The following is a 115,343-nucleotide window of genomic DNA, read 5'->3' as shown; positions in this document are numbered from 1 at the left end:
TCTTTGATGCCGATATTGATGGGCGTCTCCGTGAGTGCGAAATTGGCGACCTGATTATAATCGCCCGCTTTAGGGAAACCATTCTGAACGAGGTGGTTCTTTGGAACGATGTGATGAATATCCCCGTGGCCCTCGAGCATGTGCGCGACCCCAATGGACTTGGAGAGAAAGCCGCGACCACCGGTGTGAACACGCGCAGCGAGATAGGTCTGAAAGGCGGGACTGCGGCGGCTTGGGGTCATGAGCAGTTGCGGCAAGGCGCCGGTCCAAAAGCCCTCGCCCAGCTCAGACTGCTCGAGCATCGATAGGTACTGGGGCGCTCCATGCTCCTCAATGCGGCGCAGATCCGTCTCCCAGATCGACTCAAAGCTGCCCACCGCCCGGCCCGTCAGCAAACTCATCACAAACCAACGCTTGACCAGACGGGACCGTTCACCCTCGGTCATTGCCTCGTTCTGGCGGGTGCGCAGATAGAGCGCATAGGCGAAGTTCAGAGCATTTTTGGAGCCAATCATGCTGGCATCGATGAACCCCGCTGATTTAATCATCATCACAAACCGCTCGACATGGGTCTGCCGGACCATCTCGTTCAATGTCTCGCTAAGGCGCGCATAAGCTCCTGGAATGCGGGACTCATCGACTTTGCGGGTCTCTGGATCAAGGCCAGAGAGTTCACTCACGATCGCACCCGCCTTGCCCCGGGAGAAGCCAACCAGTCCCGCCACGCGAATAATGTCCGTGTATTCAGGCTGGAAAAGCTCATCCGATTGGTTCTTCAGCCAACTGATTTTCTTAAGATGATCGGTGGCGGCGAACTCTTGGTCGTTCGCGGAAATATCGTCGAACGCGTGCCCCGCCACCGCAAGATGGCAGAAGTAGTCAATGAGCTTGCGCAGGTTTCGCCCTTCCTCGCCGTAGGTGGCAATTTTGCTCATCACGAAGTCGGCACTGGAGAGCGGTACGCCCTTGGCGTTGATGCGCACAAAGATCTCCGCCACCGTCTCGACATCGAGGTCATCGGCCAGTGAGATCACCCCCACCTGGGCGTGTTCGATCGCGGCGAGCTTGCCGATGGCGACCTCCACTGTGTCCTCATCCACGCCGGGGTTCTTCTCGAAGTAGTGCCGCAGAAAGGTGAGCTGTCGAGTCCCGGAGAAGAACTCCGCAATGTCATGAATCCACTGGCTGCTCCGGTCGATGGCGGGTGTGCGGGTTGCGAATTCCTCGGTGACCGGATTGAACGATATGGCTATGCGCTTTCGCTGATAGTTCCGCCCAACCACTGATTGACCGGCGATCGCGGCTCGCAGCGCCGTGACTCGTTGCTGGCCATCAATAAGGATCTGCTGGTGGGCGGCGACCTCCCCGCCCTTGAGCTTGGCCCCCACTGATTGCCAGGTGATGAGGTAGCCCACCGGGTAGCCGTGATAAAGGGAGTCAATCAGATCCCTAACTTGCGGTGTCTTCCAGACGAACGGGCGCTGAAGCTCCGGGATCGCGATCTTATCGCTCCGAACATCAGCGAGGACCTGGCTCACTGCGGTCTGTTTAACTTCGTACTTGGCCATCAATGGCCCTCCCAGGCCGCTCAGCTCACCCAAAAACTGGGACGCTGAAGGGATGTCATCCGATACACGGGCATTCGGGTCACCTCAACTGTGATGGCCAAGCCTGCAACCCGCTACAACTGATTTCTCCCAGAGTCTCGCACGGCAACGCACCCAGACCCCTCTCGGAGCCGGGTTCTTCGTGGACTAATCCGCGACGGCCTTCAAAAGCGCATCCCGAGCATCGGAAAAGAACTGAATGTCCACCTTAGTCGCCATGTCATCGGACAAATCGAGTAGTTGCTTTCGACAAGTCACGGGCATCAAGACCACGCTAGCCCCCTTCTCAACAGCTATTTCCACCAAATTAACAGCGTCATGGATTGGCTCAATCGAGCCACCCAAGTTGAGTTCTCCGACGACAACAAGACCGCCCTTAACGCTGCGTTTAAGCAGAGCGGTTGAAAGCGCGATGACCGATGCAACTCCGACTTTGGCGCCCGCTTTCGCCGCATCGAAGCCCCGAATCTGCGTCGTGAACTCGTGTTGCCGCGGATCTTTATCACCAACGAGCTGTTGGGACCGTGCATAGAGGTTTTGCTCTGCGAAGCCCATGCTTTCCTTAAATGAAGGCGGCACCGGCTTGTTCAAGATTTTAACGCCCGATCCCGGCCCCTCGTTGACCTCTATACGGAACAGCCCGGGGTGCTCGCCCTCAGCTCCAGGGCTGATCGCCCATACCTGACCGGGCTCCAGAGGGTCATCGCCGATGCCGCCTCCACTCTGCAACTCGGGCGTGGACACGAACTTCTCGACCCCGTCCGCGCCGAGCATGTAGCTGAAGTGGGTATTCCGGAACTCGGCTGCACCGATGCGCTTCTGCTGTTCCTTTACCCGCCGCCGCGCCTCGAGGGCGATGCGCACAGCCCATTCCAAGTCTTCGTCGGAAATCTCATCACCGGCCGGATACAGCAATTTAAGCAAACCGCCGACAGTCTTATTGACGGCATTCGTATCACGGCCAGACAAAGCTCCACCGTAATGCACGCGATCCTGAATCGTCGCGAGCCGGCTTTGGGCGCGCAGTTGACTCCAGCACTCGGAGAGGAAGTCACTCACCAATCCGAAGTGATCAGTGAGTATTTCACTGCGCACCTTGGGCACATCCCACCCTGGCAGAAAGGCGTGGATGCGATCCATGAAGGCTGTGTCGTCTTTCATCTCTGGCGGCATCGGTCCGAAGAGGTGACCAATGCGCTGTTGATGCTCGACATCCACTTCGAAGTTACCAACCAGGACGATGCTGCCATCAGCGCGGATGCTCTCCTTCCCGCGACTGAATTCCCCGGATTCCATGTAGCCCTTCATGATGTTCACACCATCTTTTTGGTCAAAAGAGATGCCGGAGACCTCATCAAAGCAGACAACGTCATACTGACAGACCAATCCACGCTGACCATTGGCGTTGTTGACGAACATCTTGGCAACCGTGGCCTTGCCGCCGGAAATCAGATGTGCGTAGGGCGAGACTTGCTGGAACAGGTGGCTCTTACCAGTACCTCGGGGGCCAAGCTCCACCAGGTTATAATTGCGCTCCACGAAGGGAACCATGCGCAACATCAGCGCATCCTTCTCACGCTCGCTCAGAGCTCCGGGCTCGATACCGGTGGAGCGCAGCAGGAAATCCTTCCACTGGGCCGTGCTGAACTGATTACGGGCCTCGCCGAGCTTTTCAAGGACATCACGGCTAGAGAGCTGGATCTCGCGCAGGCCGCCTACGGCGAAGGGCCGGCCGTTTTGTTCCACGGCAATCGCAGCGTCGTAGGCCAGCGTGATCTCTGCGTAGAAGCCACCGGTAAACATGCGCTCATGGGCATTCGCCAGCTCGGCTGAAATGCGCGCATCCTTGATCCGCAGGCTTGGCAGAGTTGCGATGTAAGTATCCGTCTTGGTGTCGAGCCGGGCAGTGAGCATGTCGATCAGTTTGATCTCGCCCTGCTCGCGCGCGCGGGACTTGAATAACTCCTCCTCCCCCGCCTTGACCGTGCGTGACTGCAACTGGCGCTGAACAATCTCCAGGCCCTCATTGATCTCATCCGGATCCACGCTGGCGCAGTAGCGCCCCAACAGGAACTCCACGACATAGGTCGGCACCGGGAACTGGCGACTAAAGGTCCGTACGAGGTCCTTGCGCACCAGATAGCCATCCAGTGCACCAACAGCCAAGTTATCGATCGCATCAAGTTCTACGCTCATGAGCCCCCGCCTATCTGTACCTCGCGCTGCTGAATCAAACGCCCCGCATCATCCAACAGCACCAGAATCGCTACCTTGCCCTCCAAGCCCTCGTCTTCTACTACCAGCGAGCAGGTGCCGTTATCCCTGAGAATGCGCGGCGCCATCACGACACTGCTCTCCGGATCACCCGCCCGTTCACGCAGATCCGCTGTGGCCTCGACGCCCTCCTGCTCCAGCGCCACGTTGCAGCGTAGCCCACGCCAGGTTACGTCAGCGATTTCCACGTTCGCACTCGCCCAGGACGCAGCCCCCTTAACGACCAACTGGAGCGTGAGGCATTCCTGCAGACTCAACCCACCGTGAGCGTAGTCCTCGCCATGCTTGTAGCAGCTAATGCCGTCCGCCAGCGCAAACTCCTGATGCGGATTCCAGTACCAAGGGAAAAGCCGCTCCTGCGTTCGCGCGCCCTCTTTGATGGCCGCGCAACGCCCCCATTTTGATTCCGCCAACGCGCTGGGCAATTCTATCTTCGGCAGCCCACCGGGCAGCAGCAACCAACCGTGATCCGTGACCACGCGCACTTCCTCCCAGCCCGCCGCGAGCAACTCCTCCACTCGAACCTGCACCTCACTCAGAAGGGTGTCGAGGTGCTGAGCTAACTTCCAGCCACGAGAATGACCTTCATGATCGATGTCGCCAAACTCGCACCATGCCTGTCCCTCGCCCGTACCGAGCTCGTCACCGCGCAGGCATTGCCAATCTGAACCCTTCAGTAATTTCTTGAGCTGATACCCACTCAGTGTTGTTCCGGTCTCGGCAACGCTTGGTTCGAAATTCGTACTGCCTGCTTCTCCCGCAATTTTGTCCGATACTGGCGTGACAGCGGCTTTGCCGGTCGCCGTCACGCTAGGCAATGCGGCCCATATCGGTATCTCTTCAATGGTCAGCCCGATTCCTTCCAAGCGCGCGGCGAGACGTTTGCCTGTATCGAAACGCAGCCCATCTACGAACAGCACGCATTGGTTGTCGCGAATGGACTGCGGCGGGCTCTCACTACGAACGCCACCGGGTGGGGACTGTTGAGCGGCGATCGTCTGCAGATGACGCGCAGAGTCTTGGCACCATTCCAGATATATCGCCCGAATTGCGGACGTGACAGCATCTAGGTCTTGTTGCGCGCGCAGGTAAGCCAGTGCTGCCAAAACAGCATCATCCGCTTTCCAGCCGAATGTGGTGTAGGCGGCCTTAATCTCCGCAATGCCGCCAGCCGCAAGCGAATTACTCGTCACCTCTGCTAGCGTGTTTAGCGGTTCCAATGCGCAAGCCAGCGGCGATTCCCCAAGTTCGGCCCAAACAAGCTCGCGCCGGGCAGCATGCTCCTTGTTGAGCTTATGGATATGCTCCCTCGCCTGATGGGCTGGCGTATCAGCCAGCGCAGTTAGCTGATGGCGCAATGCGCTCTCTTGGCTATCGTTCCACTGCGGCCAGCCACCAACGTCCACGGCATCAGAAAACAGACCGAAATCTGGAGCCTTGCTGCGCCGAATCTGCGCTGGGATGTGCGGGTATCGGTGCGCAGACTCACTGAAGCGCTGCCAAACGAGTAGCCATGGCCCATTGCGACCCGCCAGCTTAGCAGCCCCGGCAATAGGTCCGTCGTTCGGATCAAACGCAAATTGGGCTCGACAGACTTCACGAAAAGCCGCCCATTGCTGGTCGTCACGCTCGCCGCGGAAGCTCTCTGCATCGTTCAGCCACTTCAGCAGATCTCGCGTTGGATCACCTCCTGCCAGTAACGTATTAAAGTAGGTAGCGTCCAACCGCTTACCACGCAATAACGCCACGTCCTCATCAACCAAGCTATCTAGCGCCAGGAGCATCGCCCGCTTGGTATCATCGTCCCGCGGCACATCTAGACCCAGGCCACCCTGGTCGGACTTCAAAAATGCCGTTACGGTCCAATCCTTACCGTTGACCTGTGACCAAGTCACGCCGCGATATTGCAGCTCAGCCAGTGGCTTCAGGAATTGCGGGCAGTTCTCCACCGCGCGGAGATCCTGGCGCCCGACGCCCGGCAAATAGAGCACAGGCGTCGCATCCGATGACAGGTAGACCTCGTCGAGCACTCGAGCGATCGCACAGCGCAGCCAAATCGCCGGGCCACTCCGTCTTTTGGGATCGTAATCCCCCAGCACCAAGAGCTCAGGTATATCGCCCTGTAATTGGGGAATGATGCTCTGCCACTGCTGATCGCGATCAGTCCATAAAATGCAGTGCGGCGCGCTCTCGGTGTCAGTGTTATGCCGTGCAGCACGTCGCACGGCAGCAATCAGCGCTTGCGCCACTGTCAGTGGTTGCTCACTCGGCGGCTGAATGCTCATGCATGGACTCCGTTCATACAGGCCGACAGAGGATGGATTTGAACACTCCTCTCATCGACAGTGCCTTTGAGCTGTGCAGGAAATGTGTCTTGGTAATCCACTATGGCCCCAACTCAGCCGCCATCACCGCGTGCTTCAAGCTTTTCGACCAGGCCGAGGTGGTGGTCGTTGATCCGCTCGCCACCGAAGGTATGAAACCAGGGAGCAGATTCAACGTCCTTGCCGCGATCCTTCTTCCAGTGGATGTTGGGCTTGTCGCGCAGCACCCCCGCCCCACTCTTCTTGATATCCGGCACGGTCATAAAGGGGCGGATGTTCAGGCGCACACCATCGTTGAGGTCTGGGTTCCAGCCGATGGGCTGCTCGGCCAGGGGCTTCCAACGCACGAAGATGTCGTACGGCTTCTCGCCTTCCAGGATCAGTAGCAGGCGCTCCTTGAGCACCTCTGCAGCGTCGAGCTTTTCCTGGGCACCGTCGACCCCACTGCTGATGTATTGCTTCTGCCGCTTGATCCAGTCTCCTAGGTAGGTGTAGACCACCGTCTCCAGATTCTTATAGTCCAGCCGGTGATAGTTCAATAACGCTGAGAAGCCGTCGCGCAGGCCGTCCCAGATTTGCCAGATGAAGGGGCGGTTCTGGAACAGCTTGCAGTGCTGCGCGAAGAACTTGTCGCGCAGCCAGCTTTCGAGCGTTTTCCCGGCGTGGCCGGAGCGTCTCAGCAGCTTGGCAAGCACCTCGTTGGACCACTGCTCGCCATAGGCAGCGGCCAACGCGCTCAGCAGCCGATCGGCGGCAGCGGCCTCGCCGCGAACGGGCGGGATACAGACTATGCCGTCGTCGTCGACATGGGGCAGCAGAGCCTCGCTGCGCTCAACCCAGTCGCGCTGCTCGGTGGCCAGTTCCATCTCAGGATCCAGCTCCGCCGGCCAGCGATAGCCGAGCAGGCGCGCGACCGCCACCTGCAGCACCGTCTCGTCCGTGCGCAACGTGTCTTGCGCCGTCCACTTACTCTCCTCGTCCCAGATCACTGAGCCGCAGAGATGGCCATGGAAAATCCACTGAGTGGGGTCGTTGGTGTAAGGCTGCGGGAGGCCGTTCGGGTAGCGTTCGGCGGCCACCTTCTTCCAGTGCTCAAGGTCGAAGGGGACCTTAACAAGTGTTGCGTTCGTGACCTTCAAACTTTGGTCAATATCCCGAACCGCTTCGTTATATTCGGGGGATGAGCAGAAGCACCAGATGGCGGGGATAAGTTGATCGTTCTCGGGAAGTATCAGCGCAACGTTCTGATGGAATCGTTCCCGTGCGAATCGATATGGTGCCAAAACCCTCATACGGTGTATCGCGACACCACTCTTCCCAACCGCTTTCAACCCTTTAGTGGGATAGGCAGAGGGAATATTGAGAAGCAGCCCTTCGCCTTGCTCCCAGCGAACGAGATACGACATACCAGCAAAATCAATAAGCTCGCTAGGAGTCCCCTGCATATACTCCCAAACTCGATGATGCATTTCTGGCAATTCCCAAAAATAAACTAGGAACATTGAATCGTCGCTTGTTTGGAGCCCAACAAGCCCTTCAGCGTATTCGCTAAGCAGAGTCGCAGCTTCCTCAACCTCAAATGTTATGCGCGCATCCGGGTTACCCAATAGTTCCGTCTGTTTCAAACTTTTAACCTCAGAACTAAGCAGCGCAGCAGCCTTATCAGCAACCGTTTTGGGCTCGGAGACATCCAGGCCGCGCAGGCGATAGGTGTCGGCGTCGGTGTCGAAGAGCGCCCCGTGTGCGCGGTTGGCCTCTCCACGGGTCAGGGTGATCATGGTCGTGAATGCCCCTGCGGCCTGTGGTGAATCGAAACCGTGCTCACCCATCCGTGCAACGAGGTTCCACTGATCCGCCTTTAAGAGTTTTTCGCGGAACCGCTTGTAGCTGGCGAGGAACAACCAGTTTTGCGGCAGCACGATGCTGCTGCTGCCGCCCTCAGTGCATAGCTCCAGGCAGCGATCCAAGAAGACGATGGCGAGGTCGGCCTTCGCCGCCGGGTAGTGCTTTTCGCAGAAATCGCGCAGGCGCTGGCTCTGCTTGCCGCGTTTCAAGTACGGCACATTGGTCACCACCCAGTGATACTGTCCGGCTAGGAGCGTTGCGGCTTTGGCCAAACCATGAGCCACCACGGCAACCTCGCGCTGTTCGTCCGTACTTTCCTGCTGCAGGGCCTCGTCCAGCACGGTAGAGAGCTCGTCCCACTGCACGACCTTGGCGGCATCGGTCTTAGCCGGATTCAGCAGGCTGCCGAGCACCGGCGCATCGCAGAAAACGTCATGCATCCAGTCAAGGGCGATGGAGAGGTTCTTGCGGCCCAGGCCGAGCTGCTTCCATTCCTCCTTGGCCACGCTAACGGACAGGCCTGAACAGGCCACCTGGATTTCCGGGAGCTTGCGGTAGCCGCCCGCGCCCGGATAGCGCCAAGCCGTCAGCGCAAGGGCAAAAGCTGCCAGCTCCACACAACGCTGATCGATCTCCAAGCCATGCAGGTTGTCGCGCAGCACGGCATCCACTGCCTGGCGGGCGTCCAGGCCTTCCATCTCCATGCGCATGGGCACCAGCATCAGCAGCAGAGACACCAGGAAATGGCCGGAGCCGCAGCAGGGGTCCAGCGTCTTCAGCGCGCCGAGATCCTCCGTCCAGCCGGAGAAGCTGCCGGCGGCAGTGCACCAACGCGTAGCACCCTGCGCATCGGTCTCCTCCACAAAGCGCAGATACTCCAACGGCACGCCAGGGATTGCGGCCTTACGGCGCAGGGTTTCCTCATCCGGCGCAGTGCGCAGATCCTCGTCACTGAGCCGGCGCGCCGCCCACCAAGCCCCCAGAGCATTATCCAGCAAGAAGCTCACCATATAGGGCTCGGTGAAGAGCTGTGTCACGGCGGGCAACTCGCGCGCACCAATCTTCACCTCGGACTTGTTGATCCGTTCCTTATTGTTGGTCTGCCAGAACTGGTAAACCCACCCGAGCGCATCGGAGGCCGTGAAGACCTCTGTGGGCAGATCTGCCAGCAGACGTTCCAGCGGCCGCTGGAAGTTGGTGGGCAGCTTTAGCTCGAAGGCCGGCGAGTCCACACGGAAAATTTGCGGCAACATCTGTGCGGCGTAACGCGCCGCCAGCTCCCAGCCGTTAGCGGCGCCTTCATCGACGGCAAGGTCTTCGCAGTCCTGCAGCGTCACTGGCACCGGCCCGTCCGGATCCGGGTACATGAGCAATGCGTTCTCGGCTAAGAATCGCGCAAACAGCATGCGGTGCCAGTGCTCGTAGGCGACCTCTTCTACAAGGCGGTCTATGCCTTGGGCTTTGCCACCATTGAGGGGATCACCAAGCTGACGTCCGTGCAGGCGCAGCCGCCGACGCAGCTCGCGCTGGACTGCACTTTGATCCGGGAAAGGACTCGCTTCTTCCACACCTAGCTCTTCGAGCGCGGCCCGGGCGGCCCTCTCTGCCAGCTCACGGGCCTCGACGACGATGTTTTCGAGCTGATTGCGCAGGCGTTTGTCGAGAGGTTGCATCATTGCGGGTTCTTTTTGTGTTGATCAGCCATTCAGAAACATCTCCGCGGTAGCAATGCGTGACGTGCTGCGATTATCCGTGGTGACCTATCGCGGCATCACCGGACCTTTGCTCAGTCCCGCCTTGAGCTGCTTCTTGGCCTGCTCCGCCCATTCATCGATATCGGCTTCGGATTGCAGCGTCGGACGGGACAAGTCAATGAACTGGACCTTCGGCTCGCAAAGCTGCGCAGCCTCTTCCAAGACCTGATTGAAGCGACTCGGCATTGCGGCCACACGATCGGCCAGAGTCGTCAAACCCGTCCGATTCAAGGTGGCCAACACATCATTCGTGGTCTGTAACTTGATGTCCGGCGCATCACCGGTGGTTAGTCGCTGGGCAGCGAGCAAGGTGTCGCGCTGCTCCGGCTCCAAGGCCTGCCAGTTGGCATCCAGCTCAAGGCGCTCCATGCCGGTTTCATGCTCGGCGTTGTATCTGGCATCGAGCCTATTTAGTTCCTCACGCAGCGCCTGGGCCAAGTTATTGGCCAACTCGGTACAGGGCTCCGGTTCAGCCAGGAGCTTGCGGTGCTCCTCGATGCTCTCAGCCTGCTTGCGCAGCGCCTCGGTGTCCTTTAGCGACTCGGCGTGCTGAGCAAGCTGCTTAACGGTTCGCCATTGCGGCAAGCGCTCTTTGAGTTTGTCGCGAACAACCTTCCACTGTTCAATGTTGTCGCTGATCGTCTCGCGCTGACTGTAAAGCGCGAGTAACTGTTCATTGCCGGCGCATTGGCGCAGCTCATCGATGAAAGTGATATCCGGCGGCTCCGGCTGTGGGGCTTCGCCGCCAGCAGCCTCAGCCAGTTCGCGTAGGACATCGAGGAATTGAGGAGCGGATCGCAGTTCTTCATGCGACCTCGCCTGAATACCGAGATTCTGCATGAGCTTGCGTATCTGGATGCGCTGGGCGGTGGTGATGGTCGCTGACTCGACACGAAAGTGTGTTTTGCCAATGGCGCTGCGATTTAGGTTTCCCGGCTCGACGGGGTTGCCGCGATCATCCTGGGCCCGGACCTGGCCAGAAACCATCAGAATATGCAGCGACCCATCCACCGCGTCGCCGGACCAACCGTAGGGTGGCCCTTCGAAGCGATCACGAATCTCAGCACCGCTCTTGCCGCCAGCGATGAAGCCCAGAATGGCCTTGCAGACGGGATTGTTGCCTGGCTCGCCTTCGTCCCCAACAGCCTTCAGCGCATCCGGCGCGCCCTGCTTGGCCTTCTCCAGCACCTTGCCCCAGCCCGTGTGATCGGCGGCATCGAACTGTGGATAGAGCCGGATCTGCGCAGCCTCCGCCGCCTCCTGCAGCATATCGAGCAGATTGTTGCCACTGACCTCATTACCGCCACCCTGGAACACCCGAGCGTCGGCAAAGCACTCCTGGAGCAGGCCCTCTATGCGGCCTTCGGCGCGCCGCATTGTGGTTTCCATAGCTTCACGCGCCTCGCTACCGTCTGGGGTGCTGGGGGAACCACGCTCGTCTAAGGTGTATTTGGCGGCCTTGTACTCCATGAGTTGCTCACGGAGCTCGTCGCCGTGGCGCTTCGGCAGAAAGACAAAGACCGTGGGCGATTCACTGCCAGCCTGACGGGCATCGACACGCACGGAGTTTTCGTCTGATGACCAGCCTTCGCGCAGCCAGAGGTAAATGCGGCTACCCGCATCTTTAGGCAGCTCCGCGTCGAAACATGTCGCCGTATCACGGCTGACACGAGACTTGCCCTGTTGCAGCGTAAGGCGCCGGGCTATCTCGCCGAACAACTTGCGGATTCGGCTATCGCGCTCATCCTCGACCACATGCTGCTGGTTCGCGATGTTGGCTTGATGGTTGCGAAAAGCGTCGTTCCACGCGGTGCTTTCCTCCGTCTGGATACGATACTCGTCGCCTACCTTCATGAGGAGCTGGCAATCCTCCAGCAGGCCCGGCAGCTTGCTGCGCAGGCTGGCCGAGCCGGTGGGGAGATCCTCGACCAGCAAATCTGCGAGGGTATCAACGGTTGGCTCAATGCCTATATTCGGCTGGCCGCTAACAGCTTTGTTAATCAAGAAAATCAGTGCGCAGGCACGTGCGAGCAGTTGTTGGTCCTCGCTGCCATGCGACCAGGTCTGGATGGCCTCGTAGAGTTTTTTCGGCAGCACCCTGGCCTGCAACAGCTTTTCGGCGCCGTCGAAATAAATGTAATCGGCGCGCACGACGTGGCCCAACCCTTCGTCGAGATTACTCTGGATCGCCTTGTGAACCATTGAGAGCTGGTTACGGAGCTGGCTGTCGGTGCCGGTTTGATCCAGCACACGCAGCGCCGTCTCCCAGAAGCGCCTCCGAACTGGCAGTATCGGATAGTCCTGCACGAAATAGGCGCGATCATCCTGCCGGTGCGCGAGGCTACTACCACTAAGGTGACGAGAAATCTCACCCAGGTTGGTTGTCATGACTTGGTCGATAGCGTCCGTTGCTTCCGGTTTCTTGGCGAGGATGACCTTACGAATGACGGTATCCACATCGGCATCGGAGAGCTGCACTCGCACGGTAAACCGTCCCTGCAGCCGCGCAAGATTCGCCGTGCCGGTAATCGCCGTCTGGCCCGTGCCCACAAAGAGCAACTTCGCGCCGAGGTATTTGCAGCAGGCTTCGATCACTTCCTGCACGTCTTGTGAGCGCTGCGCGTCAGGGCCAATGTATTGTTGAACTTCATCGAGGACGACCAGCGTGAGCGGGAGCTTTTCATCCCGCATCAGCGCTTGCTTGATGGCATACAGCATCTCGTCGTTAGAGACGTCCTTCACGTTGGGAAACATGTTGTTGAGCGTTTCCACGCAGGCGCTCTGCGAGGCAAATCGCTTGGGCATTAGCTCCGTTAGCGCCTCAGCAAGACCGTCTGCAACATAGAAGTTGTCCAGCTCCTCCTGCCAATCGTACCCCTTGCTTTCTACCCCCTCTCGAACTGATTCGAGAACGCCCTCTTCACGCAGCCACATGACAAACCGCGCCAGCGGGTACTGCTGCGGTAGCCCGGCTGACTTGAAAATGATGCGAAGAAGCGCCAAGCGCACGCTACCGCTGGCGCCCGCCCCTAGAGTTCCGGACGCAGCATGTAGGCCGCCATGCCGCTTCCCCTGGCTGTTCAGCTCAGCGAGATGCTCCTGCACTGATGATGGCAGGTGCGCAATGCCGCGAGGCGTAGCACCATCCGAGAAGGGCTTGTCCAGCCACAGTGCGCGGAGCATCTTGGCGAGGTGGGATTTACCGGAGCCATAGAACCCGCTGATCCAGACGGCTGGCTGCTCCTCTTTCCCCAGATTCTTCAGGTAGGTATCCAGGATGTGGACGACTCCGCGCTCATACTCACCGTCGCAGACGAAGGTCTCCAACTCGTAGCGCAGGACATCCAAAGCTGGGGTCGAGGTGTCGTCGTTGACATTGGCGACCCCGTTGTTCGCCAGATTCCGGGTTGCAGGATCCTTCTGATAGACGTCGCGATTCCTCATTGCCGTGCTTGAACTCATCTAAATCTCTTTATCTGCGGTGATTGGGACAGCGAGGTAGTTCCAGCCATCGTACCCATCAAGGAGGCGATAGTTGTTGTTCTCGAAGCTCCCGGGGAAAAACACAAGAAGGCGCCCGGATACCTGCGGCGCAAACTCGTCCACGACGTTGCGCACCTTGAGTAGACCGAATAGCGAACCGACACCCGAAACTGCCACGACGCTGTCAGCATCCGGGCATTCGACGTCGATGAACTCACCGAATCTCTTGGTCAGATGGTCCTGGTATTTGGGTAACAGATTGTCGATTAATTCGGGCGCTTGAAAGTACTTCCTCGCGTAACGCTCACCGGCCAGCCACTCCGCAAACCTATCGCTCAGATCGAAACGGAACCATGAATGGCCGGCCCGTGTCGTTTCCAGCTCGAACTCGTCGATGCGCGCACGCAGGGCTCGCTCGTGTTGTTCGTTATAGACACAGAAAATAACCCGCTGCGCTGGCGCGGCGTCTGTGCGCCAGGGAATCGCGATATGCTTGGAGTAGTTGCGCAGGAGCTGCTTAATTTTGCTCATGAATACGCTCCAAATCCGCACGGCTGATGATATCCGGGAAGGCGACCTCCATCACATCACCAACCCGATTGAAACGCATCAGACCGCGACGGCTAGCGGCCTCGGCCATAGCCATGGCTTCTTCACGGCTACAGTCCAGGGCTTTCGTATACACCGTCTCGAACAGAGCCGATCCTCGTGCACCCGAAGCGTAGCTGATTAGGAGAGCGAAGGCTGCGTTCGTTGGAGTCGGCTTTGCACGGATACGATATTTTGTGCTTCGGCCTTTCAAATGCCCTGATTGTGTGAAAGTGCTATTGATATTCTGTGCGAGCGATTTTCGGGTAGCGTCGCTCAATCGCTCTGGAGCAAGCCGCTCGATCTGATCTTCAACCATAATCCGGCTCACCGATGCTCCTACTTTCAAATTGAGGATGTAATCAGCGAGTCTCGCGAGCCAACCATCACGCGCCAACGCGGCACACAGCGCCAATATCGGGCCAGATTCAGGGTCTCGCTGCCAGAAGTGCATCAGGGATACGAAGACAAGTTGCGTGTCCTCAAGGCCATACAGATCAACAAGATGACGAAAGGTTAGACTGCGCGACTTCGCCGATCGCTTCGCTAGGCAGTTGGCATCAACGATTGCGAGGCGGTATGCACCCCGCGGCTGAGGCGTAGTACCGCAGTATCGAACAAGGGCATCAAGCTCCCGAAACATCAGAGTCCGCGCTGCATGCGCTCCCCCCAGACGATCTCTAATCCCCATGCTGTCAATTGCCGGATTTCCGACCCGCGTGCGTGGATCCATTGGCTGTGCGACGGTCATACGTTTTCTCTTACTGTTCGTAGTGCCGATACATAATTTGCCGGTCTCCGCATGCAGATGACATTGAGGGCGGGCGGCGCCATGGTACCTACTTTAATACGACGCCGACCCTTCGCAGTGGGATGATAAATGTCAGCGTCGGCAGGCTTTGCCAACCTAGACGACTCCGAGCGAAAGCTTGCCAGGCAATTGAGCCAGATCACTCCACCGCCTCCAACGCCTGCATCCAACGCTGGTAGAGAGCCTCACCGAGTATCTGCCGCACCAACACGCCGCGGATGTACTCCGAGACCGCCTGATCAGCGCTTTCTGCCAGTTCCACCAGCTCATGTCGCAACCGGGTGGGGAGCTCGAGTTTGAAATCATGCTCCGCCTTCCCGATCAGCCCGGCCGTCGCGGCACGGGCGGTATCGTAGGTGTCCGGTTCGCGCAGCATGAAGCGAACATCTGGCAATCGCGCCGTCAGCTTGCTCTGGCGTCGGCGCTCACGGATGTCCAGATGAACCAGTTCGGCTCGGCCGTAAACGTGCTCGAAGAGAATGGCACGGAGAACATCAGGCCGGCCGGCGTGATGACGCTGACCGATGATGTCGACCCCAGCGAGGATCTTTCCCGGCAGCCAGAGCTTGATCGTCGCCTTGTTGTCCTTGAAGTCCCGCGGGTTGATATCACTGGGGAAATGCTCATCCGCATCCCCGTCGAAGCGACTCCCTCGCTTGGCAAATGGCCACATCCCAATCCTCCGTGCTAGTGCTGCCAACCTATCGGCGCCACTAGGCGATGTCCACACCCTTAGTGGGAAGGCCAAGGCATACCGCAAAGGGTTTTTCCGCCTAGCAGACCTATGCGCTGGGGACATACTCCTTCGGCTTCGGCGTCGGAGCGTTCAGGCTGGGCGATGCTCGAGGCCATACGAAACAGTCTCAACACAAATCGGCAGGTATGCCTTTCGCCAGCAACCGATCCCTCAACCGCTGCTCGATAAGGGGCAGGTCATCTGGATCTACCTGGATGGCCTCGTTAGCGAGAATAACCGTACACAGTGCACTGAGATGTTCTACGTAACCTTCTGTTACACCCAGCATCACGGTTGAGGGAGTTCCGGGTCGACGCCGAATCATCTCCTCAAAGATGGCCCTTCTATTCTCTCTGGCATAGCTCCAGTCACCCTTGCAGATTCCCCTAAAGAGCTTCGCCGCCCATGCGGCAGTCGATCGTTCGGGAGAAAACCAATCCGTAATACCCATCTTTCACCTATCAGTCGTACACGCTGCGAAGTCATTCGAAAGCAGACTCAATAGAGGCCGCGGAGCTGAGGGTTAGCGCTCCCGCGTCGACATTCATCCGCCTTGAAAATAGAGCATTGTCGATGAGCGCAACCACCCACGACGCCTGGCACCCACCATCGGCCTCCAGCACAAGACAGGGGTGCTCAGCGGCAGCGGGCAGATCTACGCGCCCAAGCCGCATTTTGCCAAGGTCACGCTCTGGGCGGATGGCCTCGAAGAAGGCAAACCGCTCGCGAAGGTAATCGGCAATCGCATCGCGCCCCTCGAGTGGCTGCAGTACCGCCTGCGCCTCATAAACAGCCTCGCCCGCGAGGATCTCAATGATCGGCTCTGGATTGAGCGACGCCCGTGCCGACCGAATCATCCGCAGCATCTCGTCATGAGCGGTCATCTCATGAGGGTCCATCAAGGGGCCGGCAACAATCACTCAGTCACTCCTCTTCCGCCTGCCCTACGGAGCGAGCCGAAGCTCCCCATCGGTCCACGTATGGGTGATGACATCGCCTTCCGCGAGTACTTCCACGGAAGGCCTCCACATCCGCTCACTCGGTGTATCCAGCGCCTCGTCGATAAACCACTCGCGCACACCCGCCTCTCGCATGATCGTGCGCTGGAGCTCATCGGCAGACAGCTCCATGGCGCGGAATGTGGGGCTGTCATCAAGGCCCGAGCGAGCCTTATGGAACCCAATCATCGCGCCGTCGCCCACGATCCGCGATTGCCCACCAAGGAAAGCCAGGGCACAGGCCGAATAACACTTACCCTCGACCAGCGTCGCCAGACCTCGCTCCTGGATGAGCCGGTTCAGCGAGTCACCCACGCCGATCCGACCCCCTTCACTGTCGAGTGCCACGTAAAACGGCTCTTCCACTCGGGCAAGCGCAGAGCGCACCTCATCCACCACGCCCCGCGCAATCGCGCCCTGGACGGCGACGCCGCTGCCCCCATCGATCACCGTGACGGTGTAATCACCAATTGGATTCAGGCCAAGCGTGTATGAGGCGATCTCCTCATAGGCAGGCCAGTCATCGGCGATCTGGACGATCCCCGCGCTGAGTTGCAGCCAGCCGATGACCATCACCACTTTGGCAACTGAAGACCACCCACTCTTACCGGTATTGAGCGTGCGCTTGGTCGCCGATCGCCATGTGCCAATCAACTGCCAGACCGTGAGCGGGACGGCGAACACGGTGAGCGAGGCAAAGACCCAGAAAAAGAGCGTCGTTTGCTCCATCGTCCGAACCGCCTGCGCGAGCGATTCAAGCGAGCTGAGCATGATGGTGAAGGGCAACGACAAAAGGAACGTGTTGAGCCAGTAGCTCTTCGCGAGGCTGAGATCGCCCCGCCAGTGATTGACGATGTAATCGATCGGTCCCGTCGAGCGCTTCGGCCATCCCCCCATGCCCGGCTGAGACGGGTGTGGGGGAGCGCGATCAATCGCACCCTTCCGCGGACTCCCATCGGCCTCCCTGCCCGCTGTATTCGATGATTCAGTCATCGCTCTCCCTCTTTCGTATCAGCAATACCAGCATGTCATCGCCGATACCCTTCCCTGACCCGTTATCAGGCCGGCCGCCGCAACGCACAGGCCGCCAACCTCGCCCCGTTCGCATTTGATTCAGCGCTGCATGCCACCGCCCCACCACACTGTGAGCGCCCATCCCTGAGAGGGCCTCTCCGCGCTCCAGGAAGCGTCATGCACTGACGCCTCATTCACTCTCCCAACTAACCCGTGTCAGGGCAGCAGCGATCTGCGATCGCGCCATCTGGAACCCAAGCAGCCGGGCACCTGTTCGCTGTGCGATATAGAGATCACGCCTTAATCTGATCATAACGAAAGCCACCGACAGCTCCTGTCGGCAATAGCGCAAAGGCACAAGCGCACCGGCAAATTAGGAGGTCAGTGCACTTTTAGCTGAGGGCAACACGAGTGGAGCCATACCGGATCGCGTCAGGTAGACCCAACACACAGGCGCTCGGTCTGCGAATCCTCCAGTGGCAGACCGAGCGACGCGCTCGAATTTCTCCCCTTGCGGGTTGTGGCTCGACCACCGTGAACAGTGCCCCTTATCGCCAGTAGTCGTTTTCATAGGTCGGCTCAGGTCCATCGGGGCCCTGACGCCACTGATCATTCTGATAGGTCGGCTCGGGTCCATCCGGTCCTTGCCGCCACTGATCGTTTTGATAGGTCGGTTCAGGTCCATCCGGTCCTTGCCGCCAGTGATCGTTCTGATAAGTCGGTTCAGGTCCATTCGGTCCTTGCCGCCACTGATCGTTCTGATAAGTCGGTTCAGGTCCATCCGGTCCTTGCCGCCACTGATCATTCTGGTAGGTCGGCTCATAGGCCTGCGCAAGAACTGGTAGGGCGAGCAGCCCCGTCAGTGCCCATAGAGCAGTTACGCGCTTCATCAGTCACTCCTTCATCTCGAGCGGCTTACCGCCCACCCTGGGCGGTCTCGCCGGTTAGCGGTATCCCCCATTTGAGCCCCTTCGTCTGGAGGGGGCCGTTCGGACCTGTTCGTTCAATCTCATCCCGAAGTACCAGATCTCCAGGCACCACCTCGTCACAACGGCAGACGGCCAGTCAGCGCCTGAATGGCAGCACGTGCTCTCGCCACCGAGCCACAGAGCAAGTCCCTCGGCAGGTTGGGCAGCACCTCGCCAATGAGCGACGGGATAAACGCCGTGTAGGCGAGTCTTCCATTCGCCGCGATATGCCAGGCACCAATGTGCGAGGTACCAATCGCAAGCTGGGTCTCTCGCTCATTAAGCCAATCACACCAAACCGCCAGTCGCTCTCGATCAGAGTGGTGGCGTGCGAGCCCAAGGGTGTAACGAAGACCGGACCCAAGTCGTGGGTGGGGGCGGTTGAGCTCGATGTGCACCTCCGCCTCATCGGCGAGGTCGTAGTCCGCCAGCCGCACGATCACATGTCCTGGCATGCGCTTTAGCAGTGTCCAGCTACCGAACCAGTACACCGGCAACTGGCCAATTGCCTTGTGCCAGTTCGTAAGCCCCGCGGTATTTCTCGCGAACACAGCGCGCCCGGTTCGATTGAGCATCCAGTCGGCACCCGAGCGTGCGAAAAGCCGCAAAAGCGCCGCGCCCTCATACTCCCATCGCAGGCCGTCATCGAGCTCGAAGCAAGCGTTGAGAAGGGGCGCCCCGCCCTCACCATCGAGCAGGGGCTGGATCGCGCCCAGCCCCATGCCCCTATTGATCCACGTGGCCCGACGGCCGGATGAATCGACCCAGTCCAGCCATGGTTCCGACCAGACACTGACCTGGATGGCCGGGCATATCCCTTCAGCCCGGATACCCGCCCCATCCAGCGCCACCGGCCGCAGCACGGCGTTCGAGGTCGCCGTGAAGACGCCAACCACGCCGTCCCGGGTATCCAGGGTGATCGCCGGGTCTTGACCGAGCCAGCCGACGATATCGTAGAGCCGCCTGCGTGCCGCGAGTTCATCGCGCTGATGCGGACTATCCGGTTCTCTGAGACCCGCATCCTCTCGGGGCCTATCGTGCACGCTCAGCATTCTCCTGCATCGCCTCCCCCGCACCGGCCAGGGCCCCTGCCACAAGCGATCCACAGCCACTGACCGTGACCATCACCGGCACGAGTGCGAGCGCGATCAATCCGCGACGGATACCGCTCACACCCGATTTCACAGGCATACCCCATTGAGCTGGCCCGCTGACTTCACGCAGCGCTGTCCAACTCCGCAGTCGGTGGAAAACCGACAGGTGCTGCCCTCCTTCCCGCTCGAATCGAGTGGGTTCCGAGCCGGCTGGCGGTCGTTCTGGTTGCCCGGGTTCATGCCCCCGACGCAGTAGCCGTAGAGCGCGCCATCTGATTTCAGACACCGCGAGCCAACTGCACAGTCGGTATCGAACTGGCACGCGCTCACCGCGCTCGCCCACATCATCCCGGCAGCAAGAGCAGCCGCTGCTAGAACCTGGCAAGCCTTGATCATTGAATGCCTCCTGACACTGTCTCGATGCTCCGGTCATCTCCCGCTCGAGAGTAATGAACAGAGGGATCGCTCAGGGAGAAAATCCCCGGAGACAATCAAGATTGCTGGTGCAGACGTCAGGTCGCGTCGGAGCTGACCAAGGGATCAACCGGGAGGTCGTCAACCTGCTAATGCTTATTAGGGGCGTCGTACATGACTTCATCGGCGTAGCCGCGCACTGCCTGCTGGGCATTCACGTTTCCTGCCATGCCGGTGCTGGCTGAGATCATTGGGCTGTTAAACCACCCGACTGATTGACGGGGTAGTCCACAGCGAAGGACCTGGATAATTTGGGGTACTTACCGGCCGCTACGCCAACGATCTCCCACGCATCCGCGGAGCGGTATAGCGCGAGTTAAGCAAACCGATAATTATCCAGCGCTCCGACGTTTAAGGTCGCAGGCGCCCCGCTGACCTACGCAACCTCTGACCTAGCGCTCAGGTTTGTACGCTGTCTCACGCGCCAGAAACTCTTCAACGGCTTCCCTGACGATGTCCGAGCGCGTTGGAAGATTCCCCTGGGGCGTGCGCCTGCGAATTCGGCATTCATCTAATCGCGCCACAGTCTCCACGTCCATGCGGACATTGACCTGCTTCTGATTCTTTTGATCCGGCATATCGGGCCTCTCCCATAACTCCCACTCCAGTTTAGATGACCTGGAGGCGCCGGTACACACACACATGCGTATCCCAGAGACCTATTGACACAGTTTTATTTTGTTATACGGTGTTAGCTGTAACCCAGAGACACAGGAAAGGCTATGACATACATTGACGTCAACGAACTGGCTTCACGACTGAGCTACAACCCGCGCTACATCACGAACCGGCTCCGCCCGGAACGCCTGACTGAGGGCAGACACTTCGTCAGGCCTTTCGGCGGCCGCAAGGTCCTCTACATATGGGAGGCCATTGAGGAGGACATGCTTGAGGAGGCCGGCGCGGCGATCCCGATGGCCAATGGGGGGATCTGCAATGGGTAGCATTCGAGTCCGTAAGGAAACCGGCAAGCTTTACCTCGATTTCCGCTATCAAGGAAAACGCTGTCGCGAACAGACAGAGCTGGACGACACGAAGGTGAACAGGCGTCGGCTGGAGCGGCTGGCAAAGCGCGTGGATGCGCAGATTACCGCTGGTACGTTTAACTACGCCGAGACATTTCCGAATAGTCCACGGGCAGAAGCTCTTGCGCCTGAGGTTGCGAAATCAGTTAACAACCACCCTACCCTCGCCGAGTACGCCGAGCAGTGGTTTACCCGCAGCGAGGTGGCCTGGAAGCGCTCATACCGCCACAAGCTCCGAGAGATCCTCGAGCTGCATGTAAAGCCCGCATTCGGGGAAAAGGTGGTCAGCGACATCAGGAAGCCCGAAATCCTTGAGTTCCGTGCCCAACTCGCCAAAGTCCCGCACGGCGCTCAGAAAGGTCTCTCAACCTCACGGGTCAACCAAATCGTGAACCTGCTAAAGCAGATTCTCGACGATGCCGCCGACCAATTCGAATTTAACACGCCCTTCCGGGGCTACAAGCCATTGCGCCTTCCGCGCACCGAGGTCGATCCCCTGTCGCTGGAAGAGGTCCAACGTTTCCTCGATGCGCTGGACGATGCGTGGCGCCCCTACTTCATCGTTCGCTTCTTCACCGGCATGCGGACTGCAGAGGTCGATGGGCTCAAGTGGGACTGGGTGCATTTCGAGTCGCGGGAAATCCTCGTACGTGAGACCCGGGTCTGGGGTGAGAAAGAGACACCCAAGACGGATGGATCCACCCGTGAGATCCAAATGTCGGATGTGGTCTATCAAGCCCTCGAGACAGAGCGAGTCCGAGCGGCGACAAAAAACTCCCCGTATGTCTTCACGACGCGGTACGGGTATCCGCTGACTTACCGAAACGTCAATAACCGAGTCTGGTACCCGACTCTTGAGAAGGCTGGTCTGCGACGGCGCCGGCCGTATCAGACTCGGCACACGGCGGCGACGTTGTGGCTTGCGGCCGGCGAGAGCCCGGAGTGGATTGCTCGGCAGATGGGCCATAGCAACACCCGAATGCTCTTCACCGTTTACTCCCGCTACGTGCCGAACCTCACCCGCCAGGACGGCTCTGCCATGGAGAACCTGCTGCGCAGCCGTCTCGGTGACCTCTCCACTCCCCATACCGAGCACAACCGCTCAACAACCGTTTAGCCATAGAGGAAGCAGAGCCATGCGAATCACTGAAATCGAGACACCTAGCAATGAGCAACACGTCGTGCCCGAGTCCGTCGTGCGAATGGCCGAGGCCATCATCACGGCCAACGGTCCATCCGGCGAGGCCAAGCTGCGCCGGAATATCGGCGCCGACGAGGGACAGCCCTTGCAATCGGCTCTCGAGAACTGGCTCGTTCGCGAGATCAAGATCGACGACGAGGAGATCGCTCATACGATCTTTCGACTCGTCCTCGCGCGACTCGAGCTCGATGCCGAAGAAGGCTATGGGCATTGGCCATGCTAATCAGCGAGCTGCCAACCCAGCTTGGGGCGCGGGCGGAGGGCCACTTTACGGTCACCGCCCCGCCTACGCCGACCCGAGGCTATCCAGATATTCATGTCATGACGCTCTGCGACGCCTCGGGCTCTATGGAGTGTCTGTACCGCCCTGCCGTACCCAAAAAAGGGTGGTTGTTGCCATCACTGGGCGAGAGTGTCATCGCGCTCCTAGATCGAGCGGCGAACCGATTAGGAAACCACTACTGGAGGGTCAATCGGCTGATCCCGGATGGTGTTGGGCAGACAATGCAGTCGATCATATGGGCGCAGTATCCCAAACCGGAATGGATCTCCGTCCTGGGGTACCTAATCCACCGACGCATTCACTCCGAGCCTATCGCCGGCTTTCTAGAGTACGTTTTCCATCAACGCGAGATCATGGATCCCTTCCTCCGGTTTGGCGCGAGCCGCTATGTCCATCACTGCGAATATGGCGGGCTCTTCGAACATTCAGTCAAAGCCGCGGTTCGTCTTGCCGAGATCGCTGACGAGGCAACTGCCCCTCTGGAGCGTGACTGCTGCATCGCGGGCATGCTGTTCCATGACATTGGGAAGATCGCCCCCGCATTCAGTAAAACCGGACTACTGCGCAGCAAGGACCATCCATCCCTTGCTGGCATAATTCTGTCAGATGCGTTGGACATGCTTCGCCTAGCCGACCGGCCGGCGTGGGAAATCATGCATTACGTGTTGGGGGTGATCGGCGGCACTTTCGACGATAGCCGGATTCCACTGACTAAGTTCATACGAACGATTGATCAGTACCATGCGGCCGAGGATGCACGGGCGCGTGTTTGTGACCGGACTACATCACGAGAGGGTTCCGTGACCGCGCCGACCGGACAGGTCTATTTTCGGCATTCTCCAGCCGGTAACTAGATTCCATATCCCCAGAGCTAAAGCCAAGTTCGGGATCCGCTGAATATGATGTCATCGGACAATGACGGCGCTCTCAAGTAGCCAAAGATCAGTGCTTTGAAGTCCGCATATCGCAATGAATTCTCCTGTGCGGTCGGCAGAGTCTCTAGTACGCCTAATCAGCGACGATCTGCTCTAACCGTTCCCGCGCCGTTGAACTCAGCCGTGCGATTCCAATTGCGCGAGCAAGCTCTACCGGGTCAGATGTCCCAAGCACCTGACTAATGGCGCCTACCTCCTCAGCGCAGATGCGATCAATGCTTCTCAGTTCGGTGTCCCGCTCAAGATAACGAGCGGGAATGGCACCTTGATCAACCACTGACATGGGCCAGAAGAAGCGACCAACGTCCTCCGCTGTATGCGCACGATGTTGCAGCGCGATGTGGATGATTCGGTCTCGGATGCGCCTACCGGCCCTTTTGAACCCATGATGATGTGCGATGCGCCGCACCAAGATCGTTTCATGTACAGGCCCCTCGGTATCAATCACGTGCTCGACCATCGAGCGCACGCATGCGTCGTAACCCTCGTCATAAAAACGATCCGGGGCAGGCACTATTCCAACATCATCCAAATCAGCGGAGATGTAGACACCATCATTGGTGGCCGTGGCTTTTTCATTTTGATCAGCCCCTGCTACTTCGATTGGCTCCAGCTCGGGAACATCCTCTTCCACCGTGGGAACAGTCTTGTCTCTCGCCGGCATACTCGTCGACTCTCGCTCGGCTCTATTTGCCGCGAGATGTGCCTCGAGGTTTGACTCAAGCGCATTGAGTGCGCCCTCGCGGTTAATCCACCAATCCGTCGACCAGACACGAAACAGGGTCCAACCTAGCCCTTCCAAAACGGACTGACGGATTTTGTCTCGCTCCCGGGCATAGGCTGAACTGTGATACATCGCTCCATCACACTCGACGCCCGCGAGGTAAACACCTGGTTCGTCCGGATGCACAATACCTAGATCAACCCGAAAAGCACTGACGCCGATTTGCGGACGAACCGTCCAGCCTCTGTCTCTTAGGGCACGCGCCACTGCCGTCTCGAAGGGCGATTCAAAATCCCCGAGCGAACCATGAACACCAGCCCCCAGGGCACTCGGCCCACGTTCGGCATATTCGAGGAAGTGCTTGAGGTGCTTCACGGCCTCGCTGTCCGTCCGCGACAGATCGATCTTTTCGGGAGCGAGTGTAGAGAAGACCACCATCTCCGATCGCGCTCGGGTCATCGCAACGTTCAGCCTCCGCTCTCCACCATCGCGATTCAGCGGTCCGAAGTTCATCGTTACATGTCCGGCCTGATCCGGCCCGTAGGTGATACTGAAGAAAATGACATCTCGCTCATCCCCCTGGACCGTCTCAAGGTTCTTGACGAAGACCGGCTCTGTCTCGTACTCCGCGAACGCCCATTCGATATTGGGATTAGCGCCCCGCGCTTTATCCAGAAGGTCCAGAATCAGGGACTGCTGCTCAGTGTTGAAGGTGACAACCCCGATGGAGGCATTCCTCTCTGCTGGCTCACTCGAGGTCAGACGACGAACGACCTCAGCCACGATGGCGCGAGCCTCTTCCACGTTGTGGCGCGCTTGCCCTCGGGCATAATAGCCATCGCACTTGACCAATCGCACGCCTCGATCGGGATAGACCGGAGCGGGGAACGTCACTAGACGGTTGTCATAGTAGTTGTGATTGGAGAACGCTATCAGGCTCTCCCGCCGTGAGCGGTAGTGCAGGTTCAGAGTTTGCTCTGGAATACTGGCACTCTGCAGCTCATCGAGGATGCTCTCCATATCGCCGTCGTAATCCACGTCACCATTGGGATCATCATCTGTCCGACCGAAGAAATTCCCAGGCGGCATCTGCTTCGGGTCACCAGCCACGATGACCTGACGGCCGCGAGCAATCGCTCCGACGGCATCCCAAACGGTGATTTGGGACGCTTCATCGAAGATAACGACGTCGAAGGGCGCTTGATCGGCCGGCAAATATTGAGCAATGGAGAGCGGTGACATCATCACACACGGCGCCAGCTTTGATATTGGCTCTGGGGCGTCCGCAATCATCTTTCTAATGGGCACACGTGGGCGTTTCTGCGCGGACAGCTTTTTGATGATCCCCCACGCCTGATTCGCTCCGATCTGCTGACGATCAGGAATACGACTGCTCAAGGTCGCGGCGATGTAGTCCGCCGTGACCTTTTGGAACGACTCATCGATCGCGCGGAACTTATTGATGGCATCTGTATGCTCCGCCGTTGACCAGCCTTTGAGGATGTCATCCTCTTCAAAGAGGCACCTCGTCCACCATGCACAATAAGCCGCCTCAAACGTCTCAGGCACCTCATCAGCGGGCGTCACCCCAGTCTCGATCGACTTTACGAGCGGTTCAAGATCGCAGTCGATCGCATCCTGTCGTCGCTGCCACCAATGACACCACTCATTGAGCTCAGCGCGCCGATTGATTAAAGACTCTAGACTGTCCCTGATGAGCGGGAGAACTTGGTCCCGATCGCCTATCATCTCTCTGAGCTCACGACCAGCAACCGATTTGAATGCATCGGCTGCCGCCTCGAACTCCTCGCGCACGTTAATGTAGTCCATCGCGGCACGACCGAGCGGTGCGTCCGGTGCCAGCATGTCATTGCCATCTTGCAGCATCGTCCGAACACGCCGACGGATCTCCATCAACTGCGCCGGCTCATCAACCATCCGTCCGACGGCATTGCGGGCGCGGTTCCCCAGGTCGGACAGAGCCTGGGCAACCGCCGGATCTGTAGTGTGGGCCGACCAATCGCGAAAGCCCGTCAACTGCTGGTCTAGACGATCAATCGCCTCTCCTTCTCGGCGCAGCGTCGCCAACAAATCTGCATCCTGAGTGGGGTTGGGTTTTCCTCTGGCCCCGCCGGCGCGCAGCCTCTTTATGACGGCTCGCTTTGCCAAAACACGCTTCGGCCACCATGCGCTCTGCGCCTCTGCCCACTGCTGGGCAATCTCCTCGCCATCAAGCGTTCGCCAAGCCATCGCCTCGTAGGGGACGCTGAGATCTGATTGAGCGCTCGTATATGCCTTAAGTCGGGTGACGGCCTCCTCCAAAGCCTCGATTCGATCCGCACCATCTGCTTCGAGCGCAAAGCCGGTTGGCTGGCGATAAGAGTCCTTGATCACGCCGGCGAGGTCGCCCAGCGCCTCCAAGCGCTCGAGCCGATGATCCGGCATTGATAAATCAAGTGCCTCAAGAACCCTCTCGGAGCTCGCGTCTAACTGGTTCGATGCCTCCGAGAGCCGGCGTGCCCGGTCAACCAGATCGGACTCGAGCCCCGGTGACCAGTCTGCCGTCGCCACCCATTGAAATGGACTGTCATGCACATTCCCGACCGCCTTCGCCTGAATACGCAGTCGGTCCGCCGTCCTCCGCATCCGATCCAGCTCTTCGGCGGTATGTTCATCGGCACTCGGCCAAGAAAGCGAAACCCGCTCTGCCAAATGCTGATCGCGTACGGAAACGCCGATGGCATAGTGCGGGGTCAGGCCATTGGCACGTCGCGTATGCATGTAGTCGACCAGGCCATTTAGTCGATCACGCACCTCCTTCAGCCGCGCCGCCTCCTCCTGCCAAGCCGCCTCGGACTTACGGGCGGTTGTATCCCAGGCCTTGGAGAGCTGGGCGAGGACCTCTGATTTCTTCGCTTTGTTCGAATGAAGCTCGAGGCAAAAACGGCCAAGTCCGATATCACTGAGGCGGCGGTGGACCACATCCAGCGCGGCTGTTTTCTCCGAGACAAACAGAACCGTTTTGCCCTTGCCCAGTAAGTGGGCGATGGTATTACTGATGGTCTGGCTCTTACCCGTGCCTGGCGGCCCAATAACAATGAAGTCTTTACCGCGATCCGCGCTGGCAATCGCGGCCATCTGAGAGGCATCAGCCGGCAAGGGGGCCAGCAGATCGGTCGGCGCGAAATCCCGGTCCAGCCGGTCCGAGGCAACAAATTCCACCGGGCTGTCATAGGACTGTCTGGGTGTGTCGATGAGATGGCGAACGATGCCGTTAGTGCGCAGATGGTCCGTGCGGTCGATGAGATCCTTCCACATGAGGTATTTCGCGAACGAGAAATGGCCTAGCACCACATCCTCGATCACCTCAAAACCAGGGGCTTCCTTAACGGCCTGCCGTACACGCGTCCAGATGTCTTTAACGTCTACACCGCTTTCATCTTTCGGCAGCTCGCCATCGAGCCCCTTGATGTCGATCTCGTAGTCCTTGCGCAGCATCTCCAGTAACGTGGTGTTGAAGCGCGGCTCATCATCATGGGCAAGCATCTTGACGCCGCTGCGAACCGACTGCCGCTCCAATGTGACCGGCAGCAGGATCAGCGGGGCGCGGAAGCGGCGGTCCTGGTCTTTCTCCCGCTTCCAGCTTAGAAAGCCAAGCGCCAGATAGAGCGTGTTCGCACCGCCCTCCTGCAACGAGGTCTGGGCCTTCCGGTAGATCTCGACGGCTCGGTTAGCAAGTGCCTGCTCTGGCATATCCACCAACACCTGCTGGCGTCGTAGTGCGTCCAGTGCGTACTCCCGACTGATCACCTCTCCCGTTCGTTGCCGGTGTAGCTCGTCATCCTGCGCCTGAGCACTCGGCTTGGGCGCTGCCTGGATCGATATCTTCTTTCCGGCGGCCAACCTATCCTCGAGGTCACCGGGATCGGGACAGAGCAGTGTCAAATTCGTCTTTGAGGACTTGTGATTGAGGAGCGGATTGCGTGCCGTGAGATCCAGCAACTTGCGCTGCCAGCGCTCAAGCCTTCCATCTGGCGTATCGGGCGTTGTTTCCTCGGGCTCGGCATCGAAGTCGGGAAGTGCCGGGGCCGTCTCAATCGAGATCTGGTGACTCGATTCCCCCTCGATCCCATGCGATTGTTGCGGGCCGCGAGTTAACCCCAACGGTTTTATCTGGTGGGCACGGGCTCTTCGGATATCCACCGCCGCGACAAAAGCCGTGTCATTTTGTGGGTTGAGCTGATCCATCGCCCTCTCAAGGGCCCGTGAAAAGGGTGGCGCGGGCTGAGAGGTTGTTAGCGTTGTCTCAATGAGGATCAGATCATTGAGCTCTGCCCGTTTTCTGAGCACCTCGGCATCCTCACCGACGACACTCGATAGCTCCTCGGGTTGCAGCCAGACACCCACCAGCGCATGCCCCTCGGGCATAACGATGACGGGGTTGAGCCCCATTTTTTCGAGTGCGGCCGCGAATAGCATCGTTGTATCCAGGCACGTTGCTACGCCGCCGTCCAGGATCTGACTGGGTAGACGGATCTTCTGGCCATCTCGCTCAAAGCTCGTCGGCGGCACTGCATAGGCAAGCCCGAGATTAGCGATGGCTGTATAGACCGCCGATGCCATTTCCCAGACCCGTTCACGGCTTCCGGACCGATAGCCATCGAGCGCATCTGAGCGATTCGCGTCACGCAGGATTGTCGCCGCCGTATGCAAAATCCGATCAACAGCCGGGTCGTTCGGCGTGCAAAAAGCGCCCAACAGCTCCGGCATAAACCCCGCCCCACCCCATTCGTTGTGGGCGAGCACCTCAATGGGCACGCTCTCCTCACGAAGGATCTCTTGTCCGTGCTCCACTCTCAGAGTGACAGACCCTCGAACGGCATCGGATAAGTCCAAGAGGAACGCACCCTGCAGATCAATGGATCGATCTCTGATCGTGACAACCTCTCCAGGCTCAATACGATCCACGCGCCAGGTGCGCGCCTTAATGAAGTCCGGGTCCGCGATCAACTTGACGACGACCCCCTCGAGACGCCGCTCGCTACTGAGGTTTTCGATGCGAAGGTCGCGCAGAACCGGATAAGAGCTTTGCTGGCAGGCGAAATTGACTTTGGCGGCCAGCGCGGGGTGGATTTCTATGACCTGCTGCGTGACCGACTCCATGGTCCCTCTCCAGAGTGTTCTGCGAATGGGCTTTCAGTATGTCCGTCGCCCCACGGGGGCGTCTGTATTAAGTGGCGGGGCAGACCAAAGGACGCCGGACAATACTGCCTACCGCGTTATGCCATCGCCAGGGCGGCACACAAGCCGACACACCTCGTAACCCTCAGCGATGACAGTATGGCGGATGACCTTTAGCGTCAAAGGAGCTGCGACGCTGATTGCTGAGATTGAGCATGACGCCCTTAGGCTGACGCGGCTGCTTTCAACGACCCGTCAGCCGGGCAATAGCCTCGGTCCTAACGTCGAGGCCCACAGTGCGACAGACACCGTGGAGGACGCACCGCTGCCGCGGAATCCCCAAGCGGTCCGGATTAGTCCTAGGCCGCTCTGTCAACTAAATCGCTTCCACCTGGAGAACGTGATGAGCCTGACAGGCAAAAACTCAGCGCTGAACAAATCCTCATCGAGCGGCTTGAACAAACGTCGAGCTCCAAAGCCATGGCCGTGCACGCCATGGCAGCACGACCGAATGCCGATGAGCCATTCATCGGACCATTGACCCAACAGAGCCCCTCGGATTTGGCAACCTGACCACGCCACCGCGCTCTATTGCCTGAATTGACCTCACGCCGCGCAGCAACCGCGGGTGTTACCTACTCGGTAGAGCCAGTCGGCAAGTTATCTTGGAAGCCAATCCCGCAGATATTGTCAGTGTGGCCCCAGAGGTCCTCGCGGGATTCTCGTGCGGCCTTAATCCTGTCGCATGTATACCAAGTATCTTCCTGACCCAGGAAATACTCGATGCGACGCCAAAAGCCAAAATACGCGGCAGGGCTCTGAATTGGCGATGCATTGCCGGGAATCGTGGTGACACTGGCGCCGCCACCCCCAGTAGGCTGACCAACCAGGCTGGATTCGCTACGCGACATGTACAAAGAGACGTCTACGCCGCCATCCTCGCGCTCGGTAGCAGTTAAATCATAGAAATCCTGACCTGACGTAGCGGCAAGCACGAAGTAGTAGAGGAACTGCCGGGTGGCCAGGAATCCGTCCTCCCGGTGAGTAAACGTCACATCGTTCGGGTCCGCTGTCCGGAGAACCTCCTCGGCAGCCGAGATAACCTCCTCTGCGCTGGCATCCGGGTACGTGTGGTTATGTATGTCGAGCCATTCTTCCCGGCTGAGTTCTGGGTTGCTCGCACACCCGACGAGGACGATGCTGATGAACCCGAGCGTTAGCATGCGCTTCACGTCGTGGCCTCCTTTGCCTGCGAGTGCTCTACAGCCCCTGCGAGTCGCGCGCTTCCAGCTCTTGCTGACATTCATCGAAGTTCGCCATCCGATATTGCAGGCCGATCCATGCCGACGAGCCGCTCAGAGCATCGATGTTGAGAATTATCTCGACAATGCTATCTGGTAGCCCAGATCCGTATTCGGACTGCCAGACTGACTGGTAGACCCGTTCACTTTGATGGATTGCCATTACCCACTCGTCGGTCTCGTCCCATAGGGCACCAGCGTTTAGAAAGTTGCGCTTCTTGAAATCGCCGTACCGGGCCTCAAGGGCACCCTCAAGCTTGTCAAACGCGGTTCTGACCGACTGACCATACCGGTCATCATCGTGGTCCTTCCCCACACCTCGAACGAGGCAAACGCCCTCGGCGTCAGATGCCGCCACCACATAAACCTCGAACTCGCTATGTGGCTTAGGGGGATCAACGACGTAACGACCGGTACCCAGCTCTTCGACGACATCGAGCTGGTCGACACTCATGCCCTGTTGGATTCCGAACGCTTGCGCGATGGCGGATGCCGGCACCATCAGCAATAGGCAGATAGTGATGGCCCTATGACGGTTGGATCGCATAGAAGAGTCCCTCTTCGAATCTTTATTTCCCTATGGACTTGGGCAGAGACCGATGCGCAGTTCTCGTTCGACCGCCCGCACCACGCCCGGGAAGGGTCCGCTGTCCCCGTTCCGCGCTAAAACTCCAGGGTTAAGCCTCCGAGGACACCGAGCTCGGTGTGCGCGGCCGCTACGAACCCGACTCTGTCAGTGAGGCCAAGCTCATAGTAGAGCCCCGCGTCCGCCACGACGGTTGTACTCTTGCTCTGAGAGTAGATCCATCCAGTGGCCCTAGAGCGGACGAGTTGCCGTTCCTCGTAGGTCGAGAAGCCACCGGAGATCCACAAGGATCCGTACTCAGAGGGCATAAGCTCATAGAGCACGTCCAGCGAGAGGAGTCCCCCCACCTGTTGCTCACCCAGATCAAAGTAGGACGAGTGCGGAATCGGGTAGTCCAATACCTCGCCCTCGGAATAGTCTCCGTTGAATACACCGCCAACACCGAACCCCCAGCGCTCTCCGGTCGCCGCGGCGAAAATCGAGCCTTCCCCATCGGCGGATCCACCAAGGAGCCAGGCATCTGCGGAGGCGTACGTTGGAATACCCAGACAGAGGAGGCATACAAATGAGGCGATCCAACGCGCAGTGCAAATATTCATCTCGAGCTCAGCCGTCGAAGCATGGACCTCACACGCTAGCTCGGCTTTTCTGCGCCGCCTATAGGCTGAGAGGTTCTTTCCGACAGCGGCCGTCGGAGAAAACACGGGATGGAAACGCAAAGAACCAAACCAACACCGCATCCATGGAAGTGATGGATGTGCGAGAGCGGTTGGCCTTCGAATCGATCGAGGGGGCGCTCATCTGGACGGTGGCGATCGGGGGAGTCGGATATCCCTCTGCGGCGTCGACTTCAAGATCCTTCGCAAGAAAACCGAGTGAACGCCCCCCAGGCTATGAGCGTAGGTCGTCATGAGGGTCAGTGGACTGCTATGTCCCATGACTCTGGCGATACGATTCCATAGATCATTACTCATGGCGGCGTTTATATGGCCGGCCGGTAACGGGTGCCGCAGAGGGGCCGCGACAGCATCCAAAGATCTGGGCTCTCGAAGGGGTGGCGTCCCCGGAAGTGGTGTAAATCGGTTGAGGTGAGGCGGCCACCGTGGCCCTTCGTTAGAGTTGCAGCCGCAACAATCAATAACGACGGCGGAGAACCACCATGACCAAAAGGAGCGTGGCATTGAATGAGCTGCTTGAGAAGCGCGAGGCCTCCCCTGACTTCCTGCGCGAGACGCTGACCTTCCTGCTCCAAGAGTTAATGGAGCACGAGGTCAGTGGGTGCTGTGGCGCTGAGTGCTGTGGTCCAGGACGCCTATGTGCAGGGCGTTTCCACGCGCAAGGTCGATGGACTGGTTCAGTCGATGGGCATGACGGGCATCTCGAAGTCGCAGGTCTCACGTTTGTGCGCCGAGATCGATGAGCGCGTTGATGCCTTCCTGAACCGCCCCTTGGAAGACGACTGGCCCTACATATGGCTGGATGCGACCTACATCAAGAGCCGCGAGCATGGCCCAGTTGCCAGCCATGCCGTCGTAGTCGCCACTGCGGTCGATCAGGAAGGCTACCGCGAGGTGCTGGGCCTGTCCGTGGGGCCGGCGGAAACGGAGGCGTTCTGGACACAGTTCCTCCGGGCGCTGGTGGCCCGCGGGCTAAGCGGCGCTCGCCTGGTCACCTCCGATGCCCACGAGGAGCTGAAGAGGGCCATAGCGACAGTGCTCACCGGGGCCGTCTGGCAGCGCTGCCGGGTGCACTTCATGCGAAACGTCTTCGCCCAAGTGCCCAAGGCGCACCAGCCGGCTGTCTCGGCTGCCGTACGGACAGCGCTGAACCAGCCGGACCAGCGCGAAGCCTCCCGCCAATGGCGTGAGGTGGCTGACAGTCTGCGAGGGCGCTTCCCCAGGGCAGCGGCCTGCATGGACAGCGCCTAAGAAGAGGTACTGGCGTTCATGGCCTTCCCCAAAGAGCACTGGCCGAAGCTCGACTCAACAAACTGCCTGGAGCGGCTGAACAAGGAGATAAAGCGGCGCAGTAATGTCGTCCGGATCTTCCCGAACAACCCGGCGGTGGTCCGCCTGGTTGGGGCCGTGCTGCTCGAGCAGAGCGATAAGTGGCAGATCACCCGGCGCTACATGAGCCTCGAGAGCCTGGCGACGGTGTTCAAATCCAGTGGCATCGACTGTAATGACCCCCGAGTCTCTGCACACCTTATAACGCTAATGCCGGGTGTGCACTGGGTGCCAAATAGCCCAGAGACTGATGCGGCCATTCGTTGTTGTAAAACGGTATCCATTGCCCGAAGACATGCCGTGCATGCGCTAGCGACTCGAACCGATGCTGCCAGATGCATTCCTCCTTCAGGGATCGGAAAAAGCGCTCCCTCAGCCCATGCTGCTCTGGTTTGTAGGGCGTAATGAACTCCTGGGTCAGTCGATACGCTCGGACGGTGTTGGTCTAGTGCTTCGAGGAGAATACCAACCCGTTGCCGTTCGCAGCATCAACGGCCGCTCAATGCGTTGCAGGTGTCCCAAGCGGCTGATCAAGGCTTACTCGAGCGCGGCCTCCGCGGTTGCGGTGGCACCGCTGCTGGATAGGCGCCAGCCAAGGATCTCGCGGGTACAACAGGCGGTCACGGCAGCCAATGCACCGCGCCGGTCCCGACCGCACCAGACATGACAGCTTTCCGTCGCCCAACGCTCGTCCGGCTGGCGGATCACCAATGGCAGCGCCTTCGCCCTTGGCCTAAAGCCTTGAGGCCGCTTGCGCACCTGCCAGCCCTTGATCTGCAAGATCCGCTGGATCGGCTTTTGTTCTCGCCAAGGACGATCGCCAGGCGCCGGTATTCATACGTCGGGAACCGCTGCATGGCCAACTTCACCCGATCTGTTAGCGCTGGATGGGTGACCTTAGGCCAAGCCTTTGGTTTGTAATAGATTGACCGCCTCGGGACGCCCAGCCAGCCACAGAGCTTACTGAGCAAGACACAGTGACCTTTGGCTAGGAGCTCCGCCTGCAGCGACCTCACGAGTTCTCCTCGTCGTCGAGCAGGCGCCGATACCGTTTAGCGCGTAGATCTGCAGATGGGCATCCCCGAGCGCCTCTCGGATCTCCTGCAGCTTCTTTTCGTACTGCTCCCGCAGGTCCTTCGGTCGGGTGCGGAAGCCGTGTTCCATGTTCCGCTCGGCTTCCTCGACCCAGCGCTCGACCTCGGCAACGGTGAAGTCATGCTGCCGGGCCACTTTGACCGGCGTGGTCTTGCCCTTGAAATTATCGATTACCACCGCCGACTTGCGCTTGGCGGTCCAGCATCTGACGGGTGCCTCGTTGCTCATGATGCCCCCCTGTCATCTGCACTCTAACCTGTGCAGTTCTGGAGGGGGTCACTTCACAAGGACGCCGACAAACTCACGATCGAGAGCGCGGCGTGAGCGCTGAAGAGGGCTCCGGTGGCTACCTCGCTTTTAGACCACTTGACGCTACCTTGCCCTGGCGACGCGCTGTTTTATTGGCCAAGCCCACACTCACAACATTTGGATGCTTGCGCGCCATCTGATGGCTAATCCATTGGTGGAGTGGATCTTCATCCACCTTGTGATGACGGATCACAGCCCGCGCCCCGTGGACCAGCAGCTTACGCATGTAGCGTCTCCTCGCTTGGATATGCCAAGCAATCTCGCCTTGCCACCGGTGCTGTCTTGTCTCGGCACGAGTCCCAGTGACCATGCAAAGTCACGCCCGCGGCGGAACTGCCGACCATCGCGCAATTCAATGGCCATTGCTGTCGCGCACAGCGGGCCAACGCCGCGGAGACCCAGCAGTCGTTTGGCAACGGGGTCCCGTTCAGCCACCTGCTGAATAGAGCGTGTGAGCACCTCGACTCGCTCATCGAGTGATACAAGGTCATGGCGCAGACCCGCAAGGATTTGGCGGAAAAGGTCAGACAACCCGTTGTCCGCATCTTCTAGCCACTCGGGGATTGCCTTGCGAAGCTGGTTTAGACCCACCGGTGCAATGATGCCGTACTCGGCCGCCAAGCCACGGATCTGATTGGCCTTGGCCGTGCGCTATTGGATGACATCGTCCCGGACACGGTGAAGGGCCTGCAGATCCTGCTGGCGTTGCGACTTGACCGCCACAAACCGCATACCAGGACGCATCGCGGCCTCGGTAATGGCCTCTGCATCGACGCGATCGTTCTTATTGCTCTTCACGAACGGCTTCACAAATTGACCGGGGACGAGCCGAACCTCATAACCGTAGGACTGGAGCAACCGACCTCAATGATGAGAAGAGGCGCATACCTCCATGGCAATCACTGCACCAGGTTCGACGCGTTCTCGTACGGTCTCGATCCAGTCGTGTCGCTTGCGAGCGCAACGGAAAACAACCGTCCCACGCTGATCAACCGCATGGAGGTGGAAGACGTTCTTGGCGTGATCAACACCGACAACAGCAATGGCCATGGTTCCGCTCCTCATCAAAGACCCGCCTCATATCTGCGAGATAGAGTGGGTGAAGTCCATCCCATTGCTTACGATCGCACCAGGTAATAGCTCCACTCTTCAGCAAATCACCCTGTACGCCTGCTATCGGGGTATTTAGGCACCGTCAATCCGCACCATTGAAGTTCACTGTGCGTCCGCATGGTGCAAAAATCCGCGATGAAGCCCCCTCTCGGCAAGCGACCAATTCATCCGAAACGACCGGAATCCTTTGCATAATCAGCTCCTTACGGAATCTCTGTCCACCCGGGAAGCAAATGGCACGAACCCTGCAACAGCAAGCGTGGCCAACCATTGTTCAGTACCGACGCAGATGGAGGATTCAGCATGAGCTCCCCTTTGAAAACCCTCGCTACCGCACTGGCATCAACAACTCTGTTTCTTAGCACCGCATCTCTCGCCCATCACCCCATGGGCGGCGAAACACCCGAGACGTACCTCCATGGGTTTCTCTCAGGTTTAGCTCACCCAATCATAGGCATTGACCACTTCGCATTCATTATTGGCGTAGGGATCGTGCTTGGGTTTGGCGCGATGCGCGGGCTTACCACCCCACTCGCGCTGATCGCCGCTGCGATCGCCGGGACAACCCTGAGTTGGTCCGGATTCACGTTCCCCGCAACCGAGTTGATGGTAGCACTATCGCTTCTCGGTGTCGCCGCAACCGTCTTTTTGAAACCTCAATATAAACTCTTCCTGACCGCCACGGGCTCTGCTGCCGCATTTTTTCATGGCCAAGCCTACGCAGGAGCGGTACTCGGCGCCGAAACGTCACCATTGGTCGCCTACCTCACTGGTTTCACGATCACTCAATTTAGCCTCGCTGCCGCCGCCTATCTCCTTACGCGCTGGTTACTCGCAAACCACCAAAAACTATCTGCGATGGCTCAGACAGCCGCAGCAAGCGCTATTGCTGGGATCGGCCTCATTTCCGCCGCTTCAATTGTTATCGGATAACGTGGGGCACCGCCCTGACCGAAGCAGACACATTACTTTCCCTTATTTGAACGCGATGGAGCGATGATGGAGAAGCTACCAGTCACACTAATAACTGGATATCTAGGAGCAGGAAAAACTACGCTCCTGAATCGTATTCTCACGGAGGACCATGGGCAAAGGATTTGCGTGATCGTAAATGAGTTTGGTGAAGTCGGCATTGATAACGAGCTTATCGTTACGACCGACGAGGAAGTTATCGAAATGAACAATGGGTGCATTTGTTGCACCGTCCGGTCAGATCTAATACAGAGCTTCAGTAACTTGCTAACCGATAACCACCAATTCGATCGGGTTGTAATAGAAACGACTGGATTAGCCGATCCTGGACCAGTAATCCAAACATTCTTTTTGGATGAAAGAACAGTGAGCTCATTGACGCTTGACGCTACGATTACGGTTGTAGATCTAGTTAATATCAAGCACCATTGGGACAGCCACGAATTGCAAGAACAGATCGCCTTCGCAAACGTAATTATCTTGAACAAGGCAGACCTATTTTCCGAGGTCGAAACCGATTCTATAATTGACAGAATCCAGCAGTTGAACGCACTCGCTGATATTTACACTGCAGCACAATGTGATGTCCCTCTGGAGAATTTACTGGACATCGGAGCCTTCGATTTGAGAAATGCACTTACGGTGGATCCTGGCTTGCTAACGGAAACAGCCCATGAGCATGAGGATGAAGTATCTTCGACCAGCATACGCATCTCTGGCAGCGTAGACAGCGATCGTTTCAATCGCTGGATCAATCAATTGGTTCAGGACCATGGCCCAGACATTTACAGGATGAAGGGCATCCTAGACATGGACGAGTCCCCACGGCGATTCGTTTTTCAGGGAGTTCATATGGTCCTAGACGGGCGTCCCGGCGCGCCCTGGAAGGCTAATGAAGATCGTACAAACCAGATTGTATTTATTGGTCGCAATCTCAACGAAAGTTCGCTACGCGAGGGATTTTATGAGTGCATCCGGGGTAATAAATTATCAAATTCAGGCGTGCCGCTAGATAACCCTAATGGCGGCTATAGCGCTAATCACAATACGGAAAGCATTACAGTTTGAGGTAAATCATGCAGCACATGACAGCGATGAGCATTGGGATCGGTTTGCTAGGCGCACTAGCAACTTATTTAACGGCCACAGTTTTACCGCTCCAAGTCTGGGTAATTTTTATTGCATGGGCTTCGTTTTTCGTAGCGGGGGGCGGAGTTGCCGGCTTTAAGCAATCCGTTGTATCCAACTTGGTAGGTGTCGCGATTGCGAGCCTGAGCCTCATTGCATCGACGGCATTTGGAGGATCGGCTATCGCGGCTGCGATTTGCGTTGGAGTCGGAAGCGCCGCCATGGTGCAAGTTGGTCGCTCCGAGCTTCTTAGCCTCACACCGACCGTAGTTTTTGGTTTTGCATCGACTGTAGGGACCTCCGCAGCACTAGGGCTACCAATAACCCATGCAGGCATCTCGAATCCTGCCCTCGTGGCAAGTACGTCAGTAATTGCCGGCGGTATTTTTGGCATTGGACACGAGAAATTGGCTAACTCACTGGTGAAAATTGGAACGGAAAAACAGGTTTCCACCAAACCGTAGTCATATAGTAGTGACGAAGAAGTACCCAAGGAGAATGTTATGAAGTTGCAACATAGACTTGGTGGGCTTGAGAATGTCGGCCCAGTCAGCACCGAGAGGAAAGTCTTTGTCCAAGAGTGGGAGAAGCGGATATTTGGTATCCATATGGCGATGATGGCATTAAGCAATCACTTGAAGGAGCGCCCATCGAATCTTGAGTTCGAAAGCGAGTGGACATGGGCGGATCTCCGCAAAGGCGCGGAGAATATGAACCCGTTCGAATACTTCAAATACCGATACTATGAAAAGTGGCTCGGCGGTATCTCCGGTTTCTTCATCGAGGAGGGCTATATTACGAGCGAAGAGCTTGAAGAAACTGCGAAGCAATATTACGAAGGTGTGTCCGTTCCTCCCAAGCAGTCCGCAAGCAAGCAGGTGGACGACCAGATACTTCATTACATGCAGTTCGGAGACTCCCCGAAGTCGGAATTACAAGAGCCTCCGCGTTTCGCGGTTGGTAACTTGGTGCGGATACGGGACAATCACGTTACAGAGCACACCAGACTACCAGGATACCTGCGCAACCGGATCGGCAAAGTTGTTCACGTATACGAGGGGGCATATTCGTATTTTCAAGACACAGGCCCTGACGGGATCGGAGAACCGATGCCAGTGTATAGCGTCATGTTCGATGAAGGCGAAATTTGGGGCGATCTAGGTGAGAAGCATACGCGCCTTTATGCCGATCTATTTGAAGCGTATCTTGACGAAATTGACTAATAAAGAGGTTCATCATGCAAGAGCTTTTCGAATATTCTGATGATCGGGAAGAAAGAAACGCGGCCCGTGCTAACGCGCTTGAATCACTCCTCATAGAGAAGGGCATAATTGGCGAGCAGTCAATCGATAAAATTCTAGAGTATTTCGATACCAAGATGGGGCCGTTCAACGGCGCCCGGATTGTTGCGCGTGCCTGGACAGATGAAACATTCAAGGAATGGCTGGTTGAGGATACTCCGGGCGCGATAGCCTCTATGGACTTCCCTACCGGCATGGCGGGTGCGGAAGGGGAGCATATGCGTGCAGTCGCAAATGGACCCTATGATCACAATATGATCATCTGCACACTCTGCTCCTGTTATCCATTCCCGGTATTGGGGCTTCCGCCCTACTGGTACAAGGACCCTGCGTTCCGTGCGCGTGCGGCCCGGGAACCTCGCGCCGTACTTGAGGAATTTGGATTGAATTTGGGGCCAGATGTGCGGGTCCACTTGTGGGACAGCAGCGCACAGATACGTTGGTTTGTTATCCCCGAGCGTCCATATGGTACGAGTGGATGGAGCGAAGAGGAACTTGTTCGGCTGGTAACGCCCGAGTCGATGATGGGTGTTGCACTGGCGGAATCCCCTTGACTAGCTAGTCCACCGGTGGGGCTCCGCGGGCTGTGGCGAAGCAAAGCTTCTCGGCTACAGCCCGCGGCGAGCTTGTGAACAGTCACGTCATGATACGAGTAATATCTCATGCAAACTAAATTCGAGCACTTTGCGGCCACAAGCCTACTTGGAGGTCGGCAATCGCCGCCAAGGAGTAACGGGCGGCTCTGTTTTTATTCCGAATGGGAGAGCAGAGCGTTCGGCCTTGCGCTCGCACTCTCGAAGGCGGGCTACTTCGAGTGGGAGGATTTCCAAGGCAGCCTGATAAAATCGATAGCTGAGTGGGAGGCCGAGCACGAGTCCGATGACCCATCTTGGGATTACTATGAGCGTTGGTTGATTGCCTTGGAAAGAGTGGTGCGAGAATCCGAGCTAGTTCAGGCGCCGGCAATGGCCAACCGTGTTGCGGAATTCAGGGGCGCTGGCGAATCCTGCGGCCGAATGAGTCAGACCGAGGCGGATTCACGACATCAACCCGATACAGCATCTTCTTACTAGCTAAACGTAACGGAGCTGCAGAAGACTGAGCGGATCGAGACCTATCGATTTCCCTTTGTAGTATAGTTATATCCTATCGCGCCGCGCCCACTCGGAAGTCTTCTGGAGTAACACCGAATGAACCGAGCCAATCGTATGCGCATACGTAGTCATGAGCGTGCGCGGAGTGCTATGGCCCATCGTGCGCGCCACGCGATTCCAAATATCGTTCTTCATCCCCACGTCCTTATGCCAGGCCGGTAGTGGGTATCGGAGGTATCTTTCCACGGCAGCGAGCGCATCTGGCTCTTTCAGCCGCGGATCGAGGCCCGGCAGATGCTCCCCTATCCACGGATCGACGATGAGATACGCCTGTACCAAAAGCCAAGAGCAGAACGAGTGGCGGAGCAGGTGAAAGTCCACAGGCCGACCAAGGAAGGCAGTCATCTCAGGAATCAGCCTGTCAATGATCGCCGATCGACCAGCAGGCTCCGGATCCCCTGCGTGTCCGAAAAGATAAAACTCCTCAAGCGGCTGACGGCCAAGCCGCTCAGCGGACCGAAGCCGGATGTACTCGATTAGCCACTGCAACTCAGTAGGCGGTAAGAAGGCATGCAGCCAGAGTTGCCGTCGGCTCCTCCGTCTTTTCCCACGCGGAACATGGAGGTAGACACGGTCATCCTCGACGACAACATCCGCCAGTGTCCTGTTAATCACCTCACTGGCCCTTAGCCCAGCGTGCACGCCCAAGGCATAGGCGCTTGCAAGCAATAAGCGCTCGCGATGGGTTGCATCGTGGAGATGTCGTAGTCGCCAGTGGACCCGTTCAGCCTCATCCGGCGTGAGGATGTCAGATCGCCCTGCCGGGAGACTCATGATGCCTTCCACGGTCATCGGCGGAAAATGTCCAACGCCCTGATGATGCGCGAAATTAACCAACTCCACCCATGCCGTGAGTCTGCCCTGACGGGTGCTAATAGCGTTGCGTTGTTGCTGTTCCATCCGCAGCTCAGCCATCTCGACGACCACCTCTTCATCCCAGGTCGAAAGATCGAGATATGCGGGCTCCGCCAGCAGCGCTCCGTCGGACAAAGAATCCATCGTGGTCTTGAGGGACTCGAATTTAACCCCATCATCGAGCAGCTTAGAGAGGGCGAAGCGGAGTAACAGGCGGAGTATATTCGGCGTATCCAAAGCAGCATAAGCACGCGCGTCAAAGTGGTCGAGCAGCTCGTAAACCTGCCCGTCTCTCCCGGTCGTCACGCCACCTGTGCGCGCGCAGAGGGGCCGCAACTGATGGACGAAAGCAGTTTTTTCAGCTTGCACGAAGCCGACCCAGTCAAAGTTATCAGGGAGGGCTTCCGGCACCTCGCTGTTTCTGTCCGACGCATTCAAAGACTGAATCGGTCGCGCTGGCTCCGAGGCGCCAGATTGCCACGCGGTTGAGGTACCTGGCTCGTCTTCCATTAGGGTTGTCGCCGGCGGTGACACCGGTAAAGGGTAACCAGACATCACGGTGAGAAATTGCGGAGTCAGGCCTAGATCACGCGCTCTATGTCGCCCTGCTCTGACAAAGCCGCGAAACCTTTCTGGCACCGTCGAGTCTTTGTCACCAATATTGGCGTGGTAGTCTTTCACCAACCGTTTGTAGCTCTTGCCGACGCATTGCTCGATCTGATCGGCTTCCGCAGGTTCGTCTCCGGTGTGCCCCGGAACGCTTCCCGCAAAGAACCAACAGTCGTTGCGACGAGCAATATGGCGACGCTGCCATCGCAGCAAGCCGGCCAATGGCTCCGGCAACTTGAGCCGGTAGGCCGCCAGCGCGTCTACTGCCGGGTGGCTTGGCGTATTAATCCACCCCGTTTTCTTATCAAAGTCCACGCGGCGCAAATTAGCGAGTACGCCGTAGACAACCGATTCGCTAGCTCCGACCCGTGTTACTAGCAGCAAGGCTGCTCCGAGCAACGCCGTCTCTGAATCCATATCCGGTCGCAAATATTCCTTACGAAAATACCGCTCTAGATTGACGGCCCCGTTGCGCTGGCGCTGTTGGCTCGGCGACACAGGAGCTGCCGAGGGCCGGGGATGCACAGTCGTTGTATGCGGAAGAGGACTCTCCCAGAGCCCACCCCGGTTCCCTGCGTCCAGCAACAGTCTGATTTTAAGACGCGCCTTCTGACTGGTCTTGGATCCCGCAGAAGTGCTTTTAACGAGGCCATCGACTTGTCTGGAGGTAAGGCTGCGACCACCGTTCAATGCTCTGACGACCGCCGATGCCAGTGCTTCATAGCCCTCCCAATCGGATAGTGGGTCCACCAGCAAGCCTTGGTCATTCAGCGCGTCCCTTACCTGATCGGCATTATTAAGGCTCGGCATAATCACCTACCCTCAGTGGCTGATAACCGGCCAGCGCCAGCATTTCTTTGATCGCTGGTCGAAGCTCGGCGAACACCTCACCGAGGGCTAGGCCGCTCCAAGTAGAAAACGCATCGCGACTGCCACGGGCGTGCCCCAGCAGAGCATCAAGGACGACCGTTGGTACCTGATCGCGGAGCATCGCGACGGCGCTGTGTCGGGCCGCATTGATTGGCCAGCGATGCAGCGTGTAGCCGTGATCCGCCGACCACTGCCTAAGAAGGTCCATTCGAGTGTCTTGGGCCCTGAGCCCGAACCGACTCCAATGCACCCATGGGGGGAGCTGAATACGGTCCGGCTGATGGTTAAGGTGGATTCCCACTGACCCGAGCTTTTCGGCTAAATCAACGACATGACGGAATAGCGCCCAGGCGTGGGCTATCTGTCGATTGACAAGACTGACCATTGGGAGCTCGCGGCGCTCGAAGTGGGCCTTAGTGGACTTGTCCGCCACAAACGCCAGGTCTTCTGTGAGCAAGATTGTGCTGCGGGAGGATGTTGGGCGAGCGGCAGTCCCGAGTGACCAACCAAGGAAAGCATAGGCCGCTGCTTGTTGATATAGATCGATGCAGCACTTCAGCTTTTCCTCACTCACAGAAGGGGCGGCGTCCACGGCGAGACCGGCAGTGACGGCCTGACTGCGAATATTCTCGAAGAGTGCTCTCCACTGATCAGCGTCGATACTTCGTCTGCTCCCGATTGCGTAATTGCGACCGGGTGCAGGAGGTGCCGCACGAAGCATTTCATACGTGAAGCGGACGCCCGGTTCCTTCTTCTGGATATGCTCGGCCAGGTCATGAGATGCCGCGCGGTACACCTCATTGATCTCGTCAAGTTCAGAACTTCGGTAGGCATCCGCGGCGCCGTGGTAATTGCCAAGCTGCCCGGTGATCAGCAATGCCTCTACCTCGTCTCTGGATTCAGGCAAAAGCCACTCTGGTGCGCCCGCGCGAAGTGCGCGAAGCGTGACTGGTGGCCCCGGCGTATCCTGAAATCGATAATGCAGTTGAGCCGAAGCGGTTTTTCGCGCCTCTCCGAATGGCAGCGGATCGCTCACCTGCGCGCTAGTGAGCTGTGCGATTATGCCGGCGATCAATCTGGGCAACGGTGGTGGTAGATGGAGAGCAACGATTCGGTTCTCGCCGTTTGCAACTAGCGCGGCCCCGTCTAAGATCCGATACCGGAGGATGCCTGACTCCGGCTCGTAGTGCGGCTCCGTGCCTTTTGGGAGAGATGCACTAACCTTGGTTGACTGCATCCGGTCGATGGGCATTCCAGTCGTGGCAATAAGCCAGCCGAATACGAACGCGCCGTCGCCCGCGTGGTAGAGCCAGAAAAACGCGCGTGCAAGGGTATTCGGTGAAAGTCGGTGATAGTCGCTCGCACTCACCACCGTGTCATTCTGCAGGCTCGTAAGGTCGGTGCGTTCCTGCAACTGCTGCGCCAGTCGGCCAGAGTACGGGACGAGGTGGCGAATCTTAACCCTAGGGCCTCTAGGGTCTCGGTGCTCATCACCGGTGAGAGGTTTGCGGTACGGGAACCTTTGCTCTGCTTCCCCCTCGTGCCCAAGCGGCTTTTCCGCCTCATGGATATTTACTTTAGGTAAGCGATCATCGAGCTTTGGAAAAAGTGACGGCGCTCGAGCACTGTCGAACCCCTGGCCGGCACTCCCTGGGCTGCTATGGCGCTGTTCGCCAGAATCGCGCTTTAACTCGCCTAGCGCGCGTCCGTCCTCGAGGATCTCGAGTGCCCTATGAAAAAGATTCTCCGCACGATCCACCTTACGCTCGGCCTTCTCAATCTGCGTGGTGTCTGGGGACGCAGATATCCGCAAGGCATCTCGCTGTTGCTCCAGCCTGCGCGTATAAGCTGGAACCGCCTGCCGCACGGCTTGTGTGAGAGCGTCGAGAACGGCGATATCATCCGGCGGGGACAGACTCCGAGACACCTCACGCAGACAGAAATCGATCGCAAGAATGTCCTCATACTGAATATCAATCGAGAATCGGGTTGCTGAGCGCTGCTCACAGTGCCGTAAGACCGTGTGGAAATGAGCTCGAAGCTTACTGCTCACATCGCTAACGTGGCGCTCACAGAGGCGGTAATAGATCGGGTACGACGCTGCCTTCGGCGTCTCCGTGGATGCGACCAGACCCATATGAGTGCCCAGTTGGGTCGTTTTCTGCTCGGAGAGAGTCTCCACATTGGCGATTGCGCGGTCACGTTTCGCCTGCTGCACGCAGTTTTGCAGCGCCGTTAATGTCTGCGGTGGTTCATAGCGCTCGACAACCTGCTCGAGTACCTTGCTGTACTGATCGCTCGAAAGCAGCCGAAACCTCTCTTGCCAGTCTTTGGTAATCAACGTGGCACCCCGTATGCATCCATTGCTCGGATGATAGAGCGGTGTTCATAGGCCCCATTGAGCATTTGCTCGATATGGATCGGTTGAAGTACACCCCGATGCCGAAAGAAGAAACCCGCTAACCGGTGGTTTAAGGCGCTTCTCCTAGCCACGGATGAGAGGATCCGATCGAGGCACTCTTCCCGCTCGCACACGCCCAGACGGAATCCATGGAGATATTGGAAGTACCAGCGCGCGACCTCTAGTTCCTCGGGGGCGAGCAGGTCAGGAGAGATCGTCATCTCGGGGATACGAGACTCGTCTCCCCGGCATTGATTGTGACGGTCCAGCCATTCAACATTCAGTGGCATCGATGAGCCGGACTGCTCATAGACGGCGATCGGGGTGCTGCTAAGAACACACAGAGCATGTTCGATGCCTCGGCCGGTCCCAAGCTGGCGGCGATCACCGACCGAGAGATGACCACGGCTATGGAGCGCCTGGAGGAGCCATGGGTCCTGCGGATCGACATCCACCTCGAAGTAAATCGACGATGGCTTCATTCCCGAGGGCGAGTTTGTCGAATACAGAGACACTTACCCGGCCTCCCGGCTGTTGTCCTGAACCTCATCTGCCCCGGGGTCACTTCTAGGCGAGACCGCGCGTGATTGCTGAAAACTCGGGTTGAATTTGCTCTTAGAGATATGACCGTTGGTCAAACCCGACTTCTCCGCGGCCGACAGACCCACTGGCTCTCGGCCCAGCCATAACAGCTCGATCAACCGACAGAGTTCAATGTCATCAGTGAGGCGGCGAATCAGCCGGTCTGCACGGTATTTTCGCTCTTTGTGACCATGAGGTAGGAGCGCGCCGTCGAGCTCCCGAAAACGGAATTCAATCAACTTGAGTCGATCTGCGCTGACTTTCTCCTCATTCAATATGAAACAACCGATCTGCCGACGCGGATGGAACGACCGAGATGCAATCATTGAGGATGAGTCGTTCAAGCACCGATCATGTCCATCCTTATTCCTTTTGATCACTGGGCGGACGAACGTCGGCTCTTCCAAGCGTCGCTTAATCTCCCAATCCTTCAAGGCGTCATCATCCGGGTCGGCCAGGTCATTCAGACATCGACGGTCAAATAAATCCTCTGCGTGGGCTACGGCGGCACGTACTTCCTCGGAGTGATCGCCCTCACACCACGACGGCGATACGCGTAGGATTACACTTGACGATGTTTTTTGGATTATGCCTTTCATCACGTGGTCCTTGTCATCTCTACGACTTAGACCGTACACGTTTAAAAGTGGGATGCGAGTCTGCTAATTGCAGTTTTTACCCCACAAACTCAACTTTGAAGGCAGAAATCGGCGAGGGGACGGTCCGAGTTCCAACGATACGCGACCGCTGGCGTCTGGAAACACAAGTCAACCAACTCTGTGAGGACGGTGATCCGCCCTGTCGGCCGGTGATAATCAGCGGCCTTACTGATAGCACCAAGGACTTAGTGGTTATGAGCGATACCCGGCGCGAGCGCGAAGCACGGCGGGTATGTTTACCGATATGACTGTGTGACAGGCAGGACCAGAGTGCCGCGCCGCCTCTCGCGATCGGCGATGATGCATTTGGGCTCAGAAGTGCGCTCGAGCAGACCTGGTCCAGCACTCTGGTGCATTGCTCCTTGGTACACGGGGCAACGAACATCCAAAAAGGTTCGCACCTAAGGGGAGACAGCTGTAGGTGAGAGCTGCGCCGCAGGGGATGCGCATAGGGGAGAACCAGGAACCGGTGGATCAGACGTTCGACAACTTCCTACGCATCTGAAGCAGGAGGTGCCATGAGTCTATCGAAACGTTGAACAAGGACTGCTCGGGCTGATCACTTTCTCCACGTTTCAGGCCAGTCATAATCAAGTTACCAAGTCCACGACTCAGATCGAATCAGCGCCAGCCTGTAGATTGGGATCCCCGCGGCTGGGCGAGGCATAACAGTATCCTGAGCCTAGGTTTCAGACTCGGACTGCCCGCGAGGCCATCGACGCGGTCAAAACGGCTATCAGTGACGCAGTGAAATCGGACACGTACGTTCGTAGGTGGTATAGCCCAGTACGAACGGTCCAATGACCACGGGAGCGGAACGTGATCAGTGAACCAGTGACCGATGATGGGAGTTACAGTCAGCAGTTGCGAGTAATATGACTATATGATCGTTCATACCTGAGGGAATCCCCGTGATGGACCAGCAGACCACAAGTGATACAACGCGCGTCGTCCAACGACTGCGATCCGCCCTCGAGCCAGGGTTGCCTTACGGCGCCTCCCTCATCCCTTTGGACATTATGATCGTCGTAACAGCAGCCTACCGAGATGGCGCGTGCTTGACGGTCAGCCAACTCTTCAACTCGTTACCGTACTCAGTGACCGGGGTGCGCTATAACCTAAATCAGCTTGTCGCCGACGGCTGGCTCGAGAGGTCGCGCGCGAAGCATGATCGCAGGGTGGTGATGCTAAAGCCCACCGACAAAGTGGATACGGCTTTCAGGCGGATAGCCTCGGCGGCCTACGACGGTCAGGTCCAACCTCTACAACGAGCCTGCTCTGTTTGCCATGAGCATTAACTCGGGGTGTGTCCATGGCCAAAGTTTAAAAATCCTCGCGTGCGGAAAACGAACACTGGGCAGATCTAACACTGCTACGCTCCGGGAGTGCAGCCGTTTCGGTAAAACACACTAATCCGCAGGGGGTCGGGCACTCAGGCACTGAAAACACGACGTTGCCAAGGCTCGTTCACAGCATCCAGCGCAACCGGACTATCCGCCACTGGCAGCGAAGATCAGTTTTCAACTCACCAAGTATAACGAATAGGGTTCATTGAACCGAATCGATACCGCCTAGGCACCTGCCGCCCAACGTAGAGGTCCTTGATGTCACTGGGTGCCTCATGCCCAAAAAAGCCTAGCCTACCCGGACAATCTGGCCGACCAGGAAAATTTTTCGCTGTTGCCTCCTTCCACACCTCTGGGATAAACGCGCCGCGTATCACGCCTTTTTCCACGGCTAGAACAACCTCAGTTTGTTTTGCCCGCTGTTCACTCAGGCGCCACGCGTACCGCACCGCCTCATAGAGCGGGTTATCAAACGCACTAACGTTCACGCTGATGAGAAGCGCACGATGCTCAAAAACCGCCGTTGGCGCGTTATACGCCTGGTTAATCTGGGCGGCATGCATAACACCCCGATCACCACTGTGTTCTCCCCTCAAAACGTTAGTCAACCCGGTGTAGGCATCAATCAGTGCCGCCTCTACCTCTTTCGCCTCGTTGACACTCAGCCCGTGTCGGTGAACGACGTGCGCAACCTCGAAACCAGACATTCGAATGTCTCGAATCCGCCTCAATTTATCGTCATCGACATCAGACCCATCACCTAAGTCGTCCCGGATATGACTGAATAAGCGATTCCCCATGCCCCTTCCCACATAGAAGGTTTCGCCATTTCTCGGATCGATCAATCGATAGACATAGTTACCAATCTTCTCGACGACCGAATCATTGAACCTCTCTATCACCACTAAGTCTCCGTGAAGCGTGATCTTTTTTGAACGAAACGGATCGCTACGTCGGCTACCCGGAATTCAGCCCTTTCGATTAATCCCGTTGAGGGCGCATGCTGAGAGGTCACAATGCGCAATCAATCATGTACATCGTGGGTTCGGCGTCTCTTACTAATTGGACGCGACAATCCTCGGCCAAAACTGCTTCCTCAAGCTCGGATAACTCTACGTTCTCTCCGTCTACTGCGATCTCAGTTATGGTAACTGTGACCTCATGCCAGCCGAGCGAGTCGGATGCACGCCAGAGGAACACCTTTAAGAGTTCTCCAAACGCTGCGCCGTAGGTCTCACAAAAGTTTTCGTCCGGAGCACCCATGAGGTCGATAGCAAAGCGCTTCAAGCTATCCTCATCCCGACGCTCAAGCCAATGATTTAGGGCGTCTTGCAGGGCGGCGCTGTCAGATTCCAGCGTATATACTTCGTCCTCTTCAAAAGATTCTTGCGTTTCGCCGTTATCGTAAACAAATTTAAAGCCTATTTCTTTAGGCGCTGGATGCGTTTTACCAGTGTGATCGTTCAGACTCGCAGGGTTGTTAACCTTGGGCTCAAAAAAGCCTGAAAGCTTTTGCAACAACGTTCCGTAAGCGGACGCAGTATCGGCGACAATGTCATCCGCTGTGCGAGAGTCATACGGTACTTCAGCGCAGACTTCACGCTTATGGGGGTTTCTGGCTCCCTCCCGTAGAACAAAGCCAGTTTCACCGAAAGCCTTTTCACTCAGAATGCCTGATTCATTCATCCATTCTAAAAAGCGTTCGGAGGAAACATCGCTCCCTTTCCCCTCGGTTATGAAGCTTACTCGAATTCTATCCTTGAGCGCTGCAATAGCGATCAAACCGCCTGGCTCGGTTCTGCCGTGCGCATATCGCTTGCCGGATCTAAGCTTGACTTCTGGAGCGTTATCGAGAACCTGCGAAAGGACTTGGTCAATCTGCTTACTATCCATTTCCATATCTCCTATGTTTCAACCCGTAAATCTCGTCGCAAAATCGCACTTGCTAAAATCTCATTGTGGATATCTAACTCATTCCTTTTCTTGAGTTAAAGGCACTGCACGCCCCTCAGACCCACAGGAAGCGGTCAGAATTGAGATTTTGCTCGCCATCCCATCTGTAACTGGTCAGTTTCCCCACTGGGGCGGGATCGGTGACCGTGTAATCCAGACAGGCCACACGATCGCTCACTGGGGCAGGTGTCCCACGGAGCCAATAGTGACCGACAAAGACAGGCTTTTCGTCGGTGTAGCCAGGTAACACGTCACCGGGAACAGGTTCCTGCGAGAGCGCCTCGCGCGTGGCGTCATCCATCAGGGCGATAGAGCGAACGGTGCCCCCATGTTGTTCCCACCAGCGGGTGCGAATATGACGACGTTCGTTACCCTGCTTGTCCAAGAAGCTTTCACCGGGTGGAAGCGGGATCTCGAAGCCCTTCAGCAGCGTTTCGGCAGCATTATAGGCATCCGTACCCTTGCGGGCGGCATCCGACCAGGCGTCCCCATGCAAGCACTGTCGGTGATCCAGCATGGGGGTCAGCGTCTTGAGAGACGCATCATGCCAGCAGGCATGGACCACACGCAGACCCTCGAGGTCGAGGTAGAGCGGCAGCGTCTTGAACCAGGCAACCATCTCTTCATGCAGGGCGCTGTGCTCGCCAACCTGCTCAAGGAAGGCCGCGTGCTGGTTGCGGTTTTTTTCGGTGTGGGGTCGCAGCCGCTTCCCGGGTTGTTCCGGGTGCGGCGTCTTAAAGGCGACGGCGTTGAATTCGTGATTGCCCATTACGGCAAGTGCGGTGCCACGGTCGATCATCGAGCGCACCAGGCGGTACGTCTCGATCTGCTCCGGGCCGCGGTCGATGAAGTCGCCAACGAAGATAGCCTGGCGATCCGGATGCTGCCATCCGTCAGCGTCCCGCTCGTAGCCCATGCGCTCGAGCAACTGTTCAAGGCGACTGGCATGTCCATGAATGTCGCCAATGATGTCGTACATGACCTGCTCCCTGGCCTTCCTTTACTGTCACGGTACTAATGGTTGACCTCAACCGCCACCCCAAGCTGCACCCGCTCTATTGGATTACCGACGTTAAACGGACACTCCGACAGCAGGGGTCGCAGGTCCTGTCTAGGCTGTCGCTATGAGCATGTTGATCGTGACTGAGACCCGTGAACTCTGGTCGTTTAGAGATTTTTGCCGCAGCGAGCACGCGAAGCCCATACGGCAGAAGTCGTACGGCACGAACCACGCCATGGACGACCTGAGCGCAAAGGAGGAGGTGGGGCGGTGGGTCACCTATTCGCGCCTGGACGGGACAGCGTGGTGCGTCGCAATTGCATCGGATGGACGAGTGTCTTTCCTCGTCCCCTGCGACGAATCAGAGAAAGCGAGTCCTGACGTCGACAGTCGCTACAGCACTCGGGCTGGCGTCTTGGCGCCTGGCCGATTGCTCGGCGTTCTGCTCGCGATTCTTCGTCGGCGAAGGCCAGCGAGTTTGCCCGAGGTCTCCTTCGATCCCGAGAGTCCCGCCCTCGGTATGGTATTCCGGCATATGACTCAAAACCCTTGGATCCTGGACGCGTTCCGGCAAGAGGGGTTACACCTTGTCGGTGTGTCCGGCGAATCCATCCGATTCCGGCGACATTCCCGGCATAGAGACACCGAAGGTCGGTAACGTCACCAGCCTAAAGCCCCGTTTAATTCGTGTCAGATGTATCCGCAGACGCATTTATGCGCCACAAGTGTGTCACTGCTGAGTACCCAACATAGAGCGGATGCGTCGGTTCGCCGAGACGGGTCAGACCGAAGATGTGTGGCTCGCACCGATTTCGGCGCAACATATCTCGCACTGTCAGACCACGGCCATTTAGCCGCCCGTTGTTCCCCCACGCGCAAACCAGTCCATCCGCTGTCTGGAGCGCCTCTCGAATGGTCTCGTCATTTTGCCGTCCAGTAGGGTGCTGAACCTTATAAAGATGGCGCGGATCGGTTGCTCTCATTCCGAACAGGTTAACCACGCGTATCGCCCCATAACCCCACCGCGCAGCAAAGCGAATGCAGCGGACCGTGGTTGCATCGTCCCGATCAGCATCCGCGGTCGACGGATTGAGGAGAATCCATAACAAGACTGGACCACTCGGTTCCCAGCGGCGCCATAGGTCGTAGCGGTAGGCCGCACATGGGCTCATTCGCGCAGCTCTTTCCATCGGCTATCTACATGCCTTCAGTTCGGCGGCCTCCATGATTGAAGTCTTTTCATCCGAGACGAGATAAATGCGTAGTTCGCTGGCGGCTTTCAGCCAGTCGGCCGCCAGCCCGGTATCCACCCAGTTCTGGAGTCGTTGGCGTGTCCCGGGACCCACATCGTAGATCGTCACGCTCCAGTAAGTGCTTGGCCGAATGCACCGTCGCGTTCGAATCCAGCCCGCCATGACCAGATGCCGAATAACGGCGGCCCGCGCGCGGCCCTCGCAGCCAAAACGCTCGGCCTCGCCGTGCTCGGCATAGACCGCTCGCAACCACGCATCGGTGACGCCAAAGCGGGGCGGGTCCGCAATGACGGCCGCGATGTGCGAGGTGCGAACGTCGAGGCACTCGCCATCCGGTGCGATCCAGTGAGCCGGGGTCAGCATTAATCGGTCACCGTGCCGTCGGGGTGATGAACCTCCACCGGGACGCCGATCTGCTCGGCGTGGGAGAGCGCCGAGCGCGTGCCGCGGGACTTGCCATCCCAGAAGGCGATGACAAGGTCCGCCGACTCAACAATCTGTTTATTACGGATCGGACCGGCCCCGCGACCGTAGCGTTGCCAGTCGGCGGGGATGACATCGATGGTCAGCCCGCGCTCGCCGGCCAGGCGCTCGGCGAGCGCATCGGCGCCTCTGGCACCGCCAGAGACCAGTACCGCCGGCAGATGGGGCTCGAGCACGGCCTCGAGCCGTGCATAGTCCTCAAAATCCCGGGAGCCGATCACGGCAATGCGTTTGAGCTCACGATCCGCCATCAGTCGAGCACCCAGCCTGCTTCGATGACCGCTTCCGCCGTGTCGAAGGATTCAACGGTGTCTGTTCCGCGACGGGTGATCACGAATCGGCCCTCGAGCAGATACTTTATTGGCATCTGTCCGTAGCCGCCGTCCGCGTTCTTGAAACCAACGTGTTCCATGGCGGGGACAGGCATATCCAGGCCGTGGCTCTCAAGCGCCTGCCGCGTTCGGTTTTTCAGGTCGTCGGACCACTGAATGGGCGATGGCATAGCCGCAACTCCTCTGAGAGTGGACGTAGAACGTAATGCGTCCCTCCGACGGGTAATGTCGCACTAGCGGACTACGCTGTAACTCTGATGGACGATCAACGCCCATCCTCCTCCCTGGCGGAAAAGGAGGCAAAACCATGCCCGGTATGCCATCCATCGAGCGTCATGAATTCAAGGTCGACGGCTTTGAATACGTCCTTGTCCTGCGTGAGGCAGGCGAGATCACCCTCGCCCTTACCGGCGGACATATCCCCGGCCGTGGCCACCTATTCGATCTCTACCGCGAATACGATCCCTTCGAGAAGTGGGAGGACTATGTGCCGGGTATCGAACTGTTCGACGATATTGATACCGGCATCAATGCCTTCCGGCTGATGCGCGCTGTGCGCGGGCGCATTAACGACTGGATCAACCGCGCCCGGCCGAGCTACTTCGTCATCTCACCCAACACGACGCGTAAAGCCGCCATCTACGCCCGTGTAAGCGCTCTGCTCGCCCGGCGCATCCGTGGCTATCACTGCCAGCCCATCGACCGGCGCTTTTATTTCTTCCGACTCGCCACGGGTGTGCCCCAGCAGGCCAACGGGACCAACAACGCAAGGGAGGCCGCCGATGCCTGAGCAAACGCCCCTCGAGCAACTGGTGCGTGATCGCATGGCCGCGCTGCGGCGAGCCCGCGGCGATATCGGCCAGCGCTTGAGCCCGAGTAACCCGAGCAAGGCGCTGCGGCGGCTCGATGCGTTCGCGGCGACCGGTGCATTGCCGGAAGACAACCTCTGTGAGCGCCTCGCCGGCGCACTAGGCCTACCCGTGACGGACATCGCGGATGCGGCACGCGCAACCCGCAAGGCCATCGAGGCGCAGGCCGAAGCGGACTATCGCGCCCGCTTCGAACCCCATGCCATCTGGACCACTGCACGCAGCCAGCCAAGCTCCACGGCCATGGCGGGGTTCATCAACGCCCCGGCACGGCTGCGTCTGCCCTTCCCCTCCGGCCTGCCCACCGAGGGCTATGTGGCCTACTGCCAGGATCAAGCCCCGAGCGGCATCCCCCTCTATGGCCCGGTCACCGGATTCATCATCAACTACACCCCGGACCACGCACGCCGGTATGACCTGGAAGGGCAGCCACTCGAGACGCTGCAAAGCGCCTTCCGGGTCGGCAGCGCCTTGACCCGGGTCTAGTCCGAGTCGCATGGGCTCTTGCGCCCTGGCTGGCTGCGGGCTCAAGGTTTAGGGCATCGCCATGGCTGGCACAAAAAGGAATCAAGGATGGCACCAGGAAAGGCACGGGTCATGCCCACCAATATCGCCGAGCTCCGGCTCGGTGGTGCCTCGGAGGCCGAGCTGGCGACGCTGCAGCGCCTCGCTGATGAGTTATCTGCCGAATACACGGTTTTCTATAGCCGCCATGTCGCCCACCTCACGCCCCGCGGGCAGGCATTCGGTGAGATCGACTTTGTGATCGTCAATCAATCCGGCGACGTCCTGCTGATTGAGCAGAAGAACGGATCATTGCAGGAGGCGGATGATGATCTCGGCATCCGCTACGCCGGCCAGGTGCAGCCGAAGTCTGTCGTTGAGCAGATGCACCGCTCGCGGGCGCTGTTTCTGCAGGCGTTAAAGGCGGCCGATCTGCCACCGGTCACCGTCTCATCCCTACTCTATTGCCCGGACCATCGGGTCGAACAGGTGAATGCCGCCGGCCTCTCGATTGAAGGCATCGTCGATGCCCGGGACGACAAATCACTTGCCACGCGCGTAGAGCAGTTGCTGCCCGCGGCGCACAGCCAGGACCAGACGCCGCGGTTGATGCGCGACTTCCTCATGCATTCGCTCTCGCTCGAGCGGGATATGACGCGGACGACCGAGCGGCATAAAGCGGTCTATCAGCGACTGGCGAGCCCGCTCCAGGAACTGCCTGCCGCGCTCGACTTCAGCCCCTGGCGCCTGCGCATCCAGGCGGCGGCGGGGGCCGGCAAAAGCCTGGTGGCCATCGAGGCCTACGAACGCGCGATCGCTAACGGCGAGAACCCCTTACTCGTCTGTTTCAATCGGCCTTTGGCCGACGCACTGCAGACCCGCCTGGGAGACACCGAGAACGTCAACAACTTCCACGGCCACTGCCGGCAGTGGCTCAGGGCGTTCGGTGATGCGGACCGTCTGCAGGCCAGTGAATCCGATGGCAGCGCATTCTGGGACGAGCTTGTCGAGCAGATGACGGATATCGCTGATCAGGCCGGGCCGTTTGATGTACTGATCATCGACGAAGGCCAGGACTTCAAGCCCGACTGGTACGAGGTGCTCAGGCTCGCCATGAAACCCGATTATCGCTGCCTGTGGCTGGAAGACGCCGAGCAGGCGCTCCTCGGCAACGATCCGGTACCGCTGGAGGGCTTTGTTCGCTACAGCAACCAGCGTAACTTCCGGACACCCGCGCGCATTGCCCGCTTCATTGATAGGCTCCTCGACAAGCACGTGGACTGGGCCAACCCGTTGGATGGCTGCATCCCCGTTGTCTCCACCTATGCGACAGAGGCCGGGCAACGGGAACAACTGGAGCAGCGAGTCCAGGCCTTGATGCGTCAGGGCTTTCAGGCCGAACAGATCGCCATCGTCAGTCTGCGGGGGCAATCGTCCGCCGTTTATCGGGATCTGAGCAGCATCGCCGGTAAGGGGATTCGGCGTTTCACCGGCCGATACGACGACGACGGCAACCCCGTCCACACGGTTGGCCCCCTCCACGCCGAGACCATCTACCGCTTTAAGGGCCAGCAGGCGCCGGCCATTGTTCTGACAGACATCGACCTTTCCGGAGAACCGGAACATCGTGACCGCGAAACGGCGCTTATATGGTGCGGCCTCACCCGCGCGACTGTTGCGTGTGAACTCCTTGTTCATGAGGAATGCGGTTGGCTGAAAGCGATGCAGCGGGCGAGAAAATGACCATCTCGCTGTATCTTGCAAGACCTCGTCATGCCCCCCGACCTCTGATGTGAGATCAGTCCTGAATCTTTGACTCTGAGTAACGATTCAGTTCTCGCACTTAAGCCGTTCCATCCTTCAGCTCCCATTCCGTGCGGAGGCGATGAAGAAAGTGTTCGGGAGCGAGGGACTCGCCCAGCACCCGTTGCTGCCGACACACATTGGCAATATCCCCAAGTGTAAGCCCCTCTAGTTTGTCCAGGATCCGTCGAGCGGTCTCGGGCACCTCTGTATTCGCGTCCCCGAGGACTTCCTGTGCAAAAGCCCGATATCGCTGCTTCGTTGTCATCGGATTGAACATCAGTTTGAGGTCGAAACGGCGCAACGCGGCAGGATCAAGCCCCTCCATAAGGTTAGTAGCCGCAATGAACACGCCCGGGAAACGCTCCATCTGCTGGAGAAGCTCGTTGACCTGCGTGCGTTCCCAGTTGCGCTCGGCGTTGCCTCGGTCAGAGAGGAAGCTGTCCACCTCATCAAGCAGGAGGACACTGTGATCCGGATCGTCCCGCTCAAATAGATCGGCGAGGTTTTGCTCCGTCTCACCGACGTATGGACTGAGAACCTGAGAGGCCGTGGCCACGATCAGTTCTCGGTCGAGACTCTCGGCAAGGAGCTCCGCAAACTGCGTCTTTCCTGTCCCTGGCTTGCCATGAAGACACACCCTCCCCTGCCCGCTCTTAGCGATCCCCTCGATGATCGTCTCCGGGGATTCCGCACCATCGATATTGAGAAGTCCCAAATCAATTGTCGTGTTAGGACGCCGAATTCGGGGCGTTGAGGACCCACGCATTGCTTTGCGCAGATCGGCAAGGGACTGCCGTATCAGCGAATCGACATCGTCGATGGGATTCAGCGAGAGAAGCCGACGGACATTGGCCAACGCAGCAGGCGTTGTCGTGACATCGCTTACGATCTCATCGAGCATCACACCCGATACACCGGTGTCTGCCAGCATCCGCGCCGCAATATCCCGCCGGACGTGACGTGGTGGTGTCCGAAACTCGACCGGTAGAAGGAATCTGCGGCGGACGGCCGGGTCGAGTGAATGCAGGTGATTTGTAATCCAGATCGTCGGGACCTGGTTCGACTCGAGAACGCGATTAAGCCAGCCCTTATCTCGGCTCGGGGCATACCCCGTCAAACCCGCCAGCATCAGCTCATCCGTACTCTGGAGATCCTCCATTTCATCAAAAATCAAAAGGGGCGATCGCGCGCCCTGTAGCAGCAATTGCGCCATCTGGTAGCCACCCAGACGGCCCTCTCGGCCCAGTGGTTCACCGTCCGAGTTGGTGGTCCGGACACTGTAGGCGGCTACATCCAGTGCGGCTGCGATTGCCTTCGCCAGTTCGGTCTTTCCGGTGCCCGGCGCCCCATAGAACAGCGCATTGACACCCGACTCACCTAGCTCGGCCGCGCGGCCGAGAACTTGCTTTAACAATGCCGCATAGCGCTCAAGGTGCGGGAATGAGTCCAACCCCGCCTGAGCCTCACTGAGTGGTTCGACGAAGACCGCCAGCAGCTCCGACTCGCTCCGGGGTCTATTTGCAACGGTTTGCTTCAATACCTCGCCGGGTTTCAGGAAGTCTTCAAGATCCGAGTGATCCGACGGTTTCAACAACGCCAGCCGACGCAGCTTGCTCTCTGGCCGGAGCGCCCTGCTGATTGCATCTGTGGAGAGCTCCAGCATCAGGGCAAGCCGCTCGATATTGACCTGAGGACTCTCGTTACTGCCTTCCCGGCAAAGCCCCCTCAATGCCCCGGATACGGACAGCAAGTCCACAAAGAGCACCAGCCGTCGCTCCACATCATCCAAATCCAGCAAGTTGCACAGCAGCTCAGCCACCTCCGTCAGCGGATCCTGACGATCAGTTTCGCGAACCCGTTCGACGAGATCATCCGGGACCATGGAGAGAAGCCGCCGCCACTGTTCTCGATCCGTATCTTCCGAGTCATCCAGCAGCATGGTGAGCTCATCCTCGGGTTTGTCCTCGAGCTCACCCGCAAACCACGCCTTAAATCCTGGATCGACCAATGGACCAATCAGGCGTTGCAGGGCCTTGGGCGACCGGTGCATCGACAGGCGGGCCTTGTCATCAATCGACGCGCGATGGAAGTTGAGCGCTAGCCGCGCGAGCCGCAGCCTTTGAGGGGGCAGATCGCTCAAATCTTGACGCCAGCACTTCCGGTAGTCGGGCATATGTGTTCCTTATGCGCTTTCATTAAGTGAAGAGGCGGACGCTTATAAGTAGCTGCGTCAGCCTGAGCAGTCGAACATATGCCTGCGACAGAAAATGTCGTTTTGACAGGAAATTGAAGCTAGACGCCGGCCTCAGCCCGCCAAGCTTGCATGATCATCACCATGGCAAGAGTATCAAGCTCGCAGTACTGCTTCAGACTGGCCTCAATGGCATCCCTTATCGAGGCGTTCATCGTCCCGGACTGGGCGCGCGTGTAGGCCATCATCGCCCCGGCACCATTACTGATGGACTCAAAGCGTTGGTAGTAACGGACTTCCGGGCTACCGCCGAGCAGCTCTTGGCTAAACGTACTCTCGAGTAGCTTGTAAGGATCCTCCGGCGTCTCATCGCTATCTGGCACGCCCGACCACCAGCGTTTGTTCGAGAAGTTCCTGCTGGGCATTCGTCCAGTGCCATATACCGGCTCTGAATAGAGCGCGCGAAGGTGCTCCGAGCTCTTCATGACGGCGGGCAATAGCGGCTTGATGCTACTGCTGCCGCGCGTTTGAGGGTGGAAGTAGAAGTCCGCCGCCCAGCGGGCCTGATCTACCATATCCCGCTCGCCCCGCCGTACGATTTTATTGCCGTTTCTCTCATGAGTGAGAGATTCAATGAAGGCCACCAGCTCATCGCGGTCGTCAGGTGGTGCATCCATCTCCAGCAACTGGGCGCGGACATTATTGAGGACTGTATTCTCGTAGCTCGTCCAACGAAGGACAGTACCGATTGACCCGAGAGCCTCTTTCAGATGCCGCAGCATGCGACTGTTCACATCCCCATCGACAGACAGGTCGAGGAACTCATCGGCATGCCGCACACTGCCATCGCGCTCCATGACATGCACCGAATATTGGAATATCTGGATGTCCTGGGGACGCCGTCCGGCGCGAAACGGCAAAGCGCAGCGCGCCGCCTCGAAATCCAGGAAGTAGAGTGGCCAGGCGCAGCTCTCTAAAGCACTGGCAAACCCCACGCTGTCGAAGTAGTGATCTCCGCCGCCAGGCCAATCACCCGTCAACTGCATTCTCTGCCGGTCGCCCCTGCCGAGCGCTCCTGTCAGCCGATCAGGAAGGCTGATTTCATCAGGGTCGATGTCGGTCAGCCACTGGTACCCGGCCTCCAGCAACCCTTGCGTGCTCGTCACACCGGCGGCTGCACGACCGTAGAGTCCAAAAATGGTGTCCTCCCGATCGAAGCCATGCCTTTGTCCGGACCATTCAGCCCAGCACTCATGGAACCCGCTCTTACCCGTCGCTGAGGGCACGGGGGCATAGAACTCACAATCCGAGCAGTGAGACCCAACAGGTGCTGGCGTTATGGGCGTCTCGGCCGCTTGGATACGCGCAAGCCTCTCTGCAACGCCTGAGAAGTCATCCGTGATCCCCGGGATTTCAAGCAAGGCATCCAAAACGTGGTAGACCTGACGGTCCATCAGTATACGGCTGAGAAAGGACTCATCGAGCTGCTCAGCAGCCAGCCCCGCGACAGGATCAACCCGCGCACGAAAGTCCCCACTTACTCCCCCTAGCTCATCGAAGTAAACCGGAAACCGCTGGTGCAGACCCTCCTCCCGCGCTGGGACCGCCTTATCCGGCATCATCAGATAACAGTGAATCTCCCATTCCGGATAAGCTTGGCGCACAACCCAATACTGGAACGCCAGGTCACGCACGTAGCTGAGGAAGCCAGCGTGGATACCGCCGGCGCGAGTCCATGACGTCGGGTTATCCTTCGGCTCGTCAGAGCGAGAGTCGAAAGATTTCGATTTGACCTCAACCAGCTCTATCCGATTCCCCTTCTTGCGCAGGACATCCACCCGAACCAGGTAATCACCGTATGCAATCGTTGGCTCGAACAGGGTCACCGAGTCTTGGGCTAGTGCTTGTGTGGTCCGGTCTATCTGCTCGTCTAGACCGCGATCAGTGATCTCGCGTGCAAGCTCACCGTCGGCCTGCATGAAAAGGGTCTGCGCCAGAGCGCCTATCTGATGACCACCTTCTGCAAGCCCCTCGAGCATCGTGTTGTCTCGTCGCTGATCGACATATTCGCCGGGTCGGACGGCGTAGAACAGCTTGCGAGGGCACTGTAAGCCAAGCGTAAACCGGGATTTTGTCAGGTACTTCGGCATTGATGCGCTCCCAGCCGAGAGGAAGAGGTTGACGATGACAGCCTCACTGCGAGGATCATCCGGCTCCGTTAGCCACGCCGAACGGGACATGCACCATCGGGAGATTCCCTGCAGGCGACTGCAGGTGACGCCTATTGTCATCGAAGAAGATATGCGGCCGCAGCGTCTCGAGCACACGGTGCTTTTCGATACCCCCCAGAAGGAATGTCTCGTTCGCGCTCACGCCCCAACTCTTCAGCGTCGTGACTAGGCGATTATGCGTTGGTGCGCCGCGGGCGGTGACGATCGCCGTGCGCAGCATTGGTTGGTAGTTGGGGTCATCCGCTTCAGCCTGGGCCTCAAGTTGCTGCAGCATCGCAAGCTTGCGAAAGAGTGGCGCTAGCGGCCCTGGCTGATGGGGTTCGTGCACCCGCTCAACCTCGTACTGCTCGAACGCTTCCAAGCCCTGCTGAAACATCGACTCGGACTCGTCATCGGCGATCACGCCATCAAAGTCGAAAGCGACGCGCAGCGCACCATCGTCCAGGTCATCGGCAACCTCAGAGTGCATGACAAGGCCGGCGGGATAGCCCTCATCGGTCGCGCTAAGCACATCCGCCTCGTTCGCGGTGAGGAATAGCGCTGCCTGAAACGCGCCGATGTATGGGTAAGGCGAGTTACCTTCCAGAAAGGCTGCTCGACGTATATCGAGCTTATGGTGATCAATGGATTCGAACACGCGCTGACCCGTCTCAACGGAGTTGCGCGACAGCAGCACGACCTCGACCGGCCGGTCTACCGGGAAGCGCTGGTTAAAGGCGAGAAAGCGTCGGATGAAAGGGAATGCAATGCCCTTACCGAGCGGGGTGTGAAGATGATCCTGCTGGAATTCGCGATAGGCCCGCGCGCCGCGCTCGCGGAACACCTCGTCGGATTCTCTCAGGTCGAACAGCGCGCTCGAGGCGATAGCCACGACGAGTCGGCTTTCAATCGGCTCCACTGTGTTTGGCATCGGCACTGCCGCCCCGTCCACCGCCGATTCGGTCATAACCACTCCCTGGCAACCTCATTCGGTGCGAGAGTACAGGCTGAGTGAGCGGAAGCGCCAATCAGATCGGCGACCATAGAAGCCATTGCCGAGACGGTCAGTGCAGAAGGTCTGTGCCGCCACTATCGGTGGCAGGGATGCTCAGGACCCAAGTAGTCAGCAGCCGTTCACAAGCGCGCGCAAAACCCGATATTCACCACCCGAATCGCCTCTCTCGGAGTGCGGCATAGAAACGGTCCTGCCGAGTGCCGCTGTCGAGCAACCGCTCGATACCCAAGAGGACGTTGTAGTGGCCATGGCCAAGTGCCACTGCGCCGCCTCCCACAAACCACCCAAACTCGTTGACGATTACCTGGGCACTACCGACGCTCAGGATCTCGTCGTCAAGACAGTAGAGACTGCACAAGTTCGCGGACGTCTTGTACGTCCAGACCACGAGTCACTTCCGACGCCCAAGAGCTTGAGACCAACCCGAGCGACCAAGTTTGTGCACAAGAATATTCGACGTGCTTGTCACTGTATTGACAATCATTTCTGTGCAGTCGGCGCAAAATCGGGTGATGCTCAGCTCGAGCGTGTCGCGAGGGCTTTGGATTTTGTGCCTTAAACGAAGGCACATATGATGCAAGGAGTGGCGCCATGTGGCGCTTTGCGCTCTTTAAGTGACTGATTTCGTTACGCGGGGAGGCCTGAAAAATGTGCGAACACACCATGTCAAGGTGGTGCTCTAACCTACTGAGCTACGCGCCTGTCGTCAGGGGCGAGAGTATAGCGGGATTGGGCGGCGTTGCCAAAGGGGGAAGTTAAGTTGCTGTTTTTGAGATTGAATCGAGGCCTGGTCGCGAACCTAGAGATGGGTGCAGAGCAATCGGGAGCGATCCATTTACCGTAGACCGAAGGCCCGCGTAACCAGTCATAGGCGCCTCTGTGCCTTGTATGTGCCATAGATGTGCCATGACTGGCCAAAGTTCGCTGCGCCAATGCCGAGTCCGGGAGGCGTTTTTTGAGTACCACCTGTCCAGCCTATATAGCTTAGCTGCAAGCCGACGCTCAATCTTCGAGACCTATCCAAGTCCTGATCTCTCCGGATATAGATGCAGGACTCAGTCGTTCGGATTCTCCATCGCCAGCCGACTCTCACTAGGTACTTGCTCCATCAAGACAGAGAGCCGGGATAAGGCGATGCGATACTGCCCATTGCTTGGTTTAGGCTTCCCATCGAACTCTTTCCAGACGATATCGCCGGGGCCGTTATAGACCTCCTCGAAGCCACCCAGTTGGTCCAATTTCAGGACTAGCAGGTGCTCCGGCTGGTACCGCAACCCGACCGCTTTCGCTTGGGTTGCCTTGATCTCGATCCTTAATCCTGCTTTCAGCGCATCGCCACCGATTGTAGAGGCCGGGAGCAGATCGAGACCGTAGTGGTATGCCGCCAGACATTCCCCGCGACTACCAACGAGATGGCCATCGGGTGTGAAGTGTCTGCCCGGGAACATCGCCTCTAGGTTACGTACGATCCCATACAGGTCATTAACTAGCTTCGGGAAGTTTTCTTTATCCAGTTGGCGCCCCCAATCTCGAATGCACTCCCCTCACCCTGGGGTTCTACCCCACCAACACGGACGGTTTCGTTAAGCGTCCTTTGGCGGCAAGAGTCATGAGATTAGAGGACGTCTGCGAATTGGCGCAGTCTATCGGCTGTGACGACAAACCCTTGAGCGGCGAGCGTCTCAAGGTATTCGTCAACGGATTTCGGAGGGTTGCGGAGCGCACCTCGGTGGCGTTTGGCGGTGGTCACCACCGCACCCTCATGAAGATCGAGCTTTTGCTCCACAAACGTGTCCGGATGAACAGCCTCGATCCCGTACGGCGCGAGAGACGATGCCGGAAAATCCTTGAGATTGATGGTCACGATGGACTGCGCACCAGCGCGAATTGCTGCAGCGAGAACATGCCTGTCATCCGGATCTGGCAGAGATAATCCCTCAATCAGCGGCTCGTAGCCTTCAACCAGGCAGTCGTGTACCGCGTGATCCATCAGTGAGCGGGTGCGCTCCAGCGCACCCGCTAAGTCGGGCCGCTGTGCAAGCAGGTTCCTTGTCCACTCGTCGTGAATCCGGTCGGTCCACTTCGCCGCGAAAAGCCCGGCCGTGGCAAGCCGGATCAGGAAATCCCGCATGGGTGCCGGGTAGAGGACGCACGCATCGAAAACGACGACAAAGCGCACCTCAGTACCCCATATCCAGGTCCTGTGCCTGCTCGGTCAGCGCATCCAGAGCTTCCTGGCTAGCACGATCGCACTCCGCCTTGTAGGCCAGCAGGTCTTGGTATCGGATGCGGCGATGGGTGCCCACCTTCGAGAAGGGGATCTCGCCCCGCTCCAGCAGCTTGACGAGATGGGGGCGGGAGACGTTGAGGATGTCCGCCGCTTCCTGCGTTGTCAGCTCTGCGTGCGTTGGCACGATCGTCACCGCATTGCCCTGGGCCATCTCGGCAAGCAGGTCACGCAGTAGCGCGAGCGCCTGGCGCGGCAGCACGAGATCGGTGCCGTCGAGTTGAACGCGGGCCCTATCGGATTCCGGTTGCCGGGATAGGAGCTTGCTTAGCTCTGTGGCACTGGCACGGGCGAGTGCAGTGGCCTCATGATCCGGGAGTTCGTTATCGCCACTGGGTGTTTGCATAGCTGCTCCGAGGATGCATGTGTCTACTGACTCGATACTAAGCGCAATAATCGAAAAACGCAAAAAACGAAACGGGCAGACCTGTCCAGGCAAGGGGGAGTGTAGGTAATTCTGTGTGTGAGCCATACGATAGACCCGATAGGGAGATAGACGTATGGCACGTAAGAAGCACACCGACGGTATTAACCGGGATGTTCTCGACGAGCTGATCCGCGAGCGTGGGGCTCGTCGCGCGGCGGACTTCGAGTCACTCGCCGGCGAGCTCAAAAAGGCGCTGGCCGAGCGCATGCTCAACGCCGAGATGGACGTCCATCTGGATGGCGATGATGAGCAGCACTCAGGCAACCATCGCAACGGCACAAGCCCCAAGACGGTGGATACGGGCGCTGAGCGCATCATCCTTGATATCCCACGCGACCGGCACGGGCGGTTCGATCCGGTGTTGATCGGCAAGTACCAGCGCCGCTTCCCCGGCTTCGATGACAAGATCATCGCCATGTACGCCCGGGGCATGAGCACGCGGGATATCCGCAATCACATCATCGAGATCTATGGCGTCGATATCTCGCCGGATCTGGTCTCGGCGATCACCGAGAGCGTGATCGATGAGGTCCAGAGCTGGCAGAACCGGCCGCTCGAGACGACCTATGCGATCGTCTACTTCGACGCCCTGCGGGTGAAGATCCGCGACGAGGGCATGGTCCGTAACAAGGCCGTGTTCCTCGCCATCGGCATGACCTGCGAGGGTCGCAAGGAGGTCCTCGGCCTGTGGATCCGTAAGCTCCCCCGTCAAGCGGACAGTCTGAAAGTAGACACTTCGCCGGTTATCTGCCGCCGGAATTCCGCCGGCGGTACTCGTCCGAGCGAGTCATGGGGTCGCTCCTCGTTGTAGCTGATCATCCATACAGCGCTCATCTCACGGACCTGGCTCAGGGTCGTGAACAGGTACGGGTCCAGTAGCTCATTGCGGAAGGAGCGGTTGAACCGCTCGATGTAGGCATTCTGGTTCGGCTTGCCGGGCTGGATGTAGGCAAGCTCAATGCCTTTGTCTTCGCACCATTCGGTGAACACCTGCGCGAGCATCTCAGGGCCGTTGTCGATGCGGATGCGCTCCGGCAGCCCCCTAACGAAGCCGATCTGCTTGAGCTCGCGTACAACCCGTGCCGCGGGCAAAGATATGTCAGGGACAACGCCGAGCGCTTCACGCGTGCCTTCGTCGATGATGTTGAGACACCGAAACCGGCGGCCGCTGTACAGCGCATCACTCATGAAATCGAACGACCAGGTGTGGTTCATCTGCGCCGGCACCTCCAGCGGCTGGCGTTCGCGATCCGGCAGGCGCTTTTTAGTCCGCCGCTTCTGATTGAGTCCCATGGCCCGATATACACGCCAGACACGCTTGTGGTTCCAGTGATGGCCCCGGTTGCGGAGCGTGCCGAAGCACTTCCAGAACCCCCAGCGTGCGTGGTCTTCGATAATGTCGTTGAGCGCATCAATGACCGGTGCATCAGCCGCCGCCTGCTTCTCTGCCGCATCCCCGCGATACCAGGCGCTACGGGCAATATCGACAAGCCCACAGGCACGGGAGATGGACAGCGACCAGACCTGGATCAAGTACTCGGCCGCCCAACGGCGGTCGGACGGCCTCAGAGTTTTCCCAGCAAATCCTTTACAGCCTGATGTTCGAGGGCCATGTCGGCATACATCTTCTTCAGCCGATTGTTCTCGGCCTCCAGCTCCTTCAGGCGCTTCAGATCCGAGGCCTCAAGGCCGCCATACTTCGACTTCCACTGATAGAAGCAGGCCGTGCTGATGCCATACTCCCGGCAAAGATCCTTCACCTTACGGCCGTTCTCGGCCTCCTTGAGGATCGAGACGATCTGGCTCTCGCTGAAACGGGACTTCCTCATTGCCACTTCCTCCATCACACACGATCAATGATGGCAGAAGTGTCTACTTATGACCTGTCCGCTATGTGGGGGAGTGTATGGATCGAGCAGACCGAGGGGGCAAAGTTCTGGATGCGGATCATGAACGAGCTCCGCGCCCGCGGTACCAACGATATCCTCATCGCCGTCGTCGATGGCCTCAAGGGCTTTCCCGAGGCGATCACCAGCGCCTTCCCCGACTGCGTGGTCCAGACCTGCATCGTGCATCTCATCCGCCACTCGATGCAGTTCGCTTCCTGGAAGGAGCGTAAGGCGCTGGCCCAGGCGTTGCGGCCGATCTTTGCCGCCCCCAGCGCGGACGCCGCCGAGCAGGCGCTGGCCGACTTCGAGCAAGGCCCATGGGGCGGAAGTACCCGGCGGTTGCGGCAAGCTGGCAGCGGCGCTGGTCTGAGGTCATCCCGTTCTTCGCCTTCTCGCCTGAGGTGCGCCGGGTCATCTACACCACCAATGCCATCGAGTCGCTGAACAGCCAGGTGCGAAAGGTAGTACGCAACAAGGGCCACTTCCCAAGCGATGAGGCGGCGATCAAACTGATCTACCTAGCATTGCGAAATGTGCAGGCGAAGTGGAAGCGGCCACCTGTCCAATAGCACGCTGCTAAAACCCAGCTTGCGATCCAGTTCGGTGACCGGTTCGTGCTGGAAGCCTGATCTCAATGAAGCGGCTCACACACAAAAATCTCCACAGGCCCATGACCAACGCGCCATCCCTGATCTTCCTGCGGGCAGCGCCCATGAGGAGCTCCCCTTCTCGAGCGTGAGTACCAATCATTTCATCCTTACCGGGATCAGCCCTGATGCGTTGGCGGCCCAGATAGTGGGGTAATCGAGTGTCCATTGTTAGTGGGCAAGATCAGTGCGCAGTTGCCTGAACTTGCTGACATGGCGCCGGAGCAGATCCTGACCGCCGTCTGCAGTGGCGCCTCAGACGGCGGCGACGGCTCCATGGTCACACAATTGCTCAGACTGACATCCAACCAACCGGCAAGAGGTCAGCCTCATTGCGGTTTACACATCGGGTTATCACCCTTCGAGCAAACCAATCTCAAAGTCAATCGGATTGCGCACGGTGTTACCCACCGGTGAGAAATAATTCGCCCGCTGGACAATCTCATCCAATACTTCCCGCGAGGCATCGCCATCGATATCGACTTTGACACGGACGGCCTGAATGCCCATCTCCTCAGGTGAGGCCTCATGTCCACCCGCTCCCCAGGCTGCGGGGTTACCGATATCCCCTTCCAGATGCAGCTCTAGATTACTCAGCGCAACCTGCTTCCAGGTCGCGACCGCGATGATGCCAACCGCCAGGCACCCTCCAAGCGCAGAAAGCACGACCTCAGCGGGGGCGGGTGCGGTATCCTGGCCAAGGAGATGGAGCGGCTCATCGACAACCACTTCATGACCCCGGACATGGCTGACGGTGCGGTACTGACCCTCTACCACCGTCTGAACCTTATTGGTTCCCTGAGTGTTCGGGTTGTTACGGCCCTTTTCTGCAAAGCTCAACAATCCGTCCCGATCAATGGGACGCAGGTGTTTGCGGACGGTTCTCTCTGTGGATTCACTCATCTCATCATTCTCCTCTTACGAATCAATCAAGACTGCCAATCGAATCGACGGGCAAGTGTCACAACAAGGCCATCAAGCATGTAGCCGATCACACCAATCCACAGCACAAGCGCCGCTAACTGGTCATAGGCAAGAATGTCCCGGGCGTCGTTGATCGCGTAACCCAGCCCGCTCGTCACCCCCAGATATTCAGCCGGCACAAGCACCACCCAGGCCACGCCTAGAGCGAGGCGAATGCCCGCCATCACATCCGGCGCGATGGATGGAAGCGTCAGCCGCCACAGCCGACCCAAGGGCGATGCGCCCAGATTCCGCGCCACCCTTGAATGCAACGGGTCAATGCGTTGCACTGCGAATGCGGTTGAAAACAGCACCGGCCATACCGCTGCCATGAAAATCAGAAAGACGATGGCTCCGTTCCAAGTGGCGAAAATCATCACAGCAATCGGCATCCACGCCAATGGACTCACCATGCGGAGCAGCTGGAACGGAAACCCGGTCACACGGCGGAGCATCGCCGACGAACCGACAACGATACCCAGCGGTACGGCAATCAGGATCGCCAACACCATTCCGATGCCGATCCGGTACAGACTGGCGCTCGCAGCCTCAAGCAGCGCCCCACTGACAAGCAGCTCCCAGGCCGCCGGCAGTGCGGCCTCCGGGGCAAAGCGCGTGAACGCGAATAGCTCAGGCTGCGCCTTGATGTATTGACCCCCCGCCCACCAGAGAATCAACAGGGAGAGTGCTCCCGCGATCGGATAGGCAATCCGATCAAGCAGACCTTGAGCCCAGCGCGGCGCCGCACTGCCCGTGATCGTTGGTGACATCACAGCTTAATGCGCTCCTTACGGGTCAACTCATCCAGATAATTCGCTCCCGGGTGCTGACGCAGGGCCTCCTCCACAAACCGGTAGTCCACCAGATCATCAGCGACGAAATCCGGATCAAGCCCCTGCAGGAAAGTGGTATCCCCCTCGACCAGCGTCTGGTTCATTTCCGTGACCAGTCGCTTGGTCGCCGATGGATAGGGGTAAGGGGAGAAATCGATTCGCCCGACGCGCCAGTCCGGGTGGCTCACCGCACCGCTTTCCCGGTATTCCGCCTCGTTGTAATGCGTCATGGCCCGACGGACCACCTCAGCCGGCATTGGCAGGTAACCCTGCCCGTCCCGCGAGAGCATTTCAGCGACCTTGCCTTTATTCTGCTGCGCATACTCCGAACCGCGCACCACCGCGTTGATGACCCGCTGCGTCCACTCGGGGCTGGCGTTCACCTGGTTTTCGTTCATGCACACAACACAGCATGGATGGTTCTCCCACATGTCACCGGTGAATCTCAGCAGCCGCCCCCCTGCGAGCAGTTCGCCAGCCGCATTGAACGGCTCGGCGACGATGTATCCATCGATCTGCCCCGCTGCCAGGCTTGAAGGCATCTCGGGCGGCGGAAGGATGAGGAGGTTCACCTCATCATCGGCAAGCGGATCTTCCTGGCGCTGAATGACGGGCCTGAGCCCCGCATTGCGCAGGCCCATCTGAATCAACGTGTTGTGGATGGAATACCAATAGGGAACCGCGATCTGCGTGCCACCCAGTTCGGCGAACGATTCAATCCCCGAATTTCCGCCAACGACCAGTCCTGAGCCGTTGATGTGGGCCCAGGCCATGATCTTGACGGGGAAGTCGTTGTTGTAGCGCATCCACACAGGTATCGGCTTTAACAGGTGGACGAGATTGAAGCGCCCCCGGACAAACCCTTCAACAAGACCCGACCAGCTTCGGATCAACTCCGGCGCTTCGGCCCTTACGCCCTCATCAGCGAAATACCCCATTGCGTGCGCCGTCAGCAGCGAGGTGGCATCAGTAATCGGCAAATAACCAATCCTCAGCACCGGATCCTCGGCGTCCTGTGCACTCGCTGCTCCCATCGGCAGGGTTAGTCCAGCGGCAAGCCCGCCAATCATTGCCATGCCATCCAGAACAAACCGACGCCGATCCGTCTGAATCTGGTAGTCGGCCGACAGGACTTCATCGCATCCGCACTGGGCGTGGTGATGTTGGTCCGGTGATATGTGCCTGTTGCTCATGAGTACTCGGGCTCCAGTTCGATGGGATCGGTGGGTGTGCTGCGGACTGGTGTCGACGGATTGCGCCGGGCCCGGCCGAAGGCAGCCAGAAGCTCATCCCGCATCTCGGCAAATCCGCGCATTCCGGGACGCCGGGGTCCGTTCATCTGGTTATCAACCAGGGCGTGAATCCGACCGGGGCTGCGCTCCATGACACCAATCCGATCACCCATGATGATCGCCTCGTCCAGATCATGTGTGACCTGAACGAGGCTTATTCCCTGTTCAGCGACAATGCCAAGTACTTCGTCCTGAAGATCGGTGCGGGTGAAGGTGTCAAGCGCCGAAAACGGCTCATCCAGCAAAAGCACAGAAGGTGACATGACCAATGAGCGCGCGAGTGCGACACGCTGCTGCTGACCGCCGGAAAGATCCCGCGGCCGACTGCGCGCTTTATCCAGCAGGCCCACCCGATCGAGCATATCCATGGCGGTGGTTCGCCTCGCCTTCCCGACGCCGGCAAATTCGAGACCTAACGCAACGTTGTCCACCACGTTCAGCCACGGATAGAGGGCTGCATGCTGGAACATGATGTTCCACTCCGGGCGCGGTCCGAGCACGCGGTTCTGACCAATATGAATGGTGCCGACGGTGGGACGGATCATCCCCGCGATCATGTTCAGCAATGTGGACTTGCCGCACCCGCTCTCACCAACCAGGGCCAGACTCTGTCCAGCCTGCACTGCCACGGAAATATCCTGCAGAACGGGCGGCTCGCTCCGATTAAACCAGTGATTGAGATTGTCGATCCGAATGGTGGCCGACATACAGGGCTCCGTGCGTTCAACTTGACGCTGAACCTTACAAGTCGGCCGATGCGCCTTGAAGAAACCTTTTTTCATATCGATATAACCAGTCAAATCTGCAATATCGATATGCCGAATCGATATTTCTCAGCGAGTCATGCTCGCAATAGGGTTGCGACAGTGAGATTTCTGACAGGAGACACCCATGGCGAGCGTAGCCGAGGCGATTGCCCGACCCACCGCTGACACGAGGGACCTGGTGGCTCAGGCACTCGAGCCGATCGTTGTCGATATCGACCGCGCGGGCCATTACCCCGAGTCGTTCATGCGCCGTTTTGGCGAGGGCGGGCTCTACAATCGCCATACAGCACAGAATGGCTATGACTTTGCGGGTGCCATCGATGCCATGAGCGAAGTGTCTCGGGTCTGCATGTCCACGGGGTTCTGCGTCTGGTGCCACGACGCGCTGACCTGGTACCTCGATAATGCAGAAGTACCCGAGACACGCGAGAAGTGGCTGGACCGCGTGGCCAGCGGCCAAACGCTTGGCGGCACGGGCCTTTCCAACGGTATGAAAAATGTCGCCGCCATCGAAGAGCTGAAGATTCACGTCCGCCCGACTGAGGGTGGGTATATCGCGAGCGGCACACTGCCCTGGGTTTCAAACCTGGCCGAGAGTCACGTCTTTGCAGCGGTGTTTAACAACGCATCCACGGGGCGGCGGGTGATGGCATTGGTCGACTGCGCCGCACCGGGCTTCGCGCTCAAGCAGTGCGCCGAGTTTGTCGCCCTGGAAGGCAGCGGGACCTATGCATGCCATTTTGATGACGTGTTCATCCCCAACGACCAGGTGATCAGCCACGATGCTGCCGGCTTCCTGCCCCGGATCCGCGCCGGGTTTGTCCTCCTGCAGATGGGCATGCCGCTTGGCGTCATCGAGGGGTGCATCGAGATTATGGAGTCGATGGCGAAAACTCACGCGCACGTCAACGGCTATCTGGACGAGCAGCCCGAGACGCTGCGCGAGGAATTGACGGACCTGCGCGCCGCAGTCAACGCGCTGGCGGATGAGGTGCATGGGAACGCCAGCGACGAGCTCTTCCGTGATGTTCTTCAGGTGCGCGAGCGCGGCTCAGCCCTTAGCCTGCGGGCCTCCCAGGCGGCCATGCTTCACGCCGGTGCCCGCGGCTACATGGCGGATGCGCCGGCACAGAGAAAACTCCGGGAATCGTATTTCGTCGCGATCGTCACTCCAGCGATCAAACATATCCGCAAAGAGCTCGCACGGCTCGAGGCCGCCTGAACCCAATGACCGCCAATAGCGCTCCTGATTATCGGCAATACATCTGTCTTGTCTGTGGCTACATTTACGATGAGGCCAATGGCGACCCGGATGGCGGTCTCCCGCCCGGTACCCGCTATGAGGACATCCCCGATGACTGGGTATGCCCGGACTGCGGCGTCAGCAAGTCTGATTTCGTACCGCTCGAGGATGCGACACAAACACCGCCACCCATCGCCGCGAGTCAGCGGTCACGGATACTGCCCGCAGACCCATCGCAGGTCGTTATTCTTGGCGGCGGCATGGCCGGTTGGGCAGCGGCTGAATCCATCCGTCGGGCGGATCCGGACCGCGCCATTGTGCTGATCACGGCGGATGCCGGACATCACTATCCAAAACCGCGCCTCTCGAGCGCCGCGGGGGAAGGGCTGGCCCCCGATGAGATCATCATGCGAAAAGGGCCGGAGCAGGCCGCGAAGCATGGGGTTGAAATGCTGGCGCACACCCGGGCGCTCAGTATCGACCGCGATCGGCGGCGCATTATCACCGCCCGTGGCGGCGTCCCCTATGACCGCCTGGTGATCGCGATGGGCGCGGAGCAGCGCAGACTGCCGCCGCCTGGCGACGGAGATAGCCCCATCCACACGGTCAATTCGCTCGACGACTATCGAGCCGTCCGATCGAAGGTGGATGGCCGCACGGCCTCCATTTTGATCATCGGCGGCGGACTGATCGGCAGTGAATTCGCCAATGACCTCACAGTGGCCGGGCATCGCGTCACGCTCGTGGAACGCGCGGAGCACTTGCTCCCCGCCCTGCTCCCTGCAGCGGCCGCCGGCTCGCTTGAGGCCCGGTTCACCGACAAGGGCATTCATGTCCATACCGGTTGTAGCGTGCAGTCATTCACCACTCAATCGAACGGGGATCTGACGGCCACACTCAATACGGGTGAAACCTGGCAGGGTGAGCTTGTGATCTCGGCGCTCGGTCTTCAGCCCAATACCCACCTCGCGAGCCAGGCAGGACTTGAAACCCGACACGGCCTGGTGGTCGATGACCAGTTGCGCACGAGCGACGGGTGTATCTTTGCCCTAGGGGACTGCGTGGAACACCGGGGTGTCATCCGTCCTTATGTACGTGCACTCCGCCGCCAGGCGAGCGTCATCGGAACAACGCTTGCTGGAAACACCGCGGTCTACGATGGCACGCCTGACACGATCATCATCAAGACAACGCTATGCCCCGTTGCTGTCTATCCACCGTCCAGTCATGGCAAGTGGGTTGCCGCACAGGAAGGCCGCTGGAACCACTACAGCGGTGATCGCCTCAACGGTTTTGCCCTCATGGGCGGCGCCGTTGCAGACGCCAAACGTGTTGAAAAGGAATTGGTGTAGCGCCGTCGTGCACTTTCCGCTCTTTCCGTGAGTGATCCCACAATTCGGAAAGCTCTGAACGATACGAATACGCCGTGTCATGGTGCCACCCTACTATCGGGGCCATTTCGCTAGCGTCGCCAAAAAGCTGGGCGACCTCTTCGTCTCATGGCTAGCCCTTGCCGGAGCAAAAATCCTTGCCAGCACGCTATCTCATTTCTTTATGAGGTAGCGCACCAGCTCCAACGCCTCCGGGCTTGCCCAATCGGCCGCCCCCTGAAACCGCGCAATTTCCTGACCATCGGGGTTGATGAGCACGGACACCGGCAGGGCCAGTACGCCCATCGCGCCCGACAGGTCGCCGCCCGGATCGGTATGGAGCGGCAGGTTCCGTGCGCCCACCTCCTCCAGAAAGCGGTCCATGGTACCGGCGCGATTGCCCCCCACCGCGATGGTCACGACTTCGAACGCCTCGCCACCCATTTCGGCCTGCAGGTCCGACAAGTGCGGCATCTCCTCGCGGCAGGGTGTGCACCAGTGTGCCCAGAAGTTGACCAGGACATATTTGCCGGCAAAGGCCCTGAGCGTCATCGGCGTACCGTCCGCACCATTGAAGGCAACGTCCGGCACGGACCGCGTCTGAACCTGGAGCTGAGCCATCTCGCCGACGAGCAGGTCACCCAGGCGCGCCCCCTCGTCAACCGGCTGCGCCCCGGCGGGTAGCGTGATTAGCACCAGCGCCAGAAGCGCGATCCGCCAGGCCCAACCGATCAATGCGCGTGACCGGCGTGACCGTGCTGAGTCGCGTCCGCGGCCTCAACCTCGACGGTCAACTCCGCCTCGGTCTCGGCAAAATCAAGCGTCAAGTCGAAGCGATCGCCCTCAGTCAAATCCCGCGACAGCCCGTCGAGCCGCAGCGCTACACCCTGTGGGGCCAGCACCATCTGGGTACCGGGCGCCACCGGCAGGCCCGGCAACTCGGGATAGCTGGGCTTACCGTCCGTGAGCGTGAAGCCCACCAGGGCCGCGCTCTCGGCCAGTTCCGTCGCGCCACCGCTCAGAGTGACGGGCGTGCTGCCGGTGTTCTCGATTTCGACGAATACGAGCGCATTGTCGGCTGTGGTCGCCCGAGTCCACCCGTGGAGCAGGCGGACATCGCCCGCCGTCGACAAATGGTCGTCTTCATGGCCGTCCTCAGCCGCCTGGGCAGAGGGCCCGACCAGTCCGAAAACGAGAGCAAGAGAAATCAGAAACTTCCGAGGCATCGGTAACTCCTTCTGTTATCAGCCGCGTAGGTCGCGCACGACCGGTCGGGTCATCGTCAGCCACGCCGGAATCAGCGCCAACAGAGCCGTCAGACTCACGAAGGCGCCGACCAGGTGCAGTTCAGACCAGCCCAGCGATGCGGTCACAAGGATGTCCGTCCGTTCCGTGATCACGCTCGAGATGACCCGCGTCAGCAGGCTGCCAAGCGCAAGCCCCAACGCGGCGCCCACCACAATCAGCGTGACGGCGTAGGACCAGGTCAGGGCGAAGTTGAATCGTCGTGGCGCGCCCAGTGCCCGCAGAAGCGCAAGGCGGCGCGATAGCAGCCGCGTCAGCATCATCAACCCGGCTAACACCCCCACAGTGACCAGCACCTGCGTCACCGCGGCCAGGATCGACATGACCTGCCGGATGTCGCCCATCAACGCATGCAACTGCGACAGAACCGTGCCCGGGAACAGGGCCAGGGTGCGATCGGTGTTGAACTGGGCCTGCATCACATAGGCCCCGCCTAGCGTATCGGCCTTGACGATCGCTGCCGGGGTGCCGGGGAAGTAGGCGGGATCGAAGGGTGCGCCGACGGACCCGTCCCAGTCGGGGGCATGGCCATTAGCCAGGCCATGCACCGACCAGACGGATTCGGCAGGCACGATATAGGCGCGATCCCAGGGCGAACCGGTCATTGGCATCCGCCCCACGATCTGATATTCGAAGCCCCCGTGCGCTCCCTCAGCCGCATCGCCCCGCCCGTGCTGGGGCGCAAAACGATCGCCGACCCCAAGCGGCGTTCGTGCGCCCGCGATGGCCTCGGTCTCGGTGGCAAAGACACGGCCATCGGCCAGCCCTTCAGAGAGATACTCAACGAAGGCGGGCGTCGACCCCACGACAGGCGCGTTCTCATAGCTATCGCCAAAGGCCAACGGTGCCACGAGGTCGGCATTGGGATGTTCGGCCACCCGTGCATAGGTCGGCCCATCGATCAGCGGAATCGACGAAGGCTGCAGATAGACAGCGGCCAACATGGCGGTGATCTCGCTCCCCGGCGCGGCGATGATGACTTCAAACTTATCGGCGGCACGCGCACTGCCCTCGCGCAGGCCGCGTTCCTGCGCGATCAACCCGACGCCGATCCCGATGGAGATCGCGATCAGCGCGGTAAACACGACGCTCACCCAGACCTGCCGCCGTAGCAGCGCTGAAAGGAGCGGACCCACAGCGAAACCGCGCAGCACCAGCGCCCCGATCACGACCACCGGCAGCAACGCCACCACCAGAAGCAGCGTGTCCTCCATCCACAGTGGCAGACCGGACAGTAAGCCGGCGATGAGGTCAGGCATCGTGCAATTCCTCTGGGCCTTCGACACGGCCGTCGACGACGTCGATGACGTGATCGGCGCGCTCGTGCAGCGCGGGATCGTGGCTGACGGCCACCAGTGTTCGTCCATCTTCGCGCGCCAGCCGCATCAGGTCGTCCGCCAGCGCATCGGCATTGGGTCGGTCGAGGCTGGCAGTGGGCTCGTCGGCCAATATCACGGGGGCGGCCCCCGCCAGCGCCCGGACAACCGCAATCCGCTGACGCTCACCGCCCGAAAACGTATCGGACCGCCGCGCAGCGCTTTCACTCAGGCCAAGACGGGCGAGCAGGCCGTTGGCGCTTTCGCGGATTCGACGCCGGTCGCGGCGGGGCGCGTAGAGGGCGGTGATCGCCGCGTTGCCCAGCGCTGAAAGTTCCTCGAACAACAGATGTTCCTGGAAAATGAAGCCAACGCTCGCGCGCCGAAAGGCGGCCCGGCCGCGGTCATCGCGTCCGGCAATGTCCGTATTGCCCCACCAGATCCGACCCTGCGCCGGGGCGATGATCCCCGCCATGGCATATAGCAGCGTCGACTTGCCGGCCCCCGAGGGCCCGCGCACGACCACGGCCGCGCCGGCGGGCACCTCCAGCTGCGGCACAGACAGAATGCGGCGGCCGCCCTGGCCCATGACTTCCAGCCCGGATATGGCCAGTGAGATACCGGTCATCCGTAACTGAACCGCGCGTTTTCAATCCGCACCATGCTCAGGAACCCGGTCTCGGGGTCACGCTTAGGGCCGAGCGCTAGTTCCCCGGTCACCTCGATGCCCCGGTTGAAGGGCACGACGTCGAAGCCGCGCCGGGTGTAGACAGCGAGGATGTCATCCGGCCACTCAGCCTCCGTCTCACAGAACGGGCAGACTGACATGGGCTTTTTGGTCAACACGAAGAATTCGATATCCGCCTTGAGGGGCGGCGCCATGAACCCCTCGACCTTGACCGTTGTGCCCTGCAGCTCTTTGGCGAGTGCACTGAAATCCTGGTTCGCGTCGTAGAGCTCGCGTAGCTTGAGAATGTCTTTTGCGTTGGCGTTATGAGCCAGGCCCGCGACAAAACCGGCTGCGAGCCCGATGACAACGCGACGGCGTGTGAAACTGGTCATCGTAATTGCCTCTCGGTTTTCCCCAGAGCCAGAATGACGGAGGGGGACGCAGCCGTCCCCCTCCGCGTCCTGCTGGTCGCCGCGTTACTCAGCGGTGAACGCGTGGTGCATCACGTGGAAGATGTAGTTCTGCTCGAGGGTGCCCTCAAACAGGTGGGCATAGGGCCCCTTGGCGTAGACGGCGACGTCCTCGGCCGAGTGGCTTTCCGACGACCTCGGCACCAACGCCTGCTGGACGTAGTCGATGTCCTGCGCTTCCTCGTTGGTCACCACCGGACGCGAACCGAAGTACTCGCCACCGGGCTGCTCGAGCAGGACCGAGCTGGAGCCATTGGTGTACATACCAACGGTGTAGGGCTTGCCATCGGCACCGAGCAGCGGCTCATCCGTGTGCTCGACACCCTGGTTGTTGATCCCCATGCACAGGCCAAGAATATCCGAGCCGCGGCCGCAGTAGCCGTTCAGCGCGAAGGAATGCTCATGGTCGGCGGTGACGATGAGCAGCGTATCCTCATCGTTGGTCATCTCGTCGACCATCTCGATGGTGCGGACGAACTCGGCGCCGTCGGTCACGGTTCGGGCCAGGTTGTTGCCATGGTGGGCATGGTCGACACGGCCCGCCTCGACCTGCATGAAGAAGCCGTCATCACCGGCCTTCGCCTGCAGATTGCGGAGCGCGATCTCGGTCATTTCCGAAAGCGATGGCTCGTCGCCGCGATCGGCTTCATAGGACATGTGGCTGTCCTCGAAGATCCCGAGGATCGGGGTAGAACCGTCTGTTGGCAGCTGACCGGCCGTATCGGCATTCCAGGCGTAGGCAACGCCGTTTTCCTGGGCCTCCGCGATGAGATTGCGGCCATCCTCCCGGTTGCCCGAATCGCCCTCGTTATCGGTCATGTCGCCGGTGATGAAGTTGCGACGACCGCCGCCCATCGCGACGTCGACACGGCCCTCGTACATCGCGTCGACCAGCTGCTCGGCGATGGTCTTCTGAGTATCGCAACCCTCGGGCAGAGTCGCGGCGAAATTACGGTCGACACTGTGGGCATAGGCGGCACCCGGCGTCGCGTGGGTGATGCGCGCGGTCGAGACGATGCCGACTTCCTTGCCCATCTCGGTGAAGACCTCGGAAGCATTGGCCACCTCGTTACCCGGGAGGGTCGAGCAATCGCCGCGGTCGACGTTGGCATTAACGCCCAGAACACCGATGTCAGTCTTCACGCCGCTCATCATGGCGGTGCCGGTGCCCGCCGAATCGGGCGTCTGCGAGTTGACGTTGTAGGTCTTGACCAGGCCCAGGGACGGGAAGGTTTCGTGATGCATCACATGGTCGTCGCCGAAACCGCCGGCCTTCTGGCCCATGAACATGCGCGTCGCGTAGTTGGTGCCGACGCCGTTGCCATCAGCGATCAGAATCACGACGTTCTTGGCGGTGTTGGTATTGGGGGCCTTGGCCAGTTCGGCCTGCAGGCGCTCCTGCCCGGCGGTGAACCAGTCACTGTTGGCCTGCGGTAGATCCTGGGCCATCGCAGCGGTCCCGATGAAACCGGCGGCGATGGCAAGCATTGAACGTTTCATATGGCCTCCTGAATAACTTGAGCACTTGAACCTACCCGCGCCGGATTACAACGCCTTTACAGCGAACCCGCGATTCTGGTTCTCCGATGCTTGGGCGTTACACTGGCGTAACAGCCACAAGGGAAATCCATGCCGGCACGACAAGCCTCACCAACACGTCGCGAACCCCGGCTGCCGGCCACGCCATGATTGTCCCGGCGCTACCGGCTGCCGTGCTCGGCCTGGTCACCTTTGCCGCCGTCGCCCTGATCTATCATCACCACCTGCGCGACCGGCTCCATAGCGATAACAAGCGCTCGATTGCGCTGGGCGCCATGCTGGGTGCAGGCACTGTCCTGCTGATGGTCCAGCCGGTGGAAATCCGGCCCGGCGTGCTGATCGATGCCCGCGTACTGCTAATGGGATTCGCCGGGTTGCTGGGCGGCTGGCGGGGTGCCGGCGCGGCGCTGGTCGTGACACTGCCCGCGCGGATCATGCTCGGTGGCACCGGCATGGTCGTGGGCATGGCGACCCTCACGCTCGCCGCACTCGTCGGACTGATCTGGCGGGTCATCGAGTCGCGGATCGACCTGCGCCCACCGTGGAATTATTTTGGCTTTGGCGCATTCCTGTCACTGGCGCTGGTGACGATCCTCCTGTTCCCGGCCGAAGCCCGCGCCGACGCGCTGGCGACCGTCCCGGCGCTGGTGGGGGTCAACCTCGTCGGCGCCGCTCTGGCACGCTGGATGGAGGTGGGCGTCGGCCAGTCCATCCAGCAGAAAGAACGCCTCGAGCGCCTGTCCATGACTGACACGCTGACCGGCGTCGGCAGCCGCCTCAGCCTGACCGAGGCCGTCGAGGCCCGCCTCGCCAACGCGCAGCAGAGCGGTCAGTCGTTCGCGCTCATTTCGATGGACATCGACAATCTGAAAAACATCAACGGCACGCTCGGCTATGCCGCGGGGGATGCCGTACTGCGCTCGCTGGCGCGGCGCCTGTCATCGGCCACCCGGCCGTCCGAGGTCATGGCCCGTGTGGCCGGGGACGAATTCGTGATCGTGCTGCCGCCGGCCGGCCGGGCCGATGTCATGTCCCGGGCGGATGAGTTGCTCAAGGCAGCCAGGGAACCCCACGGCATCGACTCCTACGTGGTGTTGACCACAGTAAGTGCCGGCGTCGTGTGGGCGCCCGGCGATGGGGTGACGCCGCGGGAGCTGATCCAGAACGCGGAGATCGCCGTGGAGTCGGCCAAGCATCAGGGGCGCAATCAGGCAATCAGCTTCGATACGCAGATGCGCGAGATCTTCAGCCGCCGGGCTGGACTGACCCAGGCCCTGCACCGCGAGCTTGCTACGCCCACAGGCCTCTCACTCGCCTACCAGCCCCAGTGCCGGCTCAGCGACGGCCGGCTGTGGGGGGCCGAGGTGCTGTTGCGCTGGGACCACCCCGAGTTCGGCCGCATCAGCCCCGGTGAATTCGTCCCCGTCGCCGAGGCCGCCGGCCTGGTGCGCAAGCTCGATGGCTGGGTGTTTGACCGGGCGGCGGCGCAGCTCGCCGACTGGCAGCGTCAGGGCTACGATCTGAAGCTCTCGGTCAATCTCTCGGTCCTCAGCCTGATGATGGAGGGCACGGCCCGGGAGTTCCTCGACCGGCTCGCGGCCCATGACGCCGATCCGTCCATGATGACCGTGGAGATCACCGAGTCCGAGGCGCTCGAGGACTCGGAAACGGGCCTCGAGAACCTGCAGATCCTGGATGCCGCGGGCATCTCGCTGGCCCTGGACGACTTTGGCACCGGCCACTCATCGCTGCGGTATGTGCAGAACCTGCCGCTCAGCACCCTGAAGATCGATAAGAGTTTCATCGGCGCGATCGACGGCGACGCCGCGAAGGCCCGCGCCATCCTGCGCGCCACGCTTGAACTGGCGCGCCAGCTCGACCTGACGGTGGTGGCCGAGGGGGTCGAGACCCAGTCGCAGTTCGACTGGCTGCGTGACCGCCGCTGCCAGGTGGCGCAGGGATTCCTCCTGGCCCGGCCGATGACCGCCAGCGACTTCCAGACCGACTGGCTGGAACAACGCCTCGAGGCGACATGAGCGGCGTCATGCGTTGCATCGCACTCGCCCTGGGCGCTGTCATCGCGCAGACCGCGGATGCCGACATGCGCCTGACACCCGAGGCCATCATCGACTGGCAGGCGCATTCGTTCGCCGGCGAAACCGACTATGCGCTGACAGAAACCCGCCATGGCACAGCGGTGCGGGCGGTCTGCGAAAACGGCACGGCCTCGGGCCTCGTCTACACAAACGGCGTCGACCTGAGTGAAACCCCGGTCATTGAATGGCGCTGGCGGGTGGTTGATGCGGTGGAAACCGGCGATCCGCGCCGCAAGTCCGGCGACGACTATGCCGCCCGACTCTACGCCGTCGACGAACATGCCATCCTTCGCTGGCGGACCCGCGCCATCAACTATGTCAGCAGCACCCGCGCCCGGCCCGGCGCACAGTGGCCCAACGCCTTCGCCGGCCAGGCGCAGATGGTGGTCGTCGACTCACTCGATGGCTCGCGCACCGGCGAGGACGGCTGGCGCGTCCACCGCCGCAACCTTCGCGAGGATTTCGCACGGCTGCATGACCGATCCATCGATCGCATTGATGCACTGGCGCTGATGACCGACTGCGATAACACTGGAAACCGCGCGGAAGCGCTTTACGGCACCATCCGACTACTACCGGAGTCATGAATCATGCGTAACGCCCACGATCTGGTGATCATCGGCGGCGGCGTCGGTGGACTGGTCACCGCCAGCGTCGCCGGCCAACTGGGGCTGGATGTGGTGCTGATCGAGCGCGAACCCGCACTCGGCGGTGACTGCCTGCACGCGGGCTGCGTGCCCAGCAAGGCCCTGATCCGCAGCGCCTCCATCGCCCACGCCGTGCGTCACGCGGAGGCGTTCGGCATCAAGGCGACAGCGTCATCCACCGATCTGAGCGCGGTCATGGATCGGGTGCGCAGTGTCATCGACCGCATCCAGCAACATGACGACCCGGCGCGCTTCCGCGGTTACGGGGTCGATGTGCGCTTCGGTGAGGCGGCCTTTCGCGATCGGCAGACCGTCGTCGTCAAGGGCCAGGCGGTCCGCGGCCGTCGATTCGTGATCGCCACCGGCTCGAGCCCCGCGATTCCTCCCATCCCCGGGCTGGAGACAATCGACTACCTGACCCATCACAATGTGTTTGATGTCCGTGATCTGCCCCAACGTCTCGCCGTGATCGGCGGCGGGCCCATCGGCACCGAACTCGCGCAGGCCTTCGCCCGACTCGGCAGCCGGGTGACCCTGATCGAGGCCGGTCCCCGTATCCTGCCCCGTGACGAGCCGGCGCTTGCCGATAGGCTGGGCGCCCACCTGCGCGACGAGGGGGCCGACCTGCGTCTGGAAACCAACGTGACCGGGGCGCGGCGGGATCAGGACGGCGGCGCGCTGCTCGACCTCGTGGCCGATACCGGGCCCGAGACACTCGCTTTTGATCGGGTGCTCGTGGCCACCGGGCGACGCGCGAATACCGCGTCCCTCAACCCTGAGGCGGCGGGCCTCGCGATCAACGCCGATGGCACCCTCGAAGTGGATCGACGCCTGCGGACGCGCCAGCGACACATCTACGCCATCGGCGACTGCGCCGGGCCCTACCCGTTCACCCATATGGCCGAATACCAGGCTGGGATCATCATCAGCAACGCGATCTTTCGGCTGCCACGAAAGGTCGATTACACCGCTGTGCCGTGGGTGACGTATACCGACCCGGCGCTCGCTCAGGTCGGGATGACCCGGGCCGCGGCCGATGCCGCGGGCCTGCGCTACGAGCGCGCCTGTTTTGCCCTGGCCGATGTCGATCGCGCCATCGCCGATGGTGAATCCACCGGTGAACTGCAGCTGCTGATCCATCGCGGGCGGATCATCGGCGCCAGCCTGCTCGCTCCCCACGCCGGCGAGATCATCCACGAGCTGGGCCTCGCCATTGCCGAGAAGGTGCCGCTGCGGCGTCTCGCCGGGATGGTGCATGCCTATCCCACGCTGGCGCAGATCATCAAACGCGCGGCGGGCGCTTACTACGCCCCGTCATTGTTTTCGCCGCGCACCCGGCGGGCGGTGCGATGGATTCACCGGGTGCTGCCATGACCCGGCGCTGGCTTCTGGTGGGTGCGGTCGTCGCGGCTATCGCCATCGGGCTGAGCGTCCGCGACCAGATCAGTCGCGAGGCCATTGCGGCCTGGGTCAATGGAATGGGGCCCTGGGCGGGCCTCGGTTTTGTCGCCGCCTATGCGCTGGGGACCGTCGCGTTTCTGCCGGGCCTGGTTTTCACCATCAGTGGCGGCGCGCTGTTCGGGCCGCTCTGGGGCACGCTCTACAGCCTGATGGGTGCCACTGTCGGGGCAACCCTCGCCTTTGCGGCCGCCCGTCACGGCCTGGGGCCTGCCATCGAGCGGCGCAGCGGCGCCCGGCTCAACCGCCTGCAGGCCGGGATTGATCGGGAGGGCTGGCGTTTTGTGGCGCTCATGCGGCTGGTGCCGCTGGTCCCCTTCAACCTCCTCAACTATATGCTCGGGCTGACCCGCATCAGGCTGCGCGTCTATGTTTTGACCTCAATGGTCGCGATGGCCCCCGGCGCGCTGGCCTATGTATGGATCGGGCATGCCGGCCGCCAGGCACTGATTGGGGGTGGCAATGTCGTGCAGGCAGCGCTGATCGCCATCGCGCTGGTCGCGGGACTGGCCTTCGTTCCCCGCCTGGTGCGCAGCCTGCGGGGCGGCCTGCCCGACGTTGATGATCCACCATCGAATGATTCGCACTGACCGGGAGCATCACTGATGAGCACACAGAAAGTCACCTTCACCGGCCATGACGGTACCCGCCTGAACGCCCGGCTCGACTGGCCGGATGGACCGGTGCGGGCGGTGGCGCTGTTCGCGCACTGCTTTACCTGCTCCAAGGACATCCCCGCCGCGCGACGCATCGCCGGTCGCCTCGCCGCCCAGGGCATCGCGGTACTGCGCTTTGATTTCACCGGCCTCGGCCACTCCGACGGGGAGTTCGAGAACACCAACTTCACCTCCAATGTCGACGACCTGCGCTATGCCGCCGACTACCTCCGCGAGGCGGTGGGTGTCCCGCAGCTGCTCATCGGCCATTCACTGGGCGGCGCCGCCGTGATCAAGGCCGCTCCACAGATCGAAGGCGTACGCGCGGTGGTCACCATTGGCGCGCCGGCCGATCCCAGCCATGTCTCCAGACTTTTCGCCGAGCAGCTCGAGACCATCCGCGAGACCGGCGAAGCCAAAGTCGACCTGGCGGGGCGCGCGTTCACCATCCGGCGGCAGTTTCTCGATGACATCACCGAGGCGAAGATCGACGATGCGCTCAAGCATCTGGACGCGGCCCTGCTGGTACTGCACTCCCCCCATGACACCACGGTGGGCATCCGCAATGCCGCGGAGATCTTCCAGGGCGCGATGCATCCGAAAAGCTTCATCACACTGGATCATGCCGACCATCTGATCACCGACGCCAACGACGCGGAATACGCCGCCGATGTCATCGGGGCCTGGGCCATCCGCTATCTGTCATTGACCGAGGAGCGCCCCCCTGCCGGAGCGCCCGAGGGGGTGACGCGGGTTTCAGAGGTCAGTGCGAAGGGCTTTCGCCAGTCCATCAGTGTCTCCGGCAAGCATCTGCTGACCGCCGACGAGCCCACCAACCTGGGTGGCACCGATCGCGGCCCCTCGCCCTATCAGCTGGTGGCCGCCGGCCTTGGCGCCTGCACCAGCATGACCCTGCGGATGTATGCCCGGCGCAAGAACCTGCCACTCACGCATGTCTACACGGATGTCACCCACGACAAATCCCATCGCACCGACTGCGAACACTGCAGCGAGAGCGGCTCACGCGTCGACGTGTTCCATCGGCGCATCCACCTGACTGGCGACCTCAGCGACGAACAGCGTCAGCGATTACTTGAAATCGCCGATAAATGCCCCGTTCATCAAACGCTCGAATCAGATATCGTAGTAAAGACGGCATTGATGAACCGGCGGGGAGAGCCTGACTGAGCGCATGGACCAATCGCGACTGATCCTCAAGGATGCGGCGGATGAGCTGCCCAGCCCCAATGGGGTAGCGCTGGCGATCATGCAGCTGTGGAATAGCGACACGCCGTCGATCACTCAGATCGCCAGGCTGGTCGAGACCGATCCCGCTCTCAGTGGGCGCCTGCTGCGCCTGGCTAATGCGGCCTCCAGGGCGGGCCGCCCGGTGGTCTCCATCCGCGAGGCGGTCGCCCGTCTGGGGCGCGAGACGGTCAAGCAGGTGGCGGTGGCCTTTTCCCTGGTCGACCCCGAGCAGGAGCGACAGTGCGAAGCCTTTGACTATGCGGGCTTCGCCTCGCACTCGCTGCTGGTGGCGATGCTCGCCCGCCAGCTCGCCAGTCAATCCAACACCGCGCCGCCCGAGGATCTGTTCGCCTGCGCGTTGCTGGCGCGCGTCGGCTGCCTGGCGCTCGCGACGGTCTACCCGCAGGAATACACACAGATCCTGACCGGCTCGAGCCCGAGCCTCGCTGCCGAAGAGCGCCACCGTTTCGGGTTTGATCACAACGACCTGTCCTACGAGCTGATGCGTGATTACGGCGTGCCCGAGCCGCTGGCCCGGCCCGCCGTGCACCACGAGTCACTGGATCGAGTCGGCGACGTCGCTGACGGCCGGCGGTTTCGGATTGCCGCACTGCTTCATATCGCCTACCGACTGGCCAATCAGGGGTTTCAGACCCGTGATGCCGAACTCGATGACGAGACGCTTGATCGCGTGACGGCGCTGGCACATGACGCCCTGGATATGGATGACCAGAGACTCCGCGCCCGGTTCGCCGACGCCATCAACGAATGGCTCAACTGGTCGCAGGTATTCAGCCTGCCCGAATCGCACCCGGTAGGGCCTGATTCCGCCCCCGAGACACCGGCCGCCGATCGCCAGGACGACCCCCATGGGGATGGGCGCAAACGGGCACTGGTCCTGCAGACGCCCTCGGATCCGCCACTGACCGAACCGCTGGAGGCAGCGGGGTTCGGCACCTGCCACCGCGATGATCAGGAGCAGATGCTGCGTACCGCCGTTGAACACCAGCCCGATCTGCTGGTGATCGACCAGGCGGCGATTACCGGATCCGCGGAGAGACTGCTGCGCCTGATCCGCTCCACCGAATGGGGACGCGCCGTTTATATCGTGCTGATCGGCGATCATCTTGATGAACCGGCACAGGCCCCGTTTTATGCAGCCGGCATCGATATGTACCTCGAAAAGGAAATGGCCGCTGAGTCGCTTGCAGACCGGCTGGCCCCGGCGCACCGGCTGGCCGAGCTTAAGTCGCTCTGGCTCTCAGACCGGCGTGATCTGCGGCGCACGGCGAACCAGCTGGTGATCAGCCGCCGCAAGTTCGAGACCCTGTCCATGACCGATACGCTGACCGGTCTGCCCAATCGCCGCGCCGGAATGGCCGAGCTGGAGCGGGCCTGGGCGCAGTGGTCCCGCGGTGGCCCGGCGGTAGGGATCATTGCCCTCGATCTTGACCATTTCAAGCGCATCAACGACCAACATGGCCACGCCGCCGGCGACCGCCTGCTCGCTGAAGTCGCGAGCGTCTGGTCGGGCGTCACCCGCCAAGGCGAAACGCTCTGCCGCTCCGGGGGCGAGGAGTTCCTGGTGATCACCACCGGGATCGATCTGCCCTCGATGAAGCGCATCGCCGTCCGCCTGCAACAGGCGACCCGTGAGATCGCCGTGCCCTGGCGGGACTCGGTCATTGGCATCAGTGTCAGCATGGGCCTCGCCCACAGCAGCGAGGCCACTGATCAGGAAGCGCTCCTCAATCGCGCCGACAAGGCCCTGTATGCCGCCAAGGAAGGCGGTCGCAACCGCATCTGCTTTCGTGACAACGACACCTACCTGGCAGTTTGAGAGGCCGCCTTGGAACCGAAAGCTCAGACCAGTGAGCGGCTCAGTGAGGGATTGCGACTCAGTATGGAGATCGTCAACGATCTCTTGGGCGCGCGTCCCGACGAACTTGACGCCGCCATTCATGATGCACTGGGGCGACTCGGCCGGTTTACCGACTCCGACCGCACCTACATCTTCCGCATTCGTGACGGTCACGCGCTGGATAATACCCACGAGTGGTGCGCGGCGGGCGTCGATCCGGTCATTCATATGCTCCAGGACCTGCCCGTCGACATTGCAGAGGACTGGTGGTCGGCTTTTGATGAACACGGGGTGGTGGAGATCCCTGACGTCGACGCCCTGCCCGATCGCCGTCCCGAAAAGGCCACGCTGCAGGCCCAGGGCATCCGGTCACTGCTGGCGGTGCCCATGGTCATGAATGGCGAGGTGGCGGGGTTCATGGGCTACGACTCGGTGCATTCCCATCGCCATTTCCTGACCGGCGAGATTGATCTGATCCGCAATGTCGCCAATGTAGTCGCGTTCACCCTCGATAAACGCGACCTCGACCGGCAGGCGCGCCGCGCCCTGTACGACCCGGTCACCCAGATGCCCAACCGCCACAGCCTGCACATGACCATGGCGCGGACCACCGGACCGGGACGCGGCAACAACGCCTATCAGCCCCCACATGTCGCCCTCATCTTCATTGATCTGAACCACTTCAAGGAGATCAATGACAGCCACGGGCATCCGGTGGGCGACCGCGTCCTGTCACGGATCGGCGAGCGCATCAACAGCCTCCAGCGCCCCGATGATGCGGGTTACCGTTACGGCGGCGACGAGTTTGTCGTCATCACCCGCGACCTCGACAGCGATGCGGACACGGCACGTGAGGAGGCCGGCATTATCGCCAACCGGCTGATTGAGGGCATCAGCCAGCCCATGACCGTGAGCAGCGGCCACCGGCAACTGACCTTTCGGGTCGGCGCCAGTGCCGGGATCGTCGTCTCCCCCAGCGAGGACAGGGACTGGGATGCGCTCGTGCGCCGCGCCGATCGGGCCATGTACAAGGCCAAGGAGGCCGGTCAGGCCTACGGGTTCGGCTGACTCTCAACGGCTCTCCACCAGACGCCCATCACAGAACACCCGCAGGTGGCGATCCATCACGCGCAGCTCGATGTCATCGCCGACCGTCCCACGCCAGTCGTCGAGCCGCGCCCGAAACCGGGTGCCGCCGCTGTCCAGCTCGAGGACCTGATCCAGCCCCTCGAACCAGACCCGCTCCACGCGGGCCCTCACGCGATGCCCTTCGCCACCGAGGTTGACATGCTCGGGGCGGAAGGCGATTTTCAGATCATCACTGCCCGCCATGGCCGGCGTCATCGGTACCTGCAGGTGACCATCCAGCACGCCCAGCGCATCGGCTCGCCTCACCGCGGGGAGGAAGTTCATCGCCGGTGAACCGATGAAGTAGCCGACATGCTCGGTGCGCGGATTATCAAACAGGGTCTGCGGATCGCCCTGCTGCACGATCTCGCCATGGTTCATCACAATGATGCTGCGCGCGAAGGTCAGCGCCTCGTTCTGGTCGTGGGTGACCAGGACCATGGTGATGTTGAAGGCCTGATTGACGGCCTTGAGCTTGCGGCGCAGCTCGAACTTAAGCTGCGGATCGATGACCGTGAGCGGCTCATCGAGCAGCAATGCACTGACATCGTCACGCACCAGCCCCCGCCCCAACGAGACGAGCTGCTTCTGATCGGCGGTGAGCGCCACCGCCGGGCGGTTGAGCACATGCTCCAGCCCCAGCAGCTCAGCCACATCGCTCACCCGCCGATCAATCTCCGCGCGTTGACGACGCCGGCAGACCAGTGGAAACGCCAGGTTCTGGCGCACCGTCATGGACCGATAGATGACCGGCACCTGAAAGACCTGTGCGATGTTGCGGGCCGCTGTGCCGCGCCGGGTGACATCCTCACCGTCGAACAGCACCCGGCCGTGGCTGGGCTGGATCAGGCCGGAGATGATGTTGAGCATGGTGCTCTTGCCGCAGCCCGAGGGGCCAAGCAGCGCGTAGGTCTCGCCATTGCGCCAGGTCATATCGAGCGGTTTGAGTGCGTACTCCGGCGACGCCGCCGCCGGGTCGTAGGAATGCGCAAGGGATTCGAGGTGAATATCCGCCATGGGTGTTACTGCCTTGAGTCCGCGCGCCGACCGGGGTGCGCGACATGCACGCGCCGGCCATTGCGATCGAATACGAATACCGTCGAGAGGCGCGGCCGGATGTGGATCTGACTGCCCACCGGGTGATTGACCACCGCCCGCTCGTGCAGCACCAGATGACAACCGGCCATGTCCAGATGGGTGACAGTCTCCGAGCCGCTGACCTCGGTGAGCGTCACCACCGCCGGGCGGCCTTCGGGCGCCAGCGCCAGATCGCTGGCGCGCAGGCCCAGATAGTACTGTCCCGGGGACAGCCCCTGATCCCCCAGCAGCCCGAGGCGTTCGACACCGAACAGGGTTTCGAGGGAGAACCAGCCCAGGCTTTCCACCTCCGCGGCGTCGCTATCCAGGGTCATTGATAGGATATTGACCGGTGGGTCGTTGACGACCCGCGCGGCGCCCACGCTTGCCGGCGCGTCAAAGACGGCGCGGGGCGGGCCCTCCTGGACGACCCGCCCCTCTTCCATGACCAGCAGCCGGGCGCTCATCTGCAGCGCCTCGGACGGCTCGGTACTGGCATAGATCACGATGGTCGAGCGTCGCCCCTCGAGCAGCTCGACCAGATCCTCACGCATCTGCTCGCGCAGCTTGTAGTCAAGGTTGACCAGCGGCTCGTCGAGCAACAGCACCGGGGCATCCTTGGTCAGCGCCCGGGCGATGGCGACCCGCTGCTGCTGCCCGCCGGACAGCGCACCCGGACGGCGGTCCGCCATGGCCGCAAGCCCCACCCGCTCGATGGTCTGCCAGGCCCGCTCACGCGCGGGCGCGGCGGCGACACCGGCACGACGCAGCGGGAACGCCACGTTGTCGAGCACCGATAGATGCGGGTAGTTGATGAACTGCTGATAGACCATGGCCACCGGGCGGCGCCAGGGGGCCAGACCGTCCCAGCGCCTCCCGCCATGCTCGATGTGCCCCGCATCCAGCGTCTCGAGACCGGCAATGGCCCGTATCAGGCTGGTCTTGCCGGCCCCCGTGCGCCCCAGCAGGGTGTAGAGCGCGCCCGGTTCAAGATGCAGCGAGATGTCATCCAGCCAGGTCTCGTCCCTGACGCTTAAGTTGATGTTCTGCAACGTCAATGCCGACATGGGACTACCTCACAGCACCGGCCAGGCCGCCCCGCGAGAGGAAACGCTCGACCACGAAGGCCAAGAGGATCAGCGGAGCGACGGAGATGAGAGCGGACGCCGACAGCGACCACCACGGCGTGACCGACGAGTTGAGCGCGACGATCGCCACCGGCAGCAGCTGGGTGTCGGTGAACGTGAGCGTGAAGGCGAAAAAGAAGTCATTCCAGCCAAAGATCAGGCAGAACATGCCGGCGACGATCAGCCCCGGTACGGAATTGGGCAGGATCACCCGATAGAACGTCGTCAGCGGCGTACAGCCGTCCAGCCATGCCATCTCATCGAGCTGGCGCGGCACGTTGTTGAAAAAATCCACCATCACCCAGACCGCGATGGGCAGCAGCAGCGCGATGTACACCAGAATCAGCCCGGCCAGCGTATCCAGCAGGCCCAGCTGGCGCAGCAGCAGAAAGAACGGAATCGCCAGGACGATCGGCGGCATGATCCGCTGCGAGATGAAAAAGAAGGTGATATCGGCATTGCGGATGAAGCCGGCCCGGAAGGTGAACCGCGACAGGCCGTAGGCGGCGAGCGTGCCCAGGACAATGCTGATCAATGACGCCGAACCGGTGACGATGATGCTGTTCAGATACGGTCCGCTGATATCCGTGCCGCCCGAGCCGCCAAACAGCGACTGCCAGCCCTGCAGGCTCGGCTTGTACTGCAGCCAGGGGATCCAGGTCGCGCCGCCGGTCACGCCGTTGGCGGTCTTGAACGAGGTCGTCACCGCCCAGAGAAACGGGAACAGGACAAAACACGACCACAACAGGATCGCGAGGTACTTGATCGCCAGATAGAGGGTTTTCATGTTCGATCCTTCACGAAGAGCCTCACGAGCACCTTGGCGATGATCGTCAGGCTGATGATCATGATCACCAGATAGGTCACTGACAGCGCCGACGCGTACCCCAGCTGAAAGTCGCGCAACCCGCGGATGTAGATGTAGTAGGTGGAGGTCTCGGTCGCGGTGCCCGGCCCGCCCGAGGTCATGACATACACCGATTCCATGATCTTCGAGGCCTCGATCAGCCGGATCAGGATGGCCGCGATGGAGATGCCCGCCATGGCCGGGAAGGTCACGGCAAAAAATGTCCGGATCGGGCCCGCACCATCGATCCTGGCCGCCAGATACGGCTCGCGCGGCAACGACACCAAACCCGCCAGCAGCAACAGGAACATGAACGGCGTCCACTGCCAGATCTCGACCATCATCACGCTGGCGAATGCCAGCGCCGGCTCGGACAGCCAGGGCACGCCCTGCAGCCCCAGCGCCTGGAGCAGGCCATTGAGTGGGCCGATGCTTTCATGGAACACGGTGCGCCAGATCACCGACATGACCACTGGCGTTGTCATCATCGGCACCAGAAACAGCACCCGGAAAAACCGCCGTGCCTTCAGATCGCCCCAGACCAGCAGGGCCAGGCCAAAACCGAGGACGTACTGGATCAGCACCGTCCCCACCGCCATGACCATCAGGCGTCCCAGCGCACCCCAGTAGCGCGCGTCCTCGAGCAGCCGGCCATAGTTGCCACCGGCGATCCAGTCCAGCTCGGGCTGGAAGACGTCCCAGCTGGAAAAACTGACCCGGATGGTGAACAGCAGCGGAAAGATGATGATCGCCACCAGCACCAGCAGACCGGGCAGGAGAAAAAGATGTTTCTGTCGGTACATGGGCCCCCGCTCCGCACGTCGAAACCGTCATCGACTCGGTCAGAAGGGGCGGCCCGACCGCGCCGGACCGCCCCTGGAATGACGAGCTAGCGCGCGTCCTCGATCTCGACCACGTTGGCGTAGGCCTCGCGGACACGGTCCTTGCCGATCCGATCGACAATCCGCGACCACTCCTCGGCAACTCCATCCAGCGCCGCCTGCGGCGTCGCCTGACCGGCGACCGCCTCGGCCACACCGGCCGCGAGTGAGGTCATGAACTGGCCGACACCCGGGACACGCAGGTCGAAGACCCGATTATCGTAGCTGTCGATGCGCTCGAGCGTTTCCACATACTGCTCGGCCATGTCCCGATCCCAGCCCAGATCGTCCGCCCAGAAGTCGGCGTCGAAGTGACCGGCGCGGTAGGGATTGACGCCGAATCGGCCGATCTGCAGATCGTGACGGGTATTGGCCTCATTGGAGAAAAAGCACAGATAGTCGAACGCCATGTCCTTGTTCTCACTCGACTGCGCCACGGCGCTGGTCCAGCCCCAGGTGATGTAGGCCGCGCGGTTGGGTTCCTCGAAGGTGTCCCACTCGCCGGTCTCACGGTTCCACACCTCGCGGGCGCCCGGCAGCATCTGCGTGCGGACGTCGTTACGGATGGGGCTGTCGGCCTGCTGCGCCTGGATGAGTGCGTCATCCCAGCTGTAGCTCATCAGCGTCTCGCCACCGCCAAACGAGAAGATCTCGTCACCCAGGCCAAAGTTGGTGCCGCCCGGGGGGAATGCGTCCTGCGCCTCGACAAACAGCTCAAGCCCGCGGACCCAGCCCGGGTTGTTGATGAGCGGCTCCATGGTCTCGAGATCAAAGAAGAACCCGCCGCCGACATCGGGATGCTTGGCGTACGGCGCCGCACGGCTGATGAACGCCGAGAACATCAGATCGTCACGCTTGACCACCTCGGCCGAGCCATAATTGGGATCGCCGTCGCCATCCCAGTCCCAGCCGGTGAACACGCGCGCGACTTCGTTGTACTCCTCCCAGGTCTCGGGCACGGTCAGCTCACGGCCGGTCTCCTCGAGAAACCGCGCCTGCATGTCCGGATCACTGAAGATATCCTCGCGATATTTCAGGTAATGGCGGTCACCATCCATGATGTACTGCTTCATCTCACCGCCCCACATCCCCACATCGCGAGTGGTGTCGGTGAGGCCCTGCATGCCCGCCGTGGACTGGTACTCCTCGGGCACATTGGCCAGATAGGGGTTGTAGTCACCCAGCCAGAGCGAGGCGTAGAACAGCACGTCATAGGCGTCCTGCCCGGTCTGGAACGGGATCATGATGCGCTGGAACAGGTCCCCGAACGGCACATGCACCACTTCGACGTCGGCGCCGGTCAGCTCCGAGAACTGCTCGGCGTGGAGTTTGGTGGGCTCACCGATGACCGGAATCGCATGGGTGATCACGGTCAATTCGCGACCGCTGTAGTCCTTGGCATCAATGGACTCGTAGCTGCACATCCCGGGGACGTCCTGCTCGATGCCGAACCGGGTGTAGTCCTCGGCCGACGCCATGCCGGCCGCAAGCCCCAGTGCCGACGCCGCGGTCAGGACCTTGGCTGAACGCAACAGTTTTTCACTGTGCATGATTCTCTCCTCTTTTCTCTCTTTTTTTAGACTGCTCCGCGATCAGAGCATGACTTCGCCACCGTTGGGCGAGATGCAGGTGCCGTGGAAAAAGCTGCCGTCATCCGAGGCGAGCAGCAGCGCCGAGGGCGCGATCTCCTCGACCTCGCCGAACCGGCCGATCGGAATCGCCGCTTTCAGGCCGTCGAGGACCTCCTGCGCGAGCGGTGTCAGCAGGTCGGTGTGGGTGACCCCGGGGGCGACCGCATTGACCCGCACGCCGGTGTCGGCGCACTCCAGTGCCAAGGCCCGGGTGAACGTCATGTTCGCGCCCTTGGCCGAGCAGTAATGGGTCAGGGCCGGGGCGCCCTTGTAGGCGAGCTGCGAAGTCACGTTAATGATCCGCCCTTCGCCGCGGGGCTTCATGTCGCGATAGACCGCCTGAGTCATGAAGTAGGTGCCCTTCACATGCACCGACCACATGCGGTCGAAGCTCGCCTCGCTGATGTCCTCAAACGGCTCGGTGATGTTGTGACCGGCGTTATTGACCAGGATGTCGATCTGGCCCAGCGCGTTCTTGGCATCGGCATAGAACGCCTGCACGTTGGCGGGCTGGCTGACATCACACTCGGCGGAGTAGACCCGACGCCCCATCGCCTCGATCTCGTGGGCGGTCTCGCTGGCGCGCTCCGCATCGTTGTAATGGCAGAACGCCACATCCGCACCATGCTCGGCGAAAAGCGTGGCGATGCCCTTGCCGATGCCCCTTGAGCCACCGGTGATCAAGGCGCGCTTGCCCGCTAGTTTCTGTGCACTCATTGTCGATCTCCTCCTGTTTTTGTCGCGATCGACATCATCAATACAGGAGCCTGGGACGCAATTGCAAGTACCTGATTATAAACGTTTTTTGTGTCCAAAAACTGAACACTTCAAAGCGACTGTCCAATCTCTGGACACTCCTGTGCGTTCCGGTCGCGATGACTTGATCGCCCCCGTAAAGCGGGGTAATTTCAAAGCCGTTACGCCAGAACCCCATGGCCTTTGCGTTCACTAAAAATCGGGGTCGGCGCGAGGAGGACAATGTGGCTATTCAGTCGCGGGAGATCTCGAGGGCCCGGCAATGCCTCGAGCGGCGGGGGCGTGTCTCCACCGCGTCGCTGCCGCCGGATATCGCCGAGAGCTGGCAGCGTTGCGTTGACCTTGGACTCGATCCCCTGGGCCCGGCCCGCCTCGCGGACCTTGATGCCGACGCACTGCGCGATGCCTGCGAATCCCACGACGACCTCATCCGCTTTGCGCGGCCCGAGATCGAGCTGCTCTACGACCAGATCGCCGGGTCCAACTTCATGATTGCGCTGGGCAGCTCGGATGGTCTGATTCTGCAGACACTGGTGGACCATCAGTTCGCCGACAACGCCGCCGCCCATACGGTGGTGCCCGGATCGGACTGGACCGAGGTGGTGCGCGGCACCAACGCCCTCGGTATCGCGCTCAAGACCGGCCGGCCCGCGCACGTCTATGGGGAGGAACACTACCTGCGTGCCAACGCCGGGGTCTCGTGCATCTGCACGCCGATCTTTGACGGGCGCGGCGCCATCGCCGGGCTGCTTGACGCCTCCACCACGGCCGCCCACCGCCAGGAGCACACCGCCGCGCTGCTGCAGATGTCCGCCGGCAATATTGAGAACTGCCTGATCCGCTCGCGCTGCGAGGATCAACTGATCCTGCTGTTCCATCCCCGCCCGGAATATCTGGACACCCTGAGCGTCGGGGTACTGGTGCTGGACCGGGACTACCGCATCGTCGCGTTCAATCGCCGCGGCGGTATTTTTCTGGCTGGGCTGAGCGATCTGATCGGCCGGTCATTCTCAGCGGTCTTCGAGGAACCCCTCGAGAGCCTGGCCAGCCGCCTGGGCCGCGGCGAGACGGTCCGGGTGCGCGACCGCTTCGGCTCCGCCGCCTCGATGCGCTGCCTGTCAAACCGCGCCAGTTTCGCCCTGTCCGCCCGGGCGGTCCCCGTGGCGACCCGGCCTGTCACCGATGACGGCGCCGCGCAGGCGGCGACCCCCGCACTGATCCTCGAGGACCCGGTCCTCGCCGAGCGCGTCACGGGATTGCCCCAGGCCGCTCACCGTGGCCTTTGCATCAGCATTGACGGCGAGACCGGCACCGGCAAGACCGCCCTCGCCGGCTTCATCCACGCGAGCACCGGCCGCCAGGGCGCCTGGCACTGCCTGCGCCCCGGCGACTCGCCCGAGGCGATCACCCCCGCGATGCTCGAAGGCGGCACCCTGTGCATCGACGCCCCCGGCGAATTCGATTCCACCACCCAGGCGGCCCTGCTGCGACTGGTCGAGCGGCTGCAGGACAACGATGTGCTGCTCATCAGTACTGGACTGGAGGGCCCCGCCCATGAAGCCAGCCAGGGACGACTGCGCACCGATCTGGCCTATCGACTGGCCGGCTTTCGCGTCGCCGTGCCGCCACTGCGCGAGCGCGATGACCTGGATGAACTGATCGAACACTGCCTGGCGGAGATCCAGCCCGATCTGCGCCTTACCGCCGCCGCCCTGAAAGCGCTGCAGGGGCATCACTGGCCGGGCAACCTCCATGAACTCAGATCCCAGCTGCAGCATGCCAGCGTGCGGACGGCAGGATTTGAACTGGTCATCGAAGATTTTCCCGATCTCGCCACCGCCGTGGACTCGCCGGTTACCGCCGGCCGGATCGCCGAGGCGTTGCTGCAGCTCACCGACAATGGATTGAAGTGGCGCGATGTCCACGGCCAGACCATCGCCCTGATGGTCGAACAGTGCGAGGGCAACGTCGCGGATGCGGCCCGGCGTCTGGGCCTGTCCCGCACCACCGTCTACAAATACCTGCAATAGCCACCGGAGTGCGCCTGAATGCCCGCCCCCCATCATCTGACCGCCACGCCGGATACCGTTGCCTGGGGCTATCTGGACGCCGCCCGCCCAGCGGTCCTGCATGTCCAATCGGGCGACGAGGTCGTCATCGACACCCTCTCGGGTGAGCCCGAAAACCTGCCCGCCGACCCGGCGCGCGTCCTGCCCGATCACCGCGCGGTGCTCGAGGCGCAGCGAAAGGAGCGGGGTGAAGGCGTGCATCACCTCACCGGCCCGATCCACGTCGACGGCGCGCGACCCGGGGATTGCCTGCAGATCGACATCCTCGCGGCCACCCCCCGCCAGGACTGGGGCTTCTGCGAGATCCTGCCCCTCAAGGGGATCCTGCCGGCCGAGTTCACCGACTATCAGCAGATACTGATCGACATCGACCGCGTTCGGAATCAGGCCACCCTGCCGTGGGGACAGTCGATCGCGCTCGACCCGTTCTTTGGCATTATGGCCGTCGCGCCACCGCCGGAGTGGGGGCGCCTCGCCTCGCCCGTGCCCTGGGCCTTTGGCGGCAACATCGATAACCGGGCGCTGGTTCCGGGGACGACGCTCTATCTGCCGGTATTCAACGACGGCGCGCTGTTCAGCGTCGGCGATGGGCATGGCCGCCAGGGCGACGGCGAGGTCTGCATCGATGCGCTGGAGACCGCACTGCAGGGACGCTTCCGCCTGACGGTCCGCCGCGACATCCCTGAATCCGCACCCTTCGCAGAGACCCCCAGCCATTGGATCAGCATGGGCCTGCATCCCAGCCTCGATCAGGCGGCGGAGCAGGCGGTCCGGCAGATGGTGCAGCTACTGACCGCACGGACCGGGCTCGATCGCAGTCAGGCTTACATGATGGCCAGCATGCTGGGCGACCTACGCATCACCCAGGTGGTCGACGGCAACAAAGGCGTCCACATGCTCTATCCAAAAGATGCCACGCAGGCCCCCTGAAGCGCTGCGACACGATCCGCCAGTCGGTTGACGAAACCATGCAGCGCATCCCGATAGCCCGTCCGGCCGGAGGGCTTGTTGGGGTCCGAGGTGATCACCACCGTCATGGCCAGCTCGGGAATCACATAGAGCATCTGCCCGCCATAGCCCCAGCCGTAGTAGCCGGGATAGCCGGCGAACGAGCGGATGAACCAGCCGTAGCCGTACCCATCGTTGGTCCAGCGTGAGCGACCGCGCACCTGCCAGCTTGCCCTCACCCAGCCCTCGGGGAGCAGCCGCTCGCCGTCGGCGGTGACGCCACCGCGCCGATAGAGCTCCCCCAGTGACAGCAGCGCCGCCGGCCGCATGGCCACCTGATTGCCACCCAGTGCGACGCCCTGCGGGTCGGTGATCCAGTCGGTCACCTGGACACCCGCCGGGGCGAGCCAGCGGTTGGCGAGCGCGTACGCCGAGGCACCGGTACGCCGCTGGAGAATGGCCGACAACAAATGGGTGTTGCCGGTGGAGTAGCGCATCTCGCCGCCTGGCTCGCCTTTCATGGGCTGGTCGAGGACGGCCTTCACCCAGTGGTCACTGGCCACCCAGGCCCCATAATGCTCGCCGGAGGTGCGCTCCAGCCCCGCCTGCATGGACAACAGATGTTCAAGCGTGAGGTGGCCGAGGGGCTCGGGCGCCTGGGCCGGCATCGCCTCCGGCAACGTGTCGGCGACCCGTTCGTCCACGCCGCGGATCACGCCCTGCTGGATCGCCGCGCCGACCAGCGCCGCCATCAGGGTCTTGGACGCCGACTTGACATTGGTGGCCGCCTGCGGCGATGCCCCACGAAAACCTCGGCCAACCACCGGCTCACCCGCCACCGCTACATGCAGCGTGCGTAGCGTCTTGAACCGGTCAGCCGACGCCGCCAGCGCGCTCAGGCCGCTGTCTTCGATGCGACAGTCGGCGGCGCCGATGGCCGGGATGAGCAGCACCGCCACGAGCAGTGCCAGCAGATTACGACGGCGGTTGAGCCCCATCACCCGACAATAGCAGACAACGCAGATGGAACGCGGCTCAACTTCTGCGCCACCGCACTGTCTCAGCCGCGGATACCTTAACGCGCGACCACACTGGGGACTCGGCATGATCACTCTTCTCGACGGCGGTATGGGACAGGAACTGCGCAAGCGCAGTCAGAAGCGGGCCTCGGCACTGTGGTCGGCCCAGGTCATGATGGACGAGCCCGCGCTTGTCACCGCCGCCCACCGCGATTACATCGATGCCGGGGCGGACATCATCATCACCAATAACTATGCCGCAACGCCCCTGCGTCTTGCCCGGGACGGTGACCCGACATGGTTCGAGCCCTTGCATCAAGCCGCCCTTGACGCGGCGCATCGGGCGCGGCGTGACAGCGGTCGGGCGGTGCGCATCGCCGGCTGCCTGCCGCCCCTCGTGGCGAGCTACCATGCGGACGTCGTCCCGGATGACGCCACCTGCCGGCGCGATTACGAGCGCCTCGCCGCGACCCAGGCGCAGGGCGTGGACCTTTTCATCGCCGAGACCATGACACTGACCCGCGAGGCCGTAGCGGCCACGCGCGCCGCCAAGGCGCACGGCCATGCCGTCTGGGTCGCCTTTACGGTGGATGACGCGGACGGCGGCAAGCTTCGATCCGGTGAGCGACTGGCCGACGCCGCGCAGGCGGTGGTCGCCGAGGGGGCGGAAGCCGTTCTGGTCAATTGCTCGGCACCCGAGGCACTGACGCGGGCCATGGCCGACCTCGCCGGTCACGATGTGCCGTTTGGTGGTTATGCCAATGGCTTTGAGGCGGCCGCCGAGCTCAGGCCCGGCGGCACGGTTGAGTCATTGGCCGCCCGCGAGGGCCTGACACCCGAAGCCTACGCCCGGCATGTCCAGCAGTGGATTGCTGCGGGCGCCACGCTGGTGGGCGGATGCTGCGAGATCGGCCCGGCCCATATTCAGCGGATCGATGCCCTGCGCCGGGGATTCCGCACCCCGGATGACTGATCACGCGTGGCTCATTGATTTTACGCCTCGCTCACGGGCTCCAGCGTTCCGTGAGCGACGTTATAAACAAATCCACTGATGGCCTGGCCATTGGGCAGGTAGGGGACGGCCTTCAACCGGCGGATCGACTGGCGAACATCGGCATAGGGGTCGTCGAATGCGTCGAGCGCGAACGCCGGCCGATGGCCCGTCTCCTTTTCGATATCGGCTTTGACCGCATCATCCTTGAAGGTCAGCATGCCGCAGTCGGTGTGGTGGATCAGGACGATTTCCGTGGTCCCCAGCAGGCGCTGCGAAATAAGCAACGAGCGCACCACATCGTCGGTGACGACGCCGCCGGCATTACGGATGACGTGCGCCTCGCCGAGACCAAGACCCAACAGGCGATAGACATCCAGCCGGGCATCCATGCAGGCCACCACGGCCACCTGACGCGCGGGGGGCATGGGCAGGTCGCCCTGCGTGAACTGGCTGGCGTACTGCCGGTTGGCGTCAATAAACTCGTCGGCTCGACTCATGGTGATCTGCTCCTAATAGTTTGGAGCTGGAGCGTATCAGCCAGCGTGTCAGGCCAGTAATACCGAGTATTCATGGGCTTATTCCAGACTCATCTAAGGAGATGGATCATGCAGAACCTTCGAATCGATCTGGTTTCAGACATCGCCTGCCCCTGGTGTGCGATTGGCTACCGACGCCTTGAACACGCGCTGGAGACGCTCGCCGGCGAGATCGAAGTCGAGCTCGCATGGCAGCCGTTCGAGCTGAATCCGGACATGCCACCCGAGGGCGAGCCGATACTCGAGCATCTATGCAATAAATACGGCCAGGATGCCGAGCGTGTTGAGCGCACCCAGGGCGAAATGATCAAGCTCGCCAGCGACCTGGGGCTGAATTTCGATGGTGCGAGGGCGCGACGTGCGCACAATACGTTCGATGCCCACCGCGTGCTCGCCTGGGCCGCCGAACAGAGCCGCGAGACCGCGCTGCAGCAGGCGCTGTTCGATGCCTACTTCGGTGAGGCGAAGCGTCCATCAGATCCGGTGGTCCTGCGCGAGGCGGCGCAGCAGGTTGGCCTGGACGGTGAAGCGGCGGAGGCGGTCGCCCGATCCGATCGCTATGCGGAGACCGTCCGGGCGGCCGAGCAACGATTCATGCAGGCGGGCGTCAGTGCCGTGCCGGGTTTCGTGATCGACGGACGCTATCTGATCTCGGGCGCTCAGCCGGCCAGCAGCCTCGTCGATGCGATCCGAGAGATTGCCGAGACCTAACGATGCAGCCCGCATTCCCGGAAATACCCACCGAACCGCAGATCTTCGGAATCGGTGACATCACCGACGGCACGGGTCGTATGCCAGTCTCCAATAGAAATGTAACCGGCCTCCCGAAGCGGGTGATATGGCAAGGCATAACGCGTCAGGTACTGGTGGACATCATAATCGCTCCAGTCGGCGAGCGGATGAAGCTTTTCAACGCCCCATCGCGATTCCCGGAACGCGATATCCGAACGTGAAGCCGACTGCACACGCCGCAGGCCACTGATCCAGACCCCCGCCTGCAATTCATCCAGTGCTCGCCTCATCGGTTCGACCTTGTTCTCATCGTTGTAGCGGCGTAAGGCGTCCCCGCCCTGCTCCCAGCGTTTACCGTCTATCGTTTCCTGCCAGGCAGCGCTGCGCGCTGCCGAGAAGACGTGCAAATTGAGATCCAACCGCTTGGTCAGTTGCTCGACGAACCGATAGGTCTCGGCGAAATGGTAGCCCGTGTCAATGAACACAACCGGTATATCGGCCTGGATGGAGGTAGTCATGTGCAGCAGAACAGCCGCCTGATTACCGAAGCTGGAACTCAGAACGGCTCGCCCGGGCAGGGTCTCAAGACCCCATCGGACCCGATCGGTGGCACTCATCTCTGCTAATCCGTCACCCTGTTCACCCCTATCGATCCTGTCCACCATTAGTCGCCCCGCAACTCGTTTGTCTCGCTGCCATGAACGGTGGCGGAAATCGTCCCGGAACGAATGAGGTAATCGCCGAACGCCTCATCAACTGCACGATTCTGTGCAAAAGCCGCGAATAGCTGATCAATGATTTCAAGAATTGTCGGTTCGTCGATATTCTCGCGATGAATTCGATTGAGCCTCGAGCCATCAAAGGCCGCACCGAGATACATGTTGTATCGTCCCGGTGCACGGCCAACGAAACCAATTTCTCCGAGATAGGGCCGTGAGCAGCCGTTCGGGCAACCCGACATGCGGATCGTCATGGGAACATCGCCAATTCCGTGACGAACCGCAATTTCGTCAATGGACGCCAGCAATGTCGGGAGATACCGCTCGGACTCCGCCATCGCCAGGCCGCAAGTCGGGAAAGCAACACACGCCATCGAATGACGCTGGCGCACCGAGACCGATTCATCATCCAGACCTGCATCACGCAGACGCGTATCGACGGACTCACAGTCAGACGGCCGGATACCGCTTAGAATGACGTTGTGATTGGGTGTGATGCGAACATCCTCGCTGTAATCACGGACAATGCGCGCGAGTGCCTCACGTGTCTCGCCAGTGAGTCGCCCGCCTTCAACGAAGACCGTTCGTTGATATCGCTCATCAACAGCTTTATGCCACCCGAATCGATCTCCATTGCCGTTGAACGCGACCGGGATGGGATGATCGAGCGTAACTCCGCTCCGTGTCGCGACTTCCTTTGCAAGCCATTCGATGCCACGGTCGTCAACGGTGTATTTGAAGCGAGCATGGCGGCGATTCTCACGATCCCCGTAATCCCTCTGGACGGTTACGATCGCCTCGCAGACGGCGACTACGTCCTCGGTCCGGACAAATCCGAGCGATTCTGCGAGCCGCGGAAATGTGTTTGGATCACCCTGACTGCAGCCCAAGCCACCACCCGCCAGCACGTTAAACCCGATAAGGCCACCATTTCGCTCGATCGCGATCAGGCCGATATCCTGACTGTAGACATCAACGTCATTAATCGGCGGCAGAGCAATCCCTATCTTGAATTTCCTGGGGAGATACGTCCGGCCGTAAAGCGGGTCCGGAGCCGGCTCAATCTCCTTGGTATCGACTTTATCGCCGTCAACCCAAATCTCCCGCCATGCATCCGTACGTGGCGTCAGATGCGTGCTGATTTCCCGCGCGATGCGTGACGTCTCGGCGTGGAGAGGGCCTGCCTCAGGCTGGACATGACACATGACATTCCGATTGACATCCCCGCATCCAGCCAACGAGTCCATCAGCACCGCATCAAGCCGACGCATAAGGTCCGGCAGATCCTCTTTGGTGACGCCGTGGAATTGAACGGCCTGACGCGTTGTCAAGCGCAGACTGCCACCGCCAAGCTGATACGCCGTTTCATTCAGTGCCGACCACTGCTGAGGCGATGCCACACCACCCGGCACCCGCACACGGATCATGAACCGATAATCCGGTTCAAGCCTCGCCTCTCGACGTTGACGGCGACTCTCCCGGTTATCCTGCTGATAGATACCGTGGAACTTGGTGATCGCAGTATCCTCGGGATGGACAGCGCCCGTGGTGTCATTTTCCAGGCTTGCGACAAGCCTTCCGCGCAGGCCTCGGCTTTGCGCCTTTATTTTTTCAAGGTCAAGATTTTTAGCCATCAGTAGACATCCTTCTGGTAACGGCCCTCGCTCTTCAGCAGGTCGATTGCCTGTTGTGCCTGCTCATCATTGAATCCACGCTCCGTGGCGATGACCGTTTTCAGCGCGTCTTCGACCGCCTCTGCCATTCCTCGCCCGTTACCACAGACGTAGAAGTGCGCACCGCGCTCGAGCCACTCATTCACATCGGCACCCTCCTCAAGGATCCGGTGCTGTACATATTTGCGTTCCGCTCCATCCCGCGAAAAGGCAACGGATAACCGGTTGAGCAGTCCGGTCTCCTGCCAGTGCTGCCAGTCGAGCTGGTAGAGAAAGTCCGTCCGGCGGTGCTGTTCACCGAAGAACAACCAGTTGCCTCCCGTTGCACCGATCGCTTCACGATGTTGCATAAAGGCCCGAAACGGAGCGACCCCGGTGCCAGGACCAACCATGATGACGGGAGTGGAACCTGCCTCCGGCAGCTTGAAGCGCGGATTCGGTTCGACATAAACCGGGGCCGTGTCACCGACCTGGAGACGCTCGAGTAGATAACCCGAAGCCGCACCGGTCCGAGTACGATCGTCGTGCTCGCCGGTCTCGAGACGGACTGTCAGATGCACCTCACCATCGGCCAATTCAGGGCTCGAGGCGATTGAATAGAGCCGAGGCGGGCACTTACGTAGCGCTCCCACCAGCTGATCGGCACTAACCTCGCCGGGGTAGGCACGGATGACATCCACGGTCTGACGCGTGCTCAACCAGTCACGCAGACGCTCCCGATCGTTAGCGATTGCCTCCAGTGCGTCATGACCGGTCAGAGCCGCCCATTCCTTCAGAAATGGCACAACGACCTGCGTGAGTTCCAGCCGCTCAGTCGCGGCCGCCCGCAACGTCAGCTTCGAGTCATCGACGGCTACCTCCTCGTCACCAGACAGCCCGGTCAGTTGCAACAGTTCGTCCACCAGAGCATCGTCGTTGCGCGGCTGGATACCCAGTGAATCCCCAGGCGCATACTCGATACCGCTATCCTCCAGCGAGAGCACCACGTGGCCCACGCGCTTGCCGGACGGCGGAACCGTCAGTGGCGCGCGTTCGAGCACCTCCGCGTGGTATGGATTACGGCGATCATGCTGCGACCCCGTGGACGGGACGGCTTGTACCGTTTGGGACTGCGGAGCGGACTCAAGCCGTTCAAACAACATAGAGGCCCACTGAGCCTCTTCAGCATCAAACTCGACGTCGCAGTCAATGCGAGGACCTAACGGTGATGCCCCGAGCGCCTGCAGCCGCTCATCGATATTCTTCCCCGCCTCGCAGAAGTCCGGATAAGAAGAATCACCCAGCGCAAGGACGCTGTATTCGAGATCATCCAGGCGGGGTGCGTTGTCGGCATGCAAGTACCGGTGGAATCCCTCGGCGGTCTCGGGCGGCTCGCCGTCGCCATGGGTGCTCAACACCAGCGCAAGCAGTTCTTTTTTACGGATCTGGCGCGGATTGACCGTCGCCAGATCAGACATCTCGACATCAATGCCACGTGCTTCCGCCTGTTGTTTGAGCCGTTCGGCGACACCCTGCGCATTACCTGTCTCTGTGCCGTACCAGATCGTCAGCGACTGCGTGGCGGGCGCTGTTGGAGCACTGGCGGCGGGCGCATCGAGCGGTTGATCCGTCACTTCCACATCGGCGGTCGCCAGACCGGCGGTATATCCCGACACCCACAGCAGTTCGTCCCGGTCTGCCGTTGAGACCAGTGCGCGAAGATGCTTTTCCAACACTGCGTTCAGTTGCCCTAAACCCGGCATACGTCATCCCGTCTACAATTACTTTTGCGAAGTCTAGATATGCAGACCAAAACGTCAAAAGAACTTTCTGGAATACGCATATAAAGCAGCGATATTTTTCGGATGCTGTAGAACCCGATATTCTCCAATAATGCGTAATATAAGTAGCAATACCGGATCCCCTTTCTACCCGATTTTCCTGCGATTGAAACAGCGTCAGGTGTTAGTGATCGGTGGGAACATCGAGGCGGAACGTAAAGTCCGTCGCCTGAGCCGGGCCGGGGCGCAGATCACCGTCATCGCGGATGCGCTCACCGAGGATCTCGCAGCGTTCGCGGCGGACGGAGTGATCGAATGGATGAAACCGCCGGTCGAGCCGCGACATCTTGGTGACAGACACTTGATCGTTGTCGCCGACGCGGCGCCGGCGACTTTAGAGTGGGTTCGTGACCAGGCCGAGCGACAAGGCGTACCGTTCAACGCCGTGGACCAGCTCGAGCAGTGCAGCGCGATCGTACCGTCAGTTGTCGACCGATCGCCGTTGATGATCGCTGTTAGCTCCGCCGGGACTGCTCCAGAGCTGGCAAGGATGACCCGCAGCCGGATTGAACGAATGTTACGCCCGGGATCGGGCCGTCTCGCCAGCCTCCTCAGCGAGCTGCGCGTGCCGATTCGAACACGCTACCCGGAGATTCCGAAACGTCGCCAGTTCCTCAATTGGGCGATGGCAGGCCCTCCCGCCGACGCCGCGGATCAGGGCGATGACAACGCGGCCGCGAATCACATCCTGGAGTCGCTGGCGGATCAGCGCCAGACGCCAACCGGCGAGGTCATGCTTGTCGGGGCGGGCCCAGGCGATCCGGAGTTACTCACACTCCGCGCATTACGTGCCATACAGAGCGCTGATGTCATCGCCTATGACGGCCTCATGGATCGGTCGATACTCGATTACGCACGACGTGATGCGAAGTTGCTCAGCGTCGCCAAGCGGGCGGGCGATAAAGGCATCGATCAGGCACAGATCTGCGAGCTGCTCATCGAGCATGCAAGCAGTGGCGCCCGCGTTGTCCGCCTTAAAGGGGGCGATCCGCTGATCTTCGGCCGGGCCGGCGAGGAAATCGACGCGCTGCAGGCTGCTGATGTCCGCCTGTCCATCATCCCCGGGATCACGGCTGCGTCGGGGGCCGCTGCCGCCCTGAAGATGCCCTTGACTCAGCGGGATCGATCACAATCGGTCCGTCTGGTCACCGCACACTGCGCCAAAGGGATCGATTGCATTGACTGGGCTGCGCTTGCGGCGGAGAAACAGACACTTGCTTTTTATATGGGCATTTCGACCCTCGATCAGGTCGAGCATAATCTTATCGCGCATGGCCGCTCACCTGAGACGCCCGTCGCGATCGTGGAAAATGCCAGTCAACCTATGCAACGGCGGATCACGGGGCAACTGGGTGAGCTCTCATCCCTCGCGCATGCCCATCAACTGGTTTCGCCCGCTATAACGTTCATTGGTGAGGTGGCGGCTTCTGTCACTGTCCCCGCGTGACAACGGTAAACACTCACCAGCCCGGTAGCGACTCGACCGGCAGATGACAATGCACCACCCGACCCGGTGACGGTTCACGGGCCGGGGGCGGCGTTTCAGCGCAGTGCGGCATTACGTAGGGACACCGGGCGGCAAACGGACAGCCCGACGGCCGTGCCTCCGCACCGGGATTCTCACGTTGCGGCTGGGTGACCGGCGGGCCATCACCCACCCCGGGAATCGCGGCCAGCAGCTGGTCGGTATACGGATGACGCGGCCCCTCGAACACCCCTTCCACCGGTCCCGACTCCATGATGCGACCGAGGTAGAGCACCGCAATGCGATCGGCGATATAGCGCACCACCGCCAGGTCATGGGAGATGAATAAATAGGCCGTGCCACGGCGCTGCTGCAGGTCAATCAACAGGTCGAGGACTGCCGACTGAACCGAAACATCCAGCGCCGAAGTGGGCTCATCGAGGATGATCGCTCGCGGGTCCCCGGCGAAGGCGCGGGCGATCGCGACCCGCTGGCGTTGCCCGCCGGACAACTGCCCGGGGCGACGCTCGGCCGTATCGACTTCCAGCGCAACCTGACGCAATCGGTCGGGCACCGCCGCCCGTGCCTCGGCCCGACTCAGTCCACCCAGCCCCCGTATGGCCCGGGCAAGCGCAGGACCGATGCGGTGACTCGCATTCAGGGTGTTCTCGGGGGACTGGAACACCATCTGCAGCGAGCGACGCGCGTTAAGGCCGCGTTGGCGCTGCTGTGGCGACAGCGGATGACCTTCAAGCAGCGCTTTACCCGCCACCGGCTCGGTCAGTCCCGTCAGCCCTCTTGCCAGCGTGCTTTTGCCACTCCCTGATTCACCCACCAACGCCACCGTCTCCCCCTCGCGCACATCGAGGCTGACCCGGTCGAGAATACGAACACCGCCGTATTCCATCACCAGGTCTTCACAGGCCAGTACGGGCCCGCCAATGGATCGCCTGATGGGCTCGGCGGGCGGCCGGTTACCGCCCGGTGGCGCGGTTTCCTCCGGGAAAAGACAGCGGCTGCGATGCGTTTGATCAAGCCTGCGCAGCGGAATCGCCTGATGCCGACAGGCATCGCGCGCGATCGGGCAGCGGGGCGCAAAGGCACAACCCATGGGTCGATCATCCAGGGCCGGCGGATTACCCGGGATCCACGCCAACCGCCCGGATTGCCAATGCGCCTCACCCCTCGGGATACAGTCCATCAGCGATGCGGTGTAAGGATGTCGCGGTTGCTCGAACAACTGCCGGACCGGTGCCGACTCAACGATTTCACCGGCATACATCACCGCCACTCGATCGCACACCGAACGAACGACGGCCAGGTCATGGCTGATCAGCAGCATGGCCAGTCCCAGTTCCGCGCGCAGCGTCTCGAATAGCGCGAGAACCTCCGCCTGGATACTGGCATCAAGCGCCGTCGTCGGCTCATCGAGCACCAGCAGGTCCGGCGAACCCGCCAGAGCCATCGCAATCACCACCCGCTGCTGCATGCCACCGGAGATCTGATGGGGATAGGCATCGAGTAGCTGTGTCGGCTCGGCGATGCGCACCTGCTCGAGCAGGCGAACGCTTGCGCGCCGTGCCTCTTTGACGGATTGTCCCTGCTGGTACTCAAAAATCTCGGTCAACTGGCGGCCGATCGTCAGTGCGGGATTAAGTGCGGTTGCCGGGTTCTGGTAGACCACCGCGACCTGGTTGCCGCGTCGATCCTGCAGAGCCGCCGGGGTCAGCTCGGCGAGGTCCTCGCCGGCAAGGCGGACACGGCCCCGGGGTATCCGGGCGTTTTCCGGCAGATACCCGAGCGCTGCCATGGCGAGGGTCGATTTACCGCACCCGGACTCCCCGACCAGGCCGACCGTTTCGCCGGCCCCGATGACCAGGTCCACGCCGCTGACCGCCTCAAGCCACTGCCCCCTGCGACGGAACGCCACACACAGATCTTCAAAGGCCAGCAGGGGTGTGCTCATTGCGTTTCCAGGTCCCGCAGGCCATCAGAGATCAGGGAAAACCCGATGACGACAAAGGCAATCGCCATCGCCGGCGCCAGAACCGCCCAGGGTGCCGTCGTGAGCAGGGATCGGCTACTCGCGACCATCAATCCCCAATCCGGCGCAGGCGGCTGAACGCCCAGCCCCAGAAACCCGAGCGTCGCCGATGTGAAAACCGCATAGCCAAGACGAATGGTTCCCTCCACCATCAGGGGACCACGGATATTGGGGGCGACCTCGACCATCAGCACCCGAAAATAACCCTCGCCGCGAAGCCTTGCGGCCTCCACATACTCCTTGCGGACCTCAGTCAGTGCGGCGGCGCGGGCGGTCCGGGCGATCAGCGGTGCGAACACCAGTCCGATCACCAGGATGACATTCAGCGTTGAGCTACCCAGCGCTGTCAGCGCCAGCAACGCGAGCACCACGATCGGGAACGCCATGACCGCATCCAGAAGGCGCATGATGAGCTCATCAAGCCAGCGGCCATTGTAGGCGGAGATCAGTCCTAACAGCGTCCCAATGACAAGCCCCAGCAGGGTCGATGCCGGTGCGATCGCAAGCACATAACGGCCACCGTAGATAACGCGGCTGAGGATATCCCGCCCATACTCATCCGTGCCCAACCAGTGCGCCAGGGACGGCGGCGCCGTGGTTGGCCCGATGCCCATCGCGGTCGGCGCATGAGGGGCCACCCAGGGCGCCAGTGCCGCGGTGACGACCCAGAGCCCCACCATGACGAGCCCCACGGTGAGCCCCGGCGAGCGGCGCCAGAGACTACTCAGCGACGGCATCGCGCACCCGCGGGTTGAGCAGGCCATAGACAAGGTCCGCGGTCAGGTTGGCGAGGGAAAACACCAGCGTCACCAGCAGCGTGCAGCCTGCAAGCAATGGCACGTCCTTGTTGGAGGCCGCGTTGTGGAGCAGACTCCCGATACCCGGATACCGGAACAGGCTCTCGACAACAACCAGTCCACCCACCAGCCAGCCGAGCTGCGCGCCGATCACGGTCACCGTCGGCAGGAGCGCGTTGCGAAGGACGTGGCGTCGAAGCACGATCCGCTCGGGCAGACCCTTCAGCCGTGCCGTGCGCGTGTAGTCCGCCTCGAGCGCGGCGATCATGCCAGCCCGGGTCATTCGAAAGAGGTATGCAAACAGCAGCAGCACCAGGCACATCGCCGGTAGCACCAGACCATGGAGCATCGCCCAGAACCCGCCATCCGGCCCGGTCACGGCCTGCACCGGGAACCACGGGAGCGCGATACCAAAAGCCACGATCAGCACAACGCCCGTGACGAACTCCGGCATGGCCCCCAGCGCCAGACCCAGAATGGATGCCACCCGATCGAGGCCCCCACCGGGGCGGCGCCCGGCCGCGACCCCCACGCCAATGGCCAGCGGGATCAGGATGCCGATCGCCAGCGCGGCGAGCACCAGCGAGCGGCCGAGCCGCTCCAACGCGAGCGGCAACACCGGGGTATTCAACGACAGCGACTCGCCCCAGTCGCCCTGCAGCACGCCCCCTATCCACTGAAAATACCGCACGGCGATGGGTTGGTTCAGACCCAGCTCCTCATTCAGCGCCTCAACGGCGCTCTCCTGGGCGAAGGGACCCAGAATGATCCGGCCGACGTCGCCCGGCAGCACCGTCGTCATCGTGAAGATGAGCACCGATGCAACGAGCAGCGTCAGGCCAAGCAGCATCAGCCGCCGGGCGGTATAGCGCAGCATGGACGGGTTCAGGTCACCCAGGTACGAGTCAGATCAAGGAAGTTCGACATATTACCGGGCAGATTCATCACCCGTTTATTGACCGGTCGGAAGCCGTCCTTGAAATAACCGATCACCGCCGGGACCTCTTCCTGCAGGATTGCCGCGAGTGAGTCGGCGATCTCGGCACGCGCCTCCGGATCCGGCTCGCGCTCGAAATCATCGAGCAGCGCGTCGAAACGGGCATTCGTCCACTTCGGTGCATTCCAATCCGCGCCGCCGCGGAATGCCGCATTGAGGATCTGCCCCGGCGTCGCCCGACTCGCCCAGTCCGTCACACCAAACGTCACCTCGGTCCAATGATCGTAATAGACGTTCAACGGCTCGATCTTCAGATCAACCTGAATACCGACCTGACTCAACATCTGCTGGAGCATCTCGGCGTACTGCGGGAGCTCGGCAAGACGACCGACGTGGAGATCGATCGGGAAGCCATCGGGATAGCCCGCCTCGGCGAGTAGCGCCCTCGCCCGTTCGAGGTCTTTCTGACGCTGATCCAGCTCCACACCGACTGGATAGATCGGCGCGAGCGGGTGGTCATTGCCGATCGCCGCATTGCCGCCCAGCAGCACCTCCATCGCCCTCGGTCGATCAACCGCCAGGGCGACGGCCTGCCGGACCCGCACATCATCAAAGGGTTTCTGGTCCGTGCGCATGGTGACCTGCGCATGCGTCGCGGTGGGCTGGGTGACCATGCGCACGTTGTCGGCCTCGAAAAGGGGCCGGATATCGATATAGCCCGCCGAGAGCATGGCATCCGCCTCACCGCCCTGCATGGCGAGTACCTGCGGCTGTGAGCCGTCGTAGAAGTCCATCTCGACATTGTCCAGGTAGGGCAGCGGATCATTCCAGTAACGCGGATTGCGCTCGAGGCTGGCACCCTCCTGCGGGCGATAATCGGTCAGCCGGAAGGGGCCCGTGCCAATCGGGTTATTCGCAAAGTCACCGTCGTAATCGGCCGGCAGGATCACTGCGTTGTACACGTGTGTGTAGTACGGGAAGGCGCCCACTGGACGATCCAGGGCAAAGCGCACCCCATAGCGCCCATCCGCGGTGACGTTCTCGGGCTTTAGGAAGTCGAGCTGTGCGGCACCGGAGGAGCCACTGTCGGGCTGGACCATGCGCCGGAAGCTGGCCACGACATCCGCGCTCGTCATCTCCTGGCCGTTATGAAACTCAACGCCTTCCCGAAGCTTGAAGTGCCAGATACGGGCGTTGTCCTGCGATGACCAGTCGGTCGCGAGCACCGGGCGCAGGCTGAGGTCATCCTCGGCCCAGACCAGATACTCCGCGACCTGTTGGACGATGGCGATGACACCGCCACCACTCATGGTCACCGGCTCGAGATTCTCGGCGAGCGGCAGTGCCATGCGGAGTGTTCCCCCGCGAGTCGGGTTCTGCGCATGACCAAGCATCGGCCACGTCCCGGTCGCGGTCACCGCACCGGCAACCCCCAATCCCTGCATGAGTCGCCGACGGCGACGATCGATCAAATCCATGGCGTCGTCTCTTTTAAAGTTTTCGTCATCATAGTACCGGTTGATGGACCGTACTTGGGCAATCAGGTTCAGCGCACTCGTATCAGTGGGCACGGCGTATTAACAACGGATTGACGGTTGAACGACGTTGATGTCTCCAAAACCCTATGACCGACCTGGACAGCCCGCAAGCCATCCACACACTCGCGAACGCCCTCTACGAGCGTCTACCCAACGACCCGCTGGTGCGTCCGGTTTTCACGGAGACGGCGGAGAGCCGCATCGACGATCATTGGCCCCCATTGCGCTCGCAGCACGTGATTTTATCGGGATCTCCGGGATTCGGATAGCGCGTATTTTAATTAACAAGTCAGCGTAAACGGCTGTTACGGAGACCTTAATGCATACCCCGAATCGCCGCCAGCAGGGCCGCCGCAGCCGGCCGGGGCGTCTCATGCCGTGGGCTGATCAAGCCGATATCGCGCGTGGCGCTATCACCCGCCAGGGGCCGGAAAACGAGGTCATCCCGCTCACCCACCAGCGCCAGCTCGGGTAACAGCGTCACACCCAGCCCTCCACGCACCATCGCCAGCAACGAGGTGATGTTGGGCACATGGAACCGCGCGGCGGTAAGAATCGCTAACGCCTCCGGGTCGCTGACCTGGCGGAACGTCCCGTTCGTGATGAGTGTATGCGGGCGGATCGCCTCCCAGGAACATGGCGCCCGGACGGCCGCCAGTGGGTGATCCGAACGACAGACGAGCCCCATCCGATCCTCGGCCAGATGCTCGAATCGAAGATCGGCATCAAGCGCAATACCGGTGCCAATACCAAAGTCCACACGTCGCTCAATAACGCGTTGCTGCACGCGTACGGCGGTGTCGTCCTCCACCGTCACCTCAACCCCGGGATGGGCCCGAGCGAAGCGCGCGAGAATCCCCGGCAGTTCCCGCCCCGCATAGGAGGGAATCGAGGCCAGTGACACCCGCCCCACCCGGCGCTCGGCACTATCGCTGAGCGTCTGGCTCACCCGATCGTGGTGATCCACGAGCGCACGAATCTGCGGGTAGTGCTCGCTGCCGAAAGGCGTGAGTTGTGCATGCCGGCCTCGCTCGAACAGGGGCTGACCGAGCTGCTCTTCGAGATCGCGGATGGCCAGTGAGACCGCCGGCTGACTGCGGGCGGCATGGTCCGCCGCGGCGTGATAGCTGCCGGTCTCAGCCACCCAGAGGAAGTAACGAAGCGGTTGGAGTTTAAGCGCCATGAACGGCGTCCTCTCAAAAAGCGACACACGCGCCATGTCGATTAGATTATCTTATTAAATCATTTTTTAAATCAACTTTACTTTTATCCGGCAGCCGCAAATATTGGGGCCATGGAAAAAGGAGGAGACATGGCGGATACCCTGCACAAAAACTACATCGGCGGTGCATGGCGCGCCGGTGTCGACACCACCGACAACCGCAACCCATCTGACCTGGGTGACAGCCTTGGGGCATTTGCCCAAGCCGACGCAGCGCAGACCCGGGAGGCGATCGACGCCGCGCGCCATGCCCAGCCAGCGTGGGCGCAGGCCGGGCTGGAGGCCCGATATACGGCGCTGCTGGCGATCGGCACGGAGCTCATGGCGCGTGCCGAAGCACTGGGTCGGGAGCTCTCGCGCGAGGAGGGCAAGCCACTCGCCGAAGGTAAAGGTGAGGTCTATCGCGCCGGTCAGTTCTTCCACTACTACGCCGCCGAGGTCCACCGCCAGATTGGCGACGTAGCCGATTCCGTGCGTCCTGGCATCGAGGTGCTGGCGCAGCGTGAACCGGTGGGCGTCGTCGGCGTCATCTCGCCCTGGAACTTCCCAATCGCCACTGCCGCCTGGAAGATCGCGCCGGCACTGGCGTTCGGCAATGCGGTGGTCTGGAAGCCCGCCAACCTGGTCCCCGCGAGTGCCTGGTATTTCGCCGAGATCGTCTCGCGCCAGAATCTGCCCGCCGGTGTATTCAACCTCGTCATGGGCCGTGGCAGCGAAGTGGGCGACACCCTGGTCAGCGCTCCCGATATCGACGCCATCACCTTCACCGGGTCAGTGGAGACCGGGCGGCGAGTCGGACTGCGTGCGATGCAGAACCTCACCCGGGTGCAGATGGAGATGGGGTCGAAAAACCCGCTGGTGGTCCTCGACGATGCCGATCTTGACACCGCAGTCCAGTGCGCGTTCGTGGGCGGCTACTCGGGCAGCGGCCAGAAGTGCACCGCCTCATCGCGGCTGATCGTCGCGGATAGTATCCATGACCGCTTTGTCGAGGCCCTTAGCGAGCGGCTGGCCGCCGCCCGTGTGGGGCATGCGCTCGATCCGAGCACCGCGATCGGTCCGGTGGTGGACGCCGGTCAGCTGCAGAGCGATCTCGACTGGATCGAGACCGCCCGCCGCGAGGGCGCGGAAATCGCTGTGGGCGGCAGCGTGGCGAGCGCCGATACGGAGGGCTACTTCCTGCAGCCGACGCTATTCACCGGGACGCGCAACGACATGCGCATCAACCAGGAAGAGATGTTCGGGCCAATGGCCAGCGTCATTCGGGTCAGCGACGCGCACGAGGCGTTGCAAGTCGCCAACGACACCCGCTTCGGCCTCACCGCTGGGATCGTCACCGAGTCGCTGTCGGCGGCCAACCATTTCCGTCGACAGGCCCGATTCGGCTGCACGATGGTCAATCTGCCCACCGCCGGCACTGACTATCACGTGCCCTTCGGCGGTCGCGGCGAATCGAGCTATGGGCCGCGCGAACAGGGTCAGTACGCCCGCGAGTTCTACACCCAGGTCAAGACCAGCTACGTGCGGATCGGGGAGCCCTGAACATGGCAGAACGAGTGCGTATCGATGGGCTCCAGTACAGCAACTGGAGCCGCGCGATCTTTGAGGAAATGCGGACCGCGGGGCTGGATGCCGTGCACGTCACCGCCGCGTACTGGGAGAGTGCCCGCGAACTCATGGCCAACATCGGCGCCTGGCACCGGCGCTTCGAGGCGCATGCCGATCTGATCATGCCGATACGAACGGCGGCGGATATCGACCGGGCGAAGGCCAGCGGGCGCACCGGGATCATCCTCGGGCTCCAGAACTGCTCCCCCATCGAGGATTCGATCGATCTCATATCGGTGTTCAAGCAGCTCGATGTGCACATCATGCAGCTCTCATATAACAATCAGTCGCTGCTGTGCAGCGGTTATCTCGAGGATGATGACAGCGGTCTCTCCCGCTTCGGCCGCGAGGCGATCCGTGAGATGAACCGCGTTGGCATGGTTGTGGACACCTCCCACACCGCAGAGCGCTCGACACTCGAGGCGATTGAGTATTCGAGCCGCCCGACCGTTGTGTCCCACGCAAATCCGCAGTCGGCCCGCGACACCCCGCGCAACAAATCCGAACGGGTCATGCGAGCGCTGGCGGAGAGTGGCGGTCTGATGGGGTTCAGTTGCTATCCCTTCCATCTGCCCGCCCGTTCGGACACCACCCTGGAGGCCTTCACCGAAATGGTCGCGCGGGCCGTAGACGTCATGGGCGCGTCGCATCTCGCCATCGGCACCGACCTCTGTCAGGACCAGCCGATCGAGGTGCTCTCGTGGATGCGGAACGGCCATTGGGCCCGGGTCATGGATTATGGCGAGGGCTCGGCCGATCAGCCCGACTGGCCCGCGCCACTCGGCTGGCTACGGGGAACCGCTGACTTCCCCAACATCGAACAGGGGCTCGAGAAACGAGGCTTTTCGTCACCGGAAGTCGATGCCTTGATCGGCGGGAACTGGCGTCGCTTCCTTGACGGAGCATTACAACCCCAAGGCTGACCAAAACCGACAATAACCAATGGAACGATGAGGAGAGAGAGCATGAGTACTGATAACGATCAGCGCCGGACTCAGGCGCCCCCGGCATCAAACATCGGCGAGACTTTCGGCGATCCATGGGTGCTTGGCCTCAGTGCCGGGTTCATCCTGCTATTCGTTGGTCTGTCCATCTTCGACGTCGATCTGGTCAGTCAGCTGGTGGGCGGCGGCTTCGCCTGGACGGCCAAGTACCTGGGCTCATACTTCCAGCTGCTGCTGCTGCTGACCTTCGTCATTGCCATCGCGGTGGCCATCTCGCCGGCCGGCGGCGCGGTCATGGGCGATCTCGACACCCCCGAGATGAGCACCTTCCGCTGGGTGGCCATCATCATGTGCACCCTGCTGGCCGGTGGTGGCGTGTTCTTCGCCGCCGGTGAACCGGTGTACCACTTCATCGCCCAGACGCCGCCGGCCTTTGACACCGAGACCGGCACCGTCGAGGCCATCCGCGGCGCCCTCGCTCAGTCGTTCATGCACTGGGGTTTTCTTGCCTGGGCAGTGCTGGGCGGGCTGACCAGTCTGGTGCTGGTGCATGCGCACTACGTCAAGGGTCAGCCCCTGCAGCCCCGCACCCTGCTCTATCCGGTGTTCGGCGACCGGGTCATGC

The 115,343-nt window shown here is 60.6% G+C and carries 100 protein-coding genes and 2 pseudogenes (1 of these 102 running past the window's edge); 33 read left to right on the top strand and 69 right to left on the bottom strand.

Features of this window, described 5'->3' with window-relative positions; translation table 11 throughout:
* From BA899_RS04185 to BA899_RS04120, 14 genes are all read right to left on the bottom strand, one after another.
* Positions 1-1,568: the 5' portion of a DUF262 domain-containing protein gene (locus BA899_RS04185; RefSeq protein WP_159299839.1), read on the bottom strand. It extends 223 nt beyond the left edge of the window; the window shows 1,568 of its 1,791 coding nt (coding positions 1-1,568); its start codon is at positions 1,566-1,568; the stop codon falls past the left edge of the window.
* 186 nt (positions 1,569-1,754) lie between these two features.
* Positions 1,755-3,803 carry a BREX system Lon protease-like protein BrxL gene (brxL, locus tag BA899_RS04180; RefSeq protein WP_159299838.1) on the bottom strand — a complete coding sequence of 683 codons (2,049 nt, stop codon included), beginning with the start codon at positions 3,801-3,803 and terminating at the stop codon, positions 1,755-1,757.
* Positions 3,800-6,166, bottom strand: coding sequence for a BREX-1 system phosphatase PglZ type B (pglZ, locus tag BA899_RS04175; RefSeq protein WP_159299837.1), 2,367 nt, complete (start codon positions 6,164-6,166; stop codon positions 3,800-3,802). Before pglZ ends, brxL begins: the two co-directional genes overlap by 4 nt.
* A gap of 113 nt (positions 6,167-6,279) precedes the next feature.
* Positions 6,280-9,723 carry an N-6 DNA methylase gene (locus BA899_RS04170; RefSeq protein WP_159299917.1) on the bottom strand — a complete coding sequence of 1,148 codons (3,444 nt, stop codon included), beginning with the start codon at positions 9,721-9,723 and terminating at the stop codon, positions 6,280-6,282.
* A gap of 87 nt (positions 9,724-9,810) precedes the next feature.
* Entirely contained in the window at positions 9,811-13,266 is a 3,456-nt protein-coding gene (gene brxC / locus BA899_RS04165) for a BREX system P-loop protein BrxC (RefSeq protein ID WP_235013293.1), read from the bottom strand.
* A complete protein-coding gene (locus BA899_RS04160; RefSeq protein ID WP_159299836.1) occupies positions 13,267-13,818 on the bottom strand; it encodes a BREX protein BrxB domain-containing protein in 552 nt (183 codons plus the stop codon).
* Complete coding sequence (locus tag BA899_RS04155; protein WP_159299835.1) at positions 13,805-14,626, bottom strand: hypothetical protein; 822 nt, start codon at positions 14,624-14,626, stop codon at positions 13,805-13,807. The genes BA899_RS04160 and BA899_RS04155 overlap by 14 nt, the downstream gene beginning before the upstream one ends.
* 199 nt (positions 14,627-14,825) lie before the next feature.
* On the bottom strand, positions 14,826-15,359 hold the full coding sequence (locus BA899_RS04150) for a hypothetical protein (protein WP_159299834.1): 534 nt from the start codon (positions 15,357-15,359) through the stop codon (positions 14,826-14,828).
* Positions 15,360-15,904: 545 nt separating this feature from the next.
* Positions 15,905-16,342 (bottom strand): hypothetical protein, encoded by a 438-nt coding sequence (locus tag BA899_RS04145; RefSeq protein WP_159299833.1) that lies wholly within the window; start codon positions 16,340-16,342, stop codon positions 15,905-15,907.
* A gap of 24 nt (positions 16,343-16,366) precedes the next feature.
* The gene (locus BA899_RS04140) at positions 16,367-17,317 is read right to left on the bottom strand and encodes a hypothetical protein (protein WP_159299832.1); all 951 of its coding nucleotides are present in this window, start codon (positions 17,315-17,317) and stop codon (positions 16,367-16,369) included.
* A 665-nt stretch (positions 17,318-17,982) separates the two neighbouring features.
* Entirely contained in the window at positions 17,983-18,324 is a 342-nt protein-coding gene (locus tag BA899_RS04135; RefSeq protein WP_159299831.1) for a hypothetical protein, read from the bottom strand.
* A gap of 155 nt (positions 18,325-18,479) precedes the next feature.
* Entirely contained in the window at positions 18,480-19,445 is a 966-nt protein-coding gene (locus BA899_RS04130; protein WP_159299830.1) for a hypothetical protein, read from the bottom strand.
* Complete coding sequence (locus BA899_RS04125; RefSeq protein WP_159299829.1) at positions 19,435-19,587, bottom strand: hypothetical protein; 153 nt, start codon at positions 19,585-19,587, stop codon at positions 19,435-19,437. Before BA899_RS04125 ends, BA899_RS04130 begins: the two co-directional genes overlap by 11 nt.
* A 775-nt stretch (positions 19,588-20,362) precedes the next feature.
* Positions 20,363-20,509: a hypothetical protein gene (locus BA899_RS04120; RefSeq protein ID WP_235013297.1), complete on the bottom strand. Its 147-nt coding sequence runs from the start codon at positions 20,507-20,509 to the stop codon at positions 20,363-20,365.
* 183 nt (positions 20,510-20,692) lie between these two features.
* On the opposite strand from BA899_RS04120, the gene BA899_RS04115 reads away from it, so the two are divergent.
* The 4 genes from BA899_RS04115 (at position 20,693) to BA899_RS04100 (ending at position 23,333) form a co-directional block, all read left to right on the top strand.
* Positions 20,693-20,914 (top strand): hypothetical protein, encoded by a 222-nt coding sequence (locus BA899_RS04115; protein WP_159299827.1) that lies wholly within the window; start codon positions 20,693-20,695, stop codon positions 20,912-20,914.
* Positions 20,907-22,112, top strand: a complete 1,206-nt coding sequence (locus BA899_RS04110) for a site-specific integrase (protein ID WP_159299826.1) — start codon at positions 20,907-20,909, stop codon at positions 22,110-22,112. Before BA899_RS04115 ends, BA899_RS04110 begins: the two co-directional genes overlap by 8 nt.
* Before the next feature lie 19 nt (positions 22,113-22,131).
* Positions 22,132-22,419 carry a hypothetical protein gene (locus BA899_RS04105; protein ID WP_159299825.1) on the top strand — a complete coding sequence of 96 codons (288 nt, stop codon included), beginning with the start codon at positions 22,132-22,134 and terminating at the stop codon, positions 22,417-22,419.
* A gap of 98 nt (positions 22,420-22,517) precedes the next feature.
* The gene (locus tag BA899_RS04100; RefSeq protein ID WP_159299824.1) at positions 22,518-23,333 is read left to right on the top strand and encodes an HD domain-containing protein; all 816 of its coding nucleotides are present in this window, start codon (positions 22,518-22,520) and stop codon (positions 23,331-23,333) included.
* Positions 23,334-23,487: 154 nt separating this feature from the next.
* Here the strand turns inward: BA899_RS04100 and BA899_RS04095 are convergent, their stop codons facing one another.
* From BA899_RS04095 to BA899_RS04080, 4 genes are all read right to left on the bottom strand, one after another.
* Entirely contained in the window at positions 23,488-29,301 is a 5,814-nt protein-coding gene (locus BA899_RS04095; RefSeq protein ID WP_159299823.1) for a DUF3320 domain-containing protein, read from the bottom strand.
* Between the two features lie 653 nt (positions 29,302-29,954).
* Positions 29,955-30,551 carry a hypothetical protein gene (locus tag BA899_RS04090; protein ID WP_159299822.1) on the bottom strand — a complete coding sequence of 199 codons (597 nt, stop codon included), beginning with the start codon at positions 30,549-30,551 and terminating at the stop codon, positions 29,955-29,957.
* A 28-nt stretch (positions 30,552-30,579) separates the two neighbouring features.
* Positions 30,580-31,122 (bottom strand): hypothetical protein, encoded by a 543-nt coding sequence (locus BA899_RS04085; RefSeq protein WP_159299821.1) that lies wholly within the window; start codon positions 31,120-31,122, stop codon positions 30,580-30,582.
* A 161-nt stretch (positions 31,123-31,283) separates the two neighbouring features.
* Positions 31,284-31,910, bottom strand: coding sequence for a hypothetical protein (locus BA899_RS04080; RefSeq protein WP_159299820.1), 627 nt, complete (start codon positions 31,908-31,910; stop codon positions 31,284-31,286).
* Between the two features lie 582 nt (positions 31,911-32,492).
* Here BA899_RS04080 and BA899_RS04075 point away from each other — a divergent pair.
* Positions 32,493-33,398, top strand: a pseudogene (locus BA899_RS04075) (IS256 family transposase); the annotation flags it as partial.
* A gap of 13 nt (positions 33,399-33,411) precedes the next feature.
* Here the strand turns inward: BA899_RS04075 and BA899_RS10125 are convergent.
* The 7 genes from BA899_RS10125 to BA899_RS10110 all read right to left on the bottom strand — a co-directional run bounded on the left by BA899_RS10125 (position 33,412) and on the right by BA899_RS10110 (position 35,666).
* Complete coding sequence (locus BA899_RS10125; RefSeq protein ID WP_370456312.1) at positions 33,412-33,588, bottom strand: integrase core domain-containing protein; 177 nt, start codon at positions 33,586-33,588, stop codon at positions 33,412-33,414.
* Positions 33,589-33,749: 161 nt separating this feature from the next.
* On the bottom strand, positions 33,750-33,992 hold the full coding sequence (locus BA899_RS09965; RefSeq protein WP_200833056.1) for a hypothetical protein: 243 nt from the start codon (positions 33,990-33,992) through the stop codon (positions 33,750-33,752).
* Positions 33,993-34,172: 180 nt separating this feature from the next.
* Entirely contained in the window at positions 34,173-34,535 is a 363-nt protein-coding gene (locus tag BA899_RS04065; RefSeq protein WP_200833055.1) for a transposase, read from the bottom strand.
* 118 nt (positions 34,536-34,653) lie between these two features.
* Positions 34,654-34,842 carry a hypothetical protein gene (locus BA899_RS09960; RefSeq protein ID WP_200833063.1) on the bottom strand — a complete coding sequence of 63 codons (189 nt, stop codon included), beginning with the start codon at positions 34,840-34,842 and terminating at the stop codon, positions 34,654-34,656.
* Positions 34,806-34,979, bottom strand: coding sequence for a transposase (locus BA899_RS10120; protein ID WP_370456311.1), 174 nt, complete (start codon positions 34,977-34,979; stop codon positions 34,806-34,808). Before BA899_RS10120 ends, BA899_RS09960 begins: the two co-directional genes overlap by 37 nt.
* A gap of 288 nt (positions 34,980-35,267) precedes the next feature.
* Positions 35,268-35,414 carry a transposase gene (locus BA899_RS10115; RefSeq protein ID WP_370456305.1) on the bottom strand — a complete coding sequence of 49 codons (147 nt, stop codon included), beginning with the start codon at positions 35,412-35,414 and terminating at the stop codon, positions 35,268-35,270.
* A 66-nt stretch (positions 35,415-35,480) separates the two neighbouring features.
* A complete protein-coding gene (locus tag BA899_RS10110; protein WP_200833052.1) occupies positions 35,481-35,666 on the bottom strand; it encodes a hypothetical protein in 186 nt (61 codons plus the stop codon).
* 366 nt (positions 35,667-36,032) lie between these two features.
* On the opposite strand from BA899_RS10110, the gene BA899_RS04055 reads away from it, so the two are divergent.
* The 6 genes from BA899_RS04055 to BA899_RS10105 all read left to right on the top strand — a co-directional run bounded on the left by BA899_RS04055 (position 36,033) and on the right by BA899_RS10105 (position 40,203).
* The gene (locus tag BA899_RS04055) at positions 36,033-36,662 is read left to right on the top strand and encodes a HupE/UreJ family protein (protein WP_159299819.1); all 630 of its coding nucleotides are present in this window, start codon (positions 36,033-36,035) and stop codon (positions 36,660-36,662) included.
* Between the two features lie 63 nt (positions 36,663-36,725).
* Positions 36,726-37,769: a GTP-binding protein gene (locus BA899_RS04050; protein WP_159299818.1), complete on the top strand. Its 1,044-nt coding sequence runs from the start codon at positions 36,726-36,728 to the stop codon at positions 37,767-37,769.
* Positions 37,770-37,786: 17 nt separating this feature from the next.
* Positions 37,787-38,293: a DUF1097 domain-containing protein gene (locus BA899_RS04045; RefSeq protein WP_200833051.1), complete on the top strand. Its 507-nt coding sequence runs from the start codon at positions 37,787-37,789 to the stop codon at positions 38,291-38,293.
* A 39-nt stretch (positions 38,294-38,332) separates the two neighbouring features.
* Entirely contained in the window at positions 38,333-39,052 is a 720-nt protein-coding gene (gene nthB / locus BA899_RS04040) for a nitrile hydratase subunit beta (RefSeq protein WP_159299816.1), read from the top strand.
* A 14-nt stretch (positions 39,053-39,066) separates the two neighbouring features.
* Positions 39,067-39,684, top strand: coding sequence for a nitrile hydratase subunit alpha (gene nthA / locus BA899_RS04035; protein WP_159299815.1), 618 nt, complete (start codon positions 39,067-39,069; stop codon positions 39,682-39,684).
* 108 nt (positions 39,685-39,792) lie between these two features.
* Positions 39,793-40,203, top strand: a complete 411-nt coding sequence (locus BA899_RS10105) for a nitrile hydratase accessory protein (protein WP_159299814.1) — start codon at positions 39,793-39,795, stop codon at positions 40,201-40,203.
* Between the two features lie 66 nt (positions 40,204-40,269).
* Here the strand turns inward: BA899_RS10105 and BA899_RS04025 are convergent, their stop codons facing one another.
* The 11 genes from BA899_RS04025 to BA899_RS03970 all read right to left on the bottom strand — a co-directional run bounded on the left by BA899_RS04025 (position 40,270) and on the right by BA899_RS03970 (position 52,797).
* Entirely contained in the window at positions 40,270-42,558 is a 2,289-nt protein-coding gene (locus BA899_RS04025) for a tyrosine-type recombinase/integrase (protein WP_159299813.1), read from the bottom strand.
* Entirely contained in the window at positions 42,545-44,959 is a 2,415-nt protein-coding gene (locus tag BA899_RS04020) for a hypothetical protein (RefSeq protein WP_159299812.1), read from the bottom strand. The genes BA899_RS04025 and BA899_RS04020 overlap by 14 nt, the downstream gene beginning before the upstream one ends.
* The gene (locus BA899_RS04015) at positions 44,956-45,501 is read right to left on the bottom strand and encodes a hypothetical protein (RefSeq protein ID WP_159299811.1); all 546 of its coding nucleotides are present in this window, start codon (positions 45,499-45,501) and stop codon (positions 44,956-44,958) included. The genes BA899_RS04020 and BA899_RS04015 overlap by 4 nt, the downstream gene beginning before the upstream one ends.
* A 33-nt stretch (positions 45,502-45,534) precedes the next feature.
* Positions 45,535-46,200, bottom strand: coding sequence for a hypothetical protein (locus tag BA899_RS04010; RefSeq protein ID WP_159299810.1), 666 nt, complete (start codon positions 46,198-46,200; stop codon positions 45,535-45,537).
* 1,585 nt (positions 46,201-47,785) lie between these two features.
* Positions 47,786-48,511, bottom strand: coding sequence for a hypothetical protein (locus BA899_RS04000; RefSeq protein WP_159299808.1), 726 nt, complete (start codon positions 48,509-48,511; stop codon positions 47,786-47,788).
* A gap of 106 nt (positions 48,512-48,617) precedes the next feature.
* Positions 48,618-49,499 carry a hypothetical protein gene (locus BA899_RS03995; protein WP_159299807.1) on the bottom strand — a complete coding sequence of 294 codons (882 nt, stop codon included), beginning with the start codon at positions 49,497-49,499 and terminating at the stop codon, positions 48,618-48,620.
* 115 nt (positions 49,500-49,614) lie between these two features.
* On the bottom strand, positions 49,615-50,538 hold the full coding sequence (locus BA899_RS03990; RefSeq protein ID WP_159299806.1) for a metallophosphoesterase: 924 nt from the start codon (positions 50,536-50,538) through the stop codon (positions 49,615-49,617).
* Positions 50,539-51,239: 701 nt separating this feature from the next.
* Positions 51,240-51,731 (bottom strand): DUF1643 domain-containing protein, encoded by a 492-nt coding sequence (locus tag BA899_RS10100; protein WP_159299805.1) that lies wholly within the window; start codon positions 51,729-51,731, stop codon positions 51,240-51,242.
* Between the two features lie 21 nt (positions 51,732-51,752).
* A complete protein-coding gene (locus tag BA899_RS03980; protein WP_159299804.1) occupies positions 51,753-52,175 on the bottom strand; it encodes a hypothetical protein in 423 nt (140 codons plus the stop codon).
* Complete coding sequence (locus BA899_RS03975; protein ID WP_159299803.1) at positions 52,175-52,546, bottom strand: DUF2493 domain-containing protein; 372 nt, start codon at positions 52,544-52,546, stop codon at positions 52,175-52,177. Before BA899_RS03975 ends, BA899_RS03980 begins: the two co-directional genes overlap by 1 nt.
* On the bottom strand, positions 52,546-52,797 hold the full coding sequence (locus tag BA899_RS03970; RefSeq protein WP_159299802.1) for a hypothetical protein: 252 nt from the start codon (positions 52,795-52,797) through the stop codon (positions 52,546-52,548). The genes BA899_RS03975 and BA899_RS03970 overlap by 1 nt, the downstream gene beginning before the upstream one ends.
* A gap of 137 nt (positions 52,798-52,934) precedes the next feature.
* Here BA899_RS03970 and BA899_RS03965 point away from each other — a divergent pair, with 137 nt between their 5' ends.
* The 3 genes from BA899_RS03965 (at position 52,935) to BA899_RS03955 (ending at position 55,743) form a co-directional block, all read left to right on the top strand.
* Positions 52,935-53,417, top strand: coding sequence for a hypothetical protein (locus BA899_RS03965; protein WP_159299801.1), 483 nt, complete (start codon positions 52,935-52,937; stop codon positions 53,415-53,417).
* The gene (locus BA899_RS03960; protein ID WP_159299800.1) at positions 53,410-53,982 is read left to right on the top strand and encodes a hypothetical protein; all 573 of its coding nucleotides are present in this window, start codon (positions 53,410-53,412) and stop codon (positions 53,980-53,982) included. Before BA899_RS03965 ends, BA899_RS03960 begins: the two co-directional genes overlap by 8 nt.
* Positions 53,983-54,069: 87 nt before the next feature.
* Positions 54,070-55,743 (top strand): nuclease-related domain-containing DEAD/DEAH box helicase, encoded by a 1,674-nt coding sequence (locus BA899_RS03955; RefSeq protein WP_159299799.1) that lies wholly within the window; start codon positions 54,070-54,072, stop codon positions 55,741-55,743.
* A 100-nt stretch (positions 55,744-55,843) separates the two neighbouring features.
* On the opposite strand, the gene BA899_RS03950 is transcribed toward BA899_RS03955, so the two are convergent.
* The 6 genes from BA899_RS03950 to BA899_RS03925 all read right to left on the bottom strand — a co-directional run bounded on the left by BA899_RS03950 (position 55,844) and on the right by BA899_RS03925 (position 63,855).
* Positions 55,844-57,979, bottom strand: coding sequence for an ATP-binding protein (locus tag BA899_RS03950; protein ID WP_159299798.1), 2,136 nt, complete (start codon positions 57,977-57,979; stop codon positions 55,844-55,846).
* Between the two features lie 119 nt (positions 57,980-58,098).
* Positions 58,099-60,147 carry a DUF2779 domain-containing protein gene (locus BA899_RS03945; protein ID WP_159299797.1) on the bottom strand — a complete coding sequence of 683 codons (2,049 nt, stop codon included), beginning with the start codon at positions 60,145-60,147 and terminating at the stop codon, positions 58,099-58,101.
* A 55-nt stretch (positions 60,148-60,202) separates the two neighbouring features.
* Positions 60,203-61,174 carry a 5'-nucleotidase gene (locus BA899_RS03940; protein ID WP_200833050.1) on the bottom strand — a complete coding sequence of 324 codons (972 nt, stop codon included), beginning with the start codon at positions 61,172-61,174 and terminating at the stop codon, positions 60,203-60,205.
* A gap of 1,103 nt (positions 61,175-62,277) precedes the next feature.
* Positions 62,278-62,670: a hypothetical protein gene (locus BA899_RS03935; RefSeq protein ID WP_235012683.1), complete on the bottom strand. Its 393-nt coding sequence runs from the start codon at positions 62,668-62,670 to the stop codon at positions 62,278-62,280.
* Between the two features lie 167 nt (positions 62,671-62,837).
* A complete protein-coding gene (locus BA899_RS03930; protein WP_148122724.1) occupies positions 62,838-63,353 on the bottom strand; it encodes a PIN domain-containing protein in 516 nt (171 codons plus the stop codon).
* 49 nt (positions 63,354-63,402) lie between these two features.
* Complete coding sequence (locus BA899_RS03925; protein ID WP_144347536.1) at positions 63,403-63,855, bottom strand: helix-turn-helix domain-containing protein; 453 nt, start codon at positions 63,853-63,855, stop codon at positions 63,403-63,405.
* Between the two features lie 154 nt (positions 63,856-64,009).
* Between BA899_RS03925 and BA899_RS03920 the strand changes: the two genes are divergently transcribed.
* Positions 64,010-64,747, top strand: coding sequence for a transposase (locus BA899_RS03920; protein ID WP_159299796.1), 738 nt, complete (start codon positions 64,010-64,012; stop codon positions 64,745-64,747).
* Here the strand turns inward: BA899_RS03920 and BA899_RS03915 are convergent.
* A protein-coding gene (locus tag BA899_RS03915) for an IS3 family transposase (protein WP_370456310.1) occupies positions 64,645-65,765 on the bottom strand; the annotation gives its coding sequence in 2 pieces (ribosomal slippage) (positions 64,645-65,513 and positions 65,513-65,765; 1,122 coding nt in all). The two genes, BA899_RS03920 and BA899_RS03915, sit on opposite strands and share 103 nt — an antisense overlap.
* A 75-nt stretch (positions 65,766-65,840) precedes the next feature.
* Here BA899_RS03915 and BA899_RS03910 point away from each other — a divergent pair.
* Positions 65,841-66,394: pseudogene (locus tag BA899_RS03910) on the top strand (IS256 family transposase); the annotation flags it as partial.
* Between the two features lie 432 nt (positions 66,395-66,826).
* Here the strand turns inward: BA899_RS03910 and BA899_RS03900 are convergent.
* The 4 genes from BA899_RS03900 to BA899_RS03885 are packed head-to-tail and all read right to left on the bottom strand — an operon-like array spanning position 66,827 to position 70,267.
* Positions 66,827-67,375: an OsmC family protein gene (locus BA899_RS03900; protein WP_148121906.1), complete on the bottom strand. Its 549-nt coding sequence runs from the start codon at positions 67,373-67,375 to the stop codon at positions 66,827-66,829.
* Positions 67,376-67,401: 26 nt separating this feature from the next.
* Positions 67,402-68,205: an ABC transporter permease gene (locus tag BA899_RS03895; RefSeq protein WP_148121905.1), complete on the bottom strand. Its 804-nt coding sequence runs from the start codon at positions 68,203-68,205 to the stop codon at positions 67,402-67,404.
* Positions 68,205-69,461, bottom strand: a complete 1,257-nt coding sequence (locus BA899_RS03890) for an ABC transporter substrate-binding protein (protein ID WP_159299793.1) — start codon at positions 69,459-69,461, stop codon at positions 68,205-68,207. Before BA899_RS03890 ends, BA899_RS03895 begins: the two co-directional genes overlap by 1 nt.
* Positions 69,458-70,267: an ABC transporter ATP-binding protein gene (locus tag BA899_RS03885; RefSeq protein WP_148121903.1), complete on the bottom strand. Its 810-nt coding sequence runs from the start codon at positions 70,265-70,267 to the stop codon at positions 69,458-69,460. Before BA899_RS03885 ends, BA899_RS03890 begins: the two co-directional genes overlap by 4 nt.
* Before the next feature lie 238 nt (positions 70,268-70,505).
* On the opposite strand from BA899_RS03885, the gene BA899_RS03880 reads away from it, so the two are divergent.
* Together BA899_RS03880 and BA899_RS03875 are read left to right on the top strand one after the other, a co-directional pair.
* The gene (locus BA899_RS03880; protein WP_159299792.1) at positions 70,506-71,549 is read left to right on the top strand and encodes an acyl-CoA dehydrogenase family protein; all 1,044 of its coding nucleotides are present in this window, start codon (positions 70,506-70,508) and stop codon (positions 71,547-71,549) included.
* Positions 71,550-71,554: 5 nt separating this feature from the next.
* On the top strand, positions 71,555-72,922 hold the full coding sequence (locus tag BA899_RS03875; protein WP_159299791.1) for an FAD-dependent oxidoreductase: 1,368 nt from the start codon (positions 71,555-71,557) through the stop codon (positions 72,920-72,922).
* Between the two features lie 192 nt (positions 72,923-73,114).
* On the opposite strand, the gene BA899_RS03870 is transcribed toward BA899_RS03875, so the two are convergent.
* From BA899_RS03870 to BA899_RS03845, 6 genes are all read right to left on the bottom strand, one after another.
* Complete coding sequence (locus tag BA899_RS03870) at positions 73,115-73,675, bottom strand: TlpA disulfide reductase family protein (protein ID WP_159299790.1); 561 nt, start codon at positions 73,673-73,675, stop codon at positions 73,115-73,117.
* Positions 73,672-74,166: a copper chaperone PCu(A)C gene (locus tag BA899_RS03865; RefSeq protein WP_148121899.1), complete on the bottom strand. Its 495-nt coding sequence runs from the start codon at positions 74,164-74,166 to the stop codon at positions 73,672-73,674. Before BA899_RS03865 ends, BA899_RS03870 begins: the two co-directional genes overlap by 4 nt.
* An 18-nt stretch (positions 74,167-74,184) precedes the next feature.
* Positions 74,185-75,459, bottom strand: coding sequence for an FtsX-like permease family protein (locus BA899_RS03860; RefSeq protein ID WP_200833049.1), 1,275 nt, complete (start codon positions 75,457-75,459; stop codon positions 74,185-74,187).
* A 37-nt stretch (positions 75,460-75,496) separates the two neighbouring features.
* Positions 75,497-76,189 (bottom strand): ABC transporter ATP-binding protein, encoded by a 693-nt coding sequence (locus BA899_RS03855; RefSeq protein WP_159299788.1) that lies wholly within the window; start codon positions 76,187-76,189, stop codon positions 75,497-75,499.
* On the bottom strand, positions 76,186-76,623 hold the full coding sequence (locus BA899_RS03850; RefSeq protein ID WP_144347544.1) for a hypothetical protein: 438 nt from the start codon (positions 76,621-76,623) through the stop codon (positions 76,186-76,188). Before BA899_RS03850 ends, BA899_RS03855 begins: the two co-directional genes overlap by 4 nt.
* A gap of 84 nt (positions 76,624-76,707) precedes the next feature.
* Positions 76,708-78,201 (bottom strand): alkaline phosphatase, encoded by a 1,494-nt coding sequence (locus BA899_RS03845; protein WP_159299787.1) that lies wholly within the window; start codon positions 78,199-78,201, stop codon positions 76,708-76,710.
* Between the two features lie 185 nt (positions 78,202-78,386).
* Between BA899_RS03845 and BA899_RS03840 the strand changes: the two genes are divergently transcribed.
* The 7 genes from BA899_RS03840 to BA899_RS03815 are packed head-to-tail and all read left to right on the top strand — an operon-like array spanning position 78,387 to position 87,274.
* Complete coding sequence (locus BA899_RS03840) at positions 78,387-80,276, top strand: bifunctional diguanylate cyclase/phosphodiesterase (protein WP_159299786.1); 1,890 nt, start codon at positions 78,387-78,389, stop codon at positions 80,274-80,276.
* 8 nt (positions 80,277-80,284) lie between these two features.
* Positions 80,285-80,923: a DUF3047 domain-containing protein gene (locus tag BA899_RS09940; protein ID WP_235013291.1), complete on the top strand. Its 639-nt coding sequence runs from the start codon at positions 80,285-80,287 to the stop codon at positions 80,921-80,923.
* A gap of 3 nt (positions 80,924-80,926) precedes the next feature.
* A complete protein-coding gene (locus tag BA899_RS03835; protein WP_200833047.1) occupies positions 80,927-82,357 on the top strand; it encodes an NAD(P)/FAD-dependent oxidoreductase in 1,431 nt (476 codons plus the stop codon).
* Positions 82,354-83,031, top strand: coding sequence for a TVP38/TMEM64 family protein (locus tag BA899_RS03830; RefSeq protein ID WP_235012803.1), 678 nt, complete (start codon positions 82,354-82,356; stop codon positions 83,029-83,031). Before BA899_RS03835 ends, BA899_RS03830 begins: the two co-directional genes overlap by 4 nt.
* A gap of 15 nt (positions 83,032-83,046) precedes the next feature.
* Positions 83,047-84,285, top strand: a complete 1,239-nt coding sequence (locus BA899_RS03825; RefSeq protein ID WP_159299785.1) for a bifunctional alpha/beta hydrolase/OsmC family protein — start codon at positions 83,047-83,049, stop codon at positions 84,283-84,285.
* A 4-nt stretch (positions 84,286-84,289) separates the two neighbouring features.
* Positions 84,290-86,185, top strand: coding sequence for an HDOD domain-containing protein (locus BA899_RS03820; RefSeq protein WP_159299784.1), 1,896 nt, complete (start codon positions 84,290-84,292; stop codon positions 86,183-86,185).
* Between the two features lie 9 nt (positions 86,186-86,194).
* Positions 86,195-87,274: a sensor domain-containing diguanylate cyclase gene (locus BA899_RS03815; protein ID WP_159299783.1), complete on the top strand. Its 1,080-nt coding sequence runs from the start codon at positions 86,195-86,197 to the stop codon at positions 87,272-87,274.
* A gap of 3 nt (positions 87,275-87,277) precedes the next feature.
* Here BA899_RS03815 and BA899_RS03810 read toward each other — a convergent pair whose 3' ends face one another.
* The 6 genes from BA899_RS03810 to BA899_RS03785 form a co-directional block, all read right to left on the bottom strand.
* Complete coding sequence (locus tag BA899_RS03810; RefSeq protein ID WP_148121890.1) at positions 87,278-88,351, bottom strand: ABC transporter ATP-binding protein; 1,074 nt, start codon at positions 88,349-88,351, stop codon at positions 87,278-87,280.
* A 5-nt stretch (positions 88,352-88,356) separates the two neighbouring features.
* Positions 88,357-89,478 (bottom strand): ABC transporter ATP-binding protein, encoded by a 1,122-nt coding sequence (locus BA899_RS03805; RefSeq protein ID WP_110883345.1) that lies wholly within the window; start codon positions 89,476-89,478, stop codon positions 88,357-88,359.
* Positions 89,479-89,482: 4 nt separating this feature from the next.
* A complete protein-coding gene (locus BA899_RS03800) occupies positions 89,483-90,325 on the bottom strand; it encodes a carbohydrate ABC transporter permease (RefSeq protein WP_110883346.1) in 843 nt (280 codons plus the stop codon).
* Positions 90,322-91,188, bottom strand: coding sequence for a carbohydrate ABC transporter permease (locus BA899_RS03795; RefSeq protein ID WP_144347555.1), 867 nt, complete (start codon positions 91,186-91,188; stop codon positions 90,322-90,324). Before BA899_RS03795 ends, BA899_RS03800 begins: the two co-directional genes overlap by 4 nt.
* An 86-nt stretch (positions 91,189-91,274) precedes the next feature.
* Positions 91,275-92,816 (bottom strand): ABC transporter substrate-binding protein, encoded by a 1,542-nt coding sequence (locus tag BA899_RS03790; RefSeq protein ID WP_159299782.1) that lies wholly within the window; start codon positions 92,814-92,816, stop codon positions 91,275-91,277.
* A gap of 42 nt (positions 92,817-92,858) precedes the next feature.
* Positions 92,859-93,614, bottom strand: coding sequence for an SDR family NAD(P)-dependent oxidoreductase (locus tag BA899_RS03785; RefSeq protein ID WP_144347557.1), 756 nt, complete (start codon positions 93,612-93,614; stop codon positions 92,859-92,861).
* Positions 93,615-93,877: 263 nt separating this feature from the next.
* Here BA899_RS03785 and BA899_RS03780 point away from each other — a divergent pair, with 263 nt between their 5' ends.
* Positions 93,878-95,683 carry a sigma-54-dependent Fis family transcriptional regulator gene (locus BA899_RS03780; RefSeq protein WP_159299781.1) on the top strand — a complete coding sequence of 602 codons (1,806 nt, stop codon included), beginning with the start codon at positions 93,878-93,880 and terminating at the stop codon, positions 95,681-95,683.
* A gap of 18 nt (positions 95,684-95,701) precedes the next feature.
* Positions 95,702-96,652 carry an acetamidase/formamidase family protein gene (locus BA899_RS03775; protein ID WP_159299780.1) on the top strand — a complete coding sequence of 317 codons (951 nt, stop codon included), beginning with the start codon at positions 95,702-95,704 and terminating at the stop codon, positions 96,650-96,652.
* On the opposite strand, the gene BA899_RS03770 is transcribed toward BA899_RS03775, so the two are convergent.
* Positions 96,622-97,668 (bottom strand): serine hydrolase, encoded by a 1,047-nt coding sequence (locus BA899_RS03770; protein WP_159299779.1) that lies wholly within the window; start codon positions 97,666-97,668, stop codon positions 96,622-96,624. The two genes, BA899_RS03775 and BA899_RS03770, sit on opposite strands and share 31 nt — an antisense overlap.
* Before the next feature lie 106 nt (positions 97,669-97,774).
* Here BA899_RS03770 and BA899_RS03765 point away from each other — a divergent pair, with 106 nt between their 5' ends.
* Positions 97,775-98,662 (top strand): homocysteine S-methyltransferase family protein, encoded by an 888-nt coding sequence (locus tag BA899_RS03765; RefSeq protein WP_159299778.1) that lies wholly within the window; start codon positions 97,775-97,777, stop codon positions 98,660-98,662.
* Positions 98,663-98,682: 20 nt separating this feature from the next.
* Here the strand turns inward: BA899_RS03765 and BA899_RS03760 are convergent, their stop codons facing one another.
* Positions 98,683-99,180: a carbonic anhydrase gene (locus tag BA899_RS03760; protein WP_159299777.1), complete on the bottom strand. Its 498-nt coding sequence runs from the start codon at positions 99,178-99,180 to the stop codon at positions 98,683-98,685.
* 108 nt (positions 99,181-99,288) lie between these two features.
* Here BA899_RS03760 and BA899_RS03755 point away from each other — a divergent pair, with 108 nt between their 5' ends.
* Positions 99,289-99,930: a DsbA family oxidoreductase gene (locus tag BA899_RS03755; protein WP_159299776.1), complete on the top strand. Its 642-nt coding sequence runs from the start codon at positions 99,289-99,291 to the stop codon at positions 99,928-99,930.
* On the opposite strand, the gene BA899_RS03750 is transcribed toward BA899_RS03755, so the two are convergent.
* From BA899_RS03750 to BA899_RS03740, 3 genes are read right to left on the bottom strand one after another with little or no spacing between them, the layout of a single operon-like run.
* A complete protein-coding gene (locus BA899_RS03750; protein ID WP_159299775.1) occupies positions 99,927-100,616 on the bottom strand; it encodes a phosphoadenylyl-sulfate reductase in 690 nt (229 codons plus the stop codon). The genes BA899_RS03755 and BA899_RS03750 overlap by 4 nt on opposite strands.
* Positions 100,616-102,304, bottom strand: a complete 1,689-nt coding sequence (locus BA899_RS03745; protein WP_159299774.1) for an NADPH-dependent assimilatory sulfite reductase hemoprotein subunit — start codon at positions 102,302-102,304, stop codon at positions 100,616-100,618. The genes BA899_RS03750 and BA899_RS03745 overlap by 1 nt, the downstream gene beginning before the upstream one ends.
* A complete protein-coding gene (locus BA899_RS03740) occupies positions 102,304-104,055 on the bottom strand; it encodes a sulfite reductase flavoprotein subunit alpha (RefSeq protein ID WP_159299773.1) in 1,752 nt (583 codons plus the stop codon). Before BA899_RS03740 ends, BA899_RS03745 begins: the two co-directional genes overlap by 1 nt.
* A 160-nt stretch (positions 104,056-104,215) precedes the next feature.
* Between BA899_RS03740 and cysG the strand changes: the two genes are divergently transcribed.
* Complete coding sequence (gene cysG, locus BA899_RS03735; protein WP_159299772.1) at positions 104,216-105,610, top strand: siroheme synthase CysG; 1,395 nt, start codon at positions 104,216-104,218, stop codon at positions 105,608-105,610.
* 13 nt (positions 105,611-105,623) lie between these two features.
* On the opposite strand, the gene BA899_RS03730 is transcribed toward cysG, so the two are convergent.
* The 5 genes from BA899_RS03730 to BA899_RS03710 form a co-directional block, all read right to left on the bottom strand.
* The gene (locus BA899_RS03730) at positions 105,624-107,594 is read right to left on the bottom strand and encodes an ABC transporter ATP-binding protein (protein WP_159299771.1); all 1,971 of its coding nucleotides are present in this window, start codon (positions 107,592-107,594) and stop codon (positions 105,624-105,626) included.
* A complete protein-coding gene (locus BA899_RS03725) occupies positions 107,591-108,409 on the bottom strand; it encodes an ABC transporter permease (protein ID WP_144347565.1) in 819 nt (272 codons plus the stop codon). Before BA899_RS03725 ends, BA899_RS03730 begins: the two co-directional genes overlap by 4 nt.
* Positions 108,393-109,346 carry an ABC transporter permease gene (locus BA899_RS03720; protein WP_159299770.1) on the bottom strand — a complete coding sequence of 318 codons (954 nt, stop codon included), beginning with the start codon at positions 109,344-109,346 and terminating at the stop codon, positions 108,393-108,395. Before BA899_RS03720 ends, BA899_RS03725 begins: the two co-directional genes overlap by 17 nt.
* Positions 109,347-109,354: 8 nt before the next feature.
* The gene (locus BA899_RS03715; RefSeq protein ID WP_235013289.1) at positions 109,355-110,755 is read right to left on the bottom strand and encodes an ABC transporter substrate-binding protein; all 1,401 of its coding nucleotides are present in this window, start codon (positions 110,753-110,755) and stop codon (positions 109,355-109,357) included.
* A gap of 505 nt (positions 110,756-111,260) precedes the next feature.
* On the bottom strand, positions 111,261-112,127 hold the full coding sequence (locus BA899_RS03710) for a LysR family transcriptional regulator (protein WP_159299768.1): 867 nt from the start codon (positions 112,125-112,127) through the stop codon (positions 111,261-111,263).
* Positions 112,128-112,256: 129 nt separating this feature from the next.
* On the opposite strand from BA899_RS03710, the gene BA899_RS03705 reads away from it, so the two are divergent.
* The 3 genes from BA899_RS03705 to BA899_RS03695 form a co-directional block, all read left to right on the top strand.
* A complete protein-coding gene (locus tag BA899_RS03705) occupies positions 112,257-113,708 on the top strand; it encodes an aldehyde dehydrogenase family protein (RefSeq protein WP_159299767.1) in 1,452 nt (483 codons plus the stop codon).
* A 2-nt stretch (positions 113,709-113,710) separates the two neighbouring features.
* Positions 113,711-114,697 carry a membrane dipeptidase gene (locus BA899_RS03700; RefSeq protein WP_159299766.1) on the top strand — a complete coding sequence of 329 codons (987 nt, stop codon included), beginning with the start codon at positions 113,711-113,713 and terminating at the stop codon, positions 114,695-114,697.
* Between the two features lie 42 nt (positions 114,698-114,739).
* A partial coding sequence (locus BA899_RS03695; RefSeq protein WP_200833046.1) for a BCCT family transporter occupies positions 114,740-115,343 on the top strand: 604 nt, incomplete at its 3' end.

The organism is Spiribacter sp. SSL99 (genome assembly GCF_009805925.1).
In the GTDB taxonomy this organism is placed as follows: Bacteria; Pseudomonadota; Gammaproteobacteria; order Nitrococcales; family Nitrococcaceae; genus Spiribacter; species Spiribacter roseus.
The sequence above is the reverse complement of the archived record's forward strand: the minus strand, read 5'-3'. Positions and strand labels throughout refer to the sequence as shown.

Coding starts and splice junctions, on each gene's coding strand:
- brxL (WP_159299838.1), bottom strand. CDS start 3,803: ATGAGCGTAGAACTTGATGCGATCGATAACTTGGCTGTTGGTGCACTG.
- pglZ (WP_159299837.1), bottom strand. CDS start 6,166: ATGAGCATTCAGCCGCCGAGTGAGCAACCACTGACAGTGGCGCAAGCG.
- BA899_RS04170 (WP_159299917.1), bottom strand. CDS start 9,723: ATGCAACCTCTCGACAAACGCCTGCGCAATCAGCTCGAAAACATCGTC.
- brxC (WP_235013293.1), bottom strand. CDS start 13,266: ATGAGTTCAAGCACGGCAATGAGGAATCGCGACGTCTATCAGAAGGAT.
- BA899_RS04160 (WP_159299836.1), bottom strand. CDS start 13,818: ATGAGCAAAATTAAGCAGCTCCTGCGCAACTACTCCAAGCATATCGCG.
- BA899_RS04155 (WP_159299835.1), bottom strand. CDS start 14,626: ATGACCGTCGCACAGCCAATGGATCCACGCACGCGGGTCGGAAATCCG.
- BA899_RS04150 (WP_159299834.1), bottom strand. CDS start 15,359: ATGTGGCCATTTGCCAAGCGAGGGAGTCGCTTCGACGGGGATGCGGAT.
- BA899_RS04140 (WP_159299832.1), bottom strand. CDS start 17,317: ATGGGGGGATGGCCGAAGCGCTCGACGGGACCGATCGATTACATCGTC.
- BA899_RS04135 (WP_159299831.1), bottom strand. CDS start 18,324: ATGAAGCGCGTAACTGCTCTATGGGCACTGACGGGGCTGCTCGCCCTA.
- BA899_RS04120 (WP_235013297.1), bottom strand. CDS start 20,509: ATGGACGTGGAGACTGTGGCGCGATTAGATGAATGCCGAATTCGCAGG.
- BA899_RS04115 (WP_159299827.1), top strand. CDS start 20,693: ATGACATACATTGACGTCAACGAACTGGCTTCACGACTGAGCTACAAC.
- BA899_RS04110 (WP_159299826.1), top strand. CDS start 20,907: ATGGGTAGCATTCGAGTCCGTAAGGAAACCGGCAAGCTTTACCTCGAT.
- BA899_RS04105 (WP_159299825.1), top strand. CDS start 22,132: ATGCGAATCACTGAAATCGAGACACCTAGCAATGAGCAACACGTCGTG.
- BA899_RS04100 (WP_159299824.1), top strand. CDS start 22,518: ATGACGCTCTGCGACGCCTCGGGCTCTATGGAGTGTCTGTACCGCCCT.
- BA899_RS04095 (WP_159299823.1), bottom strand. CDS start 29,301: ATGGAGTCGGTCACGCAGCAGGTCATAGAAATCCACCCCGCGCTGGCC.
- BA899_RS04085 (WP_159299821.1), bottom strand. CDS start 31,122: ATGGTGCCGGCATCCGCCATCGCGCAAGCGTTCGGAATCCAACAGGGC.
- BA899_RS04065 (WP_200833055.1), bottom strand. CDS start 34,535: ATGAGCAACGAGGCACCCGTCAGATGCTGGACCGCCAAGCGCAAGTCG.
- BA899_RS09960 (WP_200833063.1), bottom strand. CDS start 34,842: ATGCGTAAGCTGCTGGTCCACGGGGCGCGGGCTGTGATCCGTCATCAC.
- BA899_RS10120 (WP_370456311.1), bottom strand. CDS start 34,979: ATGGCCATTGAATTGCGCGATGGTCGGCAGTTCCGCCGCGGGCGTGAC.
- BA899_RS10110 (WP_200833052.1), bottom strand. CDS start 35,666: ATGGCCATTGCTGTTGTCGGTGTTGATCACGCCAAGAACGTCTTCCAC.
- BA899_RS04055 (WP_159299819.1), top strand. CDS start 36,033: ATGAGCTCCCCTTTGAAAACCCTCGCTACCGCACTGGCATCAACAACT.
- BA899_RS04050 (WP_159299818.1), top strand. CDS start 36,726: ATGATGGAGAAGCTACCAGTCACACTAATAACTGGATATCTAGGAGCA.
- BA899_RS04045 (WP_200833051.1), top strand. CDS start 37,787: ATGACAGCGATGAGCATTGGGATCGGTTTGCTAGGCGCACTAGCAACT.
- nthB (WP_159299816.1), top strand. CDS start 38,333: ATGAAGTTGCAACATAGACTTGGTGGGCTTGAGAATGTCGGCCCAGTC.
- nthA (WP_159299815.1), top strand. CDS start 39,067: ATGCAAGAGCTTTTCGAATATTCTGATGATCGGGAAGAAAGAAACGCG.
- BA899_RS10105 (WP_159299814.1), top strand. CDS start 39,793: ATGCAAACTAAATTCGAGCACTTTGCGGCCACAAGCCTACTTGGAGGT.
- BA899_RS04025 (WP_159299813.1), bottom strand. CDS start 42,558: ATGCCGAGCCTTAATAATGCCGATCAGGTAAGGGACGCGCTGAATGAC.
- BA899_RS04015 (WP_159299811.1), bottom strand. CDS start 45,501: ATGAAGCCATCGTCGATTTACTTCGAGGTGGATGTCGATCCGCAGGAC.
- BA899_RS04010 (WP_159299810.1), bottom strand. CDS start 46,200: ATGAAAGGCATAATCCAAAAAACATCGTCAAGTGTAATCCTACGCGTA.
- BA899_RS03995 (WP_159299807.1), bottom strand. CDS start 49,499: ATGGATAGTAAGCAGATTGACCAAGTCCTTTCGCAGGTTCTCGATAAC.
- BA899_RS03990 (WP_159299806.1), bottom strand. CDS start 50,538: ATGTACGACATCATTGGCGACATTCATGGACATGCCAGTCGCCTTGAA.
- BA899_RS10100 (WP_159299805.1), bottom strand. CDS start 51,731: ATGAGCCCATGTGCGGCCTACCGCTACGACCTATGGCGCCGCTGGGAA.
- BA899_RS03980 (WP_159299804.1), bottom strand. CDS start 52,175: ATGCTGACCCCGGCTCACTGGATCGCACCGGATGGCGAGTGCCTCGAC.
- BA899_RS03975 (WP_159299803.1), bottom strand. CDS start 52,546: ATGGCGGATCGTGAGCTCAAACGCATTGCCGTGATCGGCTCCCGGGAT.
- BA899_RS03970 (WP_159299802.1), bottom strand. CDS start 52,797: ATGCCATCGCCCATTCAGTGGTCCGACGACCTGAAAAACCGAACGCGG.
- BA899_RS03965 (WP_159299801.1), top strand. CDS start 52,935: ATGCCCGGTATGCCATCCATCGAGCGTCATGAATTCAAGGTCGACGGC.
- BA899_RS03960 (WP_159299800.1), top strand. CDS start 53,410: ATGCCTGAGCAAACGCCCCTCGAGCAACTGGTGCGTGATCGCATGGCC.
- BA899_RS03955 (WP_159299799.1), top strand. CDS start 54,070: ATGGCACCAGGAAAGGCACGGGTCATGCCCACCAATATCGCCGAGCTC.
- BA899_RS03950 (WP_159299798.1), bottom strand. CDS start 57,979: ATGCCCGACTACCGGAAGTGCTGGCGTCAAGATTTGAGCGATCTGCCC.
- BA899_RS03945 (WP_159299797.1), bottom strand. CDS start 60,147: ATGCCGAAGTACCTGACAAAATCCCGGTTTACGCTTGGCTTACAGTGC.
- BA899_RS03940 (WP_200833050.1), bottom strand. CDS start 61,174: ATGACCGAATCGGCGGTGGACGGGGCGGCAGTGCCGATGCCAAACACA.
- BA899_RS03935 (WP_235012683.1), bottom strand. CDS start 62,670: ATGTTCCCGGGCAGACACTTCACACCCGATGGCCATCTCGTTGGTAGT.
- BA899_RS03930 (WP_148122724.1), bottom strand. CDS start 63,353: ATGCGGGATTTCCTGATCCGGCTTGCCACGGCCGGGCTTTTCGCGGCG.
- BA899_RS03925 (WP_144347536.1), bottom strand. CDS start 63,855: ATGCAAACACCCAGTGGCGATAACGAACTCCCGGATCATGAGGCCACT.
- BA899_RS03920 (WP_159299796.1), top strand. CDS start 64,010: ATGGCACGTAAGAAGCACACCGACGGTATTAACCGGGATGTTCTCGAC.
- BA899_RS03900 (WP_148121906.1), bottom strand. CDS start 67,375: ATGAGTGAATCCACAGAGAGAACCGTCCGCAAACACCTGCGTCCCATT.
- BA899_RS03895 (WP_148121905.1), bottom strand. CDS start 68,205: ATGTCACCAACGATCACGGGCAGTGCGGCGCCGCGCTGGGCTCAAGGT.
- BA899_RS03890 (WP_159299793.1), bottom strand. CDS start 69,461: ATGAGCAACAGGCACATATCACCGGACCAACATCACCACGCCCAGTGC.
- BA899_RS03885 (WP_148121903.1), bottom strand. CDS start 70,267: ATGTCGGCCACCATTCGGATCGACAATCTCAATCACTGGTTTAATCGG.
- BA899_RS03875 (WP_159299791.1), top strand. CDS start 71,555: ATGACCGCCAATAGCGCTCCTGATTATCGGCAATACATCTGTCTTGTC.
- BA899_RS03865 (WP_148121899.1), bottom strand. CDS start 74,166: ATGCCTCGGAAGTTTCTGATTTCTCTTGCTCTCGTTTTCGGACTGGTC.
- BA899_RS03860 (WP_200833049.1), bottom strand. CDS start 75,459: ATGGAGGACACGCTGCTTCTGGTGGTGGCGTTGCTGCCGGTGGTCGTG.
- BA899_RS03855 (WP_159299788.1), bottom strand. CDS start 76,189: ATGACCGGTATCTCACTGGCCATATCCGGGCTGGAAGTCATGGGCCAG.
- BA899_RS03850 (WP_144347544.1), bottom strand. CDS start 76,623: ATGACCAGTTTCACACGCCGTCGCGTTGTCATCGGGCTCGCAGCCGGT.
- BA899_RS03845 (WP_159299787.1), bottom strand. CDS start 78,201: ATGAAACGTTCAATGCTTGCCATCGCCGCCGGTTTCATCGGGACCGCT.
- BA899_RS03840 (WP_159299786.1), top strand. CDS start 78,387: ATGATTGTCCCGGCGCTACCGGCTGCCGTGCTCGGCCTGGTCACCTTT.
- BA899_RS09940 (WP_235013291.1), top strand. CDS start 80,285: ATGCGTTGCATCGCACTCGCCCTGGGCGCTGTCATCGCGCAGACCGCG.
- BA899_RS03835 (WP_200833047.1), top strand. CDS start 80,927: ATGCGTAACGCCCACGATCTGGTGATCATCGGCGGCGGCGTCGGTGGA.
- BA899_RS03830 (WP_235012803.1), top strand. CDS start 82,354: ATGACCCGGCGCTGGCTTCTGGTGGGTGCGGTCGTCGCGGCTATCGCC.
- BA899_RS03825 (WP_159299785.1), top strand. CDS start 83,047: ATGAGCACACAGAAAGTCACCTTCACCGGCCATGACGGTACCCGCCTG.
- BA899_RS03820 (WP_159299784.1), top strand. CDS start 84,290: ATGGACCAATCGCGACTGATCCTCAAGGATGCGGCGGATGAGCTGCCC.
- BA899_RS03810 (WP_148121890.1), bottom strand. CDS start 88,351: ATGGCGGATATTCACCTCGAATCCCTTGCGCATTCCTACGACCCGGCG.
- BA899_RS03805 (WP_110883345.1), bottom strand. CDS start 89,478: ATGTCGGCATTGACGTTGCAGAACATCAACTTAAGCGTCAGGGACGAG.
- BA899_RS03800 (WP_110883346.1), bottom strand. CDS start 90,325: ATGAAAACCCTCTATCTGGCGATCAAGTACCTCGCGATCCTGTTGTGG.
- BA899_RS03795 (WP_144347555.1), bottom strand. CDS start 91,188: ATGTACCGACAGAAACATCTTTTTCTCCTGCCCGGTCTGCTGGTGCTG.
- BA899_RS03790 (WP_159299782.1), bottom strand. CDS start 92,816: ATGCACAGTGAAAAACTGTTGCGTTCAGCCAAGGTCCTGACCGCGGCG.
- BA899_RS03785 (WP_144347557.1), bottom strand. CDS start 93,614: ATGAGTGCACAGAAACTAGCGGGCAAGCGCGCCTTGATCACCGGTGGC.
- BA899_RS03775 (WP_159299780.1), top strand. CDS start 95,702: ATGCCCGCCCCCCATCATCTGACCGCCACGCCGGATACCGTTGCCTGG.
- BA899_RS03770 (WP_159299779.1), bottom strand. CDS start 97,668: ATGGGGCTCAACCGCCGTCGTAATCTGCTGGCACTGCTCGTGGCGGTG.
- BA899_RS03765 (WP_159299778.1), top strand. CDS start 97,775: ATGATCACTCTTCTCGACGGCGGTATGGGACAGGAACTGCGCAAGCGC.
- BA899_RS03760 (WP_159299777.1), bottom strand. CDS start 99,180: ATGAGTCGAGCCGACGAGTTTATTGACGCCAACCGGCAGTACGCCAGC.
- BA899_RS03755 (WP_159299776.1), top strand. CDS start 99,289: ATGCAGAACCTTCGAATCGATCTGGTTTCAGACATCGCCTGCCCCTGG.
- BA899_RS03750 (WP_159299775.1), bottom strand. CDS start 100,616: ATGGTGGACAGGATCGATAGGGGTGAACAGGGTGACGGATTAGCAGAG.
- BA899_RS03745 (WP_159299774.1), bottom strand. CDS start 102,304: ATGGCTAAAAATCTTGACCTTGAAAAAATAAAGGCGCAAAGCCGAGGC.
- cysG (WP_159299772.1), top strand. CDS start 104,216: ATGCGTAATATAAGTAGCAATACCGGATCCCCTTTCTACCCGATTTTC.
- BA899_RS03730 (WP_159299771.1), bottom strand. CDS start 107,594: ATGAGCACACCCCTGCTGGCCTTTGAAGATCTGTGTGTGGCGTTCCGT.
- BA899_RS03725 (WP_144347565.1), bottom strand. CDS start 108,409: ATGCCGTCGCTGAGTAGTCTCTGGCGCCGCTCGCCGGGGCTCACCGTG.
- BA899_RS03720 (WP_159299770.1), bottom strand. CDS start 109,346: ATGCTGCGCTATACCGCCCGGCGGCTGATGCTGCTTGGCCTGACGCTG.
- BA899_RS03715 (WP_235013289.1), bottom strand. CDS start 110,755: ATGGCACTGCCGCTCGCCGAGAATCTCGAGCCGGTGACCATGAGTGGT.
- BA899_RS03710 (WP_159299768.1), bottom strand. CDS start 112,127: ATGGCGCTTAAACTCCAACCGCTTCGTTACTTCCTCTGGGTGGCTGAG.
- BA899_RS03705 (WP_159299767.1), top strand. CDS start 112,257: ATGGCGGATACCCTGCACAAAAACTACATCGGCGGTGCATGGCGCGCC.
- BA899_RS03700 (WP_159299766.1), top strand. CDS start 113,711: ATGGCAGAACGAGTGCGTATCGATGGGCTCCAGTACAGCAACTGGAGC.